We start from the raw sequence: 111,678 nt of genomic DNA, 5'->3' as shown, positions 1-111,678 counted from the left end.
GGCCAGTTCGCCCTTGCGCTCGTTGAGCAGTTCACGGAAGCGGAACAAGATCGCGGTGCGTTTGGCCAGGCTGGTGTCGCGCCAGGCGGGGAACGCGGTCGCGGCGGCGTCGATGACCGCGCGGGCGTCCTCGACGTTGGCCAACGCGACCTCACCGGTGACCGCGCCGGTGGCCGGGTTGGTGATCGGGGCGGTCGCGCCGCTGGTACCGGGGAAGGACTTGTTGTTGACCCAATGGGTCACAGAAGCAGACATGAAAGAACTCCAGTGGTGTACGGGTGGTGTCTCGGTGGTGGTGGGCCGCTGGGCCAGGGGTGAGAGGGGGTCAGCGGCGGTTCTTGGTGACGTAGTCGGTCATGGTCTGCAGCTGGTACCGCGAGACCTCCTGCGCGTTCTCGTTCTCGGCGAACACGCTCGACACCATCACGGTGTCGTCGCGGTCGTAGAAACCGATCTCGCCGAGCGTGCCGAAGAACTCGTCCCAGTCGACGTCTCCGTCACCGATCTTGAGGTGCTGGTGGACGCGGACCGCGTTGCCGGGCGGATTGGTGATGTACCGCAATCCGTGTGAGGCATGGTGATCCATGGTGTCGGCGACGTGCACCAGCCGGAGCATGTCACCGGCGGTGGTCATGATCTCGCGCATGTTCCCGCCCATGTGGAACGAGTGACAAGCGACGTAGACGAGGCCGAAGTTCTTCGAGTTGATGCCACGGATCATCCGGATCGCGGCCAGGCCGTCCTCGACGAAATCGTCGGGGTGCGGATCGATCCGGACGTCGATGCCCTCGCGCTCGATGATCGGCACGAGCTCTTCCATCGACCGGTAGAACGCCCGCTCGGACTCCTCGGCCTTCTCCGGCCGACCCGAGAACTCCGTGTTCATCACGTTGACGCCGAGATCGACGGTGATCTGGATGGCGCGCTTCCAGTAGCGGACCGCTGCCTCGCGCGCATCTTCGTCGGGTCCGGACCAGCGCAGGACCGGCAACACCGAGGCGACGCCGACGCCGGCATCGGCGCACGCCTTGCGGAACTTCGACACCAGGTCGTCGTCGGCTTTGGGGTGGTTGAAGAACGGGATCATGTCCACGTGCGGCGTCAACTGCAGGTACTCGTACCCGAGATCGGCGACCACGCGCGGCAGTTCGAGCAGCGAGTGACTGTGGTGGAACGGGGTGGGATCGAGTGCGACCTTCATGCTCAGGCTCCCGGGATGCTCGACCGCGAGACCATGTCGACGGTCTCGGCCTTGCCCGACTCCAGTGACTTCACGCCCGCAGCACACACCGCCGCGGCGGCGTAGCCGTCCCAGGCGCCCGGCCCGTCGACGTTGTCGCCGCGGCGCACCGCGTTGACCCAGCGCTGGATCTCGTTGTCGTAGGCATCGCCGAAGCGCTCCACGAACGACGGCGTGATGTCGCCGCCCCAGATCCCCGCGACCTTGCGGCCGTCGCCCGATGCCTGCTGGGCCGGGTTGCGGTGCTTGCGGACGAGGCCCTGGTCGAGACCGATGAACGCCGATCCCAGTTCGCCGACGACCTCGGTGCGGACCTCGTAGGCGACCCCGGTGGTCACGAAGACCTCGGTGTCGACGTGCCGACCGGACTCGGTGGTGAACAGTGCGATCTGCGGGTCCTGGAGGCCCTCGGGAGCACCGGGATTCGCCGACGGCTTGATGATCTGGACCGTGGTGATCTCCTCGTCGAAGAGGAAGCGGGTCACGTCGACCTCGTGCACGAGCGAGTCCTTGACGATCATCGAGGAGTCGAAGCTCGGCGGGACGGCCGGGTTGCGGTGCACGCAGTGCGCCACCAGGATCTGCCCGAAGACGCCGTCGTCGATGAAGCCCTTGAGCTGCTCGTACTCCCGGTCGAATCGACGCATGAAGCCGACCTGGATCAGCTTGCGGCCCAGTTCTGCCTCGCGCTTGACGATCTCGAGGGACGTGGCGACGTCGGTGGTCAACGGCTTCTCGCACATGACGGGCTTGTTGTGCTCGAGGCAGGCCAGAAGCTGCTTCTCGTGCGTGGGGCCGGGAGTGGCCAGGATGACCGCGTCGACCTCCGGGTCGGCGATCGCGTCGAGCGGATCGTTGATGACACGGGACCCGGGGATGGTGGCGGCCAGGGCCTCTGCCTTCTCCGGGAAGTAGTCGTTGAGCACGGTGACGACCGCGCCCTTGGTGCGCTCGGTGATACGGGCGACGTGGTCGGCGCCCATCATGCCGACGCCGAGGACGGCGATGCGAAGTTCGGTCATGGTGTCACTCCTATGGTGATGCCGGCGGGAGCCGGGAGTGGGTCGGGAAACGTTGTGTCTCGTTGGCGGACCGCGGCGTCAGCTGAACCGCACGGCGGGGATGCCGCAGGAGCCGAGGTACTTCCGGGTGCGCTGTGCGATGGGAAGCGGCGCGTCGACGGCGCAGGGGTACATGTCCTGCTCGACGATCGCGAAGATGTCGGTGCCCAACTCGGCGACCGCGTTCAGCAGCGGCGGCATCTCCGGGATGCCCAGCGGCGGCTCGGTCATCGCGCCGAGGCGGACGGCCTCACCGAACGGCAGGTCGTCGGCCTCGACCTTGGCGCGCACCTCGACGTTGACCTGCTTGAGGTGCAGGTAACCGATGCGCTCCGGGTGCTTGGCGATGATCGCGAGGTTGTCGCCACCGCAGTAGCTCACGTGACCGGTGTCCAGGCAGAGGTTGACGAACTCCGGATCGGTGTTCTCCAGGAAGCGGTAGATGTGCTCCTCGGTGTCGACATGGCTGTCGGCGTGCGGGTGGTATTGCGCACGGACGCCGTACTTCTCGAACATCGCCTTGCCGAGCTCGTTCATGCCGGTGGTCTTGGCGCGCCACTGGTCGTCGGTGAGCTCGCGCGGCTCGAGCACCGCACCCGTGGCGGGGTCGCGCCACATCTCGGGGATGACGACGACGTGCTTGCCGCCGACCGCCGCGGTCAATCTGGCGACGTCCTCGATCTGGGTCCAGACCGCGTCCCACGAGTTGTCCTGGTGCAGATGCTCGAAGACGGTGCCCGCGGACAGCTTCAGCCCGCGCTCGCCGAGTTCGGCGAGCAACTGCTCGGGATCGGTGGGCAGGTAACCGTAGGGGCCCAGCTCGATCCACTCGTAGCCGGACTGCGCGACCTCGTCCAGGAAGCGGGTGTACGGGGTCTGCTGGGGATCCTCGGGGAACCACACGCCCCAGGAGTCGGGTGCGGAACCAACGCGGATGGTGGACATCAGTTTTCCTCTTCGGTGGTGGAGACGGACTTCGGGGCGGATGTGGGCGACAGGTACGGCCGCTGCACGGCCTTCCACTGCTCGTAGGTGGCGTAGGCCTCCTGGGTGGACTGCAGCGTCGAGGTCTCCGACACCGGGACGTCCCACCAGGACTCGCTGTCGGGGGCGCCGATCAGCGGGTCGGTCTCCACATGGATCACCGTGGTGCGGTCGGCGGCCTTGGCCACCTTGATGGCGTCGGCGAACTCCGCGGCCGTGGTGGTGCGGATGACGTCGGCGCCCAGTGATGCCGCGTTGGCGGCGAGGTCGACCGGCAGCACCGTGCCGTCGAGCCGACCGTCGTCGCCGCGGTAGCGGTAGTCGGTGCCGAAACGCTGCGAACCGAGCGACTCCGACAGCGATCCGATCGAGGCGAAGCCGTGGTTCTGGACCAGGACCACGATGACCTTCAGGTTCTCCTGGACCGCGGTGACGAGTTCGGTGGCCATCATCAGGTACGAACCATCGCCGACCATGACGAACACGTCGCGGTCCGGGCAGGCCATCTTGACGCCGAGACCGCCGGCCACCTCGTAACCCATGCAGGAGTACCCGTACTCGACGTGATAGCCCTTGGAATCACGGGTGCGCCAGAGCTTGTGGAGGTCGCCGGGCATCGAACCCGCGGCGCAGACCACCACGTCTCGAGGGTCGGAGATCTCGTTGACCAGACCGATGACCTCGTTCTGGGTGAGGGCCTCCGCGCCGGTCGCGACGTTGGTGCCGGTCGTGCCGGGGGCATAGACCGACTCGACGGTGGCGTCCCACTCCGCGGCCAGATCGGCGACCCGCTGCCGGTAGTCGGCAGAGACCGTGTGATCGGCGAGCAACTCGTCCAGCGCGTCGATGGCCTCCCGGGCGTCGGCGACGACGCTGTAGGCACTGTGCTTGAGCGAGTCGAGCGACGCGACGTTGATGTTCACGAACCGCACATCGTCGCCGGTGAAGGCGGTGCGTGAGGCGGTGGTGAAATCGCTGAAGCGCGTGCCGATGCCGATCACGACGTCTGCCTCGGCCGCCAGGGTGTTCGCGGCGGTGGTGCCGGTGGACCCGATGGCGCCCGCCGACTGCGGCGAGTCGTAGGGGAGCGACCCCTTGCCGGCCTGGCTCTGCCCGACCGGGATACCGGTGCGGGAGGTGAAGTGCGCCAGGGCTTCGGTGGCACCGCTGTAGTGCACGCCGCCGCCGGCGACGATCAGCGGACGCTTGGCCGAACGGATGATCTCGGCGGCCTCGGCGATGACCCGACGCTCGGGGAGGGGGCGCGCGACGTGCCAGGTGCGCTCGGCGAACAGCGCGACCGGCCAGTCGTGGGCCTGCGCCTGAACGTCCTGCGGGATGGCGACGGTGACGGCACCGGTCTCGACCGGATCGGTCAGCACGCGCATGGCGCCGAGGAGGGCTGCGGGCAACTGCTCCGGACGCCACACGCGATCGAAGAAGCGCGACAACGGCTTGAAGGCGTCGTTGACGGTGACGTCACCCGACGACGGCAACTCGAGTTCCTGCAGCACCGGTGCCGATGCGCGGGTGGCGAAGGTGTCGGCGGGCAGCAGTAGGACCGGCAACCGGTTGATGGTGGCCAGGGCTGCTCCGGTGAGCATGTTGGTCGCGCCGGGGCCGACCGACGCGGTGACCGCCCAGGCCTGGAGGCGGTCCTTCATCCGCGCGAACGCGGCGGCCGAATGCACCATCGCCTGCTCGTTGCGCCCGAGCACGTATTGCAGGGACTGCTCGCGGCCGTTGTCGATGTCGTCGATCTCGTTCTGCAGCAACGCCTGACCGAGTCCGGCGACATTGCCGTGGCCGAAGATGCCGAAGCAGCCGGCGAAGAACTTGGTGCGTTCGCCGTCGCGCTCGACGTACTGGTTGGCCAGGAACCGCACGGTCGCCTGGGCCACGGTCAGACGGACCGTGGACTCATCGTGGGGCGCACGGATGCCGGTGATGCCGCCGGCGCGTCCGGAGTTGATCGGTGCCACGATTGCTTCTCTCTCGCTGAAGTGGTTGGGGGAGTGGTTCAGTGCTCGTGCAGGGGGAGCCGCGGATCGACTTGCTGGTGCTCCCAGCTGCCGCGCAGCCAGGTGTGCGACGGGTCGTCGCAGATGCGCCAGGCCCGGTCCTCACCCGGTCCGGCCATCACGTTGAGGTAGTACATGTGATAGCCCGGAGCGGCGATGGACGGACCGTGGTAGCCGTGCGGGACGAGGACGACGTCACCCGAGCGGACCTCCTCGAGGACCTCGATCGGCTTCTCCGGGGTGCCGTACACCCGGTGGTAGCCGAATCCGGCACCGGCCGGCCCGTCGGGGTTGTCGGCGATCTCGAAGTAGTAGATCTCCTCGAGCTGCGACTCGACGTCGGTGTTCTCGTCGTGTTTGTGGGCGGGATAGCTCGACCAGTTGCCGCCCGGTGTGATGACCTCGCAGGCGATCATCGAGTCGGCCTCGAAGACCCCTGCGGTGCCGAAGTTGTGGACCTGGCGGCTGCAGTTGCCGGCTCCGCGCAACTCGACCGGGACGTCGGCGGCCGGGACGTATCGGAACGGCAACCGCTTCGCGGCCCGAGCACCGCACAGCGCGAAACGTCCACCCGCTGCGCTGGTCACGGTGTACTCGCTGTCGCGACCGACGTAGGCGAAGTCGCTCGGGCCGTCGAAGACGGAGGCGCGCCCGGCCAGGGTGAAGGTGATCCCACCCGAGCTGACGTCGGCCGACCCCGCGAGCGGGACGACGATGATCTCGTTTCCGCCGCTCGACCGGGTCACCGACGCGCCTGCGGCCAGTTCGACTGTCCACAGGGACGATTCGGTCCACCCGGCGGACTCGGGAGTCACATCCACCGCGTACGGTGCGGACGCCGAGCCGGCCGGGATGTAGTACTTGCTGTTCATCGCCGTCACCGCACCAGCGACACCGCGGTGTCCACCGCGGTGGCGACGTCGTCGTCGGATGGGTACAACAGGGTGCGGCCGACGATCAGTCCACGCACCGACGGGATCTGCAGTGCGCGTTCCCAACTGGCGAAGGTCTCCTCCGGGGCGGTCTGCGGGTCGCCGCCGAGCAGCAGGGTCGGCAGGGTCGTCGCGTCCATGACGCGCTCCATCTCGTCGACGACCGGCAGCTTGAGCCAGGTGTAGGCCGAGGTGGAACCGAGTCCCTGGATGATGTGGATCGACTTGATCACCGCGTCGGCGGACAGGTCGTTGCGGACCTTGCCGTCGACCCGTCGGGACAGGAACGGCTCGAGCATCGCAATGGTCTCGCCCGCCGCGAGCTCGTCGACTGCGGCGGCGCAGGCGGTCATCATGTTGAGCGTGCCCGGATCATCGAGATCCACGCGGCACAACATCTTCGCGGCGTTGAGTCCGGCACCGACGGTCCAGGCGGCGGTCGCCGCGGTCATCCGGTCGTCGAGTTCGAAGGATGCGCCGGCGAGGCCACCACGGTTCATCGACGAGATGACGACCTTGTCGTCCAGGGCGCCGAGCACCAGCAGGTCCTCGAGGATGTCGGAGGTAGCGAGCACGCCGTCGACGCCGGGATTGGCCAGCGCGGTGCGCAACCGGTCGAGCAGATCCGATCGACTGTTCATCGCGGTCGGGCGGTCACCGACCGACAGGGCACCGCGAGCCGGGTGGTCGGCTGCGACGATCATCAACCGCTCGGAGCCGAGCACGGTCGGTCGGGTGCGCCGGCGGGCCCACGCCTCGGCGATGGCGTCCGGGCGCTGGGCACGCAGCTCGGTGACCTCGGCGTAGGTGGTGGCCAGTGCAGTCGGTGCCCCAGTGGATGTCGCAGTTGCTGTCGCCGCGGATGCCGGGGCGGCGGGGAAGGTGGTGGTCTCAGACATTGACCTGCTCCTGTCGGGCGTCGGCGGATCCGGCCACCTGGGCGACCTCGTCGGCGGTGGGCATGGCGGTCGAGCACTCGAGGCGGCCGGCCACGATGGACCCGGCGGCGTTGGCGTGACGCAGGATCTTCTCCAGCGGCCAGCCGCTCAACAACCCGTGGCAGAGGCTGCCGCCGAAGCTGTCGCCCGCACCGAGGCCGTTGACGACGTCGACCGGGATCGGGGCGACCTCGACCGATTCGTCGCGGGTCTTGCCGAGCACGCCGCGGGGGCCCTGCTTGACGATCGCGAGTTCGACGCCGAGGTCCAGCAGTGCGTCGGCGGCACGGTGGGGATCGGTCTCGCCGACCGCGACCTCACACTCCTCACGGTTGCCGACGGCGACCGTGACGTGGGACAGCGCTTCGCGGACCCGGGCCGTCGCCGCGGCGGGTGACTCCCAGAACATCGGCCGGTAGTCGAGGTCGAGCACGGTCAGCGGCTGACGTCCGCGTGCATTCCACGCGGCGAGATGCGCTCCGTAGGACGGCTCCTCGGACAGGCCTGTGACCGTCGCCCAGAAAAGTGAGGCGTCGTGCACCGCGGCCGCGTCGATCTCCTCGGCCCGGATCTGCAGGTCGGGTGCCGTCGGCTTGCGGTAGAAGTACAGCGGGAAGTCGTCGGGCGGGAAGATCTCGCAGAAGGTGACCGGGGTGGCGTACTCGGTCGAGGTCGCCACATAGCGATTGTCCACTCCGAGGCGGGCCAGTTCGGTACGGACAAACCGGCCGAAGGGATCGTCGCCGGCGCCGGAGATCAGAGCTGCGGAGTGGCCCAGGCGCGCGGCGGCCACCGCGACGTTCGCCGCGCTGCCGCCGAGGAACTTGCCGAAGCTGGTCACGTCTTCGAGACCGACGCCCACCTGCTGGGGGTAGATGTCGACGCCGCTGCGGCCGATGGCCACGACGTCGAACGCTGGTGTGTGTTGTGCCGTCACGTACTACTCCAGGCTGCTCGGGGGGACTGACGAGTGCGGTGACCCGAAGGCCGCGCTTCGGGTTCCACTGTGCGTCAGGCCACAGGTCAATGTCAAGACTTTGTCCGGACATACTAACCTGCAATGATGTGAGTGTTGGAGGTCACAGTGATCGGCACGGTGACGCCTCGAGAGGAGATCGCATGGTCACGACGGCAACGCCGTCCACGATTCCGGTCGGCATCGTCGGTTTCGGTTGGATGGGCCGGGTGCACGCCCAGGCGTACGCGCGCATCCGCCACCATTTTCCGCAGCTGACGGCCTTTCCCCAGCTCGTCGCGATCGCCGACGAGGTCGGTGACCGCGCTGCGGCGGCTGCTGCCCAGTTCGGGGTCGATTCGGTGGTCACCGACTGGCGCGACCTGGTCGCCGATCCGTCCATCCGCGCGGTGAGCGTCACCGCACCCAACTTCGTGCACCGCGAGATCGGCACCGCGGTCGTCGAGGCGGGCAAGCACCTGTGGATCGAGAAGCCGGTCGGGCTGACCGCCGCCGACGCCCGCGCGGTGGCCGACGCCGCCCGGCGGGCGGGCGTACAGACCGCGGTCGGGTTCAACTACCGCAACGTCCCGGCCGTCGAATCCGCGCGAGCGATGATCGCCGCGGGGGAGATCGGCGAGATCACCCATGCGCGTTTCCGATTGTTCAGCGACTACGCCGCACACCCCGACGGCGCGTTGAGCTGGCGGTTCCAGCGTGCTCGCGGTGGCAACGGGGTGCTCGGCGACCTCGCCTCGCACGGGGCCGACCTGGTGTGGTTCCTCCTCGGCGACATCGACTCCCTGGTCGCCGACACCGCGACGTTCATCGACCAGCGGCCCGAGCCGACCGGCGCGACCGCGGGTCATCAGCTGGCGACGGGCGGTGTCCGTGGTCCGGTGGAGAACGAGGACTACGTCGGCGCGCAGTTGCGGATGGCCTCCGGCGCCCGGTGCGTCCTGGAGGCGAGTCGGGTGGCCGTCGGTGACCAGAACTCCTACGGCTTCGAGATCCACGGCACCGCCGGCATCATTCGCTGGGACTACCGACGGATGGGCGAGCTCGAGGTCGGTCGGGGCGGGCAGTACCAGGATCAGCCGGTCTCGACGGTCTTCGTCGGCCCGGGCAGCGGTGACTACGTCGCGTTCCAGCCCGGTGCGGCGAACCCGATGGGCTACGACGACCTCAAGGTCATCGAGGCGGTCCGATTCCTCACCGCGACCGAGTCGGGGGCCCCGACGGGCGGGGCCACCATCGACGACGCGGTCCGCGCCGCGGAGGTCCTCGACGCGATGGTCGCCTCGGTCACCGAAGGTCGGTGGATCTCGCCGACGCCGGTCGGCGTCGGGTGAGCGGGACCGTCACGGACGCCCGTGGCGGTTTCCCGCGGGCCTTGGCCCTGCTCGGCGCGGCGGCGATGTTCCTGGAGATCCTCGACGCCACCATCGTCACCACCGCGCTCCCCGCGATCGCTGCAGACCTCGGAGTCGCGCCGCTCGACGCGACCGTGGTCGTCACCGCGTATCTGATCACCCTCGCGGTGGTGATCCCGGTGTCGGGCTGGGTCGCCGACCGGTTCGGCGTCCGACGGACATTCGTGGCCGCGCTCGTCGTCTTCGTTCTGGCCTCCGTGGGTTGTGCGCTCACCCCGTCGCTGTCGGTGCTCGTCGCGATGCGGGTGGTGCAGGCGATCGGCGGGGCGCTCATGGCGCCGGTCGGCCGACTCGCCGTCCTGCGGGCGGTCGAGCGCCACGATCTCGTCCGGGCGATCGCCTATCTGACGTGGCCTGCGTTGGTCGCGCCGGTGATCGCGCCGTTGCTCGGCGGGTTCCTGGTGACCGTCGCGGGGTGGCGGTCGATCTTCGCGGTGAACATCCCGCTCGGCGTCGTCGCCGTGGTCGCGGCCGTCGTCGTCTGCCCGCCCGGCCGCTCGACGGACCGACGGCGGCTGGACTGGCGCGGTGCGCTCGGCATCGCGGTCACGGTCGGATCGGCGATGGTCGCCGCCCAGGAGCTGGCGAGCCCGTCGCGCGACTGGTGGGTGGTCGTCGGCGGGGTGGCGGCTGCGCTGGTCGTCGGCGTGTACACCGTGCGCGGCCTGCGCGGACGGGCCGCGCCGCTGCTGGATCTGTCGGTACTGCGCATCCGGACCTTCGGCGCGGTGCTCGGCCACGGCACGGTCTTCCGGATGGTGGTCAGCGCCGTCCCGTTCCTGCTGCCGCTGATGTTCCAGCTGGAGTTCGGCTGGTCGGCGGTGACCGCGGGTGCGATGGTGACCGCAGTGTTCGTCGGCAACGTCGTGATCAAGCCGTTGACCACCCCGATGATGCGTCGGTGGGGTATCCGACGGGTGCTCGTCACCGATGCGGTGGCCTCGATCGTAGGGCTCGTCGTGATCGCAGCCGTCGGACCGTCGACACCGATCGTGCTCGTCGCGGCGGTGCTCGCGATCTCAGGAGCGCTGCGGTCGATCGGGTTCTCGGCCTACAACACCCTCGCGTTCGTCGACGTCGGCGCATCGAGCCTGTCCGACGCCAACGCCGTGCACAGTGTCGCCCAGGAACTGGGCGGAGCGATCGGGATCGCGCTGGCCGCCGTGGTCGTCGCGATCACGCCCAGCGCACAGTGGATGCCCGCCGGCAGCTACTCGGTGGCGTTCGTGGTGCTCGCCGTCGCCCTGGTGCCGGGTGCGTGGGGCGCGATCCGGCTGCCGCGCGCGGCGGGCAGAGCGGCGTTGACCCGAGTTTGATCAGAATGTCCTAACAAAGTCTTGACAGCCCAGGTGTGATCGGTATTACATCTACTGCATGAAAGTGGCCCCACGGACACTTTCACCGATCGAAGGGAAACGAGAACGATGTATTCCATTCTGGGCCGTCGGACCGCTCGCGGCCACCGTTCCGCAGTGCGTACCGGATTGGCCGCCGCGGCTGCGGCCGCGGTCCTCGTGGTCGCCGGTTGCTCGAGCACCGGTGGCGCGCCCGACAGCAACGGCGGCGGAGGCGGCGGCGGGACCGTCGACACCCCACGCAAGGTCGTCGCGATGATCACCCACGAGGTCCCCGGCGACACGTTCTGGGATCTGGTCCGCAAGGGTGCGGAGGCCGCGGCGCGCAAGGACAACATCGAGCTGCGCTACTCCTCCGACCCCGAGGCGCCCAACCAGGCGAACCTCGTCCAGAGCGCCATCGACTCCAAGGTCGACGGCATCGCGCTGACACTGGCCAAGCCCGACGCGATGGCGCCGGCGGTCAAGAAGGCCGTCGCCGCGGGAATCCCGGTCGTCGCCTTCAACTCCGGCTACGACGCCTGGAAGGCGCAGGGCGTGCAGCAGTACTTCGGTCAGGACGAGACCATCGCCGGTGAGGCGGTCGGTGAGCGTCTGGGCCGCGAGGGCGCCAAGAAGGTCCTCTGCGTCATCCAGGAGCAGGGGCAGGTCGCACTCGAATCCCGCTGCGCCGGTGTCCGACAGGGCTTCAGCGGCACCACCGAGCTGCTGAACGTCAACAGCAAGGACATGCCGTCGGTCGAGGCGACACTGACCGCCAAGCTGCAGCAGGACCCGTCGATCGATCACGTCGTCACCCTGGGCGCGCCCATCGCGCAGACCGCGGTCCAGTCCAAGGGCAACTCGGGCTCCGACGCCACCATCGTCACCTTCGACACCAACTCCGCGCTCGTCGACCTGATCAAGAACGGTCAGGTCAAGTGGGCCGTCGACCAGCAGCCGTACCTGCAGGGCTACCTGGCCGTCGACTCGCTGTGGCTGTTCATGAGCAACGGCGACACCATCGGCGGCGGCAACGCGGTCCTCACCGGACCGGCCTTCATCGACGAGTCGAACATCGACTCCATCGCCGAGTACGCGAAGAACGGGACTCGCTGACCCGCGTCGGCGTCTCGTTCCACGAAGGGAAAACCATGTCCACACAAGCAGATCTCGATCTGTCCACACACACGGTCGTCACCGACGAACGGGTGAAGCGGCAGCGGCCCCTCCAGCGGGTCCTGCTGCGCCCGGAGATCGGGGCGCTGTTCGGCGCCATCGCGATCTTCGTCTTCTTCTGCATCGTCGCCGCACCGTTCCGCACGCCCGAGGCGTTCGCCACCGTGCTCTACGCGAGTTCGACCATCGGGATCATGGCCACGGGTGTGGCCGCCCTGATGATCGGCGGGGAGTTCGACCTGTCCACCGGTGTGGCGGTGACGTTCTCGTCGCTGGCCGCATCGATGATCGCCTACAACCTGCACCTCAACGTCTGGCTCGGCTCGTTCCTCGCGCTGATCCTGGCCCTGGCGGTCGGCTTCTTCAACGGCTACCTGGTGATGAAGACGAAGATCCCCAGCTTCCTCATCACGTTGGCGTCGTTCCTGATGCTGACCGGTATCAACCTCGCGGTGACCAAGTTGATCACCGGGCAGGTCGCGACGCCGTCGATCTCCGACATGCAGGGCTTCGCGTCCGCGCAGAAGGTCTTCGCCTCGTCGTTCGACGTGTTCGGTGTGTCGGTGCGGATCACGGTCGTCTGGTGGTTGGTGTTGACCCTCATCGCCACCTACGTGTTGATGCGCACCCGCGTCGGCAACTGGGTGTTCGCGGTCGGCGGCAACCAGGATTCGGCCCGTGCGGTCGGCGTCCCGGTCACCAAGGTCAAGATCGGCCTGTTCATGTTCGTGGGCTTCTGCGCCTGGTTCGTCGGCATGCACCTGTTGTTCGCCTTCGACACGGTGCAGTCCGGTCAGGGTGTGGGCAACGAGTTCCTGTACATCATCGCCGCGGTCATCGGCGGCTGCCTGTTGACCGGTGGTTACGGCACCGCGATCGGCGCAGCCATCGGCGCCTTCATCTTCGGCATGGTCAACCAGGGCATCGTCTACGCCGGCTGGAACCCCGACTGGTTCAAGTTCTTCCTCGGCGCCATGTTGCTGTTCGCGGTCATCGCCAACAACAGTTTCCGCAACTACGCCGCCAAGAGGTGACACCATGAGTTCTGTGATCGAGACACGTCCGGAGTCGGAGTCGAGCGGGGGCAAGGTGCCGCTGATCGAGCTGCGCGACATCGGCAAGTCCTACGGCAACATCATCGCGCTCACGGGGATCAACCTGCGGGTCAACTCCGGCGAGGTCACCTGCGTCCTCGGCGACAACGGCGCGGGCAAGTCCACCCTGATCAAGATCATGGCCGGACTGCACCAGCAGACCGATGGTGAACTTCTCGTCGACGGCGAGGCCGTCACGCTGGAGTCGCCCAAGGACGCGCTGGGCCGCGGCATCGCGACGGTCTACCAGGATCTCGCCGTCGTGGGTCTGATGCCGGTGTGGCGCAACTTCTTCCTCGGCCAGGAGCTCCGCAAGGGCCCCTTCCGCACGCTCGACATCCAGTCGATGCGCGCGACGACCAAGGAGGAGCTGTTCAAGATGGGCATCGACCTCCCCGACGTCGATGCACCGATCAGCTCGCTGTCCGGTGGCCAGCGGCAGTGTGTGGCGATCTCGCGCGCCATCTACTTCGGTGCGCGGGTGCTGATCCTCGACGAGCCGACCGCGGCCCTCGGTGTGAAGCAGTCGGGCACGGTGCTGCGCTACATCTCCGCGGCGCGGGATCAGGGATTCGGGGTCGTGTTCATCACGCACAACCCGCATCACGCGCACATGGTCGGCGACCACTTCGTGTTGCTCAACCGCGGTCGGCAGAAGCTCGACTGCCGGTACGACGAGATCAGCCTCGATGATCTCACCCAGCAGATGGCCGGTGGCGACGAACTCGACACCCTCACGCACGAACTGCGTCGGTGATCGGCGACGTACCCGTGAGTTCCGCCTGAGGCACCCGCCCGACCCGCACACCGGGTCGGGCGGGTGTCCTCGTCAGTCCTCTCGTCCGAGTTGCCAGACCTGATTTGCCAGACCTGATTTGCCAGAACCGAGCCCGCCATCACCGACCGTCCGGAAAGAGCAGCCGATGACGCTGATCCCACCGATCCCGCCGACGTCGGTGCCGCTGCACCACGAAGAGCCACGGACACTCGGCGTGGTGTTCAACCCGCGCAGCACCTTCGAGGCCGATCTCGTCGACGAGATCTACCGCGCCGCGGCCGAGCACGGTCACCGGGTGGCGGCGTCGGTCCACGGCTCCCGGCGCACTCGTGATCGCGCAGTGGCCGAGTTGGCCGAACTGGGCACCGAGGTCGTCCTGGTCATCGGCGCGCGGCGCGGCGATCACCTCGATGATCACGGTGTGCCGGTCGTCGTGGTCGGGGAGCGGCTGCCGGACGTGACGGCGGTGACCGTCGGCACCGACGAGTGGGCAGGTGCGCACCAGGCCGTGCAACACCTCATCGACCTCGGTCACACCCGGATCACCCACGTCGAGGGCGGTACGCATCCGTGCGCGTCCGAGCGCCTGCGCGCGTATGTGGGTGCGATGGCCGCAGCCGGCCTCCGCGACTTCACCGCGACCATCGACGGCGACTACACCGAGGAGGCGGGGGCCGCCGCGGCACGTCGGCTGCTGGCCGAGTCGACGCCGCCGACCGCGGTCTTCCTCGCCAACGACCGGATGGCGCTGGGGTTTCTGGACATGATGCGCCGCAACGGGGTGTCGGTGCCGGAGGACATGTCGGTCATCGGCTACGACGACAGTCCCGCCGCCGCCCACGTCGACCTGACGACCATCCATCAAGACGTCGTCGGGCTCGCCGATGCCGCGATCGAGGCGGTCACCAGTGTCTTCGGCGACGACCCGACCCTCGCCCAGACCACCGGCTTCGGGTTCTACGGTGTCCGCGCCATCGAGCCGCAACTGACCGTACGCAGCACCACCGCACCGCCTGCGATCGCCGGCGGTGGCGTCGAGACCGGTGGTGTACTGCGCTGGGGTCTGCTGGCCGACCACGACGACGACGCATTGGTCGGGATCGTCGCCGGACTGTCCGGGCCCGGTGCGCTGGTCGGGGTGGCCAGCGCGTCGTCGGCGCTGTCGTGGGCGATCGCCGACCATCTCGGCGTCGGCGTGAGCTACTCGTTCTACGAGGACCTCATCACCGATCCCGAGATCGATGCGATCTGCATCGCATTGCCCCCGGACGAGCGGGACCGCTGGGCGGCGGTCGCCGAACGGTGGGGCAAGCGGGTCGCGTTGGCCTGACCGATCTTTCCGTCCGGCGATCCGCGCTCAGCGCGGCGGCAGTCCGGCCGCCAGGTACGCCGCGTCGATGTATCGCATGTTCTCGACCGCGTCGTCGAGACCGATGGGTAATACGGCGCCGGTCTGCACCGCGGCCGCGAAGGCCTCGAGCTGGTAGGTGTAGGTCGACCTGGTGCCGAGGTGCTCCACGACGACCGAACCGTCGGAGCGGGTGATCGAGAGTCGATCGTCCTTGCCGGGCGCGAGGAAGTCGTGCAGGAACAGCTCGCCGCCGTCGCCGACGATCCGCACCGTGAACTCGAACTCGGTGCCGACCATCGAGTTGGTGTTGTGACCGGTGGCGCCGCCGGGGTAGGTGACATCGATGACCGATGATTCGTCGACATCGATGCCGCGCAGCACCGCCGAGGCGTAGCCGATCTCCGGAGCGCCGCCGCAGAATCGGCCGAGCGTCCGGAACACGTGCAGCCCGTAGCAACCGAGGTCCATCACCGAGCCGCCGGCCAGTTCGTAGGACCACCGTGGATCGTCCGGGCCCGGTGTCGGCATGTCCATGACGACATCGATGTTGCGGATCGCGCCGATCGTCCCCGCCGCCAGCAATTCCGACGTCCGGGCCACCAGCGGGTGGAACAGGTAATGGAAGGCCTCGAGCACCGGGACGTCCGCCGCGGCGGCTGCGTCGCGCACCTCGAGCGCCTCGGTGACATTGCGCGAGAACGGCTTCTCGGTCAGCACCGGCTTTCCGGCACGGATCGCGGCGAGATTCCACGGTGCGTGCAGAGAGTTCGCCAGCGGGTTGTACACGACGTCGACCTCCGGGTCGGCGACGATGTCGGCGTAGGAGTCCAGTACGCGCTCGACGCCGTACTTGTCCGCGAAAGCCGTTGCGCGACCCCGGTCTCGTGCAGCCACGGCGACGAGTCGGTGACCGAGTTCCTCGGCCGGTCCGACGATTGCCGACTCGGCGATCCGGGACGCTCCCAAGATGCCGATACGAAGCGGTGCGGGGCGGTCGTTCACACCAGGATCCCAGCGGCGATGTTGCGCAGGAACGACATCGAGACCGCCACGTTGCCCGCGGCCGCGTCCCCGTCTGCCTCGTCGGCGAGGATCGTGTCCTGCTCGAGGACGAACCACCCGCGGTAGCCGGCGTCCACCAGGGTCTCGACGACCTCGGCGATGTGTGCCTGGCCGGCGCCGAGTGGCACGTACATCCCGGCCGCGACCGCCTCGGTGTAGGTGACGTCACCGCGCTGGACCGCCTCGGCGAGGTCGAGCCGGACGTCCTTGAGGTGTGCGTGCCGGATGCGATCGGAGTGCGCGCGGGTGAGTTCGAGGGGGTCGGTGCCGCCGATGAGCAGGTGGCCGGTGTCCAGGCACAGTCCGATGGTCGAGTCGGCGACCACGCGGTGGACCTCGTCCCGCCGCTCGATCATGGTGCCCACGTGGGGATGCAGGACCGCGGTGATCCCCCGCGAGTCCGCCAGGGCGGCGACGCGATCGAGGTTCGACAACAGCGCGGTCCACCCGGTCTCGTCGAGATCGGGGCGGTCGTCGTAGCCGTCCACACCGGTGGCGGCGGCGACCACGAGCACGTCACCGCCGCTGATCGCCAGCCGATCCAGTACCTCGGCCGCCTCGGTGAGCGGATCGTGGTCGGGATCGTGCAGGACGAGCGGCACGAACGATCCGACGCAGGCCAGCCCGGACGCGGCGAGGGTGGAGCGCAGCGCGGCGGGGTCGCTCGGGAGGAACCCTTGCGGTCCGGTCTCCGCAGCGGTGACGCCGAGTTCGGTCATCTCGCCGAGGACACGTTCCGGGGACAGCTGGTGCCCCCAGCCGGGGACCTCGCAGACGCCCCACGAGATCGGGGCGGCCGCGATGCGCAGGTGGGTGGTCATGGTCGGGATCCTCCTGGTGAAGCGGGGCCGATGGTCGAGTGGGCCGGATCGGCAGGGCGGATCTCGGCGGTCGGGACAGGACGGTGTTCGTGCAGGGAACGGGTTGCGGCGTCGGCGATCACGGCGACCTCGAGCGCATCGGTGACCGGGCACGGCGATGGCAGGTCGCCGACCACGGCATCGCAGAACGCGGTGAGCTCGGCGCGGTAGGCGGCCGCGAACCGGTCCATGAAGAAACCGTGGGGAACGCCGGTGGGGAACTCGGTGCGCGGGTCGACGTTACGCACCGGGGTCGACGCATCCCATCCGGCGACGACGGTGTCGGCGCTGCCGTGCAGTTCGAGACGGCAGTCGTAACCGCGCCCGTTGTAACGACTGACCGAGACCACACCGATCGTTCCGCGGGCGAAGGTGAGCACTACGGTCGCGGTGTCGACGTCTCCGACGTCGGTGAAGAGGCGGTCGCCCTGGTTGGCGCCGACCGCATAGACCTCCACCACCTCGTCGCCGAGAATCCAACGGACGGTGTCGAAGTCGTGGACGGCACAGTCGCGGAAGATGCCGCCGGACGCGGCGACGTAGTCCGGTGGCGGCGGAGCCGGGTCGAAGGTCGTCGACCGGACGGTGGTGACGAAGCCGAGATCGCCGGTGACCAGTGCCGAGCGTGCGGCCGCGACAGCGGGGTCGAACCGACGGTTGTAGCCGATCTGGACGAATGCGTTTGCGTCGGAGACCAGTCGAGCGATCTCTGCCGACTCGGCGCCCGATGCGGCGATCGGCTTCTCGCAGAATGCCGGCACACCCGCAGCGACCGCGGAGGTGATCAACGGGGCGTGGGCGGGTGTCGCGGCCGCGATGACCACCGCGTCGACCGCGTCGATCACCTCGTCGGCGGTCGCCACGGCCCGGCAACCGAACTCGTCGACGACAGCGTCGACCGCGGCCGGTACCGGGTCGGTGACGACGAGTTCGTCGACGTGCGCGAGTGATCGCAGCGTCGCGGTGTGGAAACGTCCGATGCGGCCGAGGCCGACGACGCCGACGCGCAGCCCCATCAGTCGCTGCCGCCCGGGACCTGCTGGTCCCAGTCGATGACCGAGCCGGTGACGACGCCGGACCGGTCGGACAGCAGGAAGATCACGAGATCGGCGATCTCGTCGGGCTGTCCGAGCTTGCCCATCGGAACCGTCGCGTTGGCCTTTTCCACCCATGTGTCGTCGGCGTCGTGGAAGCGCTTCTGGATCTCTGCCTCGCCGTCGGTCTCGGTCCAGCCGATGTTGAGGCCGTTGATGCGGATGCGATCCCAGCGGTGCGCGTGCGCGGCGTTGCGGGTCAGTCCCGCGAGTCCGGCCTTGGTCGCCGAATACGGTGCCAGGTAAGGCTGTCCGCCGTGCGACGACATCGTGATGATGTTGACGACGGTGCCCGGCGCGCCACGATCCACCATGTCGCGCACCGCAGCCTGCATGGTGAAGAACGGCGCGCGCAGGTTGACCGCGACGTGCGTGTCGAACAGCTCCGGGGTCGTGTCGAGCAGACTGCCGCGGGTGGTGACACCCGCAGCGTTCACCAGGCAGTCGATCCGACCGAACTCGGCGATGGTGTCGGCGACGGTCCGGGCGGCGGCCTCCGGGTCGGCGAGATCGGTGCGGGTGAAGCGGACGTCGCCGAGCGGTTCCAGCTCCGCGACGAGCGCCTTGCCGCGCTCCGCGTCACGGCCGCTGAGCATCACGCGCGCGCCGGCGGCGACCGCGGCACGCACGATCGCTGCGCCGACCCCCTGGGTCCCGCCGCTCACCAGGACGACCTTGTCGTCGAGCGTCGCGGAAGTGTTCGTCATGTCGGTCGGGTCCTCATCTCGATCGTGGGGAGTGTGTCGGCGGTGCTCGGCGCATGATCACCTGCGCCGATGGGGCCGGGTCAGGGGGTGTGGCGGTCGGCGTGGGCGCGCAACTCGGCCGCGAACTGCGTCGCGTCGAGGCCGGTGCGGACCGCCCGTGCGACGAGTTCGGCCTGCGTCTCGCCGGTGAGGCCGGTCAGCGGCTGGTCGAGGTCGAGGTTGCTCGGGAACGCGTAGCCTTCGGCGGACGACGCGATCACGTTGGCCAACTCGGTGGCGGCGCCGTTCTCGCCCAGCGCGACCAGATGCGGATAGAGCGCCGTCAACATCGCCGACCGGTCCACCGCGTCCATCGCGCGACCGAAGGCCGACGACACCTGCAGGAGGTTCGCCATGCGCTTGATGTCGGTGGAGATGTTGTGGCCTGCGGCGTGGAACAGGGCGGGGTTGAAGAAGACGGCGTCGCCCTTGGCCAGCGGCAGCTGGATGTGGTGCTCGGCGAAATGGGCGCGGAAGTCCGGCAGGTTGAAGGCGATGTAACCGGGCTCGTACCGCTGCGAATACGGCAGGTACATGGTCGGTCCCGACTCGACGGGCATGTCGACGTGAGCCACGGCGCCCTGCAGGGTGAGCGCGGGCGAGAGTCGGTGGATGTGGGCTCGGAACTGCTCGGCGGTGTCGGTGGACATGAAGCCGAGGTGGTAGTCGCGATGCGGGTTCTGCGACTCCCCGCCCGGATTGACGACGTTGATGGACGAGGTGACCTGGTACCAGGGCCCGAGCCATGCCTCACTGATGAGCGCGAGGATGTCGTTGCCGTAGTAGCGGGTGAAGATCTCCGGCTCGCGTACTGCCAGCTTCTGCAGGGCGTTCCAGATGCGATCGTTCGCACCCGGCTTGGCGAAGTGATCGCCCGCCGCGGTACCGGCCGCCTTCTGCTCGGCGATGATCTCGCCGAACACCGCGGTCGATGCGTCGAGTGCGTGCCGATCGTCGAACGCGCCGGCGAAGACCACGATGCCGGGCCCGTTGAGGAGTGCATGCGCCAGCTCGTCGGCGATCACGGCCCGCTGCTCTGCGTCACCGATCTCGGACTCCAGGGCGGCCGCGTCGTAGATCAGCACGTTCTGCTCGACACGTGCCGCATGCGGGTACTCGGTGATGTCGGTGTCGACGCCGATCGACGCGACGAAGTCCTCTATACGGCAGTCGGCTGCGGTGAGTCGGCCGGAGCGGGGTGCGATCACACTGCTGGTCATGGTCGTCCTCTCGGTGCGGTGGGAGTCGGCGAGCCTGCTCAGGTGGATCGGCCTCGCTGCTGCATCAAGGATGGCAAGATCCTATTGTCCGGACAAGCACAGATGTCCATCAGAAATCCCTCAGGAGTGTTCCGTGCCACATCGGTATCCGGTGCGCGAGATCGCGCGTCAGGCCGGCGTCAGCGAGGCCACCGTCGATCGCGTGCTGCACGAGCGGCCCGGGGTGCGTGAGGGAACCGTGCTCCAGGTCCGGCAGGCCATCGCCGACCTCGACCGGCAGCGCACTCAACTCCGGCTCTCCGGTCGACGGTTCATGGTCGATCTCGTGATGGACACCCCCAAGCGGTTCTCGGCGCTCGTCCGTGCGGCATGGGAACAGGAGTTGCCCAACCTGCGACCCGCCGTCTTCCGCGTTCGTCATCACCTGCGCGAGACCTGGCCGGTCGACGAGTTGGTCGACCAACTCGACGACATCGGGCGTCGCGGCAGCTCCGGGGTGATCCTGAAGGCCCCCGACACCCGGGAGGTCGCCGACGCGATCGCGCGTCTGACCGCTCGGCGGATTCCGGTCGTCACGCTGGTCACCGACGTTCCGATGAGCACCCGCATCGCGTATGTGGGGATGGACAACCGCGCCGCCGGGGCAACCGCTGCGCACCTCGTGTGTCAGTGGTTGCGGCATGTCGACGGCCAGGTCCTCGTCATCACCAGCAGTGAGCGGTTCCGTGGCGAGGAGGAACGGGAGATGGGGTTCCGGTCGACGATGCGCGCACTGGACCCGCGGCGCGGGATCGTCGACATCCCGGAGTCGGACGGCTTCGACGCGACCTGCCGAACCCTGGTCGGGCGAGCGCTGGCCGACCATCCCGACCTGGTGGCGGTGTACTCGATCGGTGGCGGCAACAACGGCATCGTCGACGCGTTCACGAGCGCGAACCGTTGCTGCGAGGTGTTCATCGGCCACGACCTCGGCGACGCGAACCGATCGTTGCTGCTCAGTGGGCACATGACGGCGGTGATCCACCACGACCTGCGCGCCGATGTCCGCCACGCCGCACAGAGCATCATGGGCTTCCACGGGGCCATTCCGGCCCCACATCGGCCGGGAACATCGGAGATCGCCGTCGTGACGCCGTACAACCTGCCCGTCGACGACCTCACCCGATCGCCTCGGGTCATATGACATGTCGATCCATTTGTTATGACATAATGACCACATGACGTCGGTCACACCGCTAGCGGTCGAGTTGGATCGCTCCACTCCGGTGCCCCTGTACCACCAGCTCGCCCAGGCGATCGAGGGTGCGATCGTGAGCGGCGAACTGTCGCCGGGGGACCGGTTGGAGAACGAACTCGATCTCGCCAAGCGGCTCAAGCTCTCCCGCCCGACGATCCGGCAGGCGATCCAGGAGTTGGTCGACAAAGGTGTGGTGGTCCGCAAGCGCGGCGTCGGTACCCAGGTCGTCCAGAGTCCGGTCAACCGGTCGGTCGAGCTGACCAGTCTGTTCGACGACCTGAGCACCGCCGGGATGCACCCGACGACGCAATTGCTCGAGTACCGCATCGGCGTGCCCGAGGATGCGGTGCGGGAAGAGCTGGGCCTCGCACCCGGCGCCGAGGCCGTGACGGTCAAGCGTCTCCGCTCGGCGGGCGGCGAACCGCTCGCCGTGATGATCAACCACCTGCCGGCCGACATCTGCCCGCCCGCAGGCGAACTCGAGGACGGCGGCCTGTACAAGGGTCTTCGCGGACGTGGCGTGCACATTCGTCTGGCCCGCCAGCGCATCGGAGCCAAGGCCGCCGACGCCGACGAGGCCGTGTTGCTGGCCGGTTCGGCCGGCGACCCACTGCTGACCATGCAGCGCACCGCATTCGACGATGCCGGCCGCGTGGTCGAGGTCGGCCGACACGCGTACCGGGCCGACCGCTACTTCTTCGAGACCACGGTCGTCGACCGCTAGGACTCGGGGCCCGCGGGGGCCTCGTCCTCGGGATGGCGGGCCGACTCGTCGGCCTCGGCGGTGTCGGAGACCGCGACCAGCAGAGTGCGCACCGCCATGGCACGACGATGTGAATTGCCCTCCAGCGCATCGAGTGCACACTCCGGATCGGCGGGCGGGCCGAGGTGGGTGCATCCGCGCGGGCAGTCCTCGATGGCGGCGCGGAGATCATCGAAGGCGTCGACGATGTCGTCGGCGCCGACGTGTGCCAATCCGAACGATCGGATACCCGGGGTGTCGATCACCCATCCGCTGTCGCCGATGCCCTCATCGCCGATCGGCGCCGGAAGTGGCAGCGCCACCGATTGTGTCGAGGTGTGCCGTCCCTTCCCGACCCCCGACACCACGCCGGTCGCGCGATCGGCATCCGGCACGAGTCGGTTGACCAGCGTCGACTTCCCGACCCCGGAATGACCGACCAGTGCGGTGACCTTGCCCGACAAGGCGCCGACCACCGGTTCGATCGGGTCGTCGCGGCCCGCGGCGAGGATCGGTAGGTCCAGGCCGGCGAATGCGGCGGTGAACTCGGCGGGGTCGGCGAGGTCGGCCTTGGTCAGGCCGAGGATCGGTCGGAGCCCACCGACATAGGCTGCGGCGAGTGCGCGTTCGACGAAGCCGGTCCGTGGCGGCGGGTCGGCGAGTGCGGTGACGATCAACAGCTGATCGGCGTTGGCGACGACGATGCGTTCGTAGGGATCGGTGTCATCGGCCGTGCGGCGCAACACCGTTCGCCGATCGGCCACCCGGACGATGCGGGCCAGGGTGTCGGGTCGACCGGTGAGATCGCCGACCACCGAGACGTCGTCGCCGACGACCACCGGTGTCCGGCCGAGTTCTCGCGCGCGCATCGCGACGACGCGACGGTCGGGGACTCCGTCGAGGACACAGCCCCAGCGCCCGCGATCGACCGACACGACCATCGCGTCGACGGCATCATCGTGGGCTGGTCGCTTCTTGGTGCGGGGGCGGGTCCCCTTCCCTGGCCGGACCCGGACGTCGGACTCGTCGTAGCTCGACGCGCGGCGGCTCATCGGATCTCTCGGCAGCAGACCGACCGCGCGTCGCAGGTCACGAGTCGAGCCCGGTCTGCTCGTGCCTGGCCTGATCAAGCATCGCCCGCCACTGCCCGGGGAAGTCCGGCAACGTCTTCTGTGTGGTCTCGATGTCGTCGACGGTCACGTCGTCGACCACGAGGCCGATGAGTGCACCCGCGGTCGCCATCCGATGGTCGGCGTAGGACTCCCAGCGTCCGCCGTGCAGCGCGCGGGGTCGGATGTGCAGGCCGTCGGGCGTCTCTGCGCAGTCGCCGCCGAGACGGTTGATCTCGGTGGTGAGCGCAGCCAGCCGATCGGTCTCGTGACCACGGAGATGTGCGATCCCCGACAGCACCGACTCGCCGTCGGCGAGTGCGCACAGCGCGGCGATCGTCGGGGTGAGCTCGCCGATGTCGGACAGGTCGATCTCGATGGCGGTGAGCCGGTCGGGACCTCGGACGGTGAGCTCACCGTCGAGGAGTTCGACGGTGCAGCCCATCCGGGCGAGGACGTCGGCGATGCGTGCTCCCGGCTGGGTGGTGGTCGCGGGCCAGCGCGGCACGGTGATCCGACCACCGGTCGCGGCGGCCGCGGCGAGGAAGGCCGCGGCATTGGACAGGTCGGGCTCGACCACCCAGTCGACCGCGCGGATCGGCCCCGGATCCACCCGCCACGAACTGTTCGACTCGGTGCTGACCGCGACGCCCGCGGTGGTCAGCATCTCGATCGTCATGTCGATGTGCGGCGTCGACGGAACACGATCGCCGACATGCCGGACCAGCACACCGGAATCGAAGCGGGCCGCCGACAACAGCAGGCCGGAGACGAACTGGGAGCTCGCCGAGGCGTCGATGGTCACCTCGCCGCCCCGCACCGACCCGGTGGCGGTGAGGGTGAAGGGGAGTGCGGAACCGTCGATGTCCACACCGAGGTCGCGGAGTGCGTCGAGCACGGTGTCGAGTGGTCGCGATCGGGCCTGCTCGTCGCCGTCGAAGTGCACCCGACCGCTGGTCAGTGCGGCGACGGGCGGTAGAAAGCGCATGACGGTTCCGGCGAGTCCGCAATCGATGTCGGCGTCCCGGGCCGACGGGGCGGCGGGGAGGGGCTCGATGGACACCGTCGTCGGGTCGGCGGGATCGATGCGCACGGTTGCGCCGAGTGCGGAGATCGCGTCCAGCATCAGGTTCGCATCGCGGCTGCGCAGCGTCCCGCGGACCACGGACGGTCCCTCGGCGAGGGCGGCCAGGATCAGCGCCCGGTTGGTGATCGACTTCGAGCCGGGCAGCTCGACGGTCGCGTCCACCGGGGCGGTCACCGTCGGCGCGGTCCAGATGCTCATGGGGGACAAGTCTGTCATGGGTGGCCCGCCGGTCCGGTCAGCGTGTGTCCCGACGTAGGGGATGGTCGGCGGGGATCTCCACGAAGATCAGCGTCCGACCGTCGGGGTCCGCGACGTGCATCTCGCGCAGTCCCCACGGCTCGGTTCGTGGCTCGCGCACCACGGTCACATCACGGGACCGAAGGGTCTCGGCCACCGAGTCCACATCGCGCACCTGAAGCCACAGGAGAGCGTCCGGCCCGCCGCCGGCGCCGTCGTCGGCGGTCAGATGGGCCGGGACCTCGATCAGCGCTGTGCCTGCGTGGAAGACGACGCCGCCGGGGTACTCGCGGGCCACCGCCAGCCCGATCCGGTCGCGGTAGAACTCGGTCAGGCGATCGGGATCGGGAGAACGCAGCAGGGTGCGGCTGGAGAGGATCTCCACCTGATCACTGTCCCTCGGTGGTGCCGTCGCTGCCGCCGAGGGCGTGCCCGCGATTCCAGTCGTTGCCGTGGCGCGCGGCCTCGTAGGCCGGGGTCTCGGCGACGATGCGCGCGGTCTCACCGACAGGTGTCGCGTCCTCGAAGGCGAACGCGGCGTCGTGCGGATACCGGTGCGGGATGTCGGGGTCGTCGACGACGCTCTCGGCGCCGGCGGATCGGTCGCGATCATGGCTGGCGGACATGGTCACCAGCTTAGGCCGGAGGGACCCCCGGGGAAACGCCGCTGTCACTGCCCGTCTGCGGTGCCCTCGCTGCCACCGACGGCATGTCCGTCCTCGGAATGCTCCGGATCCGGGGTGCCTGCCTCGTAGATGTGCTTCTCCTCCTCGATGCGCTTCGTCTCTCCGAGTTCGGGATCGTCGGCGCCGGGGAGCACGTTCGGGGTCTCGCCCTCTTCGTGTGCGAGGTCGGGATCGCGATCGACCTCGGGGTCGGTGGACGTCCACTCCGGATCTGTGTTCTCGGCCATGGATTCCACTGTAGGTGGTGGTTAGCCTGGTGGGGTGCGAGTGTTCGTCACGGGTGGCACCGGAGCGATCGGCGGGTACGCGGTCCCCGCGCTGGTCGCGGCCGGCCACGAGGTGCGGGGTCTCGCCCGCTCGCCGGAGGCCTCGGACGCACTCGAGGGCGCAGGGGCAACCCCGGTGGCGGTATCGCTGTTCGACCCCGATGCGCTGGCCCGTGAATTCGTCGGGTGCGCCGCGGTGGTGAACCTCGCTTCCGCGCTCCCGCGGACATCGGCCTTCATCCGGATGTCGGCGTGGCGGGAGTGTCATCGCGTCCGCACGGTGGGCTCCGCCGCCGTCGTCGACGCGGCGATCGCTGCCGGTGTGCCGCGAGTACTCCAGGAATCGGTCGCGATGGTCTATCGGGACGCCGCCGACCGATGGATCGACGAGGACTCCGCGACCGACCGTTACCCGATCTCGGTCGGTAACCACGCGGCCGAGGCGTCGGCCCAGCGCTTCACCGAGTCCGGTGGCCGCGGTGTCGTGCTGCGGTTCGGTTTGTTCTATGGGCGAGGGGCTGCGCACAGCGAACAGCTCATGGCCTTCGCGCGACGGCACATCGGCTTCATCGCCGGTCGCGCCGACGCCTACGTCTCGTCCATCCATCTCGCCGACGCTGCCGACGCCGTGGTCTCGGCACTCGCGATCGACGCCGGGGTCTACAACGTCTGCGACGATGCGCCGGTCACCAAGGGAGACGCCGTCGACGCCATGGCCTCCGCGGTGGGCCGGGCGCGAGTGCTGCGCGGTCCGGGCCGCGCAGCACTGATGCTGGGGCAGCGAACCACGTCGCTGACCCGGTCACTGCGGGTGTCCAACAACCGACTTCGGTCGTCGAGCGGCTGGCGGCCACGGTATCCATCGGTGTGGGAGGGGTACGCGCAGATGGCCGAGCAGCTCTCGGTCGCGGGGCGTCGGGACCGGCGTACAGACTGAGCCGATGTCATCACGAGCCGAACGCAGCGCAGGACTGCTCCTGTATCGAATCGCCGACAACGGTCTCGAGGTCTTGATAGTCCACCCGGGCGGTCCGCTCTGGGCCAAGAAGGACGACGGCGCATGGTCGGTGCCCAAGGGTCTCTACGACGCCGACGAGCCGGCCGCCGACGCCGCGCGACGTGAGTTCACCGAAGAACTGGGCAGCCCACCGCCCGACGGTCCGCTCCTCGAATTGGGAGAGGTCCGGTTGAAGAGCGGCAAGGTCGTCACGGCGTTCGCCGTCGAGGGCGACCTCGATGCCGCGACGATCGTCAGCAACACCTTCGAGATGGCTTGGCCCCCACGGTCCGGACGTACACAGCAGTTCCCGGAGATCGATCGCGCGCTCTGGTGCGATCCGGACACTGCGCGTACCAAGCTGAACCCGGCGCAGGCGGCGTTCGTGGACCGACTGGAACACACCCTCTCCGACCGGTGATCTGCGACGCGCTGACGCTCGCAAACCACACCGCGGAGCGTCGAGGCGCTCGGATTCAGCCTCCCGTCGCCGGATTCGTGTGGTTTGTGTTCACATCGACGATCAGTCCACGTCCACCCGATACCGGATGAGTCGGGAGCTGTTGAGTACCACGGCAACCGACGACGCATTGTGTAAGACCGCGGCGAGTACCGGCGACAGCGCGCCGCCGGCGCCGATGAGGAGACCGAGTGCGTTGACCGCGATCGACATCCCGTAGTTCTGCCGGATCACCTCGACGGTGTGCTCGCCGAGGTCGCGGATGTCGAGCAGCTTGCGCAGGTCGTCGCCGGAGAGGGCGACGTCGGCGGTCTCGACTGCGACGTCGGTACCCGCGAGCCCCATGGCGATGCCGATGTCGGCGGCCGCGAGGGCGGGCGCGTCGTTGACGCCGTCGCCGACCACGGCGACGACATGGCCGGCCGCCTGGAGTTCGCGGACCACGGCCAACTTGTCATCCGGGGTGACCTCGGCCTTCCAACGGTCGATGCCGAGCTGGCCGGCGATGGTCGCCGCGGTCACCGGATGATCGCCGGTGAGCATGGCTATCTCGCGCACGCCGTCGGCGCGCAAGGCGTCGAGCACCTCGCGTGCCTCCGGGCGCAGTTCGTCCGACAGGCTGACCAGGCCGACCAGGGCACCGTCCACCGCGAGCAGCAGCGGCGTCTCGCTGCTCTGCCGCAGGCGTTCGACCCAGTCGTTCGCGTCGTCGACGATAGCGACGCCGTGCCTCTCGAGCAGAGATGGGCTGCCCAGCAGCAACTCTCGGCCGTCGTCGGCGCGGGTACGCATGCCGAGTCCGACGATGACCTCGCATTCGGCGTGGGTCGGGATCTCGATCCGGCGTTCTTCGGTCGACCGGATCACGGCCTCGGCCAATGGATGTCGAGAGTGGATCTCCGAACTCGCGGCGTAGGCGAGGACTTGTTCGGGTTGCCAGTCGTCGGAGAACGACACGACGTTGGTGACCACCGGCCGACCGACGGTCAGCGTGCCGGTCTTGTCGAAGACGACCGCGGAGATGCGCCCCGACGCCTCGAGGTGTGAGCCGCCCTTGATGAGGATCCCCCTGCGCGCACCGTTGCCGATCGCGCCGCTGATGGCAGTCGGGGTCGACAGGCCGACCGCGCATGGGCAGGCGATGAGCAGCATCGTCATCGCCCGACGCAGGTCGCGGGTGGCCACCAGCGTCAGGGCCGCCATCGCGAAGGAGGCGGGCACGAATCGCCGGGAGAAGTTCTCGCCGACCGTCTGGATCGGCGCGCGGTCCCGCTGTGCTTCTTCGACCCTGTTGATGATGCGACCGATGGCGGTGTCGGCGCCGACCGCGTCGGCCCGGATGACCACACGGCCGGTCATGACGACCGATCCCGCGTGGACCCGATCGCCGGAATGCTTGGTGACCGGCAGGTTCTCGCCGGTGAGTGCCGACTGATCGACCACCGCCTCGCCGTCCACGACCTCGCCGTCGACGGCCACCGCGACCTGTTCGTGGACGATCACGTGGTCGCCGACCTGCAGCGAGTCGATCGGGACCTGCACCTCGGTGCCGTCGTCGAGCCGCACCCAGGCGGTGTCCTGCGTTCCGCGTAGCAGGTCCGAGATCGCGCGACGGGTCCGTCGGAGGGTGAGGTCTTGCAAGAACTCACCGATGTTGAGCAACCACAGCACCGTCAGCGCGACGACGTTCTCCCGGAGGAGCAGGCTCGCGATGGTGGCTGCCGAGACGAGAGCGTCGGTGCCCGCGCGACCGCCGCGGAGTGAGCGCAGCGCACCGCGCAGGAACGGGTAGCCCGAGAAGATGGTGACGCCGGTCGCCACGACACGTGAGGTTGGGCCGAGGAGTGGTGGACGTCGAAAACCGTAGCGACGCAGGCCGAGCGCGACCAATGCGAACGCGCCGATCCCCATCCGCACCAGTTCGGCGTTGCTGACCTCGGCGGAGTGCGGGATGCGGTCGGGGATGGTCGCGGGGTCGGTGACCCGCGCGGCGCCGATGGCGTTCTCGACCGATGATCGCTCGGTGTCGGCCCGGTACCAGACCACCACCGACGCGGTGCGCGGATACGCGTGGACCGCACGGACGCCGCGCACGCGGGTCACCGCTTCTTCGATCGCCACGGCCCGGCGATCACCGACCGTCGGGTCGGGCGTCCGTAGCCACGGGACGGTCAACCGGACACGACCGGCCGCGTCGGACCGGACGATCGTCTCCAGCGGTTCGATCGACGCCGGGGCGCTGTTCACCGGGTCAGTGGTCGTGGTCGTGATCGTGGGCGACCGCGGTGCCGGGAGGAGTGGCCTCCTCGCCGACTCGCTCCTTGGCCTCGGCGACGATGTCGGCGGTGCTCAGGCGCACCGACTCGGCGACCTCCTCCGCCTTGCGGGTGCCCCGGATCCCCCAGGCGGTGGCCACCACGGCGCCCTCGCGCAGCGGTGCGCGCCGGGCGACGTTTCGGACGACGTCGTACGCGGCGGCGCCGACGAGGCCGGTGACGACGGTCGATCCCGCCTTGGCGAGCAACCCGTGAATCGGCACTGTGGATCTCCTTGCGGTCGGTTCGAGGCGGGAACTGCGATGGTACGCCGCGCAGAGTCATCGACGAGGCGTTCGCCTTCTAACGATACCGACAACCATTGTCGGGTTGTAGCCTGGTCTCAGGGGGGTTCGAGTTCACGCGATCAGATCGGCAACGGATGACCCGACGGATGCGCGAGGTCGGCACAACGCTGGCCCGCACTGCAGGCGATTACGCGTGGTCGCTGTTGTTCGCGGTTGCCGTGCTGGCGATCTCCGCATTCCTCGTCATCCAGCTCGGAGTGACCGCCCGGACCGGTGCATCGACACCGGAACCCGCCCGGGGCCACACCGTGGGACCGGCGTCGGCGAACTCCTGTTCGGGCAATACGCGCGGGCAACTGATCCGCGTGAGTCTGGCGGAGCAGACCCTGGTCGCGTGTGACGGGCCCGCGATGGTCGGGTTCACCCCGGTGACCACAGGCCGCGTCGACCTGGGTGACGGCACACCGTTGGGGACATGGCACATCGTCAGTCGTGAATCCGACCGGCACCTGAGCGGCGCCGACTACCGCGTGTTCGTCCACCACTGGCTGCCGTTTTTCGGCGACTACGGGTTCCACGACTCCCCGTGGCAGGACTTCGCGTACGGCGACCGTGATCTGTACCGGACCCGCGGTTCGCGCGGATGCGTCCATGTCCCGGGCCCCGCCATGGACACCCTCGCACGGTGGGCGAGGGTGGGGACGACCGTGACGATCGCCGCGTGAGTCGGGAGCGACTCAGACCCCGGTCTCGACGAACGGCGCGATGAGGTCCGGGGTGACCCGGGCGGCGAGTGCGACCGACGTCGCGGGTTCCATGTCGATCAACGCGTAGCCCTCGGAGCCCGCTGCGGTGGCGAGCACCAGCGTCTCGACCCCTTGTCGACGCTGGAACACCGACTGCCGGGTGCTCCAACCGATCACGCCGCTCCGCTCGATGACGTATCGGTGGCGGGCCACCTGCGGGGTCGCGACGACCACCGACCGGTCGGTGAGCGCATGGCCGAGGTGTTGATAGCGCACGAGGCCGAATCCGGTGCTCACCACCAGACCGACCGCACCGACGATCAGCCAGGGCCAGGTCAGCGGCCCGACCACTGCGACGGCCGCGACGACGATCACCACCACGCCGCCGATCGCGCCCCGGGTGAGTCGGCGCCGACGCGCCCCGGCGCTGTGTCGGGTCAGCTCGGTGGTGAGCCCGGGGGCCTCGCCCGCGACCCGGTCGGCGAGCCGGACGGCCTCGTCGGCGGGTGCCGGTGGCAGCAGGACGGGGTGTTTGGTCGAGCCGGTGGCGACCGCGTGCAATGTCGCGCCGCGTAGCGGTCGGATCAGTACGGGCTCGTGGATGTGGACACCGCGGATGCGCCGTTCGTCGAGACTGGTGGAGAAGGTGGTGAGCAACCCACGGGTGACGCGGAGGGTGCTGTCCTCGGGGTCTCGCGTGACGGTGAATGCCCAGTTACCGACCACGTAACCGACGAGCGACACCAGTGCGCCACCGACGATCACGATGGCCACGGCGGCCGCGACCACCGCAGGCAGCGGGATCTCCTGGATGCGCCGCAGCGCCCCCTCTGCAGCGCTCGCTCCGCGTTGGAGCAGGTTCAGGTCGTTGCCGATCTGGAAGCCGACGCCGACCACCGCCGCCACCGCGGCCAGGCCGGTCAGTGAGAACGGCGCGAAACGCAGCCATGACGTGTGGAACCTGGCCAACACCTCTGGAGGCTGTCGTGGGGCGACGGCGATCCGGGGTTCGTCGCCGTCCCCGGGCTCGTGTGGGGCACCCGTTGCCTGGTCTATGAGTCCGCTGCCAGGAGTGAGCAATTCGCGAAGGTGATCGGCTTCGACGGTGCGGATCGCGGACAGCTCGACGGTGGAGGCCTTGTCGTCGCCGCCGGTTCCGATGCGCACCGTGGACAACTGGAGGAGCCGATGCGGCAGCGAGGCCGTCAGATCGACGCTGCGGATGCGATCGCGCCGCGCGGTCGACACCGTGCGGGTGAACACCCCACTGCGCAGACGGACGTGCTCGTCGGTGACCTGGTAGCGGGTGGTCAACCACGGCAACAGCGCGACCAGCGGTACGACCACGATCCCGACGAGGGCGGCGACGTTCGGCATGTTCCGCCCGGCGAACACGAGTGCGATGATCAACGGGATCAGCTGGGGCAGTTGTTCGATGGGCTTCAGCGCGATCATCCACGCGGACAGCCGGTGCCAGTCGTCGGGGCCGTCGACGGTGCGATCAGGTCGCGTCATCGGTGTGCCCCTGTGTCCGGATGCTCAGGTCGGCCGCGACGCGGCGGGCCACCTCGGCGTCGAGCCCGTGGATCTTGATCGTCCCGGCCGAACTCGCCGTGGTCACGGTCAACGTGGCCAGGGACAGCAACTGCTCGAGCGGACCCGCCTCGGTGTCGACCACCTGGATACGAGCGATCGGGATGATGACCCGGTGGCGAACGAACCAGCCGGATTGGGTGTACACCGCCGCCTCACCGACCTCCCACCTGTGGAAGCGGTAGCGCCAGGCCGGGATCACGGCGGCGTCGAGGACACCCACGGCGGCGACCACCACCGCGGCGGTGACGAGATACCAGCGTGGCGCCGGCACGAGCGCTGCGACCACCACTAGGACTACCACGGGCACCAGGTAGAGCGAGCAGGTCAACCGCCAGAGGGTCTTCGCCCGGGGATCGACCAGATTCGACGGTTCGCGCAGACTGACGGCATCGATGGCGTTCATCAGCCGCCATTATCCATGCGAACCGGGCGAGGCGGTCGTTCACGCCGGCCGTCGCCGTTGCCGTCGCCGTGCTGTGCTCAGGTGGCGGTGATGCCGCCATCGACCGCGATCGTCTGGCCGGTCACGTAACCTCCGGCGGGTGATGCCAGCCAGACCGCCGTGGCGGCGAGCTCATGGCCGTCGCCGGTGCGTCCGAGCAGGATTCGCGGCTGCTGCGCGTCCAGGTAGCCCGGCGGGTAGCTGTCGGTCATCTCGCTGGTGAAGAAGCCGGGTGCGATCGCGTTGACGCGGATGCCCTTTCGGGTACCCCACTGCTGCGCGAGGTCTCGGGTGAGCCCGATGATCGCGGCTTTGCTCGCGCTGTAGGCGGCCTGCGGCAGACCCGCGGTGGTCAGCCCCAGCACGCTGGAGATGTTGATGATCGAGCTACCCGGTTCCATCACGCGACCGCATGCCTGGGCCATCCAGTACGAGCCGTTCAGATTGACGTCGACGACCTCGCGGAACTGCTCCGGTGTCTCCCGGGTGGCGGGGACGGCCGTACCGATCCCGGCGTTGTTCACCAGGACGTCGACCCGACCGAATTTCTCGACGGCTGCGTCGACCAACGCCTGACATGCGACGGGGTCGGCGATGTCGGTCTCGACGGCGAGTGCGCGACGGCCAGTGGATTCGACCGACGCCGCCGTCTCCTGCAGCCGCTCGACGCGCCGTGCGCCCAGGACCAGATCTGCACCCGCCTCGGCGAACGCCTGCGCGAACGAGACGCCCAGACCGGATGAGGCACCGGTCACCACCACGACCTTGTCGGTGAGCGAGAACAGGTCGAGCACGGCCATCGCCGGCCTCCTTCGACGTCGGTGAAACGGGATCAGAAGTGCACGCTACTCGTCAGAACCACTCTGCACGGGCGTCCGTGGTGGTGCGGTCCAGTGAGTCGAGCAGGTCGAATTGGGGACCGGTCTTGGGCAGTTCGAACCGGTAGAAGTAGCGCGCCGCAGCGCGTTTGCCGTCGAAGAAGTCTCCGGATCGCTCGCCGACGGCAAGGAGCTGTTCGAGCCAGATCCAGGCGACGACCACATGGCCTGCAGCCTCGAGATACACCGTCGAGTTCGCGAGGGAAAGCGCCACATCACCGGCGGACCACACCTTGACGGTCGTCTGGACCAGTCGATCGACCGCTGCGCGCAGTTCCTCGCCGTAGGCGACCGTGGCGGGATCGGCGGCTTCGGCCGCCCGCGTGACGGTGTCTCCGATGCGGCCGGCGAGCAGCGTCAACCCGGCGCCGTCACGCATCACGACCTTGCGACCGAGCAGGTCGAGGCCGTGGATACCGTGTGCACCTTCATGGATCGGGTTGAGGCGGTTGTCGCGATAATGCTGCTCGACGTCGAATTCGGTGGTGTAGCCGTAGCCGCCGTGGACCTGGATGGCGAGACTGTTGGCCTCGAGACACCACTGCGACGGCCAGCTCTTGGCGATCGGGGTGAGTACGTCGAGGAGCAGCGCGGCCTCGTCGCGCTCGGTGCCGGTGGACGTCTGTTCGATGTCGACCAGCGTCGAGCAGTACAGTTCCAGGGCGAGGGCGCCCTCGACATAGGACTTCTGTGCCAACAGCATCCGCTTGACGTCGGCGTGCTCGATGATCGGTACCGGGGCCGAGGCGGGGTCCTTGGCATCGACCGGACGGCCCTGCGTGCGGACCTTCGCGTACTCGACCGACTTGAGGTACCCGGCGTAGCCGAGCGAGGTCGCCAACAGACCGACGCCGATGCGGGCCTCGTTCATCATCTTGAACATGTAGGACAGACCACGGTGTTCCTCACCGACGAGGTAACCGACGGCGCCGGATTCGGTTGCCGGACGGTGTGTCCCGTCACCGAAGTTGAGCAGCGTGTTGGTGGTGGCCCGGTTTCCCATCTTGTGGTTGAGGCCGACCAGTGCGACGTCGTTGCGGGTGCCGTCCTCGAGGTACTTGGGCACGATGAACAGGGAGATGCCCTTGACTCCCGGCCCGCCGCCCGGCGCCTTGGCGAGCACCAGGTGCACGATGTTCTCCGACAGTTCGTGATCGCCCGCCGAGATCCACATCTTGGTGCCGGTGATCCGGTAGGTTCCGTCGCCGATCGGCCGCGCCTTGGTGGTGATGTCGGCGAGCGACGACCCGGCCTGGGGCTCGGACAGACACATCGTGCCGAAGAATCGGCCCTCGACCATCGGGCGGACCCAGGTGTCGACCTGCTCGGGTGTGCCGTACTCGGTGATCAGGTTGGCGTTGCCCACCGTGAGGAACGGGTAGGACGACATGGCCGCGTTGGCGGCCTGGAACCACGTCATCGCCGCGCGGGAGACGGTGGCGGGCAGCTGCAGTCCGCCCAGCGATTCGTCGAAGGATCCGGCCAGGAAGCCGGCCTTGCCGAACTCGTCGAGTCCGCGCTTGATCTCGTCGATCAGTACGACCGCGCCGTCCTCGCCGACGTACGGCTCGTTCTGGTCGCCCTTCTTGTTGACCGGCGCGAACAGTCGGGTCGAGATGTCCTCGGCGAGGTCCATGATCGCGTCGAAGGTGTCCCGGGAGTGGTCGGCGAACCGCTCGTGGGCGGTCAACGCGGCCACATCGAGCCAGTCGTACAGGAGGAAGTCGAGGTCGCGGCGGGACAGCGGGGCAGCCATCGGCACTCCTTCGGGTTCACGATTCGGGTGTGCTCGGGGCGAGTGCGGTGGGCGGGTGCGTCGGGCACACTAAGCACTCGCTCATTTTATGAGCGTTCGCTTATGATGCACCGACAGGCGGGCGTCGTCAACGCCCACCGGACACGGTCGGGAGGCGAGATGGTGGCGACGGGTACGCGCGAGTCCGCGGCCGCCGCGCGGATTAGGGCGGCGGCGATCGAGTCGTTCGCCGAGGTCGGCTACGGCGGGACGTCGACCCGCCAGATCGCCAAGCGGCTCAATCTCAGTCCTGCAGCCATGTACCCGCACTACCGGTCCAAGGAAGAGCTCCTCTTCGCCATCGCGCTGGAGGGGCACCGCGGGCTGCTGGAGGAGTTGCGCTCGGTCGACGACCCCACGGCAGACGGCGTCGTCCGGCTGCGCACCGTGATCGCCGCATTCGCCCGATGGCAGGCCGAGCAGCATGCGCTGGCCAAGGTCGTCCAGTACGAGCTGCACGGGCTCACGCGCGACCACTATCGCGCCGTCACCGCCATCCGTCGGCAGACGACGGGTCTGCTGGCCAAGATCGTGCACGCGGGGGTCGAAGCGGGCGAGTTCCGGGTCGACGATCCGGCCGACGTCGTGTTGGCGCTGTCATCCCTGTGTGTCGACGTGTGTCGATGGTTTCCGTCGCGCACGCATCGCGATCCGGCCGCACTGGGCGCCGTCTACGCTGCGCTCGCCGAACGCATGGTGACCTGACCGCGCGCGGTGATCGGTCCAGCTGGGCCCCGCCGGGCCCGCGCCGCTCAGTCGGCGAGGTCGTCCCAGGCGAGGTCGCCGTGGTCGCTGCCCAGGCCGGTCGCCACGAGAGAGGCCACCGCGCAACCGATCCGGGCCGACTCCACCAGGCTTCGATCCCGTCCGCGCGCGAGCACGAAACCTGCCGAGAACGCGTCGCCGCAGCCGCTGGTGTCGACGACGTCGACCACCGGCGCCGGTGCGTGCTCGGCGTCGGCGGCGGTCACCACGTACGCGCCGTCGGCGCCTGCGGTGGCGGCCACGCAGGTCACCCCGCGCTCGATCAGCGCTCGTGACCCGGCGACTAGGTCGTCGAGACCGGTGAACCCGCGGACCTGATCGTCGTTGGGCAGCAGGTAGTCCAGGTGGGGCAGGACCGGCTCGATCCAGGCCAGCAGTCCAGGATCACCGTCGGCGAGGATGTCGGCCGAGATGGTCACACCTGCCGCCGCGATGTCGGCAAGCAGCGGCGCGAGTTCGGGTGGGTTGAGCAGCTCGGGTGCGCCGATGTGGACGTGGTCGGCGCCGGTGAACGTCTCCAGCGGTGCCTGGTCGAGTGGATAAGCGAGATTCGCGCCCGGCATGTGCAGGGCGGGACGATCACCGTTGCTGCGGATGGGCAGAACGCTCATGGACGTCGGCGACCCGGTTCTCAGTAGGTGGCCGGTGTCGACTCCGCGACGTGAGAGAGCCGCGACGAGGACGTCGCCCGGGTCGTCTGCTCCTATGGCGCCGACGGTCGCGACGCGTGCACCGAGCTTCGCAAGGGTGATCGCGGTCCCGCCGGCCGGACCGGCGGCCGACATCCGGATCGTCTGTACGAGTGCGGCTCCCTGGCCGGGTGGGATCTCGTCGACCGGCTGTGCGAGCACGTCGAGGACATGTGCCCCGAAGGTGACCACCTTCATCTGTCGCTCCCTCGGAACGGTGAGTACTGACGGGTCACGGCGGTCGTGACGACCTCGAGGAGTTGCTCCTCGGACAGGGTGGCCGTCGGTGCCAGGGTCTGCGAACGCAGATGGATCTCGGCCAGCCAGTCGACGAGTTCGATGCGCTCGCAGGCGTTCTCGATGGAGTCCGCATAGGCGACCGATCCGTGGTTGCGCATCAGTGCGGCGGTGCGGTCGGTGAGTGCGCCCGCGACGGCGTCGCTGAGTTCGACGCTGCCGAAGACGGCGTACGGTGCCACCCGCACCGAGCCGCCGAGCATCGCGGCCGTGTAGTGCACCGCGGGGAGTTCGTCCGCTCCGTTGGCGACGGCGATCGATGCGATCGGATGTGCGTGCGCCACAGCGCGTGCCGACGTGTGCCGGTACACGTCGAGGTGGATGCGGAGCTCGGAGGTCGGTCGGTGTGGGGTGTCGACCGCGATCGTGCCGTCGAGGTCGACGACCACCATCTGCTCCGGAGTGACGTCGGCGAGGTGACAGCCGGACGGTGTGAGGACGACCAGATCGTCGACGCGGACCGAGAGGTTTCCGCCGGTGCCGTGGGTGAGGCCCGCGGCGGCGAGGCGCCGGCCGGCGACCACCAATGCCGACCGTGCGTCCTCGATGTCTCCGGGGGCTGGCTGCACGCGGTGAACGTTAGTACATCCACCGTGGTCGATCAGCCCTGTCGAGCCTTGAACCGGGGATTGGACTTGTTGATCACGTAGATCCGTCCCTTGCGCTTAACGACCTGCGACCCGGCCTGGTTCTTCAGTGAGCGCAGCGACGCACGAACCTTCATCACGACCTCCTTGTTGGCAACGATTGCCATTAAAGCACACCGCTCCAGGTCGTCGACCGTGCGCTCGGATCCGTTGACCGTGCGTTCCGAATCGTGACGCGGCCCACGAGAGTCGATTCCGATACCGGACTGGGTCGACGGACGATCTGACTTCTGCACTTCTGACACGAGAGCGACAGGCGCCGTGCGCAATCCACAGCGCTGCCCGCTCAGGTGTCAGAAATCCGGAGGCGGGTCACGAATCGTCGGTCCCGGGCCGCCATCCCAGCGCGGGTCCGAGTCGTTCGGCCAGGTCGCCGATGATCTGGTCGTAGTCCTCGGGGGCGAAGGTAAACGGGAGCGCGACCGCGATGTCGTCGGCACCGCGGAACCCGGCGTGCGCGTACAGCCGTTCGGCCAGTTCGTCCGACGGTCCGACGAGGTCCGGCGAGAACACCAGCTCACGAGGCCCCTGCGGGCTCGTCGTCCGGGCCAGTCGGGACTTGGCATAGTCGGTGTAGCGACGGATCTGTTCGGGAGAGGCGGAATCGGTGGGGATCACCACCAGGCCCTGCGAGACCCGTGCCCTGGTCGGGTCGGGATGGTGCGACCGGTAGGCGTCGATGTGCTTGGCCTGGATGGTCGCGAAGTCGGTCGAGGTGGTGTTCTGCGTCGTGACCACCGAGCTGGTCAGATAGTTCAGGCCCTGCTCGCCGGCCCAGATCGCCGAGTCGAGGAAACCGCCGTACCAGAGACGGTCCGCCAGGCCGGGCGACTGCGGCTGGATGACCCGGGAGAAGTCCTCGATCCCGACGGTGCCCTCGAAATCGCTCACCGGTTCGCCCCGCAGATTGCGCAGGAGCCGCAGCACCCGCTGCTTGCTGAAGTCCTCGAGATCCGAGGTGTCCGGGTAGAGCGCGGTTCTGATGTCGTCGTAACGCATCGGGGTACCCACCGACACTCCTGGATGGAGCCGACCACCGGACAGCAGGTCGACGGTGGCGAGATCCTCGGCGAGGCGGAACGGGTTCTCCAGACCCAGTGGGATGACCGCTGTCCCGAGGCGGATGCGAGACGTCCGCTGGGTGGCCGCGGCGAGCACGGTCAGCGGCGATGAGATGCCGTACTGCAGATGCCGGTTGCGCAGCCAGACGCTGTCGAATCCGAGGTCCTCGGCGCGCTCGATGATCCGCAGGGTCTGCTCGTGCCCGGCGGCCGGATCGGCGGGGTCGAACAGGCCGATGGTGAGGAATCCGAGCCCACGCAGGGGCTGTCCGGGGCGGGGCATGGAGGAACCTTTCGATCAGGATGGCCCGGTCATCATCGCCGCTGCGTGGTCACCGTGCCAGGGTTCGGTACACCGCCGACTCGAAGTCGGTGAAGTGTCGGAGTGCGGAGGGGTCCGCGAACGGGAGGACCTGCGTGGCCCAGAACCCGGCGATGCCGCTCGCGCGGTCGATCCAGAAGTAGAGGTTCGCCAGTCCGGCCCACGAGATCGACCCGGCGGCCCGTCCCGTCGGCGTCGGTTCGGTGTTCACGAGAAACCCGAGGCCCCAGGTCTTCTCGACATCGGGGAGGAGGTCGACGTCGTTGGACACCTTCGGGTTGAGGCCGGGCAGCGGATGCACGGACAATGAGCCGAGTTGGTCGGAGGCGGCTGCTGCGACGGTCTCCGGTCGCAGGATCTGCTCACCATGGTCCGACCGGCCGTCGCGCAACCACATCCGCAGCAGCGTCAGATAGTCGCCGACGGTCGAGTACATGCCGTGACCACCCATGAACGCCTCGGGTTCGGCGGGATGCTCGAACCGGGCGTTGGGCCGCAGTCCGCCGTCGGAGGTGCGGTGATGGATGGTCGCTCGTCGCGCGCGGAGGTCATCGCCGACGCCGAAACGGGTGTCGGACATGCCGATCGGATCGAGTACCAGATCGGCGATCGCGGAGTCCAGCCGCCGGCCGGTCACGGCCTCGACGAGCAGTCCGGCCCAGTCGGTGGAGATCCCGTACTCCCAGCGGGTGCCCGGGTCGAAGAGCAGTGGCGCATCCAGCGATGCCCGTGTCGCCGTCACCACGTCTTTCAGTCGACCGTCGTCGGCCAACCGGCGATATGTGCGGTCGTAGAAGTCGTAGCCGAAACCGGCTGTGTGGGTGAGGAGATGACGTGTCGTGATCACCGAGCGTGCCGGACGAACCTGCGGTGTCCCGTCGTCGTCGAAACCGTCGACGACACCGATGTCCCCGAGCGCGGGCAAATGATCTCGTGCCGGGGCGTCGAGGTCGAGGTCGCCGCGGTCGACGAGGCGGAGCACCGCGGTGGTCGTGATCGTCTTGGTCGCCGAGAACAGGGCTACGACGGTGTCGACCGTCATCGGTGCGGCATCCGCTGTCGATCTGACCCCGGCCGCCCCCGCCGCGACGGTGTGCTCAGCCGTCGTCACGCCCGCGACCACGCCGGGGACGGCACCGCCGTCGACGGCCGCGGCGAGCGTCGACTCGATGGAGGTGGTGAGTGCCTCGGGATCCAGCGGAACGGTCATGTCGCCATTCTGCCCAGTGCCGTGGCTCTCCCGATGATCGCGGGGGTCAGCGCCGGAGCCCTGCGACGAACTGGCCGAGCCGCTCTATCCCGGCCTCGAGGCGATCTGTCGAGGTCGCATACGAGACCCGGACGTGGTCGTCGGCACCGACGGTGCCGAAGTCCTTGCCCGGTGTCAGCGCGACGTGGGCCTCGGTCAGCGCGCGGTCGCAGAACTCGGCGGAGGTCAGTCCGGTCGAGGTGACGTCGACGTAGAGGTAGAACGCACCGTCGGGGGACACCGGCACGTCGAGGCCGATGTGGGCGAACCCGTCGAGCACCACATCGCGGCGTTCACGCAGGATGCGACGACGGTCCTCGGCCAGCGCGAGGGTGTCGGGCGAGAAGCAGGTCAGGGCAGCGAACTGGGCGGGTGTCGGCGGACAGATGTAGTAGTTCTGCGCGAGCCGCTCGATGATCGGTACCAATGGATCGGGGACGATGCACCAACCGAGTCGCCAGCCGGTGAGCCCGAAGTACTTGGAGAAAGAGTTGACGACGATCGCGTCGGGGTCGGTCGCGAGCACGCTGTGCGGCGCCGTGCCGGTGGCGTCGTGGTCGGCCAGGGCGAGGTAGATCTCGTCGACGATTCGCCAACCGCCACGGTCCGCGGCCGCAGCGCAGAGCTGTTCGAGTTCGGCTGCCGGGATCGATGTGCCCGTCGGGTTCGACGGCGTCGCGACCATGACGCCGCGGGTCGCAGGCGTCCAGGCGTCGACGACGGCGTCTGCCGTCAGTTGGAACCGGGTCTCCTTGCTGGTGGGGATCAGGGTGACCCGGGCGCCGAAGCTCTGTGCGAACTGGCGGTTGCACGGATACGACGGATCGCCCACCAACACCTCGTCGCCGGGGTCGACGAGTGCGGCAGTGCACAGCAGCAGGGCCGCCGATGCACCGGAGGTCACCGCCACCCGGCGTGGATCGATCTCGGTGCCGAAGGTCGCGGCGTGGAAGTCGGCGATGGCCTGTCGGAGGCGGGGCATCCCGAGTGCGTCGGTGTAGGGCAGCGGCCGACCGTCGGTCAGTTCGCGCACCGCGGCGAGGAACTCCGGTGGCGCGCCGAAGTCGGGTTCGCCGATGTTGAGTTTCACTACGTCGGTCCCGGCGACCTCCATCTCCGCGGCCCGGCGACCGAACTCCATCGCGAAGAACGGCGACACCGCCCGGGCACGTTGCGAGATGCTGACCACGTCCCCGTTCCTACCACCTGCCCAACTGCGGCGAACGGCCCGGACACGCGAACGCGGACCGACCACCAGGGTCGGCCCGCGCTCGGCAGTCAGCTTGCGGAGACGGTCAGGTCACTCCGGGACGTAGTTGAACGTGTCCGGATCGGGACCGGTGCGCTCGTCCTTGTTCACCGCGTCGATCTTGGCGATCTCGTCGTCGGAGAGCTCGAAGTCGAACAGCGCGAAGTTCTCCTCCACGCGGGATCGGGTCACCGACTTGGGGAACACGATGTCGCCGCGCTGGATGTGCCACCGCAGCGTCACCTGAGCCGTCGTACGGTCCTTGTCCTTCGCGATCGCGGTCAGCACGGGATCGTCGAGGACCGCACCCTGTGCGATCGGCGACCACGCCTCGGTGGCGATGTTGTGCTCGGAGTTGAACGCACGCAACGGGTTCTGCGTGAGGTACGGGTGCACCTCGATCTGGTTCACCGCGGGCACCACATCGGTCTCCGCGAAGAGCCGCTCGAGATGCGCCTGCTGGAAGTTCGAGACACCGATCGCGCGGGCCTTGCCGTCGGCGTAGGCCTTCTCCAGCGCCTTCCACGTCTCCACGTAGTCGCCGACCTCCGGCAGCGGCCAATGGATCAGGAACAGGTCGACCTGGTCGAGACCGAGGTCCCCGAGGGTGGTGTCGAGAGCCTCGAGCGCGTCGTCGTGAGCATGGAAGCCGTTGTTCAGCTTGCTGGTGACGAAGATGTCACCGCGGGCCAGACCCGACTGCGCGACCGCCTCGCCGACACCCTTCTCGTTGCCGTACATCTCCGCGGTGTCGATGTGTCGGTAGCCGACCTCGAATGCCTGCAGGGTCGCGTCCCTGGTCTCCTCCGGCGGGACCTGGAAGACACCGAAACCGAGCTGCGGGATCTCGACACCGTTGTTGAGGGTGATGTTCGGGACTGTCATGTGTGCTGTGTCCTTTCTCAGGGGATCAGGATGAACTTGCCGCGGGGGTGATCCCTGGCGAGTTCGGTGAGTGCCGTCGCCGCGTCGGTCAGCGGGAACGTCTTCGCGATCTCGGTCACCAGTGCTCCCGATGCGGCATCGGCCAGCAGTTCCGGGATCGCGGTGGCGCGGATCTCCTTGCTCTGCGGTGTACTCCCGTTCACCACGACTACCCCGTCCGATGCCCGGCCGAACGCGGCGATGCTCACGATCCGTCCGGGGTTGTCGAGCAAGGCGAGTGAGGCGTCGATCGCCTCGTCCGTGCCTGCGGTGTCGACCACTGCCGTCACCGGTGCGGGAGCTGCAGCTCGGACCCGATCGAGCAGTCCGTCGCCGTAGGCGACCGGGATGGCGCCGAGCGCTGCCACGTGGTCGTGGTTCGCGGGCGATGCGGTGGCGATCACGGTCGCACCGGTCTTGCGGGCCAACTGGATGGCGATGACACCGACCGCTCCCGATCCACCATGGATCAGGACGACGTCGTCAGCACCCACGTGCGCAGTGCGGACCGCATCGGCTGCGGCGACCCCGGCCAGCAGGAGGCCGGCGGCGTGCTCGTGGTCGAGTCCGCCAGGTTTCGGGTGAACCGCCGACTGATCGGCGAGCAGGGTGTCGGTGTAGCCGCCATCGGCGCGATAGACCACCACTTCGTCGCCGACGGAGATCGGTCCGTCCGCGGTCGCGGCCTCCGGTCCGACAGCGGCGACCACCCCGGACACCTCGAAACCGACCGGGAGCGGCAGTTTCGATTCGTCCTTGCCGACCGCACCCTGCACGGTCTTGACGTCGATCGGGTTGGTTCCGACGGCCCGGACGTCGACGACGACCTGTCCGGGGCCGGGATCTCCGACAGTCACCTCGGTGACCTCGAGAACTGCGTCGGGCTGTCCGTATTCGCGTGCGACTACTGAGATGGCCATGATCGGTTCAAGGACGGCGGGCGGGCCCAGTATTCCGTGGCTCGTGTTTCGCCCGCCCGACGAGCGGCGATCGTCGCCACCTGTCGGTGGTCACGATGTCGGCTGCAGGGCCCGGGCATCGGGTACGTGCTCGAGTCCCAGATGGGAGCGCAGTGTCGTCCCCGCGTACTCGCGTCGGAACAGGCCGCGGCGACGCAGGATGGGGATCACGTGGTCGACGAACAGCTCCAGTCCGGTGGGGAACACATCGGGCATCAGGTTGAAACCGTCGACGGCGCCGGCCACGAACCATTCCTCGATCGCGTCGGCGAGCTGTTCGGGACCGCCGACGACGAATCGATGCCAGCTGATCACGCGATCGAGCAGCTGCCGGACCGTCAGGTTCTCGCGACGGGCGATGGTGACCACGATGTCGCGCGCACCTTGTGAGCTGTGCCCGGTGACCGCGCCGTCGAGCAGGTACCGCGGAAGTGGTTTGTCCCACTCGAGTTCCGACACGTCGACGCCGATCTGCCACGCGAAACTCGCCAGACGCCGGTCACCGGCCAACTCGTTGAGTTCGTCGTTGCGGCGACGCGCTTCGGCCTCGGTGCTGCCCAGCACGTAGGACAGTCCCGGCATGATGCGGATCGAGTCGGGTGTGCGACCGTGTGCGACCGCCCGTGATCGCAGGGCGTCGGCGTTGGCGAGTGCGTCGGGCAGCGAGGCCTGTGCGGCGAAGACGCCGTCGGCATAGCGACCCGCCAGGTCCAGACCGGCCGGCGACCCACCGGCCTGGAACAGCACCGGATGGCCCTGCGGTGGCCGGGGGAGTGGCAGCGGTCCGTCGACGTGGAAGTGTGCACCGCGATGGTCGATGGTGCGGACGCTGCCGGTACGGGTGAAATGGCCGGCGGCTTGGTCTCCGACCACTGCGTCGTCGTCCCAGCCGTCCCACAGCGCCCGCACCACGTCGATGAACTCGGCGGCACGGGTGTATCGGTCAGCTCTGGGTGGCTGCGGTCCGCCGCCGAAGTTGTTCCAGGCCAGCGGGTCCGAGCTGGTGACGACATTCCACGCGGCCCGGCCCCGGCTGAGGTGGTCGAGCGACGCGAACCGCCGGGCGATGCTGTACGGATCCTCGAACGAGGTGGACACGGTGCCGATCAGCCCGATCCGCTCCGTCGCGGATGCCAGCGCCGACAGCAGGACGGTCGGTTCGAGCGCCAGCGGCGGTGCGGTGAGCGGCTCGGCCGGATCGGTGTACAGCGACGGCGAATCCGCAAGGAACAACGCGTCGAGTGCGCCGCGTTCGGCGGTCCGGGCGATGTCGATCCAGTACGCAGGATCGACGAACGCGAGGGGATCGGTGCCTGGGTACTGCCAGGCCGCCGGGTGCATCCCGTCCGAGAGAACATTCACGCCCAGATGGAGGGTTCGATCGGTCATGCTGCGGGAGTCGTTGCGGGACTGAGGATCTTCTGGACCTCGGCATCGGAGGCGAGGAACTTCTGCACACGGGGGTCGTTGAACGCCTTGACCAGGTTCTTGATGTTCTCACTGTCTTTGTAGTCGCTGCCGATGGTCAGCACGCCGGCGAAGGTCTCCGGCGACTGCGTCTTGTAGATCAGCTTTCCGATCGGGACACCGGCGGCCAGAAGCGACTCGTGGTAACCGACGAGTGCGTCGACATCCTGCAGCGCGCGGGGCTGGGCGCCGAGTTCGAGGAGCGTGAACTGGAGGTTGCGCGGGTTGTCGGTGATGTCGGCGACGGTCAGCGACGCGACGTCCGCACCCTTCTTCAGCGTGATCAGACCTGCCTGCTCGAGCACCCAGAGTGCCTGGGCATTGTTCGACGGATCCGACGGGATGGCAACGGTTGCGTTCTGCGGCAACTGCTTCGGGTCGGTCAGCTTGTCCGACCACACACCGAAGTTCCAGTAGAAGATCGGACCGGTGGCGGCCTCCTCACGGAAGTCGGGGTTGGCCTGGAGGACCTGACCCAGCCACAGCTTGTGCTGCAGGATGGTCCCCGCGTACTGGCCGGTGCTGACCGCCCGGTTGATGGTGGTGCTGTCACCGAGGCCGACCGCGTCGACCGTGATGTCGTAGTCGGGGGCGATGTCCGAGGCGACGTAATCGATCAGCCGCTGCTCGGCAGGGTTGCTGTCGAGGTAGACGACCGAGAGCGTCGCGCCGGCGACGTTGTTGTTCGATTCGCTGCCACCGCTGCGCCACAACACGATCGCAACGACCAGTGCGACGATCACGACCACACCGCCGGCGATGAACGGCCACTTCCGACGGGTGCGGACCTCGATGCCGCTCGGCGGGGTGTTGTCGGCGCCGCCGCTCTGGGTGGTCGCTTCGCTGTCGGTGGTCATGGATCGTCTCCTGCACGCTCGATCTCGAAAGGGGCGTCGGGCGTGGCCATACGGCGAATTCGACCGACCGATGGAGTATTCATGCGGCCCCGGCCGTCGGCCAAGGATTCGAACCAGCGCGACCCGAATCGGACATGTGAGGTACACCATCTGCGCGACAACGCTCGCCAATTGGTAACTGTTCAGTTACCATTCGTGCATGAGCATCTTCGATGCCCTCGCCGACCCGATCCGCCGCAGCATCCTGCTGACGTTGGCGACGGGACCGGCCCGGGTGGTCGACCTGACGTCGGAGCACGACGTCTCGCGGCCGGCCATCAGCCGGCACCTGCGGGTGTTGGCCGACGTCGGGCTGGTGTCGGCGGACGAGCACGGTCGGGAGCGTCACTATCGCGTGGAACCGGCTCCGCTACAGGAGGTGTCGGACTTCATCGCCGCCGTGGCCGAACGTGGCGCCGGCACACCACCATCACGACCTCCGGTCGCCGAGTTCGCACTCGACGCGCTCGAGACCGAGGTGCGACGGACCGTGCGCGACAAGCGCGCCGATCGCTCGAACCGACCATCGACATCGACACACGAGGAGTCCGCATGACCACCACCCCTTCCGGTTTCTTCCAGCGCCGTGCCGAGGGCCCCGCGGTGTCCTTTCAGCGCACGTTCAGAGCACCTGCGGCCGATGTGTGGGATGCCATCACCGAATCCGACCGTCTCGCACGGTGGATCGGGTACTGGACCGGCGACCCCGCGGACGGTCACGTGCAGTTCACGATGAACGCCGAGGGGGATGAAAACATGACGCCTGCGCGCTACGACATCCGCAGGTGCGAACCGCCGACGGTGCTCCAGGTGCACACCACCGACGACTTCGGCACGTGGGACCTCATCGCCGAACTGACCGAGGTCGAGGGCGTCACCACCCTCACGTTGAGCCAGATCATCGACGATGTGGCGACCATCGAGAACACCGGACCGGGGTGGGAGTACTACCTCGATCGCCTGGTCGCGGCCGCCACCGGCGCCGACCCCGAGCTCATCGACTTCGACGACTACTACCCGGCCCAGCAGGCCTACTACCTGGGGATTCAGCAGGAGGTCGTCGACGCGGGCTGAGGCGGATCAGGCGTCGGCCCGGGCGGTCGTCGTACCTCGGATCCTCAGTGTCGGCTCGAGCACGATGTCTCCGCCTGCGGAGAGGGTGTCGCCGAGTAGGCCGACCGCGGTCTCGACCGCTCGGGTCGCCAAACCGTCGGCGTCTTGATGCACGGTCGAGAGGTCGATCCTCGGACTGTCCGACAGGCGGCTGTCGTCGTACCCCATCAGTGAGATGTCATCGGGGACCCGGATGCCGGCCCGGCTGAAGACGTCGAGCAGTCCGAGTGCGCAACGGTCGTTGCCGGCCAGGATCGCCGTGGGGAGTCGGTGCGACCGCATGATGACCTGTCCCGCAGCGGCGCCCGCCTCCTCGGTGTGTGCGCCCGGGATGACCCGCACCGACTCGTCGAGACCGTGTCTGCGCATCGCGGCGCGGTATCCGTTGCGGCGGTCCGCGGATCCCGGATCGTCGCCGCCGTCGACGTGCGCGATGTCCCGGTGTCCGAGGTCGACGAGATAGTCCACCGCCAACCCCATGCCCTTGGTGTCGTTGGTGCGGACGGTCCCGATCATCCCCGTGGTCGCCGACTTCGGCAGGCGTCGCCCGACGACGACGAGGGGTGCGCGCTCGGAGAGTTCGACCAGTTCGTCGGTCGATGACGACGGTCCGAGCAGGATCAGTGCGCCGCACCGGTGGCTGAGCAACGACTCCATGGCGGCGGCCTCGGTACGGCCGCGCAGATTCGCGGTCAGCAGCACGTCGTGTCCGACCGCCTCTGCGGCGGGATAGATGTTGGTGACGAGTTCGCCTTCGAAGAGCTGGGACATGTCGAGGAGGACACCGAGGGTGCGGCTACGGCCGAGGGCGAGGAGTTGCGCGGCCGCATCCGGTCGATAGCCGAGTTCGGCGGCCACGGCGAGGACGCGCCGCTTGGTGTCTTCGCTGGCACCGGGTTTGCCGTCGAGCACGAAGGACACGAGGGTGCGCGAGACGCCTGCCTGCGCGGCGACGTCGGCCATGGTCGGTCGCCGACGTGAGCGGCCGTTGCTGGTGGTCGGTGGCACTTCACATCCTTGTCTCGATAGTGACGGTTGACACATTCGGTCGTGACCACTCATAGTAGTGCTCACGCGCGTTACTAACGCGCGTTATACGACCGCAGATCGAGGTAGATCATGACCGCTCCGGCAGCGGCCCCGGCCAACGGGCGCTTTCTGACCAAACTCACCGTCATCGCGACACTCGGTGGACTCCTGTTCGGCTACGACACCGGCGTCATCTCCGGTGCGCTGCTGTACATGAAGGACGACCTGCAGCTCACGTCGGTCACCGAGGCGATCGTGGTGAGTTCGCTGCTGTTCCCCGGTGCCGCGTTCGGTGCGCTGTTCGGAGGTCGTGTCGCCGACCGCCTGGGGCGCAAGCGAACGTTGCTGCTCTGCGGCGCGGTGTTCCTGGTCGGCGCGCTCGCCTGTGCGCTCGCGCCGACGGTGACCGCGATGGTCATCGCTCGCATCATCCTCGGCCTGGGCGTCGGTGCGGCGGCCGTGACCTGCCCGCTCTACCTGGCCGAGATGGCGCCCGCCGAGCGGCGCGGTCGCATGGTCACGATCAACGAGTTGATGATCGTCACCGGACAGATGCTCGCATTTGCGATGAATGCGCTGCTCGACCACCTGGTCACCGACCCGCACGTGTGGCGGATCATGCTGTCGGTCGCCGCGATCCCTGCGGTCGCCCTGGTGATCGGCATGCTGGTCTTGCCGGATTCGCCGCGGTGGTACGCGTTGAAGGGACGATTCGCCGATGCGCGGGGAGTGTTGGCGCTGAGCCGCAGCGAGTCGGAGGTCGAGACCGAGTACACGACCATCGTGGAACACACGACGACCATGGTCACCTCACCGCGATCGCCGATGTCGGTGCTGCGCGACGTGCCGTGGATTCGTCGGATCGTCCTGATCGGATGTGGCCTCGCCATCGTCCAGCAGGCGACGGGTATCAACACCGTGAACTACTACGCCCCGACGATCCTCGAGGAGAGCGGTCTCGGTGTGAGTGCGGCCCTGGTCGCCACCATCGCCGTGGGCGTCACCTCGGTGGTCACCACAATCGTCGGCATCATCCTGCTGGGTTACCTCGGGCGACGCACGATGCTGCTGATCGGGTTCGCCGGCGTCGCGGCATCGCAGGCCGCACTCGCGTTGGTGTTCCTACTGCCGGAGTCGACGTCGCGGAGCTACATCATCCTCGCGTGCATGATCCTGTTCGTCGCGTTCGTGCAGATGTTCATCGGCACCTGCGTGTGGCTGCTGCTCTCGGAGATCTTCCCTCTGAGTGTCCGCGGCTTCGCCATGGGCATCGCGGTGTTCGTGCTGTGGTGCACCAACGCGCTCATCTCGTTCCTGTTCCCGGTCCTCAATTCGGCCCTCGGCTCCACCGGCACGTTCGGCCTCTTCGTGCTCGTCAACATCGCCTCGTTCTCGTTCGTCTACCGGACGGTTCCGGAGACCAAGGGCATCTCGTTGGAATTGCTGGAGGAGCACCTCGAGAAGCATCACGACACCGCCGTCGGCGTATCCGGTCTCCACCCGGCTGCCACGCGCTGAACACTCCACTCGATCGATCTCGATCCAGAAAGGTTCGTCAACCATGAAGCTCGGTGTCTACACCGCGATCCTGCACGACCGTCCGCTGCGTGAGGCACTGGAGGTGATCTCGTCGGTGGGTCTGACCGGAGCCGAGATCAATGCGGGTGGGTTCTTGTCGACGCCGCATCTACCGGTGCGGCAGTTGCTGTCCGGTGAGGTGTCGGCGGCGCAGTACCTGGCGGAGTTCGACGGTACGGGGGTCTCGATCGCCGGATTGAACTGCAACGGCAATCCGTTGCATCCGGATCCGGAGGTGGGGCCCGAGGACGCAGACGATCTGCGGAACGCGATCCGGGTGGCGGGATTGCTGGGTGTGGACCGGGTGGTGACGATGTCGGGACTGCCGCAGGCGCATCCAGGAGGACGGTGGCCGGCGTGGCATGTGAACACGTGGGATTCGGGCTATCTGGATTCGTTGGACTACCAGTGGGATGAGGTGGCGGTCCCGTTCTGGTCGGAGATCGACGCGTTGGCCCGGGAGAACGGCGTGAAGGTCGCGATCGAGATGCATCCGCAGAATCTGGTGTTCAATCCGCCGACCTTGAAGCGGTTGGTGGACAAGGTCGGTGCGACGAGTGTGGGTGCGGAGATGGATCCGTCGCACCTGTTCTGGCAAGGCATCGATCCGGTGGCCGCGATCGAGTGGTTGGGTCCGTTGGTGTTTCACGCTGCGGCCAAGGACACGCGGATCAACGACAACTGCCGCATTCACGGTGTGCTCGACGATCGGTTCACCCGGATCCCGCGCGATCAGAATCCGACGGGTCTGGGTGGGCGACATGTGGTGAACAAGTGGCCCGAGGATTCCGCGTGGGACTTCGTCGCGGTCGGGCGTGGTCATGACCGCGAGTTCTGGTCGCGGTTCCTGCTCGCGCTGGAGAAGGTCGATCCGGACATGTGGGTCAACATCGAACACGAAGACGTCGAGTTCGGGCCGCTCGAAGGTCTGCAGGTCGCTGCGGACACCCTGCGTGCAGCCAACGACGCCACCCGCCCGATCGTCGTCGGCTGACTCAGAACGGCGGCGGGTTCTCCTCGTTCCAGCGATCGATCGCGCGTTGATGCGCGACGCGTGCTCGATGGCGGAGGTTCGCGAGCCGTTTGCTCGCTGGACGGGTGGTCGGTCGGCAATCCGTAGGTGCGGGAAGAGGTCTCGCCCTGTGTAGCCGTTCCCGATGAACATGTGGCCGGTCGGCGACTGGAAGAAGACGGTCCCGAGCTGGTCCTGGTAGTCCAGCCATGCGGTGAAGGTCTTCGCGCGGTGGTGCAGGCGGCACAGCGGCTTCAGATTGGATGCCGTGGTGAGACCACCCGACGTCGGATCGTCGTGGTCGAACGGGCGGGTGTGATCGAGATCCGCCGTTCGCACCGGATTGGTGCAACCGGGGAAGGCGCAGCACAACTCGCCTGCCCGGACGAGAGCCTGCAGTCGACGGCCGGGCGTGTAGGTGAGGTCCGACGTGTTCGGTTGTTCGGCGTGCACGTAACTGCGACGCGCCTCGGCGAGGAGCGCTCGCATCGTGTCCGCGTCGATCACGCCGGAACCGTCGAGCCATCCGGGATCGTCGTCGAGGCCGACCAGGGTGGACAGGTTCACCACGATGTGGAACATCGGGCGCGCTAGATGATCTGCTCCCGAAAGGGCGGAGTGGGAATTCTCATCGGGGCCGTTCGCATCGATGGGCGAGTTGTCCGGGTCCATGTGACTCGTCGCTGGGGCCGGCGTGGGCTCGCGATGAGCGCAGTCCTCGCATGCACAGGTCAGCGACTGCTCACCGCGGGCGAGAGCCATCAGCGCATCGGCACGGCGCTGTCGCGAGGTGCGGGGATCTGCGGGATGTACAGCTGCGGACATCGCCTCGAGACGGGCGTCGAGTTCGGCGGTGGACACGAGGGGCAGATTGGCGCTGACGCGGCCTTGGCCGGGCGAATGGCGGTCGGGCGTGATGACGACGTCGCGGTCGGCGTCGGCGAGTTCTCGACGTCGGCGGACCGCTGCGGGGTCGACGCCGGCCACCACCGAGTCCACCAGCGCGCGAAAGCGTGTGGTCGACATGGGCGGACGATTCACGAGTTGCTCGGCGAGAGCCGCGTCGACGAGCTCGATGGACTCCGGCGAGCACAGGTGAGTTCGCGACACCGCGACGAGGAATCGATCGAGGTCGATTCGGCCGATGGCGAGGAAGTGCCCGGTCCACCGGAGCCGGTAGCGCAGCGCCGACCCGGCGACGATCAATTCCCGAGCACGCGCGGGCGGAACGCAGAGGACGGCACCGACTTCGCAGATGGCGCGCTCGAGTCCGTCAGGTCCGTACTGTGCGCGCGGATCGACGCCCGCGTTGCCCGCGGCAGCCGTGGCCACGAGCTCGTCGACCGATGCTGCGGCTCCGGTGTGTGTCTCACCGAGCTCGGCGAGATGGTCCTCCTCGCGTTCTTCGTGGATGAGGCTGGCCGCCTGCAACATCCGATAGTCGGCAGATGCGCTGACCGAATTGCAGTGCGCCAGAATCTCGACGAGCTCGTCGGCACCGAGATGCTCGTCGGCAGCGAGCTTCGAGACGACCGACGGCGCGGCCGCTTCGGTCTCGAGAACTCCTGCGGTGGACATACTTCGAACATACATTCGCCCACCGACAATTTCGCTGCGTGACGCCATCCGCAAGATCGCCTGGCGATGAGCTCACGGCCAAGTCATGTCGCAGTGTCGAAGAGGCGATCGAGGTGTTGGTCGATGGCTGCGAGCGCCGCTTGCGGTTCGATGACGTCGAGGTCGAGGAGGGGGGCGAGGCCGGTCAATGCCAGGACCAGGTCGGTTTCGATGATCGGATCGCGATCGTGGCGGATGTGTCTCTGGTTGATCGCCTCCCGGATGAGGCGTTCGATCATTGCGCGGCCATCCCGCAGTCCGAGGCCGACCTGGTGACGCAACGACGGGTCGTGCATCGCTTCGAGCACGTACGCGGCGTTCATTCGACTGGTGATGCGGGAGTCGGGCCGCAGCGGGAGCATCTCCGTCAGGACTGTTCGCAGCACGTCGCGAGGATGCGGAGGTTGCTCCAGTGCGCTCAGGCTTCGCGCTATTCGACGCGATGTCTGCTCGGAAGCAAACTCCGTTGCGAAGGCCAACATCTCTGCGCGCGAGGAGAAGTAGTGCTGTAACTGCCCCAACGAGACCCCTGCCTCACGAGCGACTTCACGCATCGTTGCGTGTATCGAGCCATGCTGATCGACGACACGCCAGAGCGCCTGAGCGATCGACTCACGGCGCTCGTGGTGGTCGACCACCTTTGGCATATCCGCTCCTCCTTTTACAATACGTGTGACATAATACAGCTGACCTAGAAAGTTTCGCGACTCGGAGCGCCGCCTATGCAAGAGCACCCGCTGTCCCTGACGTTCTGTAATCCGTCCGCTTTCGCTTTCGACTCGGAGACAGCGATCGCACTGCTCGCCGACATGCATATTCGGAAGGCGATCGAGCGGGGAGACTTCGATGACCTTCCCGGGAGTGGTCAGCCACTCGATCTGTCCGATGCGCATGACCCGGACTGGTGGCTCAAGAGCTTCATGAAACGTGAAGGGCTGCCCTTTCTGCCGCCATCGATTCAGTTGCGCAAGGATGACTCCGCTCTGGATGAGCTTCTCGATCAGTTGTCGAGCGAGAACGACGTTCGGCACGAGGTCGCCGAGTTCAACGAGAAGGTCAGGCAGGCTCGATTGCAGTTGCCCGTCGGGCCGCCGCTGATCACCATGCCTCGTGACATCGAAGCGACCGTGACAGCGTGGGCCGATCGCCGAGCGGCGCGATCCGAGGTAGCGCGCATCGGGGCGCGGGAAGAAGTCCGGTTGGACAAGCGCTCTCGCCGACGCCGGGGCCTCTTCGGCGGATCCGATCGGCGACGACCGCGTCGAGACACGCGAATGTGATCCGCGGAGAGCTGCTGATCACCAGCTCGTGATCACCACCGACATCATCGGCGCGGTCAAGCCGTCTGCCACATCGCTGCTCGGGAGCACATCGATCGTCGGTTCTCGATTATTCGCCGGTGAACTCGCCGAGATCGATGTCGCGCTTGGCCGCCAGAGCCTGAAGCTTCTCGGCGTTGTCGACTTGGATGCAGACACAAGCATGGAGCCCGTCCTCGTCGCGGCGCACGACGTAGTAGGCGTTGCTCTCCGTGAGTTGATCGCCGTGTTTGTCGCGGAAGATCCAGCGCACCTTGACCAGGCTGATCGCCTCGGTCAGGTGTTCGACGAACTGGGATTCGTGGTCGACCGACGCCAAACCGAGTGCGCGGTAGAGCGGGTACGACTGCTCGAGACCGTGTGCCATTGCTTCACGGTCGTCCACGACACCGGTTGAACGATCATCGATGATCATGCCGTGGGTGGACCGCTTCCGGCGATCCGCGGTTCGCCCGACGTCGGCGCCGTCAATGACCGTGGCATCCTGAGAACTCGAGACTCGACGGAAGACCGGAAACGCATGACCAAGGACGAGCTGCGGGCGAACCCGCGCAAACTGCGACCCCGGCGGGAAGTGCCCCGCGGGGTGGCGGTCGAGCTGACTCCGGGCGGGGTGCCCCTCCCGGAGCGCGATTTCTTCATCGAGGAGTTCCGCGGGACCACCATCGTGGTCGCTCTTCCCGTGCTGAGCGCGGGTGCGCTCACCGCCGTGAAGCGCACGATCAGCGAGTTCGGCACGGGCGATACGCGATTCGTCTTCGTGGTTCCGGCAGATGATGTGCAGTCGATCACCGCGGCCATCGACGGGCTGGCCGTCAAGGGCTCGACGGAGTGGGGCGCCGACGTCGTCGCCGATCTGTGGCTCGCGATCGCGGATTCCCATCGCGTCGTGGTCGGGGCAGCACTCGGGGCAGGAGCCGCCTCTGCTGTCGCACGCACTGCCGGCGCCGTTTCCGCGAGCGTGCGGGCATCGAAGATGGTGCTCACCGATCCGGGCGGCGGCTGGGGCACCCCACCGCGGAGCTTCGCGGACATCGACGTGCACCGCGACCGTCTTGCCGCTCACCTCACCGAGCGAGGCCTCGACGACTTCGCGCCCGCCGCGGAACATGCTCTGGCGGGTGGTGCGTACAGCGTCAATCTGTGTCGTGCCGAAGATCTCGAGTTCGAGCTGCTCACATTCGACGGGCGCGGGACCGTCCTCACCCAGGGACGCTATCTGCATCTGGCGGAATTGCAGGTGGACGACTTCCCGGCCATCGAAGCCTTGGTCGCCCAAGGCGTACGCGAGGGAGTCCTCAAGCCGCGCAGTCGGATCGAGGTCGCTCGGATGGCCGTCGGCGGTCTCGGCGCCCGCGTACTCCGCACCGGCCACCTCGCGGGCATCGTCGGTCTGGAGGTGGACCGCTACGCCGGCACAGGCTTCGGCGAGGTCTCCGGCCTGATCACGGTCGCCGAGTTCTCCGGGCTCGGCGCGGGTGGCCTCCTGATCGACGGGCTGTCGGACCTCTGCCGCGCGCGCGGGATCGCGAACCTGTTCGCGGTGACCGTCAGTGCCGACGCCGCGGACTTCTTCGCCCGACGAGGATTCCGCGAGGTCGGGCGCCAGGACGTACCCGCAGCCAAGTGGGACGGCTACGACAGTGATCGGCTCGAGGTGGCGCGCTGCTTCCTGCGATCTGTCGAGTGAGTTGCGCGTTCACCAGACCGCAGAACATCTGATCTCACCTCGCGCAGCCGAGAGCCGAGTACCGTGGCCCGGCATGCAGGTGGCCCGCGCGATCGCGACCGTCAACAAGTACGTCACCAATCGGGTGCAGGGCCTCTGGGCGTGGCTCATCCCGCCGTGGGCGGTCGTGCACCACACGGGGCGGACCTCGGGACGCGCGTTCCGGACGCCGATCGTCGGCTTCCGCACACCACAGGGCTTCGCGATCCCGATGCTGTACGGACCCGAGAGCCAGTGGGTCAAGAATCTGGTGGCCGCGGGCGGTGGTGAGATCCAGCGGGGCGGGAAGCGCTATGAGTTCACCGGGCCTCGCGTCATCTCGTCGTCGGACATCACCGCGAAGGGGATAGCCGGTGTCTATACGCGTAGCGCGGCGACCGCGCTGGTCGGAACGATCGGACGGGCTGTCTAGCGGCCTCAGCGAGCCCGCAGCAACCCGTCCAGCCGACTCATCAGCTGCGCCAAGCGTTCACCGCCGGGGACCGCGGGCGGGTAGCGCCGCAACACCTCGACGACCAGCGGGTCGGCGTAAACGGCGATGTCGCGCAACGTCTTATCCGCCACGTCGGGTTTCTCCGGCCGCACGAGTTCTGCGACGAGAGCCGCGCAGGCGGATGCGCGGAGGATGTGACCGACCTGCGTCGCCCGCGCGATCGGGTGCAGATAGGCGGCGGCACCTGCGTCGCCCGCCGCGCGGGCCGCGAGCCGCGCCGGGATGGAGGGAGCTTCTGCGGCCGCGCGATGGGCGTCGATCGACGTGAGCCGCTGGAGTCGCGATCGTCGTGCGCCGCTGATGAACTCGTGCGCAGCATCGATCGCCGCACGAGGACGGCCGTCGTCCGGTCGGGCCTCCTCGAACACGGGCAACACGGTCTGCGCGCTCTCCACCGCGAACCGAGCCACCGCCCGCAACTCGTCGTAGGTCAGCTCGAAGTCGGCGCCCATCGTCACCGCCGGAACCAGGTGACCGGATCGTCCCGCTGGGCGATCTCCAGTCGAGCGCGGGTGGATTGTGCGAGGCCGTCGGGAAGATCTGTGAGGGCGAACCAGCCGACCTCGGTGTTCTCGTCGTCGGTGACCGTCGGGTTCCCATGGATGTGCTGTGCGAGGAAACAGATGTCGAGGTATTGCGCCTGGTCGCCGTTGGGATAGGTGATCGGCGGCGAGACCTCGACGCCGGTGATGCGGAGGATCTCCGCCTCGACCCCGGTCTCCTCGGCGATCTCGCGGCGGATCGCGACGGCCGGCTCCTCGCCGGGCTCGAGGATGCCCGACACCAGAGCCCACTCGTGCGTGTCCGCGCGGTGGGTCAACAGGATGTGGCCGCGCTCGTCGCGGACCACCGCGGTCACGCCGGCCATCCACAGCGGAGCGTGTCCGATGTGTTTGCGGAGCTCGACGACGAAGTCGGGGACGGGCATGGACCCATCATGCCGATCGTCGGGCCTCGGGACCGCCACGACACTAGGCTCGGGACATGGCGAAATCGGTCATCACCCGGATCACGGACGCGTTCTACGACCGCATGCGCAGCAAGTCGGCCTGGTCGTCGGCCACGGCCGAACCGGTGCTGGGTTTCGACGGACTCGACGGCCACAAATACGCGTTGCTCACCACGTACAAGCGCAACGGCGACCCGGTCCCGTCACCGGTCTGGTTCGGACGCAGCGACGGGCGCCTGTATTTCACCACCGAAGCCACCTCACCCAAGGTCGCACGGATGCGGAACAACCCACACGTGCGTATCGCCCCGTGTGCGGTCAACGGGAAACCACTGGGATCGCCCGCGGAGGGCACCGCGCGGGTCCTGCCGCCCGACGAGATCGCTGCGGCGGAGTCGGTGATCGCGGCGAACTACGGATCGGCACGAAAGGCGTACGAGGCGTTCGGCCGGGCGACGTCGGTGTCGACCGCCTACATCGAGGTGACCCCGACGATCGGCACCCCGGGCACCTAGATCGTGGCGCGTGGGGTGGGGGAGGACCCTGAACTTTCCCCGATCTACCCGCTCAGCGCGTGATTTCCGACGTTCCGACGCCCACAGTGGAGTCATGACCACATCGACGAACACCACAGGTTCCGGACTCGGCTTCTGGAAGGTCCTCGGCATCATCGCCGTCGCGCTGATCGCCCTGGCGCTGATCGGCCCACTGCTGAAGGGACTCTTCTGGGTCGCGCTGATCGCACTGGCCGCGTACGGCGGATGGATGCTGCTGCGCACGCGTCATCGCTCCGACGAGAACCGCCCGACGACGCTCTGATCGACCTACGATGCCTCCCATGGGCATCGAGGTCGTCGAGGGTGACATCACCGCGGTCGCCGTGGATGTGATCGTCAACGCCGCCAACTCGTCGCTCCTCGGCGGTGGCGGTGTCGACGGTGCGATCCACGCCGCGGGCGGTCCGGACATCCTCACCGAGTGCCGGCTCCTGCGCGCGACCACCCTGCCGTCGGGTCTGGACGCCGGCGCCGCTGTGGCGACCACGGCGGGCCGACTTCCGGCGCGCTGGGTGATCCACACCGTGGGTCCGGTGCATTCGCGATCGGAGGACCGATCCGATGTCCTCCGATCGGCCTACACCCGTAGCCTGCGGTTGGCACATTCGCTGGGGGCGAGATCGATAGCCTTCCCGCTGATCTCGGGCGGCGCGTACGGCTGGCCGGTCGACGATGCGATCGCCCAACAGATCCTTGCTGTCGAATCCGCAGATCCCACTGTCGAATTCGTGTACCTGGTCGCGTTCTCTCCCGACATCGCCGAACGGACCCGTCGAGCGATGCACTGAAGCGGAATCGACCGGCACGTGACTACCATGCTTGCGTGACCGCCGATCCGAGATCGTCGAGCGACGACGAGAGCCCGCCATTCTTGGTGGAGCCCACGGTGTTGCGACCCCGGACCATGCCGTACGAGGCCGCGACCTCGCATGCCCGCCGCAGGTCGCGTCGGTACGGGCGTGCAGGAACGCCGCGGCCGACGGTGGTACCAGCGGTGGAGATGACGTCGGACTTCGACAGTCGGTTGGCCACCGCAGCAGCTCGCCGTGCAGACGCGCGCCGTACCGCGCACTCCTCGCCGCCCCGTGAGGTCCCGATCCTCGAGCGGCTCGGACGGATGGCGATCTCGGCACATCGCGTTGCCGACGAACGGTCGGTGTGTGGCGAGATCCTGATGGATGTCGATCGGGAGATCTGGCGCCCGGCGCGTGCCCCCGGTTATCTCGATCTGCTCATCGCCGACCACGGACACGAGGGCACCATCGCCGTGGTGCTGACCCGCTTCGTCGTGGACGGGGGTGCCGATGTTGCCGGGCTGCTCGACCACGCGTGCGTCGAGGCCCGTGATCTCCCCGAGTGGGACGAGCAGGAGGTGACCCGCGCGGCGGCCGACTTCCGAACCGAGGGGGCGTCGCTGCAGACCGGAACCTACGTGGGCGACGGCGAGACCTGGTTCTGCGCGATCCGCTACGCCGCCTACCGCCGCGGCAACGTCGGGTACCTGTTGCACGTGACCGGTACCGCGCCCGCCCGCGAAGGTGCCGAGTTCCGCCGCGCCATCGCCGCGACGATCGGGTCGGCACGACTCGATGACTGACCGTAGATACGTCGACGCGGCGATCATAGCTGTGCCGCAGCGGTTCTCGATCACGATGCATGGGGTGGCAACATGGTGAGGCGCGCAGATCGGGTCACCGACCTCGAAGCAGCACTCTCGGCCGAGGCGGTCTTCGTCGACGACCCGGAGGACCACGGGTGGATGACCGCGGTGGCCGGGGGCCAGGAGCTCTACGTGCGCCTCGGCGACTTCCCGGACGGAGACCTCTGGTCACTCTGGCTCGGTGACGGCCGGTGGATGGACTTCACGGTGCCGCCCGCGGGGTGGACGTTGCGGGTGTCGGGGCCGCGCCGGTCGGCGACTGCCCGCCCCCGACTGCCGAAGAACGAGTTCCACGAATAGCGCCACGCACGGGTTAGTCTGACCGCAAGCAGCCGGACGAGCCGATGGTGGGTCATGGGCAGGGTGATAGCGGTCATCAGCCTCAAAGGAGGCGTGGGCAAGACGACGCTGACCGCCGGACTGGGCGAGTTCATGGCGGGCGAATTCGGTAAGAAGATCCTGCTCGTCGACCTGGACGCGCAGACCAACCTCACGACGATGATGATCGGCCAGGAGCGATGGCTGGCCCTCAACGAGAAGGGTTGGACCGTCGCGAGTCTCTTCGGCGACGCACTCGACGGCACCGATCAGTTCGATCCCGAGACGGCGGTGCAGGTGGACGTGTCACCGGTGCGATCGGTCAGTGGCGTCGACCTGTTGCCGTCATCGCTGGACCTCATCGAGCTGCAGGAGGAACTGAGCGCGCGCCGCGTGCGAGTGGACGATCATGCCGCTGCCATCGACATCCTGGGGACCGCTCTGCGACCACTGCGCGACCGTTACGACCTCATCCTGGTCGACTGTCCGCCGAATGTCGGTCCGTTCAGCCTCAACGGGCTTGCCGCCGCCGACGGCTACCTGATCCCGACGATCCCGGATGTCTTGTCCACGTACGCGATTCCGCACATCCAGACCCAGGTCGCCGACTTTGCTGGCGAGATCGCCCATCCGATAGTCGAACTGGGGGTCGTCATCACCAAGTTTCGCGCGTCGTCGCGACTCCATCAGGAGACGGTCCGGCGGTTACGGCGCGACCCGTCGATCCAGAACGTGTTGCCGGGGTATCTGCACGAGGGCAACGCCATCGGTGCCGCCGCGGAGTTCCGGCCCTACACGTCGTTGCGGCAGAAGTACGGCAGCCACGGACATTTCGATCAGTTCCGGCAGCTGGCGCGCGAGGTGCTGTGGGAGGCTGACGCCAAACTGGCGTGAGGTGTGGCCCGAAGAACTCACCGGCGGCGAGCGACCTCGATCGGTGGAGCCATCACGGCGGCGAGGTCGGCGGCGACGTCCCGATCGTCCTCTGGCGGCATCGCGATGTAGCTCAGGGCCATCCGGGCGATGGCCCGTCCGAGACGTGCGGCGTCGTCGGCTGGGACATCCAGCCAGCTGGTGCGCAGTGCCTCGGCCAGCCCGATGCTCGCGGTGGTGATCAGTGGAGCAGCATCGGTGGTGATCAACTTCAGCAGGTCCGGCTTGGCCGCGCCGCTCAGCAATGACCGGATGAGCGGATCGTCGGCGGAGCTGGTGAAGAAGTCCTGGAAGCCGTCGCGTAGCGCGCCGTTCGCGTCGTCGACGTTGCGTTCGATCGCGGCTGCCACCAGCGAGACGAACCGATCCGCGAGACGAAGCGAATACGCCTGGGCGAGACCGTTACGCGACTTGAACTCGTTGTAGACCGTCTGGCGGCTGACGCCGGCGATCGCCGCCACGTCCGACATCGTCACCGCCGACCAATCGCGTTCCATCAGCAGGTCGTGCATGCCGTCGAGAAGCGTCGTCCGCAACAGGACCTTGCTGGCCTCGGCGTAGGACGGACGTGCGCTCATGACCGCGAGCGTACCGGCGACCACGGATCACACCGCGATCCGTGACTCGCGGTCCTTCGTCACCACCTCGCGGATCTGGTCGCGGCACCGACGTCCCTGGGCCGGCCTGCCGATGGTGACCGCGCCGACGACGAGATCACCGTGGCGGGCCCAGACGGTGGCGTCGTGCGCATCGGGGTCGCCGTCGACCTCGATCCGGTCCCCGGTGCCGGGCCAGCCCGCCAGCTGGAGGTTCACCCCGTGCTGGACCGTCCACGCCAGCGGGACCGCGACATGGGCTTCGGACGGTTCGCCGGCGAGATCGGCGACGATGGTCGCTGCCACCGCCGCACCCTGCTCGGTCGCTGCCATCCAGTGGTCCAGCGCGGCGGGTTCGCTGGTGATCGCATGCGGCACGGCGGCGACGTCGCCGACCGCATAGATGCCGGAAACCGAGGTCCGTAGGCACGCGTCGACGGTGACTCCCGCAGGGGTCACATCGAGGCCGGCGCGGCGTGCGAGATCGGTCCGCGGGGCGGTGCCGACCGCGGAGATCACGGCACCCGTCCGCTCGGTGCCGTCGGCGAAGGTGACCCGATCGGGCAGTGCACGACCGACCGCGGTGTCGGTGAGGACGGTGACACCGCGATCGCGGTGGAGATCGAGGAGAAGTGCGGACACCTCGGCCGGGACCACGCGGCCCATCAGTCGGTCGGCTGCCTCGACCACCCAGACGTCGAGCCCCGCGCGCGCCGCCGACGCGGCGACCTCGAGTCCGATGAGGCCGCCGCCGAGAACGGTGAGTCGGTCGGCACTGTGCAGGAGTCGATGGATGCCGATGGCGTCGGCGCGGGTGCGCAGCGTCGGCACCTCTGCGTCGATGGTGTCGACCGAGCGGGATCGGCCGCCGGTGGCCAGGACGAGGATGTCGTAGTCGAGGCGTGTGCCGTCATCGCAGCCGATGCTTCGACGATCGGCGTCGATGTCGGCGACCGCTGTGCCGGAGCGGATCTCGATGTCCCGGTCGGCCCAGTGCGCGGCCGGACGGAGTTCGAAGCTGTCGTCGTCGACCACGATTCCGGCGATGTCCTTGGACAGTGACGTCCGACGGTAGGGGAGGCCGGGCTCGTCGCCGATCACGGTGATCGGCGCGATGTGGCCCCGCGATCGCAGCGTCTCGGCCGTCGTCATCCCGGCGATCCCGGTGCCGACGATCACCGTGCGCGTCACGGGCGCGCGACCTCGATCATCTCGAAGTCGGCCTTGGCCGCACCACAGTCGGGGCAACTCCAGTCGTCGGGGATGTCCTCCCACCGGGTGCCGGGTGCGATGCCCTCATCGGGCCAACCCTCTTGCTCGTCGTACTCGAAACCGCATTGCAGACAACGGAAGAGGCGGAAGTTCATGACAGTTCCTTTCGGGTCGGGTCGGTCGAGTCGGCCTCGAAGTCGATCTTCTCGCGGACCCCGCAGTCGGGGCAGGGCCAGTCGTCGGGGACGTCGACCCAGGCGGTGCCGGCGGGGAATCCCTCGCGCGGTGCTCCGATGGACTCGTCGTAGACGAAATCGCAGACCGGGCAGCGGAATCGCTGCGCCGTGCTCATCACGCCTGCACCTGGCCGTGACGAGCGAGGATGCGGGCGGCCTTACGCGGATGCAGATTCGCCTTGCTCACGTCGCCGTCATAGTGCTCGATGACGCGGTGATCCATGACCTTGCGCCAGATCGGTGGAAAGTACGCGAGGGTGATCATGCTGGCGTATCCGCTGGGGAGGCTCGGCGCCTCGTCGAACGACCGCAGCGTCTGGTAGCGCCGGGTGGGATTGGCGTGATGATCGCTGTGCCGCTGTAGGTGATAGAGGAAGATGTTCGTGCAGATGTGATCGGAGTTCCAGCTGTGCCGCGGAGTGCAGCGCTCGTACCGGCCGCGCGCGGTGGTCTGCCGTAGGAGTCCGTAGTGCTCGAGGTAGTTGACCGTCTCCAGCAGTGTGAAGCCATAGATCGCCTGGATCACCAGGAACGGCAGCACCTGCCACCCGAAGACGGCTGCGAGAGCGCCCCAGAGCACCACCGACATCGCCCAGGCGTTGAGGACGTCGTTGCTCGGGTGCCATACCGGCTTCTCGAGACGCTGCATCCGCTTGGCCTCGAGTTCCCACGACGAGCGCAGGCTGCCGACCACGCTGCGGGGCAGGAAGGTCCAGAAGTTCTCGCCCATGCGTGAGCTGGCGGGATCCTCGGGAGTCGCCACGCGCACGTGATGCCCGCGGTTGTGCTCGATGTAAAAGTGGCCGTAGAACGTCTGCGCCAGGGTGATCTTGGAGAGCCAGCGCTCGAGCGAGTCCTTCTTGTGACCGAGCTCGTGCGCGGTGTTGATGCCGATCCCGCCCATCGTGCCGATGGACAGGGCCACACCGACCTTCGACAGCAGACCGAGTCCGCCCTCGATGCCGAGCCAGCTGAGGTCCGACGCCGTCCAGAGGTAGCAGGCGAACACCAGGCTCGCGAACTGGAACGGGATGTAGGCGTACGTGCAGTAGCGGTAGTACTTGTCGTTCTCGAGCTGCTCCATCAGCTCGTCCGGGGGGTTGTCGCCGTCGGGTCCGAAGAAGACATCGAGGGCCGGCAGCAGGACGTAGACGAGCATCGGTCCGATCCACCACCAGACCGGGGCCACCAGATCCCATCCCAGCGCGTTGAAGGCCGCGACGAGTCCGGTCGCGAGGAAGACCGCAGTCGGAGGGATCAGGCCGAGGAGCCACAGGTGGCGCTTCTTGTCGCGCCATTCGGTCACCGGTACTGCGTCGGGCTGGGCTGCGGTGGGCATCGTCGTCGCCTCCATCGATGTGTCGGGGGTCACTGGTGAAGTTGACAATAGCTGTTGACGAGTCCCGTGTCTAGACAATGCGGGTAATTTGTAAAGTAGGTTGTCGTCGACGGAACCCGCCGGTCAGCGGTTGTCAGGGAGGGCGACGGAATCCTCGCGGGCACCGTCGCGTTCCAATCCAACGGGGCGTATCCGGCTCGCGTGCCGCACGCGACGCCGCCGCCCGCATCACGCATCGTCGACACGTTGAGGAGGACTCGATGACACAGGTGGCCATCATCGGCGGACACGGGAAGATCGCGCTGCGACTGGCGAAGATCCTCTCGGGGCGGGGTGACGACGTCACCTCGATCATCCGCAATCCCGACCACGCCGACGAGGTCGCAGCGACGGGAGCGACCCCCGTCGTCGCCGACATCACCGAACTCGACACCGCCGGACTGGCGTCCGTGCTCGGCGGAGCCGACGCCGTCGTGTTCTCGGCCGGTGCCGGTGGTGGCAACCCCGAGCGGACCTACGCGGTCGACCGGGATGCGGCGATCCGTGCCGCCGACGCCGCGGCATCTGCGGGCATCGATCGATTCGTCCTCGTCTCGTACTTCGGAGCCGGACCCGACCACGGTGTGTCCGAGGACAATTCGTTCTACGCATACGCCGAGGCAAAGGCCGCGGCCGATCAGCACCTGAAGGAGTCGTCGCTCGCGTGGACCATCGTGGGGCCGAGTCGACTCACCGACGAGAAGGGCTCCGGTCGCATCCAGGTCGGCGGCGAGCGAACCGAGAGCGGCGAGGCGAGCCGTGACAACGTCGCCGAGGTGGCCGCCGCGGTCCTCGCGGCACCCGACACCGCGCGAAAGGTGATCGAGTTCAACGACGGCGAGACCCCGATCGCCGAGGCGATCCGTTGAGCACCGGCTCGCCCGACATCAGCGGGCTGTTGACGCCGCTCGAGACGCCGTCGCTGACTCTGCCGAACCGCTTCGCCATGGCGCCGATGACGCGGATGTTCTCGCCCGACGGCGTTCCCGGGGCCGATGTCGCCGAGTACTACCGCCGACGCGCTGCGGGCGGGGTCGGACTCATCATCACCGAGGGAGCGTTCATCCCGGACGACGCCGTCGGTGCGAGCCGCCGGGTCCCGCACCTGTGGGGCTCCGACGCGGCCGACGGCTGGCGCGGGGTGATCGACGCGGTCCACGAGTCCGGATCGAAGATCGTCCCGCAGCTGTGGCATATGGGCGTGGGCCGCGGCGCCCAGTACAAGTACCGCCCGGAGATCGAGACGGTCGGGCCGTCCGGCATCGGCCTCGACGGTGCGCCGCTGGGTCGCGCACTGTCGACCGGTGAGGTCGACGGACTCGTCGCGGCATACGCCGACGCCGCGGTCTTCGCCAAAGAGGTCGGCTTCGACGGCCTCGAGTTGCACGGTGCGCATGGGTACCTGCTCGACTCGTTCCTGTGGTCGGAGACCAACCGACGGGACGACGCCTACGGCGACCTCCTGGCCTTCCCGACCAGGGTCATCGCTGCGGTTCGTGCCGCCGTCGGCGACGATTTCGCGATCATCTACCGGTTCTCGCAGTGGAAGTCGGAGCGGTACGAGGCGCGTGTCGCCGACACCCCCGACGAGCTCGCGACCATCCTGACCGCGCTCGTCGATGCCGGCGTCGACATCCTGCACCCGTCCACGCGCCGCTTCTTCACACCTGCTTTCCCGGACGCGGACGAGCATCGGACGTTGGCCGGCTGGACCCGCAAGCTCTCCGGTGTCCCGACCATCGCGGTCGGTTCGGTCGGTCTCGACCGTGTCTTCACCGACGGCGGCGTCGGGTCGGTGGCAGCCGGGTCGGCGGGACTCGAGCGCGTCGTCGAGCTGTTCGACGACGAGGAGTTCGACGTGATCGCCATCGGTCGCGCGCTGCTCTCGGACGCCGAGTTCGTCACCAAACACGCCGGCGGGCGCAGCGACGAGATCACCGCATACGACCCTGCGGTACGTGGGGTGCTCGCCTGAGAAGGCGCTGATCTGCATCGATGAGCGGCACCCGAGGTGGGCACAGAGCCTCGGGTGCCGCCGCCGTCGGGCCGCGACCTTCTGCTCGGCGTGAGTGAAACCCTGGCCCGCGCCGGGAGCACGTCACTACCTTCGGTCTCTTATGGCCACCAGTCTGACCCGCTCCGGCGTGCCCGGCGGGACCACCGTCCCCGATGCCGGCCCCGATACCGATGCCCTCGTACCCGACGAGACCGAATCGGAACGACGGTCGCGGTTGCGGACCGTCGTCGCGGCGAGTCTGCTCGGTACGACCATCGAGTGGTACGACTTCTTCCTCTACGCGACCGCGGCCGGCCTGGTGTTCAACACCCAGTTCTTCCCCGACCAGAGCTCGTTCGTCGGGACGCTGCTCTCGTTCGCGACCTTCGCCGTCGGATTCCTGGTGCGGCCCATCGGCGGCGTGGTCTTCGGCCACATCGGAGACCGCATCGGTCGTAAGCGGACGCTGGCACTGACGATGGTGCTGATGGGTGTGGCGACCGCCCTGATGGGAGTTCTGCCGACCGCGGCGCAGGTCGGCGTGGTCGCCCCGATCCTGTTGTTGCTCCTGCGGATCGTGCAGGGATTCGCGCTCGGTGGCGAATGGGCGGGTGCTGTCCTGCTGGCCGTCGAGCACAGTCCCCGACGCCGGCGCGGACTCTTCGGCAGCATCCCGCAGATCGGTCTCGCGCTCGGGCTGGCACTGGGGACCTCGGTCTTCGCCGTCCTCCAGACGGTGTTCGACGACGACGCTTTTCTCGCCTACGGCTGGCGGATCGCGTTCCTGCTCAGCATCATCCTTGTGGTGGTCGGGTTCGTCGTCCGGCTCAAGGTCGACGAGACCCCGGCCTTCCGCGAGGTCGATCGACTCTCACGGACGTCGGCGGTACCGCTGCGCGAGGTGGCGCTGCCGCCGAACACCCGCAACACCGTGCTCGGACTGCTCGCACGCTGGGGCGAGGGGTCGGCGTTCAACACGTGGGGTGTCTTCGCAATCGTCTACGCCACCAGCGAGCTCGGTCTCGAGAAGGTGCCGGTACTGGTGTCGGTGAGCATCGCCGCCGCCGTGATGGCCGTGCTGCTGCCGTTCTCGGGGCTGCTCACCGACCATTTCCGCCCGAAGACCGTGTACCTCACCGGGATCGCGGCCTACGGGCTGGCGGTCTATCCGGTGTTCTGGCTGTTCGGCACCCAGAGCCTGGTCTGGTTCACGGTCGGTCTGGTGTTGGTGTTCGGCATCGTCCATGCGCTGTTCTACGGGGCCCAGGGAACGTTCTTCGCGAGTCTCTACCCGACCGAGGTGCGGTACACGGGGCTGTCGGTGGTGTACCAGTTCTCGGGCATCTACGCGTCCGGCCTGACACCGCTGATCCTGACCGCACTGATCGGCGCGACTGCCGGGGCGCCCTGGCTGGCAGCCGGATACTTGGTGCTCACCGCGGCGATTAGCGTGGCGGCCACCGCCGCGGTCCGGGAGCGCGACCTCTTCTTCTGACCACGTCTAGCGCGGCAGCGGGCGGGCACCATAGCCACCCACACCGGGCCGGCCCAGACAAAGAATCAGCGCAGGCAGGATCGGTGGTCTCCGGGCCATCAGTCGTCACCCTGTAGGCACGGCGGTGTCGTGCGCGCGGCCGCGTCTGGAGGCCCCCATGGCAGAGTCGCTGAACCTCGGTCACGTCGCGACGGTGATCGCCGTGGTCGACCACGGCGGATTCACCCGCGCTGCACGCGCACTGCACATCAGCCAGTCGACGGTCAGCCACCATGTCCGCGCGGTCGAGAACCGGGTGGGCCGACCGTTGTTCCTGCGCGATCACCGCGGCCAGACGCTGACCCCGGACGGGCACGACTTCGTGCACGGCGCGCAGCTCCTGCTGGACGCGCACGATGCACTGATCGGGCGATTCGACGCCCCGACGACGCCGGCCCTGGCCATCGGATGTACCGAGCACGCCGCCGATCGGTTGCTCCCACAACTGCTGGCGGGATTCCGGGAGGCGCATCCCGGATCGGACATCTCGTTCAATCTGGACCGCTCATGGGAATTGGTCGATGCGGTGGCCAGGGCGGAACTCGATCTGGCGGTCATCCTCGCGACGTCGTCGGCGACGGCCCCGGGTGACCGCGTGGGCGATCTGGGATTGCGATGGGTCGCCGCACCCGCCGCACTGACCCGCTTGCTGGGCGAGTCGACGCTGCCGCTGGTGGCCTTCGACGGGCGCTGCGGTATCCGCGAACGTGCCCTGCAACGTCTGCATGACGACCGTCGCGATGCTCGGGTGCAGGCGGCAGGTTCGACCCTGGATGCCGTGATCAGCGCGGCGCGAGCAGGTCTCGGCGTCGCACTGCTCCCGTCTTCCGCCGAGCCGCCGGACGGGCTGGTGGAGGTGTCGGGGTTACCGCCTGCCGGCGAGATCGGGGTACATCTGGTGACCCGCGACGGCCTCGACCCGGCCGACGTGCGGATCGCGCACCGGGTGACGCGCGCACTGCTCGACGCGCACGCCGCTGGTCCGCATCCGCCGCGCGACAGTCCTTTTCCGCCGCCACGACCGCAAGGCGCGGCGGCAGCCGCAACGCGCTGACCAGCGCAGACCGACCCCATCGGGAATCCCGATGGGGGACATCGGAAATGCGCACTGGCCGAGACGACATACGGGTTCCTACGCTCGCTTGCACCGACGAACCGAGCACGAGGAGACGAACTCCGATGACCACGAACACGATCGACCAGGCAGCTCCGGCCGCGCCCACTGCGCACCGCCCCGACATCGAGGCGACCCTCGCCTCGTGGGAGGGTCCCGTTCCCTCCACGCGTGAGGGGTGGATCACCCGCGCAGCAGAGGCCGCAGCGCTGGTCGGCACGACCTCGCTGGCCCGCGACACCGAGGCCGCGAACCCGGTGCAGGAGGTCGAGTGGATTCGGCGTGCCGGGCTGATCGGGCTGCAGGGACCGGTCGAGCACGGGGGCGGGAACGCGGACTGGGCCACGGTTCTCGACGTCGTCGCCGAGTTCGCCAAGGTCGAGGGATCGATCGCGAACATCCTCGGATGGCACTACGCCTACTTCTGGCTGTTCCGTTCCTTCGGTACCCCTGAACAGCGGGAGCGGTGGGAGCGTGAGGTGACCGTGAACCGCCAGCTGCTGGCGGGTATCGCGAACTTCCGCGACGACGCGATCGCAGCCACGGACGAGGGCGACCACCTGATCTTGCACGGTGGCAAGCAGTTCAACACCGGACTCCCGGTATCCGATCGTGTGGTCATCGGCGTCGCCATCGACGGTGGCGACGTGTTCTTCGTCCTCGCCGACACGCAGCAGTCGGGCATCATCTACGGCGACGACTGGGACACCCTGGGTCAGCGTTCGACGGGGAGCGGTTCAGCGCGGATCGAGGGTGTCGAGGTGGCGTGGACCGAGGCGATCGGATTCGCCGACAAGCAGTTCCAGCCACAGAACGCCAACCTGACGCCCGGACTGACCTCGCAGACCCTGATGCCGACCTTCTACGTGTCGCTCGCGCGCGGCGCGCTGGACCGTGCCGTGGAGTACGTCACCGAGAACTCGCGGTCGTGGCTGCACTCGGAGTACGAGCGCGCCATCGACGAACCCCATGTGCTGGACGGTTTCGGCGGCCTGCAGTCGCATCTGCTCGCAGCCGAGGCCCTCTTGCGCGAGGCGTCGGCAAAGGTCAGTGCCGCTCTGGACGACCCGAACTCGATCACGCCGGAACGCCGTGCAGAGCTGGCCGCGCTGCTCTCCGCGGTCAAGACGGTTGCGGTGGAGACCGGCATCGAGGTGACCACCACCATCTTCGAACTCGTCGGCGCCCGAGCCACCGCCCGCCGCTACGAACTCGACCGGTTCTGGCGGGATCTGCGCACCCAGAGCCTTCACGACCCGGTCGCCTACAAGCGACGGCAGGTCGGCGCATACCTTCTGCGTGGTGACCAGCCGTTGGCCGTCGACTGGTATTCCTGAGCCACGGTCGTGTCGCCTGAGCGGTAGGTGGCCGTCCTTCCCGCGCGGCCAGCCGCGGAAACTGTCACCATGGAGCGGTGAGCATCGACGACGGCGCCGACGCCGATCTGCGGGCACTGGCGCGCGCGCACGGGGTGGCAACCAGCTATGTCGGCTGGGATCAGCTCGATCATCCGGTGGGTGCGGAAACGCTTGTCGCGGTGCTCGGTTCCCTCGGCGTCCCGGCCACCACCGACGATGAGATCGCGGCGTCGCGCCGAGATGCCGAACTCGCCGAGTGGCGGTCGTTCGTGCCGCCGGTGGTGGTGACGACCGAGGGCGACGTCGATGCGGACGTGATCGTCCACGTGCCCGAGGGGCACCCGGTCCATGTGATCATCACGACCGAGAACGGTGTCTCGCTCACGCCCACCCAACGGCAGGTCCGGGTCGAACCGAACGATGTGGACGGGGTCCTGCTCGGGCGTGCGACATTCTCCGTCCCGGTCGATCTACCACCCGGGTACCACCGGCTCAGTGCGCGCGATCCGGTCACGGACCGGCACGCCGAATGCGACCTCATCGTCACCCCGCGCCGACTAGACACCGCCGACCGGCTCACCGATCGTCAGCGATGGGGCCTGGCCGTTCAGCTGTACTCGATTCGCTCCCAGAAGTCCTGGGGGATCGGCGACTTCGGTGATCTCGGTGCCATGGCGGAGATCGCGGCGCGGCGTCACGGCGCTGACTTCGTGCAGATCAACCCGGTACACGCGGCCCAGCCACGGCCACCGATCGAGGCATCACCGTACCTGCCGACCACGCGGCGGTTCGTCAATCCGATCTACATCAGCATCCTCGACATCCCGGAGGTGGCGCGTCTGGGACCACGGGCGCGTCGACGTGTCCGCAAACTCGCGAAGACACTGGCCGCGGAGAACACCTCGATCCGGAAGATCAAGCGCAACAAGGTCTACCGGGCGAAGCTCCGTGCCCTCGAACTGATCTGGTCGGTCCCGCTCGATGATGCCCGCGAGCACGAGTTCCGGGAGTATCGAAAGGCCGAGGGGCGCGGACTCCGCCGATTCGCGACCTGGTGTGCACTCGCCGAGGAGTACGGCACCGACTCGCCGCGGTGGTCGACCGACTTCACCGACCGGCAGGTGGTCCTCCGGGAGCGTCGCGCCCACGCCGATCGGGTCCGCTTCTTCGCCTGGCTGCAGTGGATCTGCGATCAGCAACTCGCCGCGGCCCAGGACCGCGCCCGGGCGGCGGGCATGTACATCGGTGTGATCACCGACCTCGCGGTCGGCGTCGATCGCACGGGCGCCGACATCTGGATGCTGGGTGACGTCCTGGCACGCGGCGCGACCGTCGGGGCACCTCCGGACGGGTTCAATCAGCAGGGCCAGGGCTGGGATCAGCCGCCCTGGCATCCACGTCGGTTGGCCGAGGCCGGCTATCGGCCGTACGCGGAGATGCTGCGGACGGTCCTCCGGCACGCGGGCGGTGTCCGGGTCGACCACATCCTCGGGCTCTTCCGGCTCTGGTGGATTCCCGACGGTAGGGGGCCGGCCGACGGCACATACGTCGACTACGACCACGAGGCCCTCATCGGCATCCTGGCACTCGAGGCGCAGCGGGCCGATGCGGTGGTGATCGGCGAGGACCTCGGAGTCTTCGAGCCGATCGTGCAGAAGTCGTTGCGCGAGCGAGGGATTCTCGGCACCTCGATCCTGTGGTTCGAGCACGGCGACGACGGTCCGATCCCACCGGAGGAGTACCGGCAGCTGTGCCTGACATCGGTGACCACCCACGACCTGCCGCCGACCATCGGTTATCTGGCCGGTGACCACATCGAACTACGTTCACGCCTGGGGCTGCTCGAGACCGGCGAGGAAGCCGAGCGCGCCCGCGACGAGGCGGATCGCGACGCGATCCTGGCGCTGGCCCGCGACCGCGGCCTGCTGTCCGCCGATGCCTCGCCCACCGATCCGGCCATGGTCGAGGCGCTCTACCGCCTTATTGCCGCGACACCGTCTGCGTTGCTCGGCGTCGCGTTGGTCGACGGTGTTGGGGAGCGGCGCATCCAGAACCAGCCCGGCACCGGCGGTGACCAGTACCCGAACTGGCGCATCCCGCTCGCCGACGATCGAGGGCGGGCCGTCGGGGTCGAGGACCTCGCCACGCATCCACGACTGGTGTCGCTCGCCGCCGCGCTCCGGGATGCAGGCGTCGGCTGAATCAGGCGTCGGCAGGTGTCCGTCGGGCCTCGATGATCGTCCACACCAGCGCAAGGAGGGCGAGCACTGCGACCGCGCTGTTGAGCACCTCGCCCGCGGTCTGCAGACCCCAGTGCGCGGCCGCGAAGCCCTGACCGACGATCGGTAGCGAGATCGCGACGTAGGCGACGACGAAGTAGGTGGAGGTGACCTCGGCGCGGCGATGCTCCGGGCTGGCGCCGACCACCGCCGCCAGGCCCTTGCTGAACGAGAGTCCTTGACCGGCACCGCTGATGACGGCGCCGAGGACCAGCACCACGAACGACTTCGCGACGAGTCCGCCGATCAGCACCAGCACGCCGGCCACCAGCAGCGAGCAACCGATGATCAACGCGCGTTCGGTGGGCACCGACCGACCGACGATCTGCGCGATCGTCGACGAGAGGAAGAGGATCGCGACGAGGATGCCTGCGACCGCGTGACTGTCGATGCCGATGATCTGCGACACGAACGACGGTGCGACGCCGGTGAACGACCCCATCACCGCGAAACCGGCGAAGGCGGCGATCGACGCGCGGGTGAAGACACCGCGCATCTCCGCGGGGACCGACAGTCGCTGGACCGACGGCCGCGCACCCGGTGTCACATCCACCGACTCCGAGACGAACCAGATCCCGACGCCGACCACGGCGAGCAGTACGAGGTCGACGATGAACGGTGTGCGCAGCGGCGCCGGACCGTACTCGGCGAGCAGCCCGGCCACCAGCGGTCCGAGACCGAGTCCGCCGATGTTGGCCGCGGTCGCGATCGCCGGAGCGCGTGAGCGCCACGAGGCCGGGGCCAACTCGATGACCGCCGCGGTTGCGGCTCCCGCGTAGATCCCTGCCGACACACCCGACAGCACCCGTCCGAGCATCAGTTGCCAGATCGGTCCGGCGGTGAGGAAGACGACGGCGCTCGCGATCGAGAAGAGCGCCCCCGCGATCAGCAGCGGTCGGCGGCCGACGACGTCGGACCATCGACCGAACAGGATCAGCGCGGCGATCACGCCCGCGGCGTAGACGGCGAAGATGATGGTGGTGGTGAGGACGCCGAACCCGAGCTCGCCGGAATAGATCGCATACAGCGGGGTGGGGAGCGTGGTACCCATCATCACCACCGCGAAGGCGAGGACCACGGACACGAATGCGAGGCCCCCCGACGTCCGGCGACGGGAGCCGACGGTCGATGCCGTGGACGAGGGAGCGGGCTGGTCCGCGCGGGAACTCATGACAGGACAAAGCATCGCACGCGTCGGGGCTATTCCGGGAGTGGGCCGATCTCACATCTACGGGTGCCAGTCCTGGATCCGGACCGACCGAGCCGACACGACCCGGTCGGGCGCGATGCGTAGTGCCGCATCCCGAAGCGCTGCCCGGACGCCGGCGGCCTGACCCACTCGTCCGACCAGACGTGCCTGGCTGGCGACGGCCTGGCTTCGGGGCCGCCGGATCGCGTCGTACTCGCCCAGCGCCGGCGAGATCCGTTGCCGGTCGTGGGCGACGATCGCAGGCCTGAGCAGCTTCTCGAGGACGGCGGCGTCTTCGAGCGCTTGGTTCGCTCCCTGACCCAGGTCGGGCGTCATGGCGTGGGCGGCGTCGCCGAGGAGGACCCGCGTGCCCTGCCGGTACGACGGCAACGGCTGCGCCAGGTACTCGATCGGCAGATACGAGACGGCGTCGGCGTCGGTTGCGTCGATGAGCTCACCGACAGGCGCGTGCCATCCGGCGAACGCCTCCCGGAGAACGGTGTGATCCGGGCGTGCGTCGCGATCGGTGGAGATGGCGGCGAACCAGTACACCCGTCCGTCTCGGAGTGGAGCGATCCCGAATCTCTTTCCGCTGCCGAAGGTCTCACCGCCTGCTGTCAGAGGGATCGGTCGGCGGGTGATGCCTCGCCACGCGCCGTAGCCGGCGTAGGTGACGCCCGGGTCCGCAGGCCATCCGGCTCGAACGCGACTTCGCAGTCCATCGGCCCCCACCACGACGTCGAAGTTGCCGACGCGCTCGTCATCGGCGAGCGTGACGCCGGTGTCGTCGGCGGCGACCACCTGCGCGCCGGTTCGGATCTCGACATCCGCGAGCCCGTCGAGGAGGGCGGTGTGCAGCTCGGTCCGATCCACCACGCGTATCCGCGCCGTCGCCTCCGAGCTGAAGCGGATCAGCCACGAACCGTCGGGGCGTCGACCACCGGCGGTGCCCGGTGGGGGAGCGTCCGCGGTCACCGCGCGGACGCGGTCGCCGAGCGACAGTGCATCGAGTGCGCGGAAACCGTTACCGCACAGCGACAGACCCGAACCGACCGGCGCGAACTCCGATGCTCGTTCGAGAACGACGACCTGCGCGCCGGACCGGCGCAACGCACCCGCGAGGGCGAGACCGCCCACACCGGCGCCGACGACGGCGACTCGAATCGGACCATTTCTCCGCATGAAGAGCTCAGACCCAGGAGGCCACCACGCCGGCGAGCAGCACCAGGACGCCACCCACCTCCGCGAGGATCAGTGCGAGCATGAACAGATGCGTGCCGGGCGTCGGCGACTCGAACTGATTGGTGGTGTCCTGCAACGCCCCGTGTACGCAGTAGGCGGCGACAGCACCGACGAAGAAGACGATCGCCACACCGGCCGCGGTCAGATTCACCACCGCGGGCCAGGCACTCAGGGCCACCAGCGCGGCCAGTACGAGGGTTGCGAACGAGTACATCAACGCTGCGCGGTGGGCCATGTCGACGTAGGGGTGGGCGAGATGGTCCGGGGAGGTACGCATCCCGTGGTACTTCCACACGCCCAACAGCAGCGCCCACACTAGGATCACGCCCGCGGCGAACACCACGATCGTCGAATCGGTGCCGATCAGGTGGCCGATCTCGCTCTGGGCCGAGAATGTCCGGGCTGCGGTCATCGCGCGAGGTTATCAACCCGCGCGCGGTGCTCGACATCGTCTGGATCGCCGCTGCCATTCCTTTCGACAGTGGCCTGAGTTACTGTGTCTCGAGTAACAGGTACATCGGCTGGGAGGTTGGTCATGCGGCCCGACTACGAGGCACTGATCGTCGGAGCGGGATTCGGCGGCATCGGTGCAGGCATCGAGTTGACCCGCCTCGGGATCACCGACTTCGTGATCCTCGAGCGCGAGGACGATCTCGGCGGCACGTGGCACGTCAACCACTACCCCGGCCTGGCGGTGGACATCGCCTCGGTGACCTACTCGTACTCGTTCGAGCCGAATCCGTATTGGTCACGACTCTTCGCGCCGGGTACCGAGCTGAAGAAGTACGCGAAGTACGTCGCCGACAAGTACGACCTCACCCGTCGGATGGAGTTCGGTGTCGCGGTCGAGCGCGCGGAGTGGAATCCCGACGAACACCTCTGGCAGGTGCGGACCTCCGACGGCCGGGACCGGAGCGCGAAGTATCTCGTGACCGCGACCGGGTTCCTCTCGCAACCACATGTCCCCGACTTCCCGGGGATCGACACGTTCGCCGGACGGATCATCCACACCACCCGCTGGGAAGACGGCCACGACTTCACCGGTGAACGCGCCGCCGTGATCGGCACCGGCGCCACCGCCGTCCAGCTGATCCCCGAGATCGCCGATCAGGCGCAGGCGCTGACCGTGTTCCAGCGGACGCCGATCTGGGTCGTCCCGAAGCTCGACTTCCCGATCCCCGCCGGTGTGCAGCGATTGTTCGCCCGGTTCCCGTTGACACAACGGGCCGCCCGACTCGTCAACACCTCGCTGCTCGAACTGTTGATGGTGGTCGGCGTGCTGCACTACCGGCAGGCCAAGATCGGCAACCGCATCGCCGCCCGACTGGCACGCGCGCACCTCCGCGCGCAGGTCGCAGACCCCGACACGCGGCGTCGGCTGACCCCGACCTACGACTTCGGGTGCAAGCGCCCGACGTTCTCCAACACCTACTTCCGGACCTTCAACCGGCCGCACGTGCAGTTGGAGACGGGCACCATCGAACGCGTGGTGCCCGAGGGCATCGTGACCGCCGACGGCGCGACGATCCCGGTGGACACCCTGGTGCTGGCAACCGGGTTCAACCTCTGGGACGTCAACTTCCCGGCGTTCGAGGTGATCGGCCGTGGCGGCAAGGATCTGGGCAAGTGGTGGCGCGACGGCCGGTTCCAGGCGTACGAGGGCATCACCGTGCCGGGCTTTCCGAACCTGTTGTCGCTCAACAGTCCCTACTCCTACAGCGGGCTCTCCTACTTCACGACCATCGAAGGGCAGATGCGCCACATCCGGCGGCTGTTCACCGAGATGCGACGCCGGGGCGACTCGACGTTCGAGGTCTCCGAGCGCGCCAACGACGCCTTCCTCGACCGCGTCACCGACGACCTGCAATCGTCGGTCTTCTACACCGGTGACTGCTCGCGGGCCCGGAGCTACTACTTCAACCAGCACGGCGAGGCGGCCCTCCTGCGTCCGTCGTCGACCTTGTCGACATTGCGGGAGATGGAGCGGTTCCCCTTGGCCGACTATGCCTTCAGCTGACCGGGCCTTCAGCTGACGCGCCGAGCGGGCCGGCTCCGCGGTGTGCCACCATCGATTCCGGTGGAGACGAACGCACGCCCCGAGATGATCCGGATCGACGGTGGTCGGTTCCGGATGGGGAGCGCACGCTTCTACCCGGAGGAACAGCCGGTCCGTGTGGTCGAGGTGGAGCCGTTCTGGATCGACCACGCGCCCGTGACCGTCGGCGAGTTCGCCCGATTCGTTCACGAGACAGGGCATGTCACCACCGCCGAGATCGCGCCGGATCCCGCGGAGTTCCCCGATGCCGATCCGGACCTGCTGGTCGCGGGTTCGCTGGTGTTCACCCCGACGTCGGGGCCCGTGCCGCTCGACGACCACCGCCGCTGGTGGCGGTTCGTCGCCGGCGCCTGCTGGTCGCGACCGTCGGGGCCGGGCTCCGATGTCGAGGGACGCGCCGACCACCCGGTCACCCATGTCTCGCACTCGGACGCGCTGGCCTACGCGGCGTGGGCGGGTAAGCGGCTGCCCGGCGAGGCTGAATGGGAGTTCGCCGCGCGTGGCGGCTGCGCGGACGCCCAGGGCGACGAACTCACCGCCGACGCCGAGTTCACCTGGGACATAGACGGAATCGACGATCTGGACGATGTGCCGGCCACCGTCTTCGTCGGGGACTTCCCGTGGCGCCACACCGGGCGTCGCGGTCCGGGCACGACGGCAATCTACACCAATCCGCCGGACCGCCGCGGGCTCGTCGACATGATCGGCAATGTCTGGGAGTGGACCGCCGACGCCCACACGCGTGATCACCGGCCACCGGCGGGCGGTAGCTGCTGCGCTCCGGCCCGCCCGGCCACCCTCGCCCGGCATCGCACCATCAAGGGTGGGTCCCACCTGTGTTCGCCGCAGTACTGCCTCCGGTACCGGCCGGCTGCCCGACAGGGACAGGATGAGGACTCCTCGACCGGTCACCTCGGGTTCCGCTGCGTCGCGGACTGAATTCGGCGATCCCGCGAAGGATGCGGATCACACCGGCGCGAGCAGCTCCGGTCCGTTGTTGGCGACGCGGTTGACCAGCGGAGCGACCTCGCGGATCTCGATGGCGGCCGCCACATCGTCGGCGGGTGGCGCGAACAGATCCTCGGGTGCCGTTTCGTCCGGGTTCAACCAGGCGTCCCAGTTCTCGAACGGCATGATCAGCGGCATCCGGTCGTGGATGTCACGCAGGTCGCCCACCGCGTCGGTGGTGAGGATGGTCGCGCTCAACAGGGGAGCGGCGTCCTTCGGTGCGTCCTTGGGACGCCACACCGACCAGAGGCCGGCCATGAAGAGTCGGGTGCCGTCCTTGGGCGACATGAAGAACGGGATCTTCGTGGGCTTGCCACCGTCGGTCGCTGCGCCCTTCTGCCACTCGTACCAGCCGTCCATCGGGATCAGGCAGCGCTTGGACTTCACCGCGGTACGGAACGAACTCTTCTCGGCAGCGGTCTCGGCGCGCGCGTTGAACAGCAGCGGCCCTTTGCCCAGTTCCTTGGTCCACGGCGGCACCAGGCCCCATCGCATGGCGCGGACACGCAGGGCAGCGGCGTCGTCGGGGTCGTCCTGAGAGTGTCGCTTGACCACCGACATGATCGTGGTCGTCGGGGCGACGTTGTAATTGGGCCCCGGGCCGCGGGGCTTCTCCTTCTCGTCGACGCCGGGCAGTGTCGGTTGCTCCGCCCCCTGCTGGTCCGACGTCTCGTCGGTGTCGGCAGAGGTGCCCGATGCGGCGTCCGGACCGACGGAGGTCACCTCGTTGACAGCGTCGATCTCGGCCGCCAGCTTCGCCGGATCGGTGGTCACCGCATAGCGTCCGCACATGACCCCATGCTGTCACGGGGCGCCGACAGCGGGGAGCCACCGCGGGCAGCTCTGTCGCGCTGACCTCACCGTCGGACGATCAGGCGAGGACGGACGCGGTGACCGCATCGGTGACGGCGACCAGGTCGGTGGGGGCGAGCGCGATCTCGACGCCGCGTCGACCTCCACTGCAGAGGACCATCGGCCATGCCAGCGCCGACTCGTCGACCACGGTGGGCAGCCGGGTCCGTTGCCCCACCGGGGAGACCCCGCCGAGCACGTAACCGGTACTGCGGGTGACGTCGCGGGCCTGGGCCATGACCGCCTTGGAGCTGCCGAGTGCTGCGGCCGCCGCCTTCACCGACAGCCGCGCAGGGACCGGGAGCACGGCGACCGCGAGTGTGGAACCGAGGTCGATCACCAACGTCTTGAGGATCTGTTCCGGCGCCACCCCGAGTCGCTCGGTCATCACCGCGACCGCCTCGTCCCCATAGGCGTCGGAGCGTGGATCGTGGCCGTACCGATGTACGTCGTGGGCTATGCCGGCCTTCTCGAGTGCGGCGATCGCCGGAGTCGCGGCCATGGTTTCTCCTTCTCGATGCTGGTCGGGGATGTGTGTCGTCAGAAGCACGGAGGGTCGAAAGACGTTGCGATCGGAACAATCGGGCATCGGGCGCTGTTGTGACCTGTGATGCCGCCGGTGGAGGACGTCCGATCCACCGCCGACGGACCGGCGACCAGACCGGTTCGCCACCCGACACGTTCGACACGAAGGAGGCCGCCGACCGCGATGAGTGCGTCGACTCTTCTCGCCTCGCCCACGGACATGGAGATCATGTCCGGCTCGGTAGACTCGCCTGACAGCACCGGGCGCCATCCGGCTCCCGGCATCGACAGCGGAGACGTGTTCGTCACCGACCCGCGTCGCCCGCGAGACCGCGTCCTCACCGGCGTCGGTCGCACGGGGATCGTCACCGAAGGGATCGTAGTGGCCGAATCCGAGTCCCCCGACGAAGAGCCCACGACCACGCGTCGCAAGGGCGGTCGGTCTGCATCCGGCGCCGGCTCGCAGGCGCCACGCCGTGCGGATCCCACCGAGACACCCGAGGCGATCACCGAGCGCTTCGAACGGGACGCGCTGCCGCTGCTCGATCAGATGTACGGCGCCGCCCTGCGGATGACCCGCAATCCCGCCGATGCCGAAGATCTGGTCCAGGAGACCTACGTCAAGGCGTTCTCGGCATTCTCGTCTTTCCGTGAGGGCACCAACCTGAAGGCGTGGCTCTACCGGATCCTGACGAACACGTACATCAACTCGTACCGAAAGAAACAGCGTCAGCCTGCGCAGTACCCGACCGACGAGATCACCGACTGGCAGCTCGCAGCCAATGCCGAGCACACGTCCACGGGCCTGCGATCGGCCGAGATCGAGGCGCTCGACGCGCTGCCCGACGACGAGATCAAGGCAGCTCTGCAGGCACTGCCCGAGGAGTTCCGGATGGCGGTCTACTACGCCGACGTGGAGGGCCTGCCCTACAAGGAGATCGCGGAGATCATGGACACGCCGATCGGAACCGTCATGTCCCGGCTGCATCGTGGACGCCGACAACTGCGCGATCTGCTCGCCGACGTCGCACGCGAGCGCGGTTTCAACCGTTCGTCGGCCGAGAAGGCCACCACCGAGAGCGGGGCGGCCCGATGAGCACCGAACCCCGATCCGACGATCCCGGCCTCGATCCCGAGTTCAACCGTCTCGACTGCTCCGCGGTCATCGCCGACGTCTGGCTGCTGCTGGACAACGAGTGCGACCCCGGTGCGCGCTCGCGCCTGCAGGCCCATCTCGACGGGTGTCCGTCGTGCCTGGCCCACTACGGCATCGAGCAGCAGCTCAAAGCGCTCGTCAACCGCAAGTGCGGTGGCGATCAGGCTCCCGAGGGACTCCGCGAGCGTCTGCGCGTGGAGATCCGGAAGACCGTGATCGTCAGCGAGACCACCTACCGCGAGACCCGCGGGCAGGACTGACTGCTTCTGGACCGACGGTGCAGTAGGCCCGCCGGTGCAGTGAGCGCGACGACAGAGCCCGGGTGTCGATCATCGTCCGATGATCGACACCCGGGCTCTTCCCGTACCGAGCGGTAGCTCAGGCGTTGGGACGCTTGCCGTGGTTGGCTGCGCTCTTCTTACGAGCGCGCTTCTTCCGTCCGCGCTTTCCCATGACGTTCTCCTTCATGCCGTCGGCCTTCTCAGGTGGCCGTCGGCCATTCTCCCATGCCGAGCGCCGTTTACCACATCCGGACCCGATCGGTGATCGGCCGATCGGCGATGCGGCGACGTCCGCGGTGGCCCGACCGACGCGTGTGCCGATCAGCGGTGGGCTACGTTATGTGCATGGCAGAAGACGTCGTGGCAGAGATCGTTGCGAGCGTGCTCGAGGTGCTGGCCACCGCCGGCCAGCAGGTCGAGGTCGGTGACACGCTGGTGCTGCTGGAGTCGATGAAGATGGAGATCCCGGTGCTCGCCGAGGAACCCGGCACCATCGCCGACGTCAAGGTCAAGGTCGGCGACGTCATCCAGGCCGGCGACACCATCGCCGTCTACCAGTGATCGCCGTCGCCGCGCGACGAGCTCGGATCTGACCGCCCGGCCCGATGTCGACGCTGGCCGACCTCCTCGCCGAGCACACCACCCTCTCCGACGCCGCCGCGGCACACCTGCAACGGCTCGTGGCCGAGTGGCAGCTGCTCGCCGACCTCTCCTTCGCGGACTTCTTGTTGGCCGTGCGCGCCGAACACGGCGACATCGTCACCGTCGCCCAGTGCCGTCCCAACACCGCGTCGACGGTGTTCCCACGCGACGAGGTCGGCACCGTCGTGGATTCGTCGGCGAACGCCCAGGTCGCTCGCGCGTTCGATGACGGTCGAATCCTGCGCGATGAAGACCCCGCCTGGTTCGGTCCGCTCGCGATCCGGCGTGAGGCGGTCCCGATCGCCGTCGATGGCGAGGTCGTGGCCGTGCTCACCCGTGCGATCGACCTCACCCACCCGCGATTGCCGTCGCCGCTGGAGCTCGCCTATCAGGATTCGGCCAACGACCTCTGTCAGATGGTCGCGGACGGGACATACCCGCAGGTGGAGGGCAATCCGCGCGGTCTGTCGACGCCGCGGGCCGGAGACGGATTCGTCCGTGTCGACGCCGACGGCATCGTGGTCTACGCGAGCCCGAACGCGCTGTCGGCGTTCCATCGCATGGGGTGGACCACCGAGCTCTCGCACACCCGCCTGGCCGAGGTGACCGCATCGCTGCTGACCGACCCCTTCGAGTCGGAGGACGCGGCGCTCATGATCGATGCGGCCGCGGGCGTGGTGCCCCTGCCCGCGGGACCGTATCGGGACGTCGGACTCCGGATGGAGGCCGACGCGAGCCGCGCGACCGTGTTGTTCCGCGCCGTCGCGTTGCACCCGCGCGGGGTCAGCACCGGCGCGGTGGTGCTCATCCGCGACGTCACCGAGGTGAAGCGACGCGACCTCGCCCTGATCTCCAAGGACGCGACCATCCGCGAGATCCACCACCGGGTGAAGAACAACCTGCAGTCGGTGTCGGCGCTCCTGCGGCTGCAGGCGCGCCGGACGTCGAACCCCGAGGCGAGAACCGCATTGACGGAGGCGGTACGTCGGGTCGGGTCGATCGCACTCGTCCACGAGATGCTCTCGGGGAGTGTCGACGAGGAGGTCGACCTCGACGAGGTGGTGGACCGGTTGGTGCCGACCCTCGTCGACGTCGCGTCGGGGGAGGCGCCGGTTCAGGTGCGCCGGCGCGATCGGCTGGGTGTGCTGTCCGCCGAGCTGGCGATGCCGCTGGTGATGGTGCTGGCCGAGCTCATCCAGAACGCCATCGAGCACGGATTCGCCCCCGGCCAGGAGCGCTGCGTGATCGACATCGTCGGTGAGCGCGATGTGCGCCGCCTCCGTATGGCCGTGCGGGACAACGGCTCCGGACTGCCGGATGGCTTCGATCCGGCGTCGTCGGACCATCTGGGGCTACAGATCGTCCAGACGCTGGTGTCGATCGAACTCGGCGGCACGCTCCGCATGGGCTCGAATGCCGACGGTCTGGGGGCCGAGGTGGAGATCGTGGTACCGGTCCACTGATCTCAGCGGATCATCCTGGAGCACAAAAAGACCCGGCCGAAGCCGGGTCTCTCGGTGGCCGCGGGCAGGCGGCGTGAGCAGCTAGACGCTGCTGCGGGTGCGCGTGCGCTGGGTGCGACGCTTGAGCGCGCGGCGCTCGTCCTCGCTCATCCCGCCCCAGACACCGGCGTCCTGACCGGACTCCAGAGCCCACGAGAGGCAGTCTGCGGTGACCGGGCAGCGGGCGCAGACGAGCTTCGCATCAGCGATCTGCGCGATGGCCGGGCCACTGGTTCCCACGGGGAAGAACAGTTCCGGATCCTCGTCGCGACAGATGGCCTTGTGACGCCAGTCCATTCCTTTACTCCTTCAGGTGCATGAGCGCACCACTCGATAACTACGTTCTGTGGTTTGTGAGGGCTGTAACCGTCAGTTCACGCGGCAGTAGGAACTGTTTCCGCGTTGTTGCTTGTGAATACTTTCACGAATCCAGACGAAGTCAATGGGGTTCCGTTAACACGTGGGCAACGTCACTGTGCGGGGGGTACGTGCAGTCAGTTCTACACCCATGCACTACTCTACGCTGCCGTTCGGGCGCAAGGGGTCGCATTTTCGCAGGTGGAGTCCCGAAATCCCTGGTCATCTCGCATCGTGCGCGGGTAGCCTGTGACTCATGACACGACGACGATGTTGATCTTCACGTACTGACCGCCGACTGACCACCGCAGCTGCGGTGGCCGGTCTCGCGGAGGACATGATCCCGCTCTATCCGTTGTACGCGGTCCTCTTCGCCGACCCCGTTGCCGGCGGCGGACTCTCACCGGCGGCGATCTCGTCACTGTTCGTCATCTGGTCGCTGACCTCGGTCCTCGCGGAGATCCCCTCGGGACTTCTCGCCGACCGTTACTCGCGGCGGGCGCTGCTCACCGTGGGGCCCCTGCTGGTCGGGTCCGGCTTCGTGCTGTGGGTCGGCTGGCCGTGCTACCCGGTGTTCGCGACGGGGTTCGTGTTGTGGGCCGTGGGTGGTTCGCTCCGGTCCGGCGCGATCCAAGCGCTGGTCTACGACGAACTCGATCTCCACGGACGCGCCGCTCGATTCCCCGCGGTGTGGGGTCGGGTCCGGGCGATGCAGGCGGCCGGAATGCTCATCGGAACCGCGGTGGCCGCCCCCTTGTTCGCCGTCGGTGGCTACCCGGCGGTCGGGATCGCCAGTGGGGCGGCATGTGTGCTGTGCGCGTCGGCGTCGGCATGTCTGCCGGAGACACGTCGGTCGGGGACACGTCGGTCGGGGGCACGTCGGTCGGGGGCACGTCGGTCGGTCGGGACCGGGGACGGTCTCACGTCTGATGTCGATGATGGTGAGACACAACAACTCTCCGATCACGCGCAGCCGATGGGTTGGCGAGCTGTCGGCGCCGATGCGCTGCGACAGGTCCAGGCGCATGCCGCGGTGCGCGCCGCGCTGATCCTGGTGATCGCTCTGACCGGGGTGGCGGCCCTGGATGAGTACCTGCCGCTGTTGGCGGACGAAATGGTCACGGGCGGAACGTCATCGGCGACGGGACACGGCGCCGCCGTGGGGATTCCGCTGCTGATGCTCGTGATCGCCATCGGCGACATGATCGGCAACCTGTGCGCCGGCCGATCCGCGGATCGAGGCGCGGTGTCGCGACGTCGGCTCGGCCGGTGCCTGACTGTCGGTTCGCTCGCGCTGCTGGCGGGTGCGCTGATCGATCATCCGATCGGGATCGTCGGTGTGGCAGTCGGTTTCGGTGTGTTCAGCTGGTCCCTGGTGGTCGCCGAGTCGGCGTTGCAGGATCGGGTGTCGTCGGCATCGCGCGCGACCGTCACATCGGTGGCCGGGGTGGGGGAGGAAGCGGTGGCGATCCTCGCGTTCGCCCTCTGGGCCGGCGGCTCCGCCGTGGCCGGACCCGCGGTGCTGTTCGCGATCGCGGTGGTGCCGTACGTGCTATGGGGTGCCGCGATGTGGGCCTCCGTGGCCCGGTCGCGGAGCGGCTCCACCACTCGGTGTCAGAGCGGGGGCGCGACCACGTCGAGGACCGCGGCCCGGTGGCCGAAGATCATCTCGCGACGCTCGCCGATGTAGTCGCCGTCCATCTGGACGTCGAGCGGCTCGTCGGCCACGAAACGGACGTGTGCGACGTCGTCGTCGCGATAGAGGTGTCGTGCCCTCGGGTCGCGCTGGGCCAGCAGACGAGCGGCCAGCGGGAGGGTGCGCAGTACCGACATGGATGTGGCGGCGAACACACCCAGGCGGGAGTCGAAACCGGTCGTCGGGTTGGTGCGGATCTCCCGAGAGCCGAGGTAGGTCCACGGGCTGAGGTTGCTGACGAAGCCGAAGCGCACCCCGGTGATGGGCGCACGATCGGGGACCTCGACGGTGAAGATCGCCGGGTCGGTCGAGTTCCGCAGAAAGGTCGCGATCGTCGTCCGGACATAGCGGCCCGGAGTCGCGGCCTTGCCCGCGTGGCGTTTGTCCTCCATCGCGTGCACCACGACGGCGTCTACCCCCATGCCCGCGTTGAAGAGGAACCAGCGATCGTCGGTGTGACCGAGTCCGATCCGCTGGGTCGTGCCGGACTCGAGCAGCGCGGCGACCTGGGACGTGGCCTGCAGGGGGTCTCCGTTGATCCCCAGCGCGCGGGCGAAGACGTTGGCGCTGCCGCCCGGGATGACGCCGATGGCCGGGAGGCGGGAGCGGGTACCGGACGGGGTGTCGTCGATGGCCGCCGGTGACGGCAGCAACCCGTTGACCGCCTCGTTCACCGATCCGTCGCCGCCGTGCACCAGCACCGCGTCGTAGCCCACCGTGGCGGCTCGGGCGGCCAGCTCACCGGCGTGACCGCGGTGGGTGGTGTGCTCCACGTCGACGTGGAATCGCGCCCCCAGGGTGTGCGCCAGAGCATCCCGACCGGCGGCAGAGGTCGCGGTCGCGAAGGGATTGACGATGAGCATGACGCGCACGACACCCGAGGATATTGGGTAGGGGCCACGCCCGCCCAATCGGCTCGGCTCCTCGACCGACACCACAGGTGGGTCGGCACGGGTGTCGTCGTGTTCACTAGCCTGGTGCCGTGAGCAAGAGGACGGGCGGCCGGACGGGCGGCGAACGCCCAGAACCAGAGCGGTCCGAACCCGTGGGCTCCGAGGCCGACGGGGCAGCAGGTGCACTACGGATCGACGACCGGCCCCCGACGACGATCAAGGTCGCCGGCGGGCTCACCGCACTCGAGGGCGCGATTGCCGTGGTCGCCGCACTCGTGCTGGTGATCCGTGGTCTGGCCGGCCACGACGAGACCATCGCCAACGGATACGGCACCGCCGGCTGGTTCGGCATCATCGGCGGCGGGGTACTGCTCGGCGGCATCGTGCTCTTCATCGGCAAGCGCTGGGGCCGGGCGATCGCGGTCGTCGCGCAGATCCTCCTGCTGCCCGTGGCGTACGCGTTGCTCACCGACAGCCATCAGCCGCTCCTCGGGGTTCCCCTCGCCGTGGCGGCGGTGGTGGTGCTGGTGCTGTTGTTCACGCCCGCATCGGTGCGCTGGCTGGCCGACGACTACGCACCCGATGCCGACCGCGACGAGTCCTGAGTTCGCCACCGGGGAACGCGCTGAGAGCGTAAGCGGGCCGATCCAGGTCGCTGGCCGTACAGTGGGGCCATGACCCGCACGTTGGCCATCGCGAACCAAAAGGGCGGCGTCGCCAAGACCACCACGGTGGAGTCACTCGGTGCAGCTCTTGCCGACCTCGACGCCTCCGTGCTCGTCGTCGACCTCGATCCGCAAGGCTGTCTTACCTTTTCGCTCGGCCATGACCCCGATCAGCTGCAGGCGTCGGTGCACGACGTGTTGCTGGGTGAGGAGGAGATCGCCGACGTCCTCCTCGACACGGAGGACAACGTCACCCTGCTGCCCGCGACAATCGACCTCGCCGGCGCGGAGGCGTTGCTGCTGATGCGTCCGGGGCGTGAGTACGCCCTGCGCCGGGCGCTGGCGGAGGTGGCCGAGGACTTCGACGTGATCATCGTCGACTGTCCGCCGTCACTCGGTGTGCTGACCCTCAACGGGCTGACCGCGGCGAACGAGGTGATCGTCCCGCTCCAGTGCGAGACCTTGGCGCATCGCGGTGTCGGCCAGCTGCTGCGCACCGTAAGTGAGATCCAGCAGATCACCAATCCCGACCTGACGATGCTCGGAGCCGTTGCCACGCTCTTCGATTCGCGGACCACGCACAGCCGCGACGTCCTGGCCGACGTGTCGGATCGGTACGAGTTGCCGGTGCTCGACCCGCCGATCCCGCGGACGGTGCGGTTCGCCGAGGCGACGGCCTCCGGGACATCGGTGATGCGCGGTCGCAAGAACAAGGGCGCCGCCGCCTACCGCGAATTGGCCGAGAATCTCTGGAAGCACTGGGAGGCCGGTGAGCCGATGCGCACCTTCGAGGGCGCCGCGGTCTGACCGACCGAGCGGTTTCGAAGTACTACGGCGGTGAGGGTGGCGCCTTTCAGAATTCGGTCGGCAACCCCAGTGCCGTGGACGTGTCGGTGAAGCTTCGCCGTACGGCGTCGTCGGTCCAGTCACTGCGGTCCAGGTCCGGAATGGCCTCACCGATCCGGTGTTCCCATCCCGTGGTCCACCGATCCGGGAAGGCCGTCCGCAGCACGTCGACCATGATGGTGACGGCTGTCGAGGCGCCCGGTGAGGCGCCGAGTACCCCCGAGATGCTGCGGTCCGCCGATGTCACGAGTTCGGTGCCCTGGTGTATCGCACCGACAGCGGACTCGTCGGGAACCACGAGTTGCGCACGCTGACCCGCCGGGATCAGCTCCCAATCGCCGTCGACCGCGGTCGGTAGGAATCGGCGCAGCTGCTCGAACTTCCGCGACCGCGTCGCGAGCAACTGCACGATGAGGAATCGGATCAGCGCGAGGTTGTGCCACATGGCCGCCGCGATCACCGGTAGGTTGCGCCATCGCAGGGTCGTGAACGCGTCGGTCAGGGAGCCGCTCTTCAACAGCCGCGTGCTGAAGGTCGCGTACGGACCGAAGAGCAGGTGTCGCCGACCGTCGACCACCCGCGCGTCGAGATGGGGCACCGACATCGGCGGTGCGCCGACGGCTGCCTGCCCGTACACCTTGGCCGTGTGCGCAGCCACGACCGACGGCGTCGAGCACCGGAAGAACGCGGCACCCACGGGCAGCACGGCATACCCACGGACTTCGGGCAGACCGGCTCGCTGCAGCAGGCGCAGCGCCAGTCCGCCTGCGCCGACGAAGACATGACGACGTGCGTGGATGGTGAACCGGCCGGAGTGACCGTCGGCATCGTCTGTGCGCCGGCCGCTCACGATCCAGCCACCGTCGGGTGTGCGGGTCAGCGATCGGACCTCGTGGCGGAGGAGGATCTCTCCACCGTTGTCGGCGATGATGTCGGCCGTCGCCGTGGTCAGCGCCCCGAAGTCGACGTCGGTGCCCCCGGGATGCCACGTCGCGGCAATCGGTTCGTCGGATGACCGGCCGCGCATCACCAGCGGTGCCCACTCGGCGATCTCGCCGGGCTCCTCGGAGTATCGGAGCTCGGCGAACAGCGGGTCGCCGACCAGCGTGCGGTGGCGTTCGCGCAGGTATGCGACGTCGTCGGCACCGAACACCACGTCCATGTGCGGTGTGGCATGGACGAACCGCGCGGGGTCGACGAGTCCGGACATGGCGAGGAACGCCCACCACTGTCGGGTCAGATGGAACTGACGTGCGATCCGGGCCGGTGTCCGACCGTCCGCCGGATCGGGCATGTAGTTCAGCTCGCACAAACCCATGTGCCCGGTCCCGGCGTTGTTCCACGGTCCGCTGCTCTCCGAGGCGAGGGTGTCGGCGCGCTCCACCAGGAGGATCCGCCAGTCCGGTTGCACCACCGCGAGCATCGCCCCGAGGGTGGTCGACATGATGCCGCCGCCGATGAGCACGACGTCGGCCTCGTGATCGGTCGTGAGATCGGCGGCGCGCTTGCCGGGACGTCGCATCGGGTCCTCCGTGGTCGTCATCGTGATCGCGGCTGTGATCGCGGTCGTGATCGTGGTCGAGGACACCAGCGTGCGCGCGGTAGATCGTTCCGTCCAATGCGATGTCGGACAGTTATCATCCGAATATGGATGAGTGGTTGACCGAACTGGCACCGCAGCTCCGGGCGCTGGTGGAACTTGCTGCGACCGACGGCCACATCACCGGGTCGGCAGCTGCTCTCGGTGTCCCGCAGTCGTCGATGAGCCGTCGCATCCATGCGCTGGAGGCGGCACTGGCGGTGCCGCTCGTGGTCCGGGACGGGCGCACCGTCCGTCTGACCCCGCGGGCGATCGACCTCGCCGAACAGATCCGTGGTCCCCTACGCGAGGTGGAGGCCGCCCTCGCGCAGGCGGCCGTCGGGGTGGACCCCGAGCACGGCACCGTACGGTTCGGGTTCCCGTTGACGCTCGGGGTCGGGGTGCTGCCCGCCCTGCTCGCCGAGTTCCGCCACCGCCACCCCGGCATCAGGTTGGAACTCCGCCAGGCGCACGGCGCCGCACTCGTCGACGACCTGCGACGCGGCACACTCGATCTCGCGGTCACCATCCCGCCGCCGACGGATCTGCCGTACGAGTTCCTCACCACCCAGGAGGTGTGCGTGGCCATGCCGGACGACCATCGACTCGCCGGACAGGGGACGGTCCGGCTCGAGGAGCTCGTCGACGAGGAGTTCATCGCCAACCCGCCGAGTTACCACCTCCGTCAGATCACCGAACGATGGTGTCGGGACGCGGGATTCGTACCGTCGGTCGGAATCGAGGTCACCGAGTTCGCGACGATCCGTGACTTCGTCCGGCGCGGATTGGGGGTCGCACTGTTGCCACCGGTCGGTCGACGATTCCGGGGCATCGTCGAGAAGTCGCTCTCCGGCGGCGATCACACGCGTGCGATCGCCCTGACATCGGCGACCACGACCTTGGGGCCGGCCACCGAGCTGCTGAGCGAGTTCATCCGTGACCGCGGACTGGTGCCGACGGCCTGACGCGCGGGGAGTTCTCAGTCGCCGCGGAGCGTCTGGACCGTCGGGCCCCACTGCTGGACGACGAGCCGGCCGATCACGCGCAGGCTCACCGTGGTGTCGCCGACACCTTCGCGCGGGACCGCGATGGCGCGCACCTCGCGGCCGGTGGCCGAGTCGCGCACGCTGATCCCGGATCGGCTGGGCAGCAACAGCTGTCCGGCCATCACCTCACCCGGGCCGAGGGTGTCGGGGACCTGATAGACGGGCCGTGCGGACGCGGCATCGAGGACCACGGTGGCGCGGCCGGTGAAGAACGAGGTCAGGCCGTCCTTGGTCAGGGGGAAGCTGTCGGCCGGCGCGCCGGCCGGGCCGTCCACTGTGTTGGTGGCGGTCGGGGCACCGTCGAGGGAGTACTGGCGGATGGCCGGACGTCCGCGTGCGCCGGTGATCGCGTCGACGTCGGTGCCGCCGTCGTACACGGCGATCGCCGAGTTGGTGACCGCCACCACGCGCGGCGGCGGACCGTCGGCGGTCGAGGTGATCAGGGAGGAGCCGTATTGCTGGACCTTCTCGTCCTTGTCGAGCACGGCGCCGAGGACGGTCAGTCGGTACCCCGCATCGCCTGCGCACCGCTCGACGACTGCCACCCGGTCACCGCCGAGTCCGGTGGACAGCAGGCGACAGTCGGTGCGACCGGGCTGCACCCCCGGTTTCACCGGGGCCTCCACCCGCCCGTATTCGATGCCGCGCACCAGGTTCGAGCCCCAGGTCTCCAATCGGGTCGCTCCCTGCGACAACACGTATCCGCTGTCGGTGACGATGTCGACGTCGTGGTCGGCCTCCGAGCTCCGCGTGCCGACGCGCATGCCGTCGTCACCCTGCAGTGCGGTCACCTCTCCGCAGCCACGCGAGTTGCGATAGACCGCGAGCGTGTCGTCCGCGGTCGCCGGCCAAGCGGCAGCCAGCGCGCACAACGGTAAATCGCGGCGATAGGTCCAGATCTCGCGTCCGGTCGCCGGGTCGTGGCCGGTGACGGTCCCGCCGTCACCGGTGACGACCACCGAACGCCCCACGGCGGGAACGTGGGTGAGCGGTGAGTGTGCCTGCCACGCCGGGACGAAGGTCGTCGGTACGGATCCGGCGACGTCGACGTCGGGGGCGGCCTGGGCGGCGGGCGTGCTGACGGTGCGACGAGCCGGACTCTCGAACCACACCAGGACGCCGACCACCGCGACCGCGATGACGATGGCGAGGCTGATGACGAGATCGAGCCGGGTGCGCCGTTCGGGACGGATGCGGGGCATCGACTACCCGATCATCTCAGGGGACACGGGGTGTGGGCCGACTGTCGCCGAGGATCAGTCGGCGTTCGGTCCGGCGGCGGTGTCGGCGGTCGGCTGCTCGGAACCGTGGCCGGCTGCGCCGCCGTGCCCGGCACCACCCCGACCGGAACCACCACGACGGCGTCGCCGACGACGTGGCTTCGATGCCCCCTCGCCGGAAGTGGACTCGTCGGTCGAGGCGTTCGACGTCGCATCCGCGGAGGCGGCGCCGTCCTTGACGTCGGGCTTGTCGGTGGACTTCGGTGGGCCCGATGCATCGCCGCCACCCGAGTTCTTGCCGCCACGGGTACGGCGACGGGTGCGGTTGGACTTCGGGCGGTCCTCGCGGGAGCGACGCTCGACCTTCTCACCCTCCGGACGTGCCGGCGGTGCGATACGGCCGGTGGCGTCGGCGGGGATGCCGAGCTCCTCCTGCAGGTGCTCGGACGTCGAGTAGGTCTCGACCGGCTCCGGCTTGTCGAGCCCCAACGCCGAGTTGATCAGTTCCCAGCGATGCAGCTCGTCCCAGTCCACGAACGTGATCGCGATACCGGTCCGGCCCGCTCGCCCGGTCCGGCCGATGCGGTGCACATAGGTCTTGTCGTCCTCGGGGCACTGGTAGTTGATGACGTGGGTGACGTCGTCGATGTCGATGCCGCGCGCAGCGACGTCGGTGGCGACGAGGACGTCGATGGCACCCGTACGGAAACTCTTCAGGGCCTTCTCGCGGGCCACCTGACCGAGGTCGCCGTGCACCGCGCCGACCTTGAAGCCACGCTCGGCGAGGTCGTCGGCGACCTTCTGGGCGGTTCGCTTGGTGCGGGTGAAGATCATGGTCGCGCCGCGACCCTCGGCCTGCAGGATGCGGGCGGTGAGTTCGGCCTTGTCGAGGGCGTGCGCGCGGTACACGTACTGCGTGGTGCGGTCGTGGATCGCGGAGTCGTTCGCGTGCTCGGCGCGGATGTGCGTCGGCCGGTGCAGGAAGGTGCGCGCAAGGGTGACGATCGGTCCCGGCATGGTGGCCGAGAACAGCATCGTCTGACGCGGGGTGGGCAGCGCCGACATGATGCGCTCGATGTCGGGCAGAAAGCCCAGGTCGAGCATTTCGTCGGCCTCGTCGAGGACGAGCACGGCGACCTTGCCCAGGACCAGGTGGCCCTGCTGGGCCAGGTCCAGGAGGCGGCCGGGGGTGCCGACGACCACGTCGATGCCGTTCTGCAGGTCCTTGATCTGGGACTCGTACGGACGGCCACCGTAGATCGAGGTGAGTCGCAGCGGTCGGGTGCTGCCGTCGGCGAGGGTCACCTCGAGCTTCTCGGCCGCGACCTTGAGATCGCCGGTCACCTGCACGCACAGCTCACGGGTGGGGACGATGACGAGCGCGCGCGGTGTGCCGTCGAGGGGCCGGACCCCGGTCGCCTCGGCGTTGGCGATGCGGTGCAGCAGCGGCAGGCCGAAGCCATAGGTCTTGCCCATGCCGGTGCGGGCCTGGCCGATGAGATCGTCACCACCGAGTGCCAGCGGGAGGGTGAGTTCCTGGATGGCGAAGGTGTGGGTCTTGCCGTCGTCGGCGAGCGCGCTGACGATCCGGTCGTCCACGCCCAGTTCGGCGAACGTCGGGGCGGTGTGGGTCTCGTCGACGATCGTCGTCTTCACGTCTGATTCGGTCATCGTGGGGGTTGTTGCCTTTCCGATTGTGTCCCGCACGCACGGAATGGCTCACCAGTCGACCGCGATCGGTTCGCGTGACCCGGGACGCCGCCCGGTCGTCGGGCGGGGAGGTTCCCGCAGGTGGCTCGGTTGTGCGCGCACAGTGCCCGGTGTCGGCGCTCGTGGGTCGGCAGGCACGTTGTCGATGCCGGGCCGTCCACCGAAATGTCACGTGCGCGTCAGTACACCGGTGCCGAGTGTACTTGGTGAACATCTCGGCCACGCCTACCATCTCCTCCATGTCCTCTGGAGCCCCCGTGTCCGGACCCTCGTCACACTCGCCGACCGTCGGAGACGGTGTGTCGCAGGGCGCCGAGGACCCGGCGATCGCGAAGCTCTTCGCAGTGCTGCTGGCCGGTGAGTACGCCGCGTTCTACCGCCTCATCGACGAGTCGCGGATGGCGCCGGACGTGCCCAGCGGCATCGCCATCGCGCGGATGGCCGCCTCGGAGATCCAGCACTTCGACCACCTGGCCGCACGGCTCGAGGGCACCGACATCGACGTCGCCGACGCGGTCACCCGATACCGCTCGGTGTTCGATCAGTACCACCGGGCGACAACTCCGAAGACCTGGTACGAAGCGCTGGTCAAAGCCTATGTCGGCGACGGTCTGGCATCGGACTTCTACAGCGAACTGGCGGGTGCGCTGCCGGAATCCGCGCAGGCGGTGGTGGCCGAGGTGATGTCGCAGACGGGCAGTTCGGCCTTCGCCCGGGAGCAGGTGCGCGCAGCGGTTGCGGCCGACCCGTCCCTCAAGTCCCCGCTCACGCTGTGGGGCCGCCGACTGCTGGGCGAGGCGATCACCCACGCACAGTGGGTGCTGGCCGCAGAAGAGGAGGTCACCGACCTGCTGTTCGAGGGGGCCACCTCGCTGCAGGGCGTCGCCAAGTTCTTCGATGCCGTGGCCGAACTGCACGCCACCCGGATGTCGGATCTGGGCCTCGGCTGAACCCTTGCCGGACCGCGACCCTTGCTAGTGCGCGGTGCCCAGACGCGGTAGCGCGGTACCGCGCGCCGACCGGACCGCTCGGCCGCGCAGTATCTGCACGTGCCGACGACCGTCGGTGGCGACGATGTCGACATCGTCGGGGAGGTGTCGTCGCAGCGCACGCGCCAGCGGTCCCGGTACCCGACGGCCCGGATCGTCGGGGCGACCGATCACCACCGTCGATGCACCCAGGTCGCGTACGGCGCCGACCAGTGCACGCACCGGATCCCCCTCGGCGATGATCGGCTCGAGCGGCCGGAGGCCGTGTGCGACCGCCGTCTCCCGCCCCCTCCGGACCAATTCGCCGACCGCGGCATGATCCGACAGTAGATACGCCTCCGCTTTGAGGACGTCGTGCAGGGGCGTCGGCTGCGGCCGGCTGCCACGACGCACCACCGCCGAGACCACGGCCACCTCGGCGCCCCGGCCGGCCAGCCGCGCCGTCGCCTCGATCGCGGCCATCGAGGCGTCACTTCCGTTGTATCCCAGGATGATCGGACCACTTCCGGATGGCCGGTCGATCCCCGTGACCGCCACCGCGTGCTGTCCGCCCAGGAGCTCCTCGATACGCATGGCCCCACCTGCCTCGTGTCCGGTGCCGGGGGCGTTCCCCGGCATCTCCGACGCTAGGTCGCGCGTCAGCGCGGATCTCCATGCCGGAGACGGACATCGCCTCCACCCCGGGGTGGACACCGAACTCCTACGCGGGGTCGATGGATTCGGTGCGAATGCGCCTATCCTTGTCCGGGTGACCAGGATCACCACCGTGCTGCTCGACCGGCTGCAGGCGGCGGGCGGCGACTATCCGCCGCTGTACCCGGTGGTGATGCTCGCGGCCAGCGCGGCCGTCACCGTCGTGGCGACGCTGCAACGCCATCCGTTCTCGGCCTCGTGGTGGGTGGTCGCCGCGATCGTCACCGCTCTGGGTTCCCTTGCCCTCGACCTCACGATCCCCGCATCGGTTCCACCGTGTGTGCTCGGCATCGTCAGCACGGTCTGTTTCCTGATGGACCCGGTGGCGACCGATGCCGCTCCGGTGCAACTCGCCCTGGTCACCGCCATCGCCGCGGCCATGCAGACGCTGCGCGTCGGCGTGCTGATCGCCGTCCTCTGCGCGGTCGTCATCGGGGGGTTCTGGTGGGGTGACCACCTCCGGGCGGCACCGGTGTACCTCCTCGCGGTGGCCTGCGGATGGCTGGTCGGTTACATGGTCCTCATCCAGAAACGGCTGGCGCAGAACCAGGTACGGACGTTGCAAGAACGCGCCGAGCGGGCCGCCAGTGACGAGCGCCGGCGAATCGCCCGCGAGATCCACGACGTCGTGGCGCATTCGTTGTCGATCACCATGCTCAACGTGACCGGCGCGCGGCACGTCCTCGAACACGGCCGCGACACCGCTGACGCCATCGATGCCCTCGGCGATGCCGAACGCCAAGGCAGACAGGCGATGACCGAGATCAGGCACATCGTGCACGTCCTGGGCTCCGACCAGTCGTCGGATGCGCCGACGCCCGGGGCCGGCGACATCGCGGAGCTGGTTCGCGATCACCGCAAGGCGGGGATGACGGTGTCGTTGCGGACGGTCGGGGACCTGGCCGAGGTGTCCACCCCGGTCGGTGCCGCGCTGTACCGGATCACTCAGGAGTCGTTGACCAACGTCGTCCGACACGGCGGGGTGTTGCGCGCGTCGATACAGCTCACCACTGTCGGCGACCAGGTGGAGGTGTCGGTGCGCAACCCCGTCCGGTCCAGTCCCAGAAGCGATTCCGGGAACGGCACGGGGGTCGAGGGCATGCGGCAGCGGGCAGCCCTGCTGGGAGGGTCGTTCGAGGCGGCGCGGGACGGCGCCACCTGGGCGGTGCGCGCGAGGCTGCCGATCAGGGTGCCGGCAGAACAGGGGAGTACATGACGGCAGCAGACAGCACGGTCCCGCCGACGGCGGCCGACACGATCCGCGTCCTGCTGGTCGACGACCAGGAGCTCATCCGAACCGGCCTGCGGCGCATCCTGCACATCGACGAGGGATTCTCGATCGTCGGTGAATGCGGTGACGGTGACGAGGTGGTGGCAGCTGTCGCCGCATGTGAACCGGACATCGTGGTGATGGACCTGCGGATGCGGCGGGTCGACGGCATCACGGCGACCGCGATGGTCGGCACCCTGACCGATGCGCCGCCGGTACTCGTGCTCACCACCTTCGACGACGACAAGTTGCTGTCGTCCGCGCTGCGGGCCGGGGCGGCCGGATTCGTGTTGAAGGACTCGTCGGCCGAATCGTTGATCTTCGCGGTCCGATCGGTGGTCCGGGACGGCGCCTACCTCGATCCGGCGGTCACCGCGCGGGTGCTCTCCGGCTTCCGGCGATCGGCACCGGATCGGACCCCGACCACCACCGTGAGTGGTCTGACCGATCGCGAGACCGACGTGCTGCGGCTGATGGCCCGCGGCCGGACCAATGCCGAGATCGGTGTGGCGCTGCGGATCTCCGAGGTCACCGGGAAGTCCCACGTGAACCACATCTTCACCAAACTCGACCTGCGGGACCGGGCGGCCGCCATCATCTACGCGTTCGACCGCGGGCTGGTCCATCCGGGCGACGACTGAGCGTTCTGCTCTCAGCGGAGCCGGTGTCGCTCGGTTCGGCGGCTGAACTAGCCTGGTTCGGAGAGTTCGTCTGTGGCGCGTCCCGCGCACCGGGCGCCGCACGTGATCAGAGAAGGATGGCCATGTCCGTCGAAGTGAAGATCGGCATCAGCGACAGCAACCGCGAGCTGTCCATTCAGTCCACGCTCACCAGCGACAAGGTCTACGCAGAGGTCGAGGCCGCGCTCGGTGGCAAGCAGCAGTTGCTGTCCCTGGTGGACGACAAGGGGAGCCGGTACCTGGTGCCGGTCACCAAGATCTCCTACATCGAGGTCGGTGGCGGCGAGAACCGCAAGGTCGGCTTCGGTTCCTGACCGACGCCACACAGACGAACGGCCACCCCATCCGGGGTGGCCGTTCGTGTGTTCGGGAGGTCTCGTGTCTCAGGCGACCGGTGACTCGTCCTGCAGCGGGACGTGTGAGAGTCCGCCCCACAGCAGGGCGACGGTGGTGTCGACGGCGTTCTGCTTGTCGATGGGACGCTTGGCCTCGAGCCAGTAGCGTGCGTTGACCTGGCTCGCGCCGACCAGCCCGGCGGCGAGCATCCGCGAGCGGTACGGATCGAGACCGGAGTCGTTCATGACCAGCCCGTAGACGGCATCGACGCAGGCCTCGGTCGCGCCTTCGACACGCCGGATGACCGCGGGATCCATGGCGTCGGAGGAGAAGATCAGCCGATATCCGGAGTTGTCCTGGTCGATGAAGTCGAAGAACGCCTCGACCGCGGCGCGGACGCGCTGACGGTTGTCGGTGGTGGTCAGCAATGCGGTGTTCACATCGCTCACCAGCTTCTCGGCGTGGGAGTCGACGACCGCGATGTACAGGTCGAGCTTCGAGGGGAAGTGCTGGTAGAGCACCGGCTTGCTCACCCCGGCGTGTACGGCGATCTCGTCCATCCCGGCGGAGTGGTAGCCACGCTCGACGAAGATCTCGCTGGCTGCGTCGAGCAGCTGCATACGCCGCGCGCTCCGAGGCAGGCGGGTGCTGTTCCGCCCGGCGGTCGAAGATGAGTTCGCGGCAGTCGACATGGGATGAGCGTACTCGGGCGGGCGTCTCATTCCGGAACGTGCCACGACGACGGGGTTTCCTGGCAGGCATTCGCGGGGTCCTGTGAGAAAGTTGTGGGGTGAACCGCCCACCCAACGGGCCGACCGGTTCCGGCCCGAGTGCCAGGAGCGCAGCGAACGACCCCGAGCCCACCGCCGGGGGCGCGGCGACCGGCTCCCGGCCCACCGCCGGGAGCGCAGCGACCGGCTCCCGGCCCACCGCCGGGAGCGCAGCGACCGGCTCCCGGCCCACCGCCGGGAGCACCCGGTCCCGACCGCGTCCTGACCAGCCGCTGCGCGCGCGCTGGGACCCGACCGACGACAGCGGCCGGCAGCGGGTCGACCGAGAGGGACAACCCGAGCGCAAGAAGCAGAGTGCACTGGGACGGTTCGTGTCGACCTACGGGTGGCGCGCGTATGCGATCCCGGTGCTGATCGTGCTGACCATCGTCCTCATCATCGTGACCGTCCGTGACGGTGGGACGAACTCGGCGTCGGCGGCCGATGCCACCCCGGATGCGGCGTCGCGCAACACCGACGTCAGCAAGGAGACGGCTCCGGTCGGAGCGCCGACCGGACAGATCCAGGAGGCCGCCCTTCCTGCCGGCTCCCTGCCGCCCGGCGGGCCGTATACCGGCAAGGGACGCGAGAGCTACCGCGTCGTGCGGGGCGACGGCCGCAAGGTCGGCACCGGGCCGCAGGAGTACACCTACACCGTCGAGGTGGAGAACGGTCTGAACCCGCAGGATTACGGCGGCGACCCGACCTTCGCGAAGATGGTCGACTCGACGCTGGCCAATCCACGCGGCTGGATCGGCGACGGCAAGGTCTCCTTCCGTCGGATCGACTCGGGCGAACCCGATCTGCGGATCTCGCTGACGTCGCCGGGAACCACCCGGGAACTGTGCGGCTACCAGATCAAGCTCGAGACGTCGTGCTTCTATCCACCGGATCGTCGGGTCACCCTCAATGAGGCCCGGTGGGTGCGGGGTGCGCTGTCGTACCAGGGCGACGACCTGTTGTATCGCCAGTACCTCATCAACCACGAGACCGGTCACGGGATCGGCTACGAGGCGCACGAACCGTGTCGCGAGAACGGCGCGCTGGCGCCGGTGATGATGCAGCAGTCCTTCGGTGTCGCCAACAGCGAGATCATGGCGCTCGATCCGCAGATGAAGGCCAATCGGGCGCTGGCGTGCACCCCGAATCCGTGGCCGTTCCCGTCACGTCGGTGACCCCGGTGGCGTGCGCCCGCGAGGTCGGAATGTCCGACCCGGGGGCATCGTTGAGGTGAGCAGTCAACACAACTGGAGGCATCGTGTCGTCATTGCCGCCGCTGGTCGAGCCCGCGGGTGATCTGTCGAACGAGGAGGTGGCGCGCTACAGCCGCCACCTGATCATCCCCGACGTGGGGATGGACGGACAGAAGCGCTTGAAGAACGCCAAGGTGCTGGTGATCGGTGCGGGCGGTCTGGGCTCACCGACCCTCCTGTACCTGGCCGCCGCGGGTGTCGGCACGATCGGCATCGTCGAGTTCGACGTGGTGGACGAGTCCAATCTGCAGCGCCAGGTGATCCACGGGCGCTCCGACGTCGGTCGGCCCAAGGGCGAGAGCGCGCGCGACAGCATCCTGGAGATCAACCCGTATGTGCAGGTGAACCTGCACGAGCAGCGACTCGAGCCCGAGGGTGCGATCGAGCTGTTCTCGCAGTACGACCTGATCCTGGACGGCACCGACAACTTCGCGACCCGGTATCTGGTCAACGATGCCGCGGTCCTCGCGCACAAGCCCTATGTGTGGGGTTCGATCTACCGCTTCGAGGGCCAGGCGTCGGTGTTCTGGGAGGACGCCCCCGACGGTCGAGGCCTCAACTACCGCGACCTCTACCCGCAGGCGCCGCCGCCGGGCATGGTGCCGTCGTGCGCCGAGGGCGGCGTACTCGGCATCCTCTGCGCCTCGATCGGGTCGATCATGGGCACCGAGGCCATCAAGTTGATCTGCGGGATCGGTGAGCCGCTGTTGGGCAGGCTGATGGTGTACGACGCGCTGGACATGACCTACCGCACCATCAAGATCCGCAAGGATCCCGAGGGCGAGAAGATCACCGAGCTCATCGACTACGACGAGTTCTGCGGTGTGGTGTCGACCGAAGCCGCAGAAGCCGCGTCGGGGTCGACCGTCACGGCATCGGAGCTCAAGGAGAAGCTCGACCGCGGTGCCAAGGTCGCGCTGATCGACGTCCGTGAGCCGGTGGAGTGGGACATCGTGCGGATCGAGGGCGCGACGCTGGTCCCCAAGGGCGACATCCTCTCCGGTGAGGGGCTGGCGCAGGTGCCCCACGACCGCCCGACGGTGCTCTACTGCAAGACCGGTATCCGGTCGGCCGAGGCGCTCGCAGCACTGAAGCGCGCCGGTTTCGCCGACGCCACACACCTGCAGGGCGGCATCACCGCCTGGGCCAATCAGGTCGACAAGACACTTCCCGTCTACTGACCTCACGTGTCGGCGTGCGCGTGGCACAACCGCTGCGGCCGTCGACGTCGGTAATCTCGCAGTCGTGAACGCTGTCCCCGTCGAGCCACCCGACCATGTGCTGAACACATTCGGGCTGACCGCGCACCCGCCCATCGCCATGGGGGAGTCGTGGATCGGCGGGTGGCGCGTGGGCGAGGTGGTGCTGTCGCTGGTACCCGACCACGCGCGGGCCGCCTGGTCGGCGTCGGTGCGGGAGGCGCTGTTCGTCGAGGGGCTTCGTATCGCACGCCCCTTCCGCGCCACCGACGGTCGCTATGTCGTCTCCGGCTGGCGCGCGGACACCTACATAGCCGGTGCCCCCGAGCCCCGTCACGACGAGGTCCTGTCGGTCGCCGACCGGCTCCACGCGTCCATCGCCGGGCTCGAGCGCCCGCGATTCCTCCTACAGCCACCTGCCCCGCCGCACACCGACGTCGACGTCTTCACCGCCGCCGATCGTGCGGCCTGGGAGGATGTGCCGCTGCGGTCGGCGCGCGCGGCCGGGATGGGACAGCCGACGTCGCCGGACGGCGTGGAGAGTGTCGAGATCCTGACCACCCTCGCCACCTTGCGCAAGCCGGTCGACCTGCCGTCCCAGGTGGTCCACGGCGACCTCTTCGGCACGGTGCTCTTCGCCGGCGCCGCGGCACCCGGCATCACCGACATCGTCCCGTACTGGCGTCCTGCCTCCTGGGCGGCGGCTGTCGTGGTCGTGGACTCCCTGGCGTGGGGTGGAGCCGACGAGGGTCTGGTCCATCGATGGGCCGATCAGCCCGAGTGGCCGCAGATGATGTTGCGGGCGACGATCTTCCGGCTTGCCGTGCACGCCCTGCACCCGAGGTCCACCTCCGGTGCGCTGCCCGGTCTCCGTCGAGTGGTCGAGATCGTCCGACTTCTGCTGTAATCGCAGGTGAGCAGCCCGTATGCGCCCACATGGGCGTCTGGAGGTGGTCTCACAGCCACGGTGTGACGTTGTGAGCGAAACGTGACTGCCCGGTCACGCGAGGGCAAATCGCCGCAACACGCGTTCCCTAACTTTGGTCGCAATCGGCCGACACCGTCGTCGGCCCCGTGCACCACGATCGACGGGAACGCCCTCCATGACGTTCATGCAACTGCTACGCCGGGACCACACCATCACCGACTGGGATCCCGAGGACCGGACCGCCTGGGACGGCGGAAACGCCGCAGTCGCCAAGCGCAACCTGGTCTGGTCGGTGATCTGCGAGCACGTCGGCTTCTCGGTGTGGTCGCTGTTCTCGGTGATGGCCCTGTTCATGGGCCCCGAGTACGGCATCTCGCAAGACCAGAAGTTCATCATCGCCGCGACCGCAACCTTCGTCGGCTCATGCTTGCGCATCCCCTACACCCAGGCGACCGCGATCTTCGGCGGCCGTAACTGGGCGATCTTCAGCGCCATCGTGCTGTTGATCCCCACCGGCCTGACAATGATGCTGATGCTCAATCCGGGCGAGTTCGGGCTGGGCTGGTTCCTTGCGGTCGCCGCGTTGACCGGGTTCGGCGGCGGAAACTTCGCGTCGTCGATGACCAACATCAACGCCTTCTACCCGCAACGACTGAAGGGGTGGGCGCTCGGACTGAATGCCGGCGGCGGCAACATCGGCGTGCCGGTCATCCAACTCGTCGGTCTCGCGGTGATCTGGCTGTTCGCCGACCGACCCGAGATCGTGTGTGCCGTCTACCTCGTCGCACTCGCGGTGGCCGGTGTCGGTGCGGCCCTCTACATGGACAACCTCGACCACCAGACGGCCAGCGGCCGCGCGATGATCGACTGCCTCAGGTACCGCGACACGTGGTTGATCGCGCTGCTCTACGTCGGGACCTTCGGTTCGTTCATCGGATTCGGTTTCGCCTTCAGCCAGGTGCTCAACATCAGTTTCACCTCGGCGGGCGCCGCGAAGCCGGCGTTGGCCGCAGCGTCCATCGCCTGGATCGGGCCGCTGTTGGGATCGCTGTCCCGACCGTTCGGCGGCAAGTGGGCCGACCGTGTGGGCGGTGGCAAGGTCACGCTGTACTGCTTTGTCGCCATGATCTTCTCGGCTGCCGTCCTGGTCGTCGCGGGGTTCTCGGCAGACGCCGGCGGCAAGGTCATCGGCGGCGGGGAGCTCGCCGGGTTCATCGTCGGGTTCATCCTGCTGTTCCTGCTCTCGGGCATCGCCAACGGCTCGGTCTACAAGATCATCCCGACCATCTGGGAGCACAAGGTCTCGACCATGTCGGGGATGGATGCGGCGAGCAAGGTGAAGTGGTCGCGCAGCATGTCCGGTGCGCTCATCGGATTGGCCGGTGCGGCAGGCGGACTCGGAGGTGTCGGGATCAACCTGGTGCTGCGGTCGAGCTACCGCGCCTACCAGTCGGCGACCGTGGCGTTCTGCATCTTCATGGCCTTCTACGTGGTCGCCGCCCTGGTCACCTGGTGGTTCTACGCCCGCCGCCCGATGGTCGTCGGCGAGACGACGGACCTGCCCGTGATGGCCGGGTCCGAACCGAAGCGCTCGACGTCGGAGCAGACGTCATCGGCCACCCCCGCCGCCACGGGCGACCCGACCGACAAGGCTCTGGCCTGAGGGTCGTCGGCGACACACGGATTCGCGAGGAGTTTTGAGATGAGCAACGTCGACACCCGGACAGTCGTCGTGGTCGGCCACGGCATGGTCGGACACCGGTTCGTGCAGACCCTGCGTGAGCGCGACACCGCCGATCACTGGCAGGTCGTGGTGGTGAGTGAGGAAGGCGATCCGGCCTATGACCGGGTCGGGCTGTCCTCCTACGTCGGGGCCTGGGATCGCAGCGCACTCGCGTTGTCGGGCAACACCTATGCCGGTGACGACCGGGTCGTCACCCATCTCGGCGAGGCGGTCGTCGACATCGACCGTGCCGGACGTCGGGTCGTGACGGGCAGCGGACGCGAGATCGACTACGACGCATTGGTCTTGGCGACCGGCTCATACCCGTTCGTCCCGCCGGTGGCGGGTCACGATCACGACAAGTGCTTCGTGTACCGCACCCTCGACGACCTCGACTCCATCCGGGCCACCGCCGAAGCGGCCGGTGCCGGCGCGGTGGGCGTGGTCGTCGGCGGCGGGCTGCTCGGTCTCGAGGCGGCGAATGCGTTGCGGCAGCTGGGGATGACCCCGCATGTCGTCGAGTTCGCGCCGCGGCTGATGCCGATGCAGGTCGACGCCGGAGGCGGGGCGCTGCTCGAGAACCTGGTCACCGAACTGGGACTCACCGTGCACACCGGGGTCGGGACATCGGCGATCGCCGACGCGCCGGACGGGGTGCAGGTCACGCTCAGCGACGACTCGGTGATCGATGCCGCACTGGTGGTCTTCTCCGCGGGGGTACGACCGCGTGATCAGTTGGCGCGTGACCACGGTCTCCCGGTCGGGGAGCGGGGCGGCATCCTGGTCGACACCGGATGCCGCACCGAGGACGAGTCGATCTTCGCCATCGGCGAGGTCGCGGCAGTCGAGGGGCGGTGCTACGGCCTCGTCGCACCCGGATACAGCACCGCCGAGGTGGTCGCCGACGCCCTGTTGGGCGAGTCGACCACGTTCCCCGGTGCCGACATGTCCACCAAGCTCAAACTGCTCGGTGTCGACGTCGCCAGCTTCGGCGACGCGATGGCCACCACCGAGAACGCCCTCGAGATCGTCTACAACGATCCCGTCGCGGGCAAGTACTCCAAGATCGTCGTCTCCGACGACGCGACGACGTTGCTGGGCGGCATCCTGGTGGGTGACGCATCGGCGTACGCGATGCTCAAGCCGATGGTCGGGCGGGAGATCCCCGGGGATCCGGCGGCATTGATCGCTCCGGCGGCCGGCCCCGGCGTCGGCATCGACGCCCTGCCCGACGACGCCGAGATCTGTTCCTGCAACGGGGTGTCCAAGGGGTCGATCTGCTCGGCTATCGCCGACGGTGCGTGCGACATCGCGGCGATCAAGGGCTGCACGTCGGCGGGCACCACCTGCGGTGGCTGTGTGCCGAGCATCAAGGCCCTGCTGGCCGCGTCGGGGGTCGAACTCTCGAAGTCCCTGTGCGAGCACTTCAGCCAGTCGCGCGCCGAGCTGTTCGAGATCGTCGCGGTCACCGGCATCCGGACCTTCTCCGAGCTCATCGACCGGCACGGGACCGGCCAGGGCTGCGAGGTGTGCAAGCCGACGGTGGCGTCCATCCTGGCGTCGACGTCCAGCGACCACATCCTCGACGGGGAGCAGGTGGCGCTGCAGGACACCAACGACCACTTCCTCGCGAACATGCAGAAGAACGGCTCGTACTCGGTCGTCCCGCGTATGCCCGGCGGTGAGGTCACTCCCGAGCAACTCATCGTCATCGGCGAGGTCGCCCGCGACTTCGGCCTGTACACCAAGGTCACCGGTGGTCAGCGCATCGACCTCTTCGGTGCGCGCGTCGATCAGCTGCCGCAGATCTGGCGCCGGCTCGTCGACGCCGGCATGGAATCAGGTCAGGCCTACGGCAAGAGCCTGCGCACGGTGAAGAGCTGCGTCGGGTCGACCTGGTGCCGTTACGGCGTCCAGGACTCGGTGGGGATGGCCGTACTGCTCGAGAACCGCTACCGCGGCCTGCGATCGCCCCACAAGCTCAAGTTCGGCGTCTCCGGTTGTGCACGGGAGTGCGCCGAGGCCCGCGGCAAGGACGTCGGCGTGATCGCGACCGAGAACGGGTGGAACCTCTACGTCGCCGGCAACGGCGGTCAGAGTCCCAAACACGCGCAGCTGCTGGCCAGCGGTATCGACGACGCGCACCTGATCGCCTACATCGACCGATATCTGATGTTCTACATCCGGACGGCCGACCGGCTGCAACGCACGGCGCCATGGCTGGACGCCCTCGAGGGTGGTCTCGACCATCTGCGTGCCGTCGTCTGCGACGACAGCCTCGGATTGGCCGCGGATCTGGAAGCGTCGATGGCCCAACACGTCTCGGGATACCGGGACGAGTGGGCCGCAGTGCTCGACGACGAGGAGAAGCTCAAACGTTTCGTGTCGTTCGTGAACGCCCCCGAGGTGGTCGACCCGACCATCCGGTTCACCGAGGCCGACCGCAAGGTGCCGGTCCTCCTCGACATGCCCAGCATGCCGGACCGAACCACCGTCCCCGAACCGCAAGGAGTGCCGACATGACCGTCATCCGACAGCCGTCGACGACACCGAACTCAGCCGACGGGGTGGTGCCCGGGGAGTGGGTCCGTGCCTGTGTGGTCACCGACCTGGCGATCGGACGCGGTGTCGGCGTTCTCGGCCCCGACTTCGTCCAGGCCGCACTGTTCCGCATCCCCGCAACCGAGACCGACCGGGAGGCACTGGTCGGCCGCACGCGGCTGTATGCCATCGGCAACATCGACCCGTTCGCGCATGCGGCCGTGCTGTCGCGCGGGCTGACCGGGGATCGGGACGGTGAGCCGACCGTCGCGAGTCCACTCGGCAAGCAGGTGTTCTCCCTGCGCACCGGGGTCTGCCTGGACGACGACACGGTGTCGGTGCCCGGATACGCCGTCCGGGTCGTCGACCAGGTGGTCGAGGTCTACTTCCCGCACGGGTGAACCAGCCCAGGTGACCCGGCCCCGGGTGACCCGGCCCACCTCGATGCGCTCGGATGAAGCGGGAGGGCGTCGCGGGTGGGAAGCTGGTGGGATGCCGGCCGACGGCCTGGTGGCCGACCTCCGGTGCTCCAGGCGGACTCGACCGGCCCGTCGAGTCCCGCCGATCGACTCCAGCCCACTGCTCAGCCCAACCGACGAGCCAGGATGAACAGCCCAACACACTCCGATCGACCACACCCGGACCGCCCCGTCGAGGCGGCTGCGGACGAGGCACGCGCGACCGCCGCGCGGCCGACCAGCGGCGTGCGGAACGCCGACGACCCGTTGCCGTTGATCGGCTTCACCATCGGCGTGACCGCGGCCCGACGCGCAGAGGAGTTCGCGGCCCTGCTCACCCGGCGCGGGGCCGAGGTCATGTACGCGCCGACCATCCGGATCCTGCCGCTGGCGGACGACACCGAGCTCGAACGGACGACCGCCGATCTCATCGCCGAGCCGGCAGACATCATGGTCGCCACCACCGGGATCGGCTTCCGCGGCTGGATGGAGGCGGCCGAGGGATGGGGCAACGCCGAGGACCTGATCGGTGCCCTCGGCCGGAGTCGGCTCATCGCGCGCGGACCGAAGGCGAAGGGCGCGATCCGCGCGGCCGGGCTGCGCGAGGAGTGGTCGCCGGAGAGCGAATCGTCGTCGGAGGTCCTCGACCGACTGCTCGACGAGGGGGTCGAGGGGGTGCGCATCGCGGTGCAGTTGCACGGCGCGACATCCGAATGGGAGCCGTTGCCCGACTTCTGCGCCGTGCTGCGGGCCGCGGGTGCCATCGTGGTGCCGCTCCCGGTCTATCGCTGGCACATGCACCCCGACGTCGACGCGATCGACAAGATGATCTGGGCGGTGGTGAAGGGCGACCTCGATGCCATCACCTTCACCAGTGCCCCGGCCGCGGCGTCGATCCTGACCCGGGCCAAGGAACTCGGGCGGTTGCAGCCGTTCATCCACGCACTGCGCACCACCGTGCCGGTGATGTGCGTCGGGTCGGTGACCGCGGGTCCGCTGGAGGCCCTGCAGATCCCGACCTCGTACCCCCGACGGTTCCGGCTCGGTGCCCTGGCCCGGTTGATCACCGAGGAACTGCCCCGTCGAAGTCACGATCTGCGGATCGCCGGTCACGACACCGCGATCCGCGGTCAGGCGGTGGTGGTCGACGGCGAGGTGCGCGATCTGTCGGCGACCGGACTGGCATTGCTGAAGATCCTTGCCGCCATGCCGGGGCGGGTGGTCTCGCGGCAGGAACTGTTGGCCGGCCTGCCTGGTGACAGTTCCGACACCCACGCCGTGGAGGTCGCAATGGCGCGGCTCCGCTCGGCACTCGGTGACGCCAAGATGATCCAGACCGTGGTCAAGCGCGGCTATCGTCTGGCGGTCGACCTCGAATACGATGCGGATGGAGACGAATGATGCTGCCGCACAACCAGATCACCGGTCCGGCTGTCGGCGACCGACTCCGGGATGTGGGTCCCGTCCTGGTCGCGCACGGAACCCGCAACCCACACGGCGTGGAGCTGATCGCGCGGATCGCCGAGGCGGTGGGAGAGCGGATCGGTCCGACCAGGGTCGCGTTCGTCGACGTCCTCGGCCCGAACCCGGCCGAGGTGATCGCCGACGTCGATCGGCCGGCCGTTCTGGTCCCCGCCTTCCTGGCATCGGGCTATCACGTGCTCTCCGACATCCCGCGGCACGTGATCGATGCCGGCCGCGGCGACACGATCGTGACCCGCGCCCTCGGACCCGACCCGATGATCGCCGAGGTCGCCCGCAGACGGCTGATCGAGGCCGGCTGGCGGCCGGGCGACGCAGTGGTCCTCGCCGCTGCTGGGTCGTCGGACCAGAACGCCTGTGCCGAGGTCCATCTCGCGGCACGCCATCTCGAGGGTCTGATCGGGGGACGGGTCGAGGTCGGCTTCATCGCCACGGCGTCCCCGTCGGTACCGGAGGTCGTCGCCCGGGTCCGCCGACCCGGTCGCCGGGTGGTGATCGCGAGTCATCTCCTCGCGCCGGGGCTGTTCCACGAACGTCTGCATGGCTACGGCGCCGACGCCGTGTCCGAGCCGCTCGGTGCGGATCGACGGATCGTCGACCTGTTGATCACCCGGATGCGCGCGGCGGTGAGTCCGTACCGCCGATCGGTGTCTCGCTGACGCACTGTCAGCTGTCGGCTGTGTGGGGCGTCGGGGGGCTATCCCTCGATGGCCCAGCGACATTCGCGGAGTGCGATTTTGCCGTCCCGGATCGGTACGCCTTCGGCACGGAGCTCTTCGAGCTGTCGGTGGACGAGATGCGGCGCAGGCTTACCAGAGGCCGGGACCACTCGGTGCCACGGGAGATCGGCGGAGTCGGTGCGCATGATCCAGCCGACGATCCGCGCGCTCGACAGTCCGACCGCCCCGGCCAGATCGCCGTAGGTCGTCACCTTGCCCTCCGGGATCGCCGCCACCAGGGCACGGACCGCTTCGACCTCCTCCTCCGTGACCGCGGTCATCTCCCGGAACCCCCGGAATCCCTGGAACCCACTGTCGGTGTGTCGCCGGCCGGGACACCCACCATCGTCCGGATCAGTCGGGCGCTGAGTTCCGGTTCCAGGAACGGCACCATGTGTTCGCAATCGGCGTGCACCACCTCGACCGAGTCGGCGCGCTGCGCGGCGATCGCATCGAGAAAGTCGGGGCGCACGAAAGCCGGTTGCACGCGGTCGGCGACGACGATGCTGGTCGGGATGCCGGCAGGCGGCAGCACCGCGGGCCGCGACAATTCGCTCCACGACGTCGCCGCGGCCGGCTGACTGACCCGCCAGCCGACCCGGCCGCCGGGCCGGTCGATCAGATGCTCGACGATCTCTGCCTCGAGGACCTCGTCGGGGACCTCTGCCCATCCTTCCGCGCGCTTCGCCGACCGCGCCTCGGCGGCGTCGTCGTAGTCCCAGTGCTCCAGTGCAGACGTGGAGACCTCGAGCGCGTAGTCGGGATCGAGTCCCTGGGCGGGGTCGAGCAACACCAATCCGCGGACGATGTCGGGTCGCAGACCGGCCAGATGCATGGCGATCGCACCGCCGTAGGAGTGCCCCACGATCACGAAGGGGCGATCCGCCTCGGGGATGTGGGCATCGACGACGTCGGACACCGCCGCCACGTGATCGGCGATTCGCCACGGCGGCTGCCAGGGAGAACGACCGTGCCCCAGCAGATCCGGGGCCACGATGCGCAGGTCGGCGAGGTGATCGCGGGCCAGCCCCGCCCACCGGCGCCCGTGTCCGGTCAGCCCGTGCAGCGCGAGCACGGTCGGGACACGGTCGGGGCCGTCGGCGGCCGGACCGAAGACGTGGGTGTTGAGCGGCGGCATGGCATCAATCGTGCCCTACCCGGGAGCCGCGGGCCGATGGGCTCAGCCGACGGTACGGATCCACGCCTCCAGCCAGGGCAACATGTCGATGAGATCGGTGGTGTCGAGGGTGTCAGTGGCAGCGTCTTGTGCGACCGTTCCGGCGTTGAGAGCGAGCGAACTCGGGAGAGCGTCGAACAGTGGGATGTCCGACCGACTGTCACCGACGGCGCAGCACCGAAGGGGTGGCACACCCCGTGCAGCCGCGAGTTCGAGTGCCTTGTCGCGCTTGTCGTACTCGTCGAAGTGCTCGGCCACGGTGCCGTCGAATGCGCCGTCGGTGACACCGACGCGAGGTCCGCCGTTGGGCGTGAATCCGTGGCGCCGGGCGATCGAGTTGCTGACGGGCTGCCAGGCCAGCGAAGCCAGGACCGGCTCGACCCGCTTGTCCCGACACCAGGCCACCACTGTCTCGATGCCCGAGATCAAGGGGAGGTCGTCGAGCCAGCGATCGACGACCGCCGTGCGGACGCCGCGCCACCCCTTGGCATCGATGACGCTGACCTGTTCGTTGGTCAGTTCGCCGGTGGCATAGCGTCGCTCGGCCCGATCGAGTTGCCGCTGGTGCCCCAGCCGAGATGCAAGGAAGCTGCCGCTGGACATCGACGGAATCAGCGTTCCATCGATGTCGAAGAACACGATCCCGCGGATCTCCATCGTCGAAGCCTAGCCAGACCGGCAGCTATCTGCCCGGGAGCATCGTCGCGCTGTCGGCCCCGCGTGATTCGATGGAGTCCATGCCCTCTCGACGTGACGCGACTCCCGCGCCCCGCGCTCCCCGACAGCCGTCGGGTACCGCGCTGCGCACGCGTCTCGTCGGGGCCGCGGACGGTCCCGTGTCGGATCGGATGTGGCCCCCGGAGGTCGCGGTCGTCCTCGATCCGCGGCGGGCCGGCCATGCGGAAGACATCCCCGAAGGTGACCACTCGGCGTGGCGGCCCTACCGCGTCCACGGTGGCCCCGGCAGCGGCAAGAGCGCGCTGATCGTCGATGCCGCCGTCGCCCGACTCACCGACCCCGCGATCGATCCGGAGTCGGTGCTCGTGCTGGCGTCGGGTCGCGACGCCGCCACCCGGTTGCGCGAGGAGATCACCCGCCGCGTCCTGTCAGCCGGAGGTGCTCTGGGAGGTGCGCTGCGTGAGCCGTTGGTCCGGACGGTCCACTCCTACGCCTTCGCCGTGCTCCGGCTGCAGGCGAGTGTCCACGGCAACCCGCCGCCGCGACTGGTGACCGGGTCCGAGCAGGATGTGATCCTGCGCGAGCTGCTCGCCGGCGACATCGAGGACGGCGCACCGCAGTGGCCGTCGCGTCTCCGACCGGCGCTCGGCACCGACGGATTCGCCCAGGCCCTGCGCGACCTCATCATGCGCGCCGCCGAACGTGGTGTGGGCCCAGAAGAACTGAGCACCCTCGGACGACGGCACAAGCGCCCGGAGTGGGTCGCGGCCGGCCACGCCTACGCCCAGTACGAGCACACGATGCTGCTCCGTGGCGCGGTCGGACTCGATGCGCCCACGGCCTCCGCGCCGGCCGTCGACGCGGCCGAACTCGTCGGCTCCGCGCTGTCGGCCTTCGCCACCGATCCCGAGTTGCTCGCGGCGCAGCGTCGCCGGATCCGGCATCTGCTCGTGGACGACGCCCAGCATCTCGACCCGCAGGCTGCGGAACTGGTCACGTTGATCGGCACCGGTACCGACTCCACGGTGATCGCGGCCGACACCGACCAGTCGATCTACGGGTTCCGGGGCGCCAGTCCGCGTTTCGCCGACGGACTGGCCGAGACCGGTTCACCGCGCGACATCGTCCTCGACGTCGACCATCGCGGGACCGCGGCCATCAACGACATCGGGCGGATGCTCGCCACCCGGCTCCCGGGTGCCCGACCGCACGCCTACCCGACGCCCGCGGCGCATGTCGCCCGGTCGGATGCCGACTATCCACACCGATCGACCGTCGGTGGCGCCGACGTCGCCGTCTTCAGCTCGCCGGCCAAGGAGGCGACCGCGATCGCCGACCTCCTCCGGCGGGCCCACCTGTTCGACGGCGTGCCGTGGTCGCAGATGGCGGTGATCGTCCGATCGGTGTCGCTCGCCCTACCCGCACTACGGCGCGCGTTCCGATCGGCGGGCGTGCCGGTGACCACGCCGACCAGCGACCTGCCGCTGCACAGACAGCGCGCGGTCGTGGCGTTGATGCTGGTGCTCCGGGTCGTCGACGCCCGCCGGGAGCGTGCGGCCCGGCCGGTGGACGGCGACGCTGGCGACCGCGTCCCGGCCGTCGACGCCGCGAGCCCCGCCCCCGACCCCGTGAGCCCGGATGCCGTGAGTCCCGATGCGCTGAGCATCGACGAGGTGGTCACCCTGCTGTCGGGGCCGATCGGTGGCGCCGATCCAGGGGCGATGCGTCGGCTCCGTCGCGGGGTGCGTCGCAGCGACGAGAAGGCGGACATCGACGCCGATTCGCTCACCTCGCTGCGCGCCGCGATCCTCGATCCCGATGTGGCGCACCGATACCTGGCCGCGTTGACCGAGGCCGAGGCGACACCGCTCCGGCGGGTCGTGGACGTGATCGGTGCGGCACACCGCGTCTCGTCGTCACGGCGCGGACTCGAGGAGACGTTGTGGGCGGCGTGGCAGGCCAGCGGACTGGAGCGCCGCTGGTCGGCGAGCGCGCTCCGCGGTGGCCCGGCGGGCGAACAGGCCGACCGCGACCTCGACGCGGTGATGGCCGTCTTCGAGGCCGCGGCCGCCTTCGCGGACACGTTGCCGGCCGCCGGCCCGGGACAGTTCGTCCACTATCTGACGCAACTGCAGATCCCACGCGAGAGCCGCACCCCCACAGCCCGTGGGGAGGCCGTGACGATCCTCTCGGCGCACGCTGCGTCGGGCCGTGAATGGGAGGTGGTCACGGTCGCCGGGGTGCTCGACGGATTGTGGCCGTCGCTCCGGAGTCGGGGCAGCGTTCTGGGCACCGGCGCCCTTGTCGATCTGCTCGACGGGATGAATCCCGACGCCGTCGACACCGTCGCGCGCGGTGCCGTCGCGCTGGCCGAGGAGCGTCGGCTGCTGCTGGTGGCGTGCACTCGCGCACGGAGCCGACTCCTGGTCACCGCGGTCGAGGACGGCAGCGGCGACTCGTCGCCCTCGCGGTTCGTGCCCGAGATCGCCGAGGTCACCGCCCGCAGGGCAGGACTCGCACCTGACGAGATCGCCGGACCGGTCACCGACGCGTTGCCGGACGCGCCGCTGGACGAGGTCCCGCTGCATCCCGGCGTCGACCGCGTGCTGTCGCTGCCGTCGCTGGTCGCCTCGCTGCGAGCGGCGGTCGTCGCGGGTGT

At 68.4% G+C, this 111,678-nt stretch carries 114 protein-coding genes and 1 pseudogene (2 of these 115 running past the window's edge); 54 read left to right on the top strand and 61 right to left on the bottom strand.

Annotated elements, in window-relative coordinates; all coding sequences use genetic code 11:
* From GS4_RS02600 to iolC, 8 genes are all read right to left on the bottom strand, one after another.
* Positions 1-255 carry the 5' end (the start) of a CoA-acylating methylmalonate-semialdehyde dehydrogenase gene (locus GS4_RS02600; protein ID WP_007617178.1) on the bottom strand. Its footprint begins 1,296 nt before the window's first position, so 255 of the gene's 1,551 nt are visible here — the first part of the coding sequence; the start codon lies at positions 253-255; its stop codon lies off the left edge, out of view.
* 70 nt (positions 256-325) lie between these two features.
* Complete coding sequence (locus GS4_RS02595; RefSeq protein ID WP_007617177.1) at positions 326-1,201, bottom strand: sugar phosphate isomerase/epimerase family protein; 876 nt, start codon at positions 1,199-1,201, stop codon at positions 326-328.
* 2 nt (positions 1,202-1,203) lie between these two features.
* The gene (locus tag GS4_RS02590) at positions 1,204-2,262 is read right to left on the bottom strand and encodes a Gfo/Idh/MocA family protein (RefSeq protein ID WP_007617176.1); all 1,059 of its coding nucleotides are present in this window, start codon (positions 2,260-2,262) and stop codon (positions 1,204-1,206) included.
* Positions 2,263-2,340: 78 nt separating this feature from the next.
* Positions 2,341-3,246, bottom strand: a complete 906-nt coding sequence (locus GS4_RS02585; RefSeq protein ID WP_007617175.1) for a sugar phosphate isomerase/epimerase family protein — start codon at positions 3,244-3,246, stop codon at positions 2,341-2,343.
* On the bottom strand, positions 3,246-5,267 hold the full coding sequence (iolD, locus tag GS4_RS02580) for a 3D-(3,5/4)-trihydroxycyclohexane-1,2-dione acylhydrolase (decyclizing) (protein ID WP_007617173.1): 2,022 nt from the start codon (positions 5,265-5,267) through the stop codon (positions 3,246-3,248). The genes GS4_RS02585 and iolD overlap by 1 nt, the downstream gene beginning before the upstream one ends.
* Before the next feature lie 38 nt (positions 5,268-5,305).
* Positions 5,306-6,178: a 5-deoxy-glucuronate isomerase gene (gene iolB, locus GS4_RS02575; protein ID WP_007617171.1), complete on the bottom strand. Its 873-nt coding sequence runs from the start codon at positions 6,176-6,178 to the stop codon at positions 5,306-5,308.
* A gap of 5 nt (positions 6,179-6,183) precedes the next feature.
* Positions 6,184-7,137 carry a Cgl0159 family (beta/alpha)8-fold protein gene (locus GS4_RS02570; protein ID WP_007617169.1) on the bottom strand — a complete coding sequence of 318 codons (954 nt, stop codon included), beginning with the start codon at positions 7,135-7,137 and terminating at the stop codon, positions 6,184-6,186.
* Positions 7,130-8,113, bottom strand: a complete 984-nt coding sequence (gene iolC, locus GS4_RS02565; protein WP_007617167.1) for a 5-dehydro-2-deoxygluconokinase — start codon at positions 8,111-8,113, stop codon at positions 7,130-7,132. The genes GS4_RS02570 and iolC overlap by 8 nt, the downstream gene beginning before the upstream one ends.
* A gap of 182 nt (positions 8,114-8,295) precedes the next feature.
* On the opposite strand from iolC, the gene GS4_RS02560 reads away from it, so the two are divergent.
* From GS4_RS02560 to GS4_RS02535, 6 genes are all read left to right on the top strand, one after another.
* Positions 8,296-9,483, top strand: a complete 1,188-nt coding sequence (locus GS4_RS02560) for a Gfo/Idh/MocA family protein (protein ID WP_007617160.1) — start codon at positions 8,296-8,298, stop codon at positions 9,481-9,483.
* On the top strand, positions 9,450-10,880 hold the full coding sequence (locus GS4_RS02555; RefSeq protein WP_007617153.1) for an MFS transporter: 1,431 nt from the start codon (positions 9,450-9,452) through the stop codon (positions 10,878-10,880). Before GS4_RS02560 ends, GS4_RS02555 begins: the two co-directional genes overlap by 34 nt.
* Positions 10,881-10,988: 108 nt before the next feature.
* Positions 10,989-12,017, top strand: coding sequence for a substrate-binding domain-containing protein (locus GS4_RS02550; protein WP_007617150.1), 1,029 nt, complete (start codon positions 10,989-10,991; stop codon positions 12,015-12,017).
* 35 nt (positions 12,018-12,052) lie between these two features.
* Positions 12,053-13,111: an ABC transporter permease gene (locus GS4_RS02545; protein ID WP_007617149.1), complete on the top strand. Its 1,059-nt coding sequence runs from the start codon at positions 12,053-12,055 to the stop codon at positions 13,109-13,111.
* Positions 13,112-13,115: 4 nt separating this feature from the next.
* The gene (locus tag GS4_RS02540; RefSeq protein WP_007617148.1) at positions 13,116-13,928 is read left to right on the top strand and encodes an ATP-binding cassette domain-containing protein; all 813 of its coding nucleotides are present in this window, start codon (positions 13,116-13,118) and stop codon (positions 13,926-13,928) included.
* Between the two features lie 166 nt (positions 13,929-14,094).
* The gene (locus GS4_RS02535) at positions 14,095-15,279 is read left to right on the top strand and encodes a LacI family DNA-binding transcriptional regulator (protein ID WP_007617147.1); all 1,185 of its coding nucleotides are present in this window, start codon (positions 14,095-14,097) and stop codon (positions 15,277-15,279) included.
* A gap of 27 nt (positions 15,280-15,306) precedes the next feature.
* Here GS4_RS02535 and GS4_RS02530 read toward each other — a convergent pair whose 3' ends face one another.
* The 5 genes from GS4_RS02530 to GS4_RS02510 form a co-directional block, all read right to left on the bottom strand.
* A complete protein-coding gene (locus tag GS4_RS02530; protein ID WP_007617146.1) occupies positions 15,307-16,302 on the bottom strand; it encodes a Gfo/Idh/MocA family protein in 996 nt (331 codons plus the stop codon).
* On the bottom strand, positions 16,299-17,183 hold the full coding sequence (locus tag GS4_RS02525; protein WP_007617144.1) for a sugar phosphate isomerase/epimerase family protein: 885 nt from the start codon (positions 17,181-17,183) through the stop codon (positions 16,299-16,301). The genes GS4_RS02530 and GS4_RS02525 overlap by 4 nt, the downstream gene beginning before the upstream one ends.
* Positions 17,180-18,238, bottom strand: a complete 1,059-nt coding sequence (locus GS4_RS02520) for a Gfo/Idh/MocA family protein (RefSeq protein WP_007617140.1) — start codon at positions 18,236-18,238, stop codon at positions 17,180-17,182. Before GS4_RS02520 ends, GS4_RS02525 begins: the two co-directional genes overlap by 4 nt.
* A complete protein-coding gene (locus GS4_RS02515) occupies positions 18,238-19,023 on the bottom strand; it encodes an SDR family oxidoreductase (protein ID WP_007617138.1) in 786 nt (261 codons plus the stop codon). The genes GS4_RS02520 and GS4_RS02515 overlap by 1 nt, the downstream gene beginning before the upstream one ends.
* A gap of 80 nt (positions 19,024-19,103) precedes the next feature.
* Positions 19,104-20,282 (bottom strand): phytanoyl-CoA dioxygenase family protein, encoded by a 1,179-nt coding sequence (locus GS4_RS02510; protein ID WP_007617136.1) that lies wholly within the window; start codon positions 20,280-20,282, stop codon positions 19,104-19,106.
* Between the two features lie 133 nt (positions 20,283-20,415).
* On the opposite strand from GS4_RS02510, the gene GS4_RS02505 reads away from it, so the two are divergent.
* A complete protein-coding gene (locus tag GS4_RS02505) occupies positions 20,416-21,465 on the top strand; it encodes a LacI family DNA-binding transcriptional regulator (RefSeq protein ID WP_040509215.1) in 1,050 nt (349 codons plus the stop codon).
* Between the two features lie 34 nt (positions 21,466-21,499).
* Positions 21,500-22,243, top strand: a complete 744-nt coding sequence (locus GS4_RS02500) for a GntR family transcriptional regulator (protein WP_007617133.1) — start codon at positions 21,500-21,502, stop codon at positions 22,241-22,243.
* Here GS4_RS02500 and rsgA read toward each other — a convergent pair.
* Genes rsgA through GS4_RS02475 form a run of 5 tightly spaced genes read right to left on the bottom strand, consistent with a single transcriptional unit; the run spans position 22,240 to position 25,607 of the window.
* On the bottom strand, positions 22,240-23,313 hold the full coding sequence (gene rsgA / locus GS4_RS02495; RefSeq protein WP_007617132.1) for a ribosome small subunit-dependent GTPase A: 1,074 nt from the start codon (positions 23,311-23,313) through the stop codon (positions 22,240-22,242). The genes GS4_RS02500 and rsgA overlap by 4 nt on opposite strands.
* Positions 23,314-23,350: 37 nt before the next feature.
* Positions 23,351-24,655 carry a 3-phosphoshikimate 1-carboxyvinyltransferase gene (aroA, locus tag GS4_RS02490; RefSeq protein ID WP_007617131.1) on the bottom strand — a complete coding sequence of 435 codons (1,305 nt, stop codon included), beginning with the start codon at positions 24,653-24,655 and terminating at the stop codon, positions 23,351-23,353.
* 37 nt (positions 24,656-24,692) lie between these two features.
* Complete coding sequence (locus tag GS4_RS02485; RefSeq protein WP_007617130.1) at positions 24,693-25,079, bottom strand: VOC family protein; 387 nt, start codon at positions 25,077-25,079, stop codon at positions 24,693-24,695.
* 4 nt (positions 25,080-25,083) lie between these two features.
* Positions 25,084-25,320, bottom strand: a complete 237-nt coding sequence (locus GS4_RS02480) for a hypothetical protein (RefSeq protein WP_040509302.1) — start codon at positions 25,318-25,320, stop codon at positions 25,084-25,086.
* A gap of 44 nt (positions 25,321-25,364) precedes the next feature.
* The gene (locus tag GS4_RS02475; protein ID WP_007617128.1) at positions 25,365-25,607 is read right to left on the bottom strand and encodes a hypothetical protein; all 243 of its coding nucleotides are present in this window, start codon (positions 25,605-25,607) and stop codon (positions 25,365-25,367) included.
* Between the two features lie 34 nt (positions 25,608-25,641).
* On the opposite strand from GS4_RS02475, the gene GS4_RS02470 reads away from it, so the two are divergent.
* Both GS4_RS02470 and GS4_RS02465 read left to right on the top strand, forming a co-directional pair.
* Positions 25,642-26,583: an NAD-dependent epimerase/dehydratase family protein gene (locus GS4_RS02470; RefSeq protein WP_007617127.1), complete on the top strand. Its 942-nt coding sequence runs from the start codon at positions 25,642-25,644 to the stop codon at positions 26,581-26,583.
* Between the two features lie 4 nt (positions 26,584-26,587).
* Positions 26,588-27,064, top strand: a complete 477-nt coding sequence (locus GS4_RS02465; RefSeq protein ID WP_007617126.1) for an NUDIX hydrolase — start codon at positions 26,588-26,590, stop codon at positions 27,062-27,064.
* Positions 27,065-27,166: 102 nt separating this feature from the next.
* On the opposite strand, the gene GS4_RS02460 is transcribed toward GS4_RS02465, so the two are convergent.
* Positions 27,167-29,350: a heavy metal translocating P-type ATPase gene (locus GS4_RS02460; RefSeq protein ID WP_007617125.1), complete on the bottom strand. Its 2,184-nt coding sequence runs from the start codon at positions 29,348-29,350 to the stop codon at positions 27,167-27,169.
* A gap of 4 nt (positions 29,351-29,354) precedes the next feature.
* Positions 29,355-29,642 carry a DUF1490 family protein gene (locus GS4_RS02455; protein ID WP_007617124.1) on the bottom strand — a complete coding sequence of 96 codons (288 nt, stop codon included), beginning with the start codon at positions 29,640-29,642 and terminating at the stop codon, positions 29,355-29,357.
* A gap of 158 nt (positions 29,643-29,800) precedes the next feature.
* On the opposite strand from GS4_RS02455, the gene GS4_RS02450 reads away from it, so the two are divergent.
* Complete coding sequence (locus GS4_RS02450) at positions 29,801-30,391, top strand: L,D-transpeptidase (protein ID WP_040509212.1); 591 nt, start codon at positions 29,801-29,803, stop codon at positions 30,389-30,391.
* A 12-nt stretch (positions 30,392-30,403) separates the two neighbouring features.
* On the opposite strand, the gene GS4_RS02445 is transcribed toward GS4_RS02450, so the two are convergent.
* The 4 genes from GS4_RS02445 to GS4_RS02430 form a co-directional block, all read right to left on the bottom strand.
* Entirely contained in the window at positions 30,404-31,927 is a 1,524-nt protein-coding gene (locus GS4_RS02445) for a PH domain-containing protein (protein ID WP_007617121.1), read from the bottom strand.
* Positions 31,914-32,411: a PH domain-containing protein gene (locus GS4_RS02440; RefSeq protein WP_007617120.1), complete on the bottom strand. Its 498-nt coding sequence runs from the start codon at positions 32,409-32,411 to the stop codon at positions 31,914-31,916. Before GS4_RS02440 ends, GS4_RS02445 begins: the two co-directional genes overlap by 14 nt.
* Before the next feature lie 77 nt (positions 32,412-32,488).
* Positions 32,489-33,250: an SDR family NAD(P)-dependent oxidoreductase gene (locus tag GS4_RS02435; RefSeq protein WP_007617119.1), complete on the bottom strand. Its 762-nt coding sequence runs from the start codon at positions 33,248-33,250 to the stop codon at positions 32,489-32,491.
* A 52-nt stretch (positions 33,251-33,302) separates the two neighbouring features.
* Positions 33,303-35,084, bottom strand: a complete 1,782-nt coding sequence (locus GS4_RS02430) for an acyl-CoA dehydrogenase (RefSeq protein WP_007617118.1) — start codon at positions 35,082-35,084, stop codon at positions 33,303-33,305.
* Between the two features lie 159 nt (positions 35,085-35,243).
* Between GS4_RS02430 and GS4_RS02425 the strand changes: the two genes are divergently transcribed.
* On the top strand, positions 35,244-35,828 hold the full coding sequence (locus GS4_RS02425; RefSeq protein ID WP_007617117.1) for a TetR/AcrR family transcriptional regulator: 585 nt from the start codon (positions 35,244-35,246) through the stop codon (positions 35,826-35,828).
* Positions 35,829-35,875: 47 nt separating this feature from the next.
* On the opposite strand, the gene GS4_RS02420 is transcribed toward GS4_RS02425, so the two are convergent.
* From GS4_RS02420 to GS4_RS02375, 10 genes are all read right to left on the bottom strand, one after another.
* A complete protein-coding gene (locus GS4_RS02420; RefSeq protein WP_007617115.1) occupies positions 35,876-36,775 on the bottom strand; it encodes a carbohydrate kinase family protein in 900 nt (299 codons plus the stop codon).
* On the bottom strand, positions 36,772-37,443 hold the full coding sequence (locus tag GS4_RS02415) for a class II aldolase/adducin family protein (RefSeq protein WP_007617114.1): 672 nt from the start codon (positions 37,441-37,443) through the stop codon (positions 36,772-36,774). The genes GS4_RS02420 and GS4_RS02415 overlap by 4 nt, the downstream gene beginning before the upstream one ends.
* 32 nt (positions 37,444-37,475) lie before the next feature.
* Complete coding sequence (gene ykgO / locus GS4_RS02410) at positions 37,476-37,598, bottom strand: type B 50S ribosomal protein L36 (RefSeq protein ID WP_007617113.1); 123 nt, start codon at positions 37,596-37,598, stop codon at positions 37,476-37,478.
* Between the two features lie 235 nt (positions 37,599-37,833).
* Positions 37,834-38,865, bottom strand: a complete 1,032-nt coding sequence (locus tag GS4_RS02405) for an LLM class flavin-dependent oxidoreductase (RefSeq protein WP_007617112.1) — start codon at positions 38,863-38,865, stop codon at positions 37,834-37,836.
* Between the two features lie 49 nt (positions 38,866-38,914).
* Positions 38,915-40,114, bottom strand: coding sequence for a serine hydrolase domain-containing protein (locus tag GS4_RS02400; protein ID WP_007617111.1), 1,200 nt, complete (start codon positions 40,112-40,114; stop codon positions 38,915-38,917).
* Positions 40,115-40,160: 46 nt separating this feature from the next.
* Complete coding sequence (locus tag GS4_RS02395) at positions 40,161-41,294, bottom strand: aminotransferase class I/II-fold pyridoxal phosphate-dependent enzyme (protein WP_051989603.1); 1,134 nt, start codon at positions 41,292-41,294, stop codon at positions 40,161-40,163.
* Between the two features lie 159 nt (positions 41,295-41,453).
* Complete coding sequence (locus tag GS4_RS02390) at positions 41,454-42,287, bottom strand: aldo/keto reductase (protein ID WP_007617109.1); 834 nt, start codon at positions 42,285-42,287, stop codon at positions 41,454-41,456.
* 17 nt (positions 42,288-42,304) lie between these two features.
* Positions 42,305-43,246, bottom strand: a complete 942-nt coding sequence (locus GS4_RS02385; protein WP_007617108.1) for an NADP-dependent oxidoreductase — start codon at positions 43,244-43,246, stop codon at positions 42,305-42,307.
* A gap of 90 nt (positions 43,247-43,336) precedes the next feature.
* The gene (locus tag GS4_RS02380; RefSeq protein ID WP_007617105.1) at positions 43,337-44,674 is read right to left on the bottom strand and encodes an LLM class flavin-dependent oxidoreductase; all 1,338 of its coding nucleotides are present in this window, start codon (positions 44,672-44,674) and stop codon (positions 43,337-43,339) included.
* Complete coding sequence (locus tag GS4_RS02375; RefSeq protein WP_007617102.1) at positions 44,671-45,609, bottom strand: MetQ/NlpA family ABC transporter substrate-binding protein; 939 nt, start codon at positions 45,607-45,609, stop codon at positions 44,671-44,673. Before GS4_RS02375 ends, GS4_RS02380 begins: the two co-directional genes overlap by 4 nt.
* A gap of 199 nt (positions 45,610-45,808) precedes the next feature.
* Here GS4_RS02375 and GS4_RS02370 point away from each other — a divergent pair, with 199 nt between their 5' ends.
* Positions 45,809-46,204 (top strand): ArsR/SmtB family transcription factor, encoded by a 396-nt coding sequence (locus GS4_RS02370; RefSeq protein WP_007617100.1) that lies wholly within the window; start codon positions 45,809-45,811, stop codon positions 46,202-46,204.
* Positions 46,201-46,722 (top strand): SRPBCC family protein, encoded by a 522-nt coding sequence (locus tag GS4_RS02365; RefSeq protein ID WP_007617098.1) that lies wholly within the window; start codon positions 46,201-46,203, stop codon positions 46,720-46,722. Before GS4_RS02370 ends, GS4_RS02365 begins: the two co-directional genes overlap by 4 nt.
* 6 nt (positions 46,723-46,728) lie before the next feature.
* Here the strand turns inward: GS4_RS02365 and GS4_RS02360 are convergent, their stop codons facing one another.
* Positions 46,729-47,724: a LacI family DNA-binding transcriptional regulator gene (locus GS4_RS02360; RefSeq protein WP_007617096.1), complete on the bottom strand. Its 996-nt coding sequence runs from the start codon at positions 47,722-47,724 to the stop codon at positions 46,729-46,731.
* Positions 47,725-47,880: 156 nt separating this feature from the next.
* Between GS4_RS02360 and GS4_RS02355 the strand changes: the two genes are divergently transcribed.
* Both GS4_RS02355 and GS4_RS02350 read left to right on the top strand, forming a co-directional pair.
* The gene (locus tag GS4_RS02355) at positions 47,881-49,308 is read left to right on the top strand and encodes a sugar porter family MFS transporter (protein ID WP_007617093.1); all 1,428 of its coding nucleotides are present in this window, start codon (positions 47,881-47,883) and stop codon (positions 49,306-49,308) included.
* 43 nt (positions 49,309-49,351) lie between these two features.
* The gene (locus tag GS4_RS02350) at positions 49,352-50,362 is read left to right on the top strand and encodes a sugar phosphate isomerase/epimerase family protein (protein ID WP_007617092.1); all 1,011 of its coding nucleotides are present in this window, start codon (positions 49,352-49,354) and stop codon (positions 50,360-50,362) included.
* Between the two features lie 456 nt (positions 50,363-50,818).
* On the opposite strand, the pseudogene GS4_RS26060 reads toward GS4_RS02350, so the two are convergent.
* Positions 50,819-51,814 (bottom strand): annotated as a pseudogene (locus tag GS4_RS26060) (DUF222 domain-containing protein); the annotation flags it as partial.
* A gap of 227 nt (positions 51,815-52,041) precedes the next feature.
* Positions 52,042-52,644 carry a TetR/AcrR family transcriptional regulator gene (locus GS4_RS02335; protein WP_007617088.1) on the bottom strand — a complete coding sequence of 201 codons (603 nt, stop codon included), beginning with the start codon at positions 52,642-52,644 and terminating at the stop codon, positions 52,042-52,044.
* A 75-nt stretch (positions 52,645-52,719) separates the two neighbouring features.
* Here GS4_RS02335 and GS4_RS02330 point away from each other — a divergent pair, with 75 nt between their 5' ends.
* Entirely contained in the window at positions 52,720-53,277 is a 558-nt protein-coding gene (locus GS4_RS02330) for a DnaJ family domain-containing protein (protein ID WP_007617087.1), read from the top strand.
* 109 nt (positions 53,278-53,386) lie between these two features.
* Here the strand turns inward: GS4_RS02330 and GS4_RS02325 are convergent, their stop codons facing one another.
* Positions 53,387-53,731 (bottom strand): DUF6841 family protein, encoded by a 345-nt coding sequence (locus GS4_RS02325; protein ID WP_040509200.1) that lies wholly within the window; start codon positions 53,729-53,731, stop codon positions 53,387-53,389.
* A 105-nt stretch (positions 53,732-53,836) separates the two neighbouring features.
* On the opposite strand from GS4_RS02325, the gene GS4_RS02320 reads away from it, so the two are divergent.
* Complete coding sequence (locus GS4_RS02320; RefSeq protein ID WP_007617082.1) at positions 53,837-55,006, top strand: GNAT family N-acetyltransferase; 1,170 nt, start codon at positions 53,837-53,839, stop codon at positions 55,004-55,006.
* A 73-nt stretch (positions 55,007-55,079) separates the two neighbouring features.
* Positions 55,080-55,457, top strand: a complete 378-nt coding sequence (locus tag GS4_RS02315; protein ID WP_007617080.1) for a nitroreductase family deazaflavin-dependent oxidoreductase — start codon at positions 55,080-55,082, stop codon at positions 55,455-55,457.
* 5 nt (positions 55,458-55,462) lie between these two features.
* Here the strand turns inward: GS4_RS02315 and GS4_RS02310 are convergent, their stop codons facing one another.
* Positions 55,463-55,990: a putative immunity protein gene (locus GS4_RS02310; protein ID WP_007617078.1), complete on the bottom strand. Its 528-nt coding sequence runs from the start codon at positions 55,988-55,990 to the stop codon at positions 55,463-55,465.
* A 2-nt stretch (positions 55,991-55,992) separates the two neighbouring features.
* A complete protein-coding gene (locus tag GS4_RS02305; protein ID WP_007617076.1) occupies positions 55,993-56,466 on the bottom strand; it encodes an NUDIX hydrolase in 474 nt (157 codons plus the stop codon).
* Between the two features lie 56 nt (positions 56,467-56,522).
* Between GS4_RS02305 and GS4_RS02300 the strand changes: the two genes are divergently transcribed.
* The 6 genes from GS4_RS02300 to GS4_RS02270 all read left to right on the top strand — a co-directional run bounded on the left by GS4_RS02300 (position 56,523) and on the right by GS4_RS02270 (position 59,916).
* Positions 56,523-57,002: a PPOX class F420-dependent oxidoreductase gene (locus GS4_RS02300; protein WP_007617074.1), complete on the top strand. Its 480-nt coding sequence runs from the start codon at positions 56,523-56,525 to the stop codon at positions 57,000-57,002.
* Positions 57,003-57,096: 94 nt separating this feature from the next.
* Positions 57,097-57,306, top strand: coding sequence for a hypothetical protein (locus tag GS4_RS02295; RefSeq protein ID WP_007617072.1), 210 nt, complete (start codon positions 57,097-57,099; stop codon positions 57,304-57,306).
* Between the two features lie 19 nt (positions 57,307-57,325).
* Positions 57,326-57,832, top strand: a complete 507-nt coding sequence (locus GS4_RS02290) for an O-acetyl-ADP-ribose deacetylase (protein WP_007617070.1) — start codon at positions 57,326-57,328, stop codon at positions 57,830-57,832.
* Between the two features lie 212 nt (positions 57,833-58,044).
* Entirely contained in the window at positions 58,045-58,641 is a 597-nt protein-coding gene (locus tag GS4_RS02280) for an LpqN/LpqT family lipoprotein (RefSeq protein ID WP_157226462.1), read from the top strand.
* Between the two features lie 72 nt (positions 58,642-58,713).
* Positions 58,714-59,004: a hypothetical protein gene (locus tag GS4_RS02275; RefSeq protein ID WP_007617064.1), complete on the top strand. Its 291-nt coding sequence runs from the start codon at positions 58,714-58,716 to the stop codon at positions 59,002-59,004.
* Positions 59,005-59,058: 54 nt separating this feature from the next.
* The gene (locus GS4_RS02270; protein WP_007617062.1) at positions 59,059-59,916 is read left to right on the top strand and encodes a ParA family protein; all 858 of its coding nucleotides are present in this window, start codon (positions 59,059-59,061) and stop codon (positions 59,914-59,916) included.
* Positions 59,917-59,933: 17 nt separating this feature from the next.
* On the opposite strand, the gene GS4_RS02265 is transcribed toward GS4_RS02270, so the two are convergent.
* From GS4_RS02265 to GS4_RS02245, 5 genes are read right to left on the bottom strand one after another with little or no spacing between them, the layout of a single operon-like run.
* Positions 59,934-60,533 (bottom strand): TetR/AcrR family transcriptional regulator, encoded by a 600-nt coding sequence (locus tag GS4_RS02265; protein ID WP_040509287.1) that lies wholly within the window; start codon positions 60,531-60,533, stop codon positions 59,934-59,936.
* A gap of 27 nt (positions 60,534-60,560) precedes the next feature.
* Entirely contained in the window at positions 60,561-61,742 is a 1,182-nt protein-coding gene (locus tag GS4_RS02260) for an NAD(P)/FAD-dependent oxidoreductase (RefSeq protein ID WP_007617058.1), read from the bottom strand.
* Positions 61,739-61,918, bottom strand: a complete 180-nt coding sequence (locus GS4_RS02255; RefSeq protein WP_007617056.1) for a rubredoxin — start codon at positions 61,916-61,918, stop codon at positions 61,739-61,741. Before GS4_RS02255 ends, GS4_RS02260 begins: the two co-directional genes overlap by 4 nt.
* Positions 61,915-62,115 carry a rubredoxin gene (locus GS4_RS02250; RefSeq protein ID WP_007617054.1) on the bottom strand — a complete coding sequence of 67 codons (201 nt, stop codon included), beginning with the start codon at positions 62,113-62,115 and terminating at the stop codon, positions 61,915-61,917. The genes GS4_RS02255 and GS4_RS02250 overlap by 4 nt, the downstream gene beginning before the upstream one ends.
* Positions 62,115-63,338, bottom strand: coding sequence for an alkane 1-monooxygenase (locus GS4_RS02245; RefSeq protein WP_007617052.1), 1,224 nt, complete (start codon positions 63,336-63,338; stop codon positions 62,115-62,117). Before GS4_RS02245 ends, GS4_RS02250 begins: the two co-directional genes overlap by 1 nt.
* Before the next feature lie 260 nt (positions 63,339-63,598).
* On the opposite strand from GS4_RS02245, the gene GS4_RS02240 reads away from it, so the two are divergent.
* From GS4_RS02240 to malQ, 6 genes are all read left to right on the top strand, one after another.
* A complete protein-coding gene (locus GS4_RS02240) occupies positions 63,599-64,246 on the top strand; it encodes an NAD(P)H-binding protein (RefSeq protein ID WP_007617050.1) in 648 nt (215 codons plus the stop codon).
* Complete coding sequence (locus GS4_RS02235; protein WP_007617047.1) at positions 64,243-65,352, top strand: oxidoreductase; 1,110 nt, start codon at positions 64,243-64,245, stop codon at positions 65,350-65,352. Before GS4_RS02240 ends, GS4_RS02235 begins: the two co-directional genes overlap by 4 nt.
* A 142-nt stretch (positions 65,353-65,494) precedes the next feature.
* Positions 65,495-66,868 (top strand): MFS transporter, encoded by a 1,374-nt coding sequence (locus tag GS4_RS02230; RefSeq protein WP_007617045.1) that lies wholly within the window; start codon positions 65,495-65,497, stop codon positions 66,866-66,868.
* A gap of 157 nt (positions 66,869-67,025) precedes the next feature.
* Positions 67,026-67,961 (top strand): LysR family transcriptional regulator, encoded by a 936-nt coding sequence (locus GS4_RS02225; RefSeq protein WP_007617043.1) that lies wholly within the window; start codon positions 67,026-67,028, stop codon positions 67,959-67,961.
* Between the two features lie 125 nt (positions 67,962-68,086).
* Positions 68,087-69,358, top strand: coding sequence for an acyl-CoA dehydrogenase family protein (locus GS4_RS02220; RefSeq protein ID WP_007617041.1), 1,272 nt, complete (start codon positions 68,087-68,089; stop codon positions 69,356-69,358).
* A 77-nt stretch (positions 69,359-69,435) separates the two neighbouring features.
* Complete coding sequence (malQ, locus tag GS4_RS02215) at positions 69,436-71,580, top strand: 4-alpha-glucanotransferase (RefSeq protein ID WP_007617039.1); 2,145 nt, start codon at positions 69,436-69,438, stop codon at positions 71,578-71,580.
* A 1-nt stretch (position 71,581) separates the two neighbouring features.
* Here the strand turns inward: malQ and GS4_RS02210 are convergent, their stop codons facing one another.
* The 3 genes from GS4_RS02210 to GS4_RS02200 are packed head-to-tail and all read right to left on the bottom strand — an operon-like array spanning position 71,582 to position 74,501.
* Positions 71,582-72,829 carry an MFS transporter gene (locus GS4_RS02210; protein WP_040509194.1) on the bottom strand — a complete coding sequence of 416 codons (1,248 nt, stop codon included), beginning with the start codon at positions 72,827-72,829 and terminating at the stop codon, positions 71,582-71,584.
* Between the two features lie 57 nt (positions 72,830-72,886).
* On the bottom strand, positions 72,887-74,029 hold the full coding sequence (locus tag GS4_RS02205) for an FAD-dependent monooxygenase (protein ID WP_007617034.1): 1,143 nt from the start codon (positions 74,027-74,029) through the stop codon (positions 72,887-72,889).
* A gap of 7 nt (positions 74,030-74,036) precedes the next feature.
* Positions 74,037-74,501 (bottom strand): hypothetical protein, encoded by a 465-nt coding sequence (locus tag GS4_RS02200; RefSeq protein WP_007617033.1) that lies wholly within the window; start codon positions 74,499-74,501, stop codon positions 74,037-74,039.
* Positions 74,502-74,624: 123 nt separating this feature from the next.
* Here GS4_RS02200 and GS4_RS02195 point away from each other — a divergent pair, with 123 nt between their 5' ends.
* Complete coding sequence (locus GS4_RS02195) at positions 74,625-76,106, top strand: flavin-containing monooxygenase (protein WP_007617031.1); 1,482 nt, start codon at positions 74,625-74,627, stop codon at positions 76,104-76,106.
* Positions 76,107-76,166: 60 nt separating this feature from the next.
* On the top strand, positions 76,167-77,084 hold the full coding sequence (locus tag GS4_RS02190) for a formylglycine-generating enzyme family protein (protein ID WP_500778500.1): 918 nt from the start codon (positions 76,167-76,169) through the stop codon (positions 77,082-77,084).
* Between the two features lie 27 nt (positions 77,085-77,111).
* Here GS4_RS02190 and GS4_RS02185 read toward each other — a convergent pair whose 3' ends face one another.
* Positions 77,112-77,945, bottom strand: a complete 834-nt coding sequence (locus tag GS4_RS02185; protein ID WP_007617026.1) for an SOS response-associated peptidase — start codon at positions 77,943-77,945, stop codon at positions 77,112-77,114.
* Positions 77,946-78,024: 79 nt separating this feature from the next.
* Positions 78,025-78,507, bottom strand: a complete 483-nt coding sequence (locus GS4_RS02180; protein WP_007617024.1) for an aminoacyl-tRNA deacylase — start codon at positions 78,505-78,507, stop codon at positions 78,025-78,027.
* Positions 78,508-78,891: 384 nt separating this feature from the next.
* Here GS4_RS02180 and GS4_RS02170 point away from each other — a divergent pair, with 384 nt between their 5' ends.
* Together GS4_RS02170 and rsrA are read left to right on the top strand one after the other, a co-directional pair.
* Positions 78,892-79,626 carry a sigma-70 family RNA polymerase sigma factor gene (locus GS4_RS02170; RefSeq protein ID WP_245555537.1) on the top strand — a complete coding sequence of 245 codons (735 nt, stop codon included), beginning with the start codon at positions 78,892-78,894 and terminating at the stop codon, positions 79,624-79,626.
* The gene (rsrA, locus tag GS4_RS02165) at positions 79,623-79,946 is read left to right on the top strand and encodes a mycothiol system anti-sigma-R factor (protein WP_007617020.1); all 324 of its coding nucleotides are present in this window, start codon (positions 79,623-79,625) and stop codon (positions 79,944-79,946) included. The genes GS4_RS02170 and rsrA overlap by 4 nt, the downstream gene beginning before the upstream one ends.
* Before the next feature lie 118 nt (positions 79,947-80,064).
* Here the strand turns inward: rsrA and GS4_RS26450 are convergent, their stop codons facing one another.
* Positions 80,065-80,139 carry a 50S ribosomal protein bL37 gene (locus tag GS4_RS26450; RefSeq protein WP_109239415.1) on the bottom strand — a complete coding sequence of 25 codons (75 nt, stop codon included), beginning with the start codon at positions 80,137-80,139 and terminating at the stop codon, positions 80,065-80,067.
* 173 nt (positions 80,140-80,312) lie between these two features.
* On the opposite strand from GS4_RS26450, the gene GS4_RS02160 reads away from it, so the two are divergent.
* Both GS4_RS02160 and GS4_RS02155 read left to right on the top strand, forming a co-directional pair.
* Entirely contained in the window at positions 80,313-80,528 is a 216-nt protein-coding gene (locus GS4_RS02160; protein WP_007617018.1) for a biotin/lipoyl-binding carrier protein, read from the top strand.
* Between the two features lie 44 nt (positions 80,529-80,572).
* Positions 80,573-82,072, top strand: coding sequence for a sensor histidine kinase (locus tag GS4_RS02155; RefSeq protein WP_007617016.1), 1,500 nt, complete (start codon positions 80,573-80,575; stop codon positions 82,070-82,072).
* Positions 82,073-82,153: 81 nt separating this feature from the next.
* On the opposite strand, the gene GS4_RS02150 is transcribed toward GS4_RS02155, so the two are convergent.
* Positions 82,154-82,408 carry a WhiB family transcriptional regulator gene (locus tag GS4_RS02150; RefSeq protein ID WP_007617014.1) on the bottom strand — a complete coding sequence of 85 codons (255 nt, stop codon included), beginning with the start codon at positions 82,406-82,408 and terminating at the stop codon, positions 82,154-82,156.
* A 376-nt stretch (positions 82,409-82,784) separates the two neighbouring features.
* Between GS4_RS02150 and GS4_RS02145 the strand changes: the two genes are divergently transcribed.
* The gene (locus GS4_RS02145) at positions 82,785-84,158 is read left to right on the top strand and encodes an MFS transporter (protein WP_007617011.1); all 1,374 of its coding nucleotides are present in this window, start codon (positions 82,785-82,787) and stop codon (positions 84,156-84,158) included.
* Here GS4_RS02145 and GS4_RS02140 read toward each other — a convergent pair.
* On the bottom strand, positions 84,083-85,036 hold the full coding sequence (locus GS4_RS02140) for a diacylglycerol/lipid kinase family protein (RefSeq protein ID WP_040509190.1): 954 nt from the start codon (positions 85,034-85,036) through the stop codon (positions 84,083-84,085). The genes GS4_RS02145 and GS4_RS02140 overlap by 76 nt on opposite strands.
* A 173-nt stretch (positions 85,037-85,209) precedes the next feature.
* Between GS4_RS02140 and GS4_RS02135 the strand changes: the two genes are divergently transcribed.
* Together GS4_RS02135 and GS4_RS02130 are read left to right on the top strand one after the other, a co-directional pair.
* Entirely contained in the window at positions 85,210-85,662 is a 453-nt protein-coding gene (locus tag GS4_RS02135) for a hypothetical protein (RefSeq protein ID WP_007617007.1), read from the top strand.
* Positions 85,663-85,731: 69 nt separating this feature from the next.
* Complete coding sequence (locus tag GS4_RS02130) at positions 85,732-86,529, top strand: ParA family protein (RefSeq protein WP_007617005.1); 798 nt, start codon at positions 85,732-85,734, stop codon at positions 86,527-86,529.
* A gap of 46 nt (positions 86,530-86,575) precedes the next feature.
* On the opposite strand, the gene GS4_RS02125 is transcribed toward GS4_RS02130, so the two are convergent.
* Positions 86,576-88,090 carry a malate:quinone oxidoreductase gene (locus GS4_RS02125; RefSeq protein WP_007617003.1) on the bottom strand — a complete coding sequence of 505 codons (1,515 nt, stop codon included), beginning with the start codon at positions 88,088-88,090 and terminating at the stop codon, positions 86,576-86,578.
* Positions 88,091-88,215: 125 nt separating this feature from the next.
* Here GS4_RS02125 and GS4_RS02120 point away from each other — a divergent pair, with 125 nt between their 5' ends.
* Complete coding sequence (locus GS4_RS02120) at positions 88,216-89,112, top strand: LysR family transcriptional regulator (protein ID WP_007617001.1); 897 nt, start codon at positions 88,216-88,218, stop codon at positions 89,110-89,112.
* 14 nt (positions 89,113-89,126) lie between these two features.
* Here the strand turns inward: GS4_RS02120 and GS4_RS02115 are convergent, their stop codons facing one another.
* Both GS4_RS02115 and GS4_RS02110 read right to left on the bottom strand, forming a co-directional pair.
* On the bottom strand, positions 89,127-90,395 hold the full coding sequence (locus tag GS4_RS02115) for an Rv3212 family protein (RefSeq protein WP_007616999.1): 1,269 nt from the start codon (positions 90,393-90,395) through the stop codon (positions 89,127-89,129).
* A gap of 54 nt (positions 90,396-90,449) precedes the next feature.
* Complete coding sequence (locus GS4_RS02110) at positions 90,450-92,084, bottom strand: DEAD/DEAH box helicase (RefSeq protein WP_007616996.1); 1,635 nt, start codon at positions 92,082-92,084, stop codon at positions 90,450-90,452.
* 278 nt (positions 92,085-92,362) lie between these two features.
* Between GS4_RS02110 and GS4_RS02105 the strand changes: the two genes are divergently transcribed.
* A complete protein-coding gene (locus GS4_RS02105) occupies positions 92,363-93,073 on the top strand; it encodes a ferritin-like fold-containing protein (RefSeq protein ID WP_040509261.1) in 711 nt (236 codons plus the stop codon).
* Positions 93,074-93,097: 24 nt separating this feature from the next.
* Here the strand turns inward: GS4_RS02105 and GS4_RS02100 are convergent, their stop codons facing one another.
* Positions 93,098-93,685, bottom strand: a complete 588-nt coding sequence (locus GS4_RS02100) for a universal stress protein (protein WP_007616993.1) — start codon at positions 93,683-93,685, stop codon at positions 93,098-93,100.
* Positions 93,686-93,860: 175 nt separating this feature from the next.
* Between GS4_RS02100 and GS4_RS02095 the strand changes: the two genes are divergently transcribed.
* The 3 genes from GS4_RS02095 to GS4_RS02085 all read left to right on the top strand — a co-directional run bounded on the left by GS4_RS02095 (position 93,861) and on the right by GS4_RS02085 (position 96,069).
* Complete coding sequence (locus tag GS4_RS02095) at positions 93,861-95,021, top strand: sensor histidine kinase (RefSeq protein ID WP_040509188.1); 1,161 nt, start codon at positions 93,861-93,863, stop codon at positions 95,019-95,021.
* Entirely contained in the window at positions 95,018-95,716 is a 699-nt protein-coding gene (locus GS4_RS02090; RefSeq protein ID WP_007616987.1) for a response regulator transcription factor, read from the top strand. Before GS4_RS02095 ends, GS4_RS02090 begins: the two co-directional genes overlap by 4 nt.
* Before the next feature lie 122 nt (positions 95,717-95,838).
* Complete coding sequence (locus GS4_RS02085) at positions 95,839-96,069, top strand: DUF3107 domain-containing protein (protein WP_040509257.1); 231 nt, start codon at positions 95,839-95,841, stop codon at positions 96,067-96,069.
* Between the two features lie 69 nt (positions 96,070-96,138).
* Here GS4_RS02085 and fasR read toward each other — a convergent pair whose 3' ends face one another.
* Positions 96,139-96,783 carry an HTH-type transcriptional activator FasR gene (fasR, locus tag GS4_RS02080; RefSeq protein ID WP_083862615.1) on the bottom strand — a complete coding sequence of 215 codons (645 nt, stop codon included), beginning with the start codon at positions 96,781-96,783 and terminating at the stop codon, positions 96,139-96,141.
* A gap of 98 nt (positions 96,784-96,881) precedes the next feature.
* On the opposite strand from fasR, the gene GS4_RS02075 reads away from it, so the two are divergent.
* The 8 genes from GS4_RS02075 to GS4_RS02040 all read left to right on the top strand — a co-directional run bounded on the left by GS4_RS02075 (position 96,882) and on the right by GS4_RS02040 (position 107,104).
* On the top strand, positions 96,882-98,036 hold the full coding sequence (locus tag GS4_RS02075) for a DUF3152 domain-containing protein (RefSeq protein WP_007616984.1): 1,155 nt from the start codon (positions 96,882-96,884) through the stop codon (positions 98,034-98,036).
* Positions 98,037-98,119: 83 nt separating this feature from the next.
* A complete protein-coding gene (moeZ, locus tag GS4_RS02070) occupies positions 98,120-99,295 on the top strand; it encodes an adenylyltransferase/sulfurtransferase MoeZ (RefSeq protein WP_007616978.1) in 1,176 nt (391 codons plus the stop codon).
* A 64-nt stretch (positions 99,296-99,359) separates the two neighbouring features.
* Positions 99,360-100,220 (top strand): TIGR02569 family protein, encoded by an 861-nt coding sequence (locus tag GS4_RS02065; RefSeq protein ID WP_007616976.1) that lies wholly within the window; start codon positions 99,360-99,362, stop codon positions 100,218-100,220.
* A gap of 196 nt (positions 100,221-100,416) precedes the next feature.
* The gene (locus GS4_RS02060; RefSeq protein ID WP_007616974.1) at positions 100,417-101,904 is read left to right on the top strand and encodes an MFS transporter; all 1,488 of its coding nucleotides are present in this window, start codon (positions 100,417-100,419) and stop codon (positions 101,902-101,904) included.
* Between the two features lie 39 nt (positions 101,905-101,943).
* A complete protein-coding gene (nirB, locus tag GS4_RS02055) occupies positions 101,944-104,487 on the top strand; it encodes a nitrite reductase large subunit NirB (RefSeq protein WP_007616973.1) in 2,544 nt (847 codons plus the stop codon).
* Complete coding sequence (locus tag GS4_RS02050) at positions 104,484-104,906, top strand: nitrite reductase (NAD(P)H) small subunit (RefSeq protein WP_007616972.1); 423 nt, start codon at positions 104,484-104,486, stop codon at positions 104,904-104,906. The genes nirB and GS4_RS02050 overlap by 4 nt, the downstream gene beginning before the upstream one ends.
* Before the next feature lie 204 nt (positions 104,907-105,110).
* A complete protein-coding gene (locus tag GS4_RS02045; RefSeq protein WP_083862614.1) occupies positions 105,111-106,364 on the top strand; it encodes a uroporphyrinogen-III synthase in 1,254 nt (417 codons plus the stop codon).
* Positions 106,364-107,104, top strand: coding sequence for a sirohydrochlorin chelatase (locus tag GS4_RS02040; RefSeq protein WP_007616967.1), 741 nt, complete (start codon positions 106,364-106,366; stop codon positions 107,102-107,104). Before GS4_RS02045 ends, GS4_RS02040 begins: the two co-directional genes overlap by 1 nt.
* Positions 107,105-107,142: 38 nt before the next feature.
* On the opposite strand, the gene GS4_RS02035 is transcribed toward GS4_RS02040, so the two are convergent.
* From GS4_RS02035 to GS4_RS02025, 3 genes are read right to left on the bottom strand one after another with little or no spacing between them, the layout of a single operon-like run.
* Positions 107,143-107,445 carry an MGMT family protein gene (locus tag GS4_RS02035; RefSeq protein ID WP_007616961.1) on the bottom strand — a complete coding sequence of 101 codons (303 nt, stop codon included), beginning with the start codon at positions 107,443-107,445 and terminating at the stop codon, positions 107,143-107,145.
* A complete protein-coding gene (locus GS4_RS02030; protein ID WP_007616959.1) occupies positions 107,442-108,302 on the bottom strand; it encodes an alpha/beta hydrolase in 861 nt (286 codons plus the stop codon). The genes GS4_RS02035 and GS4_RS02030 overlap by 4 nt, the downstream gene beginning before the upstream one ends.
* Before the next feature lie 42 nt (positions 108,303-108,344).
* The gene (locus GS4_RS02025; protein WP_007616958.1) at positions 108,345-108,998 is read right to left on the bottom strand and encodes an HAD family hydrolase; all 654 of its coding nucleotides are present in this window, start codon (positions 108,996-108,998) and stop codon (positions 108,345-108,347) included.
* 80 nt (positions 108,999-109,078) lie between these two features.
* Between GS4_RS02025 and GS4_RS02020 the strand changes: the two genes are divergently transcribed.
* A protein-coding gene (locus GS4_RS02020; protein WP_007616957.1) for an ATP-dependent helicase crosses the window boundary here: on the top strand, positions 109,079-111,678 show its 5' portion. Its footprint extends 994 nt past the window's final position; the window shows 2,600 of its 3,594 coding nt (coding positions 1-2,600); it begins with the start codon at positions 109,079-109,081; the stop codon falls past the right edge of the window.

The organism is Gordonia soli NBRC 108243, assembly GCF_000334455.1.
Classification (GTDB): domain Bacteria; phylum Actinomycetota; class Actinomycetes; order Mycobacteriales; family Mycobacteriaceae; genus Gordonia; species Gordonia soli.
Note: the sequence above shows the minus strand (reverse complement) of the source record. Positions and strands in the feature narration are given on the sequence as shown.

Bases quoted from the DNA above. Each gene is read 5' to 3' on its own strand.
- GS4_RS02595 (WP_007617177.1), bottom strand. From the start codon at position 1,201: ATGAAGGTCGCACTCGATCCCACCCCGTTCCACCACAGTCACTCGCTG.
- GS4_RS02590 (WP_007617176.1), bottom strand. From the start codon at position 2,262: ATGACCGAACTTCGCATCGCCGTCCTCGGCGTCGGCATGATGGGCGCC.
- GS4_RS02585 (WP_007617175.1), bottom strand. From the start codon at position 3,246: ATGTCCACCATCCGCGTTGGTTCCGCACCCGACTCCTGGGGCGTGTGG.
- iolB (WP_007617171.1), bottom strand. From the start codon at position 6,178: ATGAACAGCAAGTACTACATCCCGGCCGGCTCGGCGTCCGCACCGTAC.
- GS4_RS02570 (WP_007617169.1), bottom strand. From the start codon at position 7,137: ATGTCTGAGACCACCACCTTCCCCGCCGCCCCGGCATCCGCGGCGACA.
- GS4_RS02560 (WP_007617160.1), top strand. From the start codon at position 8,296: ATGGTCACGACGGCAACGCCGTCCACGATTCCGGTCGGCATCGTCGGT.
- GS4_RS02550 (WP_007617150.1), top strand. From the start codon at position 10,989: ATGTATTCCATTCTGGGCCGTCGGACCGCTCGCGGCCACCGTTCCGCA.
- GS4_RS02545 (WP_007617149.1), top strand. From the start codon at position 12,053: ATGTCCACACAAGCAGATCTCGATCTGTCCACACACACGGTCGTCACC.
- GS4_RS02540 (WP_007617148.1), top strand. From the start codon at position 13,116: ATGAGTTCTGTGATCGAGACACGTCCGGAGTCGGAGTCGAGCGGGGGC.
- GS4_RS02535 (WP_007617147.1), top strand. From the start codon at position 14,095: ATGACGCTGATCCCACCGATCCCGCCGACGTCGGTGCCGCTGCACCAC.
- GS4_RS02525 (WP_007617144.1), bottom strand. From the start codon at position 17,183: ATGACCACCCACCTGCGCATCGCGGCCGCCCCGATCTCGTGGGGCGTC.
- GS4_RS02520 (WP_007617140.1), bottom strand. From the start codon at position 18,238: ATGGGGCTGCGCGTCGGCGTCGTCGGCCTCGGCCGCATCGGACGTTTC.
- GS4_RS02515 (WP_007617138.1), bottom strand. From the start codon at position 19,023: ATGACGAACACTTCCGCGACGCTCGACGACAAGGTCGTCCTGGTGAGC.
- GS4_RS02510 (WP_007617136.1), bottom strand. From the start codon at position 20,282: ATGACCAGCAGTGTGATCGCACCCCGCTCCGGCCGACTCACCGCAGCC.
- GS4_RS02500 (WP_007617133.1), top strand. From the start codon at position 21,500: ATGACGTCGGTCACACCGCTAGCGGTCGAGTTGGATCGCTCCACTCCG.
- rsgA (WP_007617132.1), bottom strand. From the start codon at position 23,313: ATGAGCCGCCGCGCGTCGAGCTACGACGAGTCCGACGTCCGGGTCCGG.
- aroA (WP_007617131.1), bottom strand. From the start codon at position 24,655: ATGAGCATCTGGACCGCGCCGACGGTGACCGCCCCGGTGGACGCGACC.
- GS4_RS02480 (WP_040509302.1), bottom strand. From the start codon at position 25,320: ATGTCCGCCAGCCATGATCGCGACCGATCCGCCGGCGCCGAGAGCGTC.
- GS4_RS02475 (WP_007617128.1), bottom strand. From the start codon at position 25,607: ATGGCCGAGAACACAGATCCGGAGTGGACGTCCACCGACCCCGAGGTC.
- GS4_RS02465 (WP_007617126.1), top strand. From the start codon at position 26,588: ATGTCATCACGAGCCGAACGCAGCGCAGGACTGCTCCTGTATCGAATC.
- GS4_RS02450 (WP_040509212.1), top strand. From the start codon at position 29,801: ATGACCCGACGGATGCGCGAGGTCGGCACAACGCTGGCCCGCACTGCA.
- GS4_RS02445 (WP_007617121.1), bottom strand. From the start codon at position 31,927: ATGACGCGACCTGATCGCACCGTCGACGGCCCCGACGACTGGCACCGG.
- GS4_RS02440 (WP_007617120.1), bottom strand. From the start codon at position 32,411: ATGAACGCCATCGATGCCGTCAGTCTGCGCGAACCGTCGAATCTGGTC.
- GS4_RS02435 (WP_007617119.1), bottom strand. From the start codon at position 33,250: ATGGCCGTGCTCGACCTGTTCTCGCTCACCGACAAGGTCGTGGTGGTG.
- GS4_RS02430 (WP_007617118.1), bottom strand. From the start codon at position 35,084: ATGGCTGCCCCGCTGTCCCGCCGCGACCTCGACTTCCTCCTGTACGAC.
- GS4_RS02425 (WP_007617117.1), top strand. From the start codon at position 35,244: ATGGTGGCGACGGGTACGCGCGAGTCCGCGGCCGCCGCGCGGATTAGG.
- GS4_RS02420 (WP_007617115.1), bottom strand. From the start codon at position 36,775: ATGAAGGTGGTCACCTTCGGGGCACATGTCCTCGACGTGCTCGCACAG.
- ykgO (WP_007617113.1), bottom strand. From the start codon at position 37,598: ATGAAGGTTCGTGCGTCGCTGCGCTCACTGAAGAACCAGGCCGGGTCG.
- GS4_RS02405 (WP_007617112.1), bottom strand. From the start codon at position 38,865: ATGCCCCGCCCCGGACAGCCCCTGCGTGGGCTCGGATTCCTCACCATC.
- GS4_RS02400 (WP_007617111.1), bottom strand. From the start codon at position 40,114: ATGACCGTTCCGCTGGATCCCGAGGCACTCACCACCTCCATCGAGTCG.
- GS4_RS02395 (WP_051989603.1), bottom strand. From the start codon at position 41,294: ATGGAGTTCGGTCGCCGGGCCGCGGAGATGGAGGTCGCCGGGACCGAC.
- GS4_RS02390 (WP_007617109.1), bottom strand. From the start codon at position 42,287: ATGACAGTCCCGAACATCACCCTCAACAACGGTGTCGAGATCCCGCAG.
- GS4_RS02385 (WP_007617108.1), bottom strand. From the start codon at position 43,246: ATGGCCATCTCAGTAGTCGCACGCGAATACGGACAGCCCGACGCAGTT.
- GS4_RS02380 (WP_007617105.1), bottom strand. From the start codon at position 44,674: ATGACCGATCGAACCCTCCATCTGGGCGTGAATGTTCTCTCGGACGGG.
- GS4_RS02375 (WP_007617102.1), bottom strand. From the start codon at position 45,609: ATGACCACCGACAGCGAAGCGACCACCCAGAGCGGCGGCGCCGACAAC.
- GS4_RS02370 (WP_007617100.1), top strand. From the start codon at position 45,809: ATGAGCATCTTCGATGCCCTCGCCGACCCGATCCGCCGCAGCATCCTG.
- GS4_RS02365 (WP_007617098.1), top strand. From the start codon at position 46,201: ATGACCACCACCCCTTCCGGTTTCTTCCAGCGCCGTGCCGAGGGCCCC.
- GS4_RS02360 (WP_007617096.1), bottom strand. From the start codon at position 47,724: ATGGCCGACGTCGCCGCGCAGGCAGGCGTCTCGCGCACCCTCGTGTCC.
- GS4_RS02355 (WP_007617093.1), top strand. From the start codon at position 47,881: ATGACCGCTCCGGCAGCGGCCCCGGCCAACGGGCGCTTTCTGACCAAA.
- GS4_RS02350 (WP_007617092.1), top strand. From the start codon at position 49,352: ATGAAGCTCGGTGTCTACACCGCGATCCTGCACGACCGTCCGCTGCGT.
- GS4_RS02335 (WP_007617088.1), bottom strand. From the start codon at position 52,644: ATGCCAAAGGTGGTCGACCACCACGAGCGCCGTGAGTCGATCGCTCAG.
- GS4_RS02330 (WP_007617087.1), top strand. From the start codon at position 52,720: ATGCAAGAGCACCCGCTGTCCCTGACGTTCTGTAATCCGTCCGCTTTC.
- GS4_RS02325 (WP_040509200.1), bottom strand. From the start codon at position 53,731: ATGATCATCGATGATCGTTCAACCGGTGTCGTGGACGACCGTGAAGCA.
- GS4_RS02320 (WP_007617082.1), top strand. From the start codon at position 53,837: ATGACCAAGGACGAGCTGCGGGCGAACCCGCGCAAACTGCGACCCCGG.
- GS4_RS02315 (WP_007617080.1), top strand. From the start codon at position 55,080: ATGCAGGTGGCCCGCGCGATCGCGACCGTCAACAAGTACGTCACCAAT.
- GS4_RS02310 (WP_007617078.1), bottom strand. From the start codon at position 55,990: ATGGGCGCCGACTTCGAGCTGACCTACGACGAGTTGCGGGCGGTGGCT.
- GS4_RS02305 (WP_007617076.1), bottom strand. From the start codon at position 56,466: ATGCCCGTCCCCGACTTCGTCGTCGAGCTCCGCAAACACATCGGACAC.
- GS4_RS02300 (WP_007617074.1), top strand. From the start codon at position 56,523: ATGGCGAAATCGGTCATCACCCGGATCACGGACGCGTTCTACGACCGC.
- GS4_RS02295 (WP_007617072.1), top strand. From the start codon at position 57,097: ATGACCACATCGACGAACACCACAGGTTCCGGACTCGGCTTCTGGAAG.
- GS4_RS02290 (WP_007617070.1), top strand. From the start codon at position 57,326: ATGGGCATCGAGGTCGTCGAGGGTGACATCACCGCGGTCGCCGTGGAT.
- GS4_RS02280 (WP_157226462.1), top strand. From the start codon at position 58,045: ATGACGTCGGACTTCGACAGTCGGTTGGCCACCGCAGCAGCTCGCCGT.
- GS4_RS02275 (WP_007617064.1), top strand. From the start codon at position 58,714: ATGGTGAGGCGCGCAGATCGGGTCACCGACCTCGAAGCAGCACTCTCG.
- GS4_RS02270 (WP_007617062.1), top strand. From the start codon at position 59,059: ATGGGCAGGGTGATAGCGGTCATCAGCCTCAAAGGAGGCGTGGGCAAG.
- GS4_RS02265 (WP_040509287.1), bottom strand. From the start codon at position 60,533: ATGAGCGCACGTCCGTCCTACGCCGAGGCCAGCAAGGTCCTGTTGCGG.
- GS4_RS02255 (WP_007617056.1), bottom strand. From the start codon at position 61,918: ATGAACTTCCGCCTCTTCCGTTGTCTGCAATGCGGTTTCGAGTACGAC.
- GS4_RS02250 (WP_007617054.1), bottom strand. From the start codon at position 62,115: ATGAGCACGGCGCAGCGATTCCGCTGCCCGGTCTGCGATTTCGTCTAC.
- GS4_RS02245 (WP_007617052.1), bottom strand. From the start codon at position 63,338: ATGCCCACCGCAGCCCAGCCCGACGCAGTACCGGTGACCGAATGGCGC.
- GS4_RS02240 (WP_007617050.1), top strand. From the start codon at position 63,599: ATGACACAGGTGGCCATCATCGGCGGACACGGGAAGATCGCGCTGCGA.
- GS4_RS02230 (WP_007617045.1), top strand. From the start codon at position 65,495: ATGGCCACCAGTCTGACCCGCTCCGGCGTGCCCGGCGGGACCACCGTC.
- GS4_RS02225 (WP_007617043.1), top strand. From the start codon at position 67,026: ATGGCAGAGTCGCTGAACCTCGGTCACGTCGCGACGGTGATCGCCGTG.
- GS4_RS02220 (WP_007617041.1), top strand. From the start codon at position 68,087: ATGACCACGAACACGATCGACCAGGCAGCTCCGGCCGCGCCCACTGCG.
- GS4_RS02210 (WP_040509194.1), bottom strand. From the start codon at position 72,829: ATGAGTTCCCGCGCGGACCAGCCCGCTCCCTCGTCCACGGCATCGACC.
- GS4_RS02205 (WP_007617034.1), bottom strand. From the start codon at position 74,029: ATGCGGAGAAATGGTCCGATTCGAGTCGCCGTCGTCGGCGCCGGTGTG.
- GS4_RS02200 (WP_007617033.1), bottom strand. From the start codon at position 74,501: ATGACCGCAGCCCGGACATTCTCGGCCCAGAGCGAGATCGGCCACCTG.
- GS4_RS02195 (WP_007617031.1), top strand. From the start codon at position 74,625: ATGCGGCCCGACTACGAGGCACTGATCGTCGGAGCGGGATTCGGCGGC.
- GS4_RS02185 (WP_007617026.1), bottom strand. From the start codon at position 77,945: ATGTGCGGACGCTATGCGGTGACCACCGATCCGGCGAAGCTGGCGGCC.
- GS4_RS02180 (WP_007617024.1), bottom strand. From the start codon at position 78,507: ATGGCCGCGACTCCGGCGATCGCCGCACTCGAGAAGGCCGGCATAGCC.
- rsrA (WP_007617020.1), top strand. From the start codon at position 79,623: ATGAGCACCGAACCCCGATCCGACGATCCCGGCCTCGATCCCGAGTTC.
- GS4_RS02160 (WP_007617018.1), top strand. From the start codon at position 80,313: ATGGCAGAAGACGTCGTGGCAGAGATCGTTGCGAGCGTGCTCGAGGTG.
- GS4_RS02155 (WP_007617016.1), top strand. From the start codon at position 80,573: ATGTCGACGCTGGCCGACCTCCTCGCCGAGCACACCACCCTCTCCGAC.
- GS4_RS02150 (WP_007617014.1), bottom strand. From the start codon at position 82,408: ATGGACTGGCGTCACAAGGCCATCTGTCGCGACGAGGATCCGGAACTG.
- GS4_RS02130 (WP_007617005.1), top strand. From the start codon at position 85,732: ATGACCCGCACGTTGGCCATCGCGAACCAAAAGGGCGGCGTCGCCAAG.
- GS4_RS02125 (WP_007617003.1), bottom strand. From the start codon at position 88,090: ATGCGACGTCCCGGCAAGCGCGCCGCCGATCTCACGACCGATCACGAG.
- GS4_RS02120 (WP_007617001.1), top strand. From the start codon at position 88,216: ATGGATGAGTGGTTGACCGAACTGGCACCGCAGCTCCGGGCGCTGGTG.
- GS4_RS02115 (WP_007616999.1), bottom strand. From the start codon at position 90,395: ATGCCCCGCATCCGTCCCGAACGGCGCACCCGGCTCGATCTCGTCATC.
- GS4_RS02110 (WP_007616996.1), bottom strand. From the start codon at position 92,084: ATGACCGAATCAGACGTGAAGACGACGATCGTCGACGAGACCCACACC.
- GS4_RS02105 (WP_040509261.1), top strand. From the start codon at position 92,363: ATGTCCTCTGGAGCCCCCGTGTCCGGACCCTCGTCACACTCGCCGACC.
- GS4_RS02100 (WP_007616993.1), bottom strand. From the start codon at position 93,685: ATGCGTATCGAGGAGCTCCTGGGCGGACAGCACGCGGTGGCGGTCACG.
- GS4_RS02090 (WP_007616987.1), top strand. From the start codon at position 95,018: ATGACGGCAGCAGACAGCACGGTCCCGCCGACGGCGGCCGACACGATC.
- GS4_RS02085 (WP_040509257.1), top strand. From the start codon at position 95,839: ATGTCCGTCGAAGTGAAGATCGGCATCAGCGACAGCAACCGCGAGCTG.
- fasR (WP_083862615.1), bottom strand. From the start codon at position 96,783: ATGTCGACTGCCGCGAACTCATCTTCGACCGCCGGGCGGAACAGCACC.
- GS4_RS02060 (WP_007616974.1), top strand. From the start codon at position 100,417: ATGACGTTCATGCAACTGCTACGCCGGGACCACACCATCACCGACTGG.
- nirB (WP_007616973.1), top strand. From the start codon at position 101,944: ATGAGCAACGTCGACACCCGGACAGTCGTCGTGGTCGGCCACGGCATG.
- GS4_RS02050 (WP_007616972.1), top strand. From the start codon at position 104,484: ATGACCGTCATCCGACAGCCGTCGACGACACCGAACTCAGCCGACGGG.
- GS4_RS02045 (WP_083862614.1), top strand. From the start codon at position 105,111: ATGAACAGCCCAACACACTCCGATCGACCACACCCGGACCGCCCCGTC.
- GS4_RS02040 (WP_007616967.1), top strand. From the start codon at position 106,364: ATGCTGCCGCACAACCAGATCACCGGTCCGGCTGTCGGCGACCGACTC.
- GS4_RS02035 (WP_007616961.1), bottom strand. From the start codon at position 107,445: ATGACCGCGGTCACGGAGGAGGAGGTCGAAGCGGTCCGTGCCCTGGTG.
- GS4_RS02030 (WP_007616959.1), bottom strand. From the start codon at position 108,302: ATGCCGCCGCTCAACACCCACGTCTTCGGTCCGGCCGCCGACGGCCCC.
- GS4_RS02025 (WP_007616958.1), bottom strand. From the start codon at position 108,998: ATGGAGATCCGCGGGATCGTGTTCTTCGACATCGATGGAACGCTGATT.